Here is a 110,065-nt window from a genome sequence, read left to right as displayed (position 1 = left end):
ATTTCTTTCAGTGCCGCCAGCACGTCGGCGTTGACGGCCCGCAACGCCCGGATCTCGTCCACCGCCTCGGCGGCAAGCTCATCGGTCGCGCCGTCGGCGTAAAGCGCGTCGCAAATGCGGTCGCAGATGTCGATCATTACCTCGCCTCCTGGTCAGGGTCAAAAAGCCGCCTAGCCATCTCATCAATAGCCGTCATCAGCCCCGCATAAGCCTTCGGCGCCGCCCGCTCGGCCTCGGCCATCTCGGCGGAGTTGGCCTCCTGGATGGCGTTGAAGTGCTCGATCGTCGGCGCGGCGCTCAGGGCGTCCGCCAGTAGGCGCAGCCATGCGGGGTAGTCCTTGAGGCCGCTGGCGTTGTCGGGGACGGGGATGGGGATGGGGCCAGCGGTTGCGCCGACCTCCCCCGTCACAGGATCGAAGTCTGCGCCCGCTATCTCATCTGCAAGCAAGGCAGCGGCGCCCCCAGCCGAGCGGGGCGTTACGTCAATGACGGCCGCGCCGTAATCCACGACCTCTTCGCGAAGGCGAAGCCCTCGGAGAACGTCGGCAAAGCCGTCTCGCAGGCAGAACCCGCGCGCGCGCATCTGCAACATGCGGCGCGGGTGTTGCTTCCACGGCCCGGCCTTGTCCCAAAGCTGGGCGCGCTTGGCATCGGCAACGCTGAACCTTCCGACGATGGGGCTTGCCCGGCCCACGCGCGTTGCCGTGCACACGGCGGTCAGGTTGTCACCCTCACCCTCGAACGTCTCTGTCAGGTCGGCCAGAAGGCCGGACGCCTGAACAAGGCCGATGGCGCCGTCGCCCCAGATTGTCGGCCTCCCGTTGACGACCGCAATTGCTCGGCGGCTGCGACGATGGCCTCCATGAGGGGCGTTGGCGCCGACTTCTCGATGACCCACGTCTTACCCGCCCGACGCATGCCGGCTTCCCGGCTCACGGCGTCAAACACAGCAACCCCGAACTCGCCGAGGCCGCCATACGGGACGGCGACGGTCTCGACCTCCCCGGCCTGGGAGGCGTGGATAGTCACATCCACCACGTCCCAATCCCATTTCACGGCACCGCCGGGCTGGCGGCCGGTCGGCCACACGTGGAGGGCAACCACCCCCTCGACCTCGACCGGCAGGACGAGGTGCACGCCGGGCGGAATGGAATTGAGGGTCTTGTCCCTGTCGTAGCGAAGGGGGACGCTTGACAGGTAGAACGGAACGTGAACGGTGAACACGTGATCCTCCTGCTCCGGTTGTTTTTGTTGGGTGCGGGCCGGGCGCTACTCCGGCACTGGTTTTTTCCGCTTGGATCCAGCGGTTGTCCGCGAGGCGCCGGGTTGACGGCTTTTTTCGCCAGGACTGCACCTTGGCGACCAGTGGTTATTGCCTCGACCAGCTTTCGGCAGGGACTTCCTGCCGCACCCACCGAAACCGCCCGTGAGCGGCTTGGGGAGGTGCCCGGAGGATCCGCCTCCGGGCGGTGTTTGGTGCGCCCCGGGGGATTCGAACCCCCGACCCGCCGATTAAAAGTCGGCCGCTCTACCCCCTGAGCTAGGGGCGCTTTACTCGTCAGGAGGTCAACACCCAGTCCTTGGCCAGAACGTCAGTCTGCGACGCAAGCCACGGGACCACCTTGTTGTCTGCTGTTTTCATGGCGATGAATGGGAGGCATGGGAGCGCCATGTCTCCGCCATACCCCCACACCTCGACCATGAAAAGGAACATCCCCTTTCCATTCCACCCGGCGCGAGCGACGCGCTCACCACAATTGAGCATCTCAATAGCCTCGCCAAAACCAAAGCATTCGCTTTCCATAACTTCCCTCTTTGTTGGTGCCGGCCGTCGGGCTCGAACCGACGACTCCCGGGTTACAAATCCGGTGCTCTACCGCCTGAGCTAGGCCGGCGCTCTTGTTCACCAACAGACCAACACTCAGATTCCGCAAGCTGCTTTAGTATGGCCCTAATGTCGTCCGAGGGGACTCCGCATGAGGCCAGTATTTTTATTTGCACAAGCAGCCACAGCTCTACATCTTGCAGCCTCACCGAGGCCTCCTTTCTTGCTGGTGGAGCCTGCGGGCCTCGAACCCGCGACCTCGCACTTGCAAAGCGCACGCTCTCCCGACTGAGCTAAGGCCCCAAACTGGTGGGAGGATTTCCACCTCCCGTCCGATCGCCCCGCATGCCGGGCGCCCGGTCTGCCCTTTCCTCGGGCCAGGGCGGGAGCGCTGCGCAACGCTGGCCCGCATTCATCGCCCGGGCACGGTCGGGCGGCGCTACTTGGTGGTTGGGTCCCGCGGAATCGAACCGCTCCTCCGGTGCGCGACCGGCACTCTCCGTGAGCTTGGGCCCCAAAAGCTCCCGAGATTTCGCTCTCGGGTGGCGACGCAGTCCCACCGCGAGAAAGGGGGCGCGGCTCCTGCGTTGCGGCGGTTTTTCCTGGCTGGCCCACTCACCGCTAGGGCCGTCCGGCTACCCTCGCTTTGTCAGCAAGGCCCCGCCGGCTGGGTCCGTGGTAGGGGCGGCAGGGATCGAACCTGCGACCAGACGGTTATGAGCCGCCAGCTCTACCATTGAGCTACACCCCCACAGATGCCTGTCTCTCCAGGCCGTCACACCAGTCAGGGCACTGTGTCTCCCCCGGATTCCGCCACTGCGGGTGCGCATCCGCAGATCGCGTATCATCCCCCGGCGAGGATCTCTATTGGTCGGGGCAAGAGGATTTGAACCTCCGACTTCTTGCTCCCAAAGCCAGCGCTCTACCTGACTGAGCTACGCCCCGATAAGCGCCCCGGAAAACTGCCCCCGGGGCTGGGCTTGTGTGCCGCTTCTGCGGCTTCTCTCTCTGTCATCCCTGGTGCCAGACGAACCCCCTTAGCTCGCGGCGGGATGCTGTGGTAGCGCGTCATGCCGCCTCCGGATCCGGCCCGCCGTGGGGAAGATCGGCGGGGTGGCCAAGGGCGCCCATGTCCTGGAGAAGGGAGACGCCCATCAGGGCTTCGAGGCGGGACAAGCGGGCCTCGATGGCGGACAGGCGGTCGCTCTGGTGTCCGCGCATGAGATAAGCGGTCTCGGCAGCCGCGCGCAGCCGGGTAAGGGCGGTGGGCTGTTCGTCTTGGTGGGGGTAGGCCATTCCTCGTCCTCCGTTTCGTTGTCGCTCATGCCGCAACGCGGGCATCGTCGGCATGGCGAAAGCCCAGGAACACGGGGAGGCGCGGCGCGTCGGCCGATCCGTGGCGCTGGAATTTCAGTTTGATCGTTTGGCCCAGGTAGGCGCCCTGGTCGGCCCAGATGGCGGAGCGCACCGCGTCGGTCAGCCCAACGCCGACGGTAAACAGGGCCGAGAAGCCGGGGGCGCGACACACGAAGGCGCCCAAGGTGCCGGCCGGTTTCAGGCCATCGGCGCGCGTGTTGCGCTCGACATAGCCAAGCGCGTTCGTGGTGGCTTCGTTGCCGTTGCGATGCAGCTCTTCAAAGCCGACGACCTCGGCCTCCATGTCCTCGAACGGCTTGCGCTTCAACAAGATGGCTTCGCGTTCGGTGCTGCGTCCGAACTTGTAGGCCCCTTGCGGGGCGCGGATCATGGTGCCTTCGAAGCCAGCGGCAAGGAACTCGGCTTCAACCGCACCAAGGTCCTCGACGTTGGCGACGAGGCGCTGCTCGACCACCCGAACGAACTCGGGCAGAGCGCGGGACCGGAGCCGGGCCATCCGCTCGGAAAAGGGCTGGGTGGGATCGGAGACGTCATCGAAGACATGGAAGGTGAAAGCGGGTTCGCCAGCCTTGCTCATGATCCCGGATGTGGAGCGCGTGAAGGCATCGGGGGCCGCCGCATCGCCGACGATCAATTCCCCGTCCAACCCCACGAGATCCGGGTGATCCAGCAAGGTGCGCACATGGACGTTGGGGATCGGCTTCAAGGACCGCGTCACCGCGCCCTGGCCGCGAAGGATAATGCACCGGATGCCGTCGAGCTTGGGGGACGCGAAGACCGGAAAACGCAAGGAAGCAGGGTTTTCGCAGGGGCCGGCGAGTAGCGGCTTGAAGGGCGGGGTGGTCATCGCTTGGGTCCTCCGGCTCGTGGGCTCTGGAGAAATAATGGGATTAATCCCACTATCTCGTCAACCACATTCTGGGATTTTTCCCATTTTTTCACCCCACCCCATGCTATAAACAAAAAGCCCCGCGCTGGGCGGGGCTTGGGAAGAGGGTGGGTGTGATGAGCGATCAGGCGGAACAGGGGTCAGCGGAGATAGGCATCTCCAACCATGGCTCGGCGCTGGAAATTACCGAGGAAATGAGGGAAATTATGCGCAAAAACTCTGCGGCGCTGGAAGAGATGATGGGCGTTAAGGTGGTTAGCGAAGGTTCGCGTGTCCGGGTAATCCGGGGTGATGGCGTTGATATCACCGAGCGCCTGTGTGCACCTGAACTGCGGTGTGTGTTTTCTGTTGGGCCGACTCCCCCAAGACTTGAAGTGGGTGTCTTGATTTCCACCGAGTTTCACGCAGATGTCACGCGGGCGTTTGCTCTCGATCCAGAGACTATGGAACGCAAGGAAATTCGGCGGCTTGAATTCGTAGACGGGAAAGTCGTTGAATACCCATTTATTCTCGTAAAACGATACAATAACACCATCTGATACAAATTTATTATAGCCTACGTATGCTCCGTACGAATTTGCATTATATTTCCACACACAACCTTGCCATCTTCAAATCCAACGATGCTAACATCTTTGAATTTTACACTTTCAGGATCTTTCATGTCTCTTCTAACTCTATCAATAGCGTCAGATATTATTTTTTATCGCTATTGTTTTTAAGGTATGTACCAACATATGACGACATAGTCCTTACAAGATCAATTGATGACTCTGCAACTTCATCCTTCTGCTGCGCTATATTAGTCTCAGCCAAAGGCTGGACTGGAGCCCGATTCAAATGTGTGCAGGCAGATAGAGTTAAGAGCACTACCAAAACAAACGACGATTTCATGGGGCGCCTCCGCATTCGCGACTTAAAGAAGTGTTGCAGTTCCATGGTAACTTCTAATAAAAATATTAACTATACCATTTGCGATAGATAGCGCAACCAGCCTTAAGCCGAACGTTTGGTTGAGCTATTAGTGTCTACGGCCGGAATCGTGCGCAGGTCGCGCTCAAGGGCCCTCAGGGCCAGCTTGAGGGCTATCGGCCACTCCTCTGGCCCCGACGCCGTTGTCATCACATCGTTGGCGACGCGAGCGGCAAGTCGCCCCAAATCCACAGGGGCGATGCGAGCACCGGCATCTTTATAAACCTTTGAAATACCGTCGATAACTTGGGAAAACAGATCCTCATCCAGGAGCTGAGACGGCGCCGCGCGAGTTACGGCGCCTACCTCGAGAGTCGGCTCGTACGCATCCTTTACTGCCCTCCCCGTCAGGAGCCAGTTGACATCTATCCCCAGCACGGCGCGCAAGCGCGCCAAAACGTCGCCTCCAGGCACGACGATACCACGCTCATACTTGCCGATCGTCTGCTTGTGGACACCCAATAAGGTAGCAAAGTCATCTTGGCTCATATCGCCTCGCACCGAGCGCAGGCGAGAACCGACCGTTTCCGGTTCCAAAGTCATTCTGGAAACTCCCGCATCGCTATCTGTAAATGGTTTACACATCAGATAAGCCTTTGTTTTTAAAAACAAAATCATTTCCGACGCCGCACACCCAAACAAAACAAGTGGTCTTGGAATTGTGTTTTGCTTGAGAATTCACCCCAATACAAATGGCCATTTCTGTGGCGCTGTCTATGATAGTCAAGGAAATGAGTTAGCTGTTATTCACCGAGATTTACGTTCGATAACAGGCATGGTTCCTATGTTGGTTACCTTTCCCACGCCTCTAAGTATGGATAAGGGAAATATTTATACTATGAGGCTCTATGTGGAAAATGCGACTGATTTTGTTCAATTTATCGAATTTGTGCAAACTAGTAAGCATTATAAGGGGCCAGGAGAAAGAAAAATCTACTACTCTGCTGTGTACGATATTGAATCGAACTGATATCAGGAGTCCCTTCATGGAAAGCAGTGAAAAAACACMATGCAGTTCGATGAAGAGTTTTATCTGATCACGAATCCAGATGTAGCTAATGCTGTAAAAAATGGGTCCGTGCAGTCAGGATATGAGCATTGGATCAGTTTTGGGGCAAAAGAAGGTCGTTTACCTTGTCCTGTTTGGTCTACTATCGGATTAAGAGAGTTTGATGAAGGTCAGTATCTAAAGGCTAACCCAGATGTATACAAAGCGGTAGCTGAAGGAGATATCGCATCTGGATATGAGCATTTTTTAAAATGTGGGTGGCGAGAGGTAGAAGGGGCGTCTCGTCCAATTAATGAGCGCGACAAAATTCGCGTTGATAGTCTTAAGCTTCTATCTGATCATGTGTTCATGATGATGAATGCCAACCTAATAAAAGACCCTAACTATTTTAGAATAGAAACCCATAGTTGGTTTAATGGTGTGATAAATAAATTTGCTAACGAATTCATATTCAAGGAAGATTCTGGTAAAATTGATGCCAAATAATATTTTTCTAGAGATTTTTGACACTCGAGATCACGTTGGATGCTGAATGTGATTCAAAATCTCAAAAGCATTTTGAAATGGATTGGCTATGCATCACGATCTTGCGTGGGGAAAGATGGCTCACCACTCCCTTGGCAAACCTTCTGATCCGAGAAGTCTTTCTATGAATTTTCCGAAATTATATAAAGTCCATCGCCACGGTTAAGGCAAGGTCGTGTCCCATTGCGTGGTGTAATAGGGTGGTCGCCGTTTTCTTTCCGGGAGGTTTGGCCGGAGTGATCAGGCAGCCGTGACGGACGGCAAGCATGAGAGGGGATCATCGCCCGAGGGGGCGACGGATTCCAGCGTCATATAGCGGGCACGCTGGACGGCCCATTCGTCATTTTGCTCCATCAAGATGGCCCCGATCAGGCGAGTGATGGCGGCTTCGTTGGGAAAGATCCCCACGACGTCCGTGCGGCGCTTGATCTCCCCGTTGAGGCGTTCGATGGGATTGGTGCTGTGGATTTTGGCCCGATGCTCCTTGGGGAAGGTCATGTACGCCAAGACATCGCTTTCGGCCTCGTCAAGCAAGGCGGCAAGCTTGGGGACCTTGGGGCGCAGTTGGTCTGCCACCTGACGCCACTGCGCCCGGGCCGAAGCGACATCGTTTTGGGCGAAAGCCGTTCCGATAAAGGCGGCCACGACGCGCCGAGCGTTTTTGCCAGCATAAGCAAGAATAGTCCGCATGAAATGGACGCGACAGCGCTGCCAAGTGGCACAAAATACCTTGGAAACGGCGGATTTGATGCCTTCATGGGCGTCTGAAATGACCAATTTGACGCCTTTCAGGCCCCTTCGGTTCAGTTTGCGCAGGAAATCTGTCCAGAAGGGTTCCGCTTCCGACCGGCCGATATCCATGCCCAAGACTTCGCGCCGCCCATCGGCATTGACGGCAATGGCGATGGTCACGGCAACAGAGATGGTTCGATCGTCCTGGCGGACTTTCACGTATGTGGCGTCGATCCAGAGATACGGCCACTCTCCCTCGAGGGGTCGAGGTCAGGAAAGCCTTCACGCGGTCGTCGATATCGGCGCACAGGCGGCTGACTTGGCTTTTGGACACCCCCGACATCCCCATGGCCTGCACCAGATCATCGACCGAACGGGTGGAAATACCCTGGATGTAGGCCTCCTGGATCACGGCGGTCAGAGCCTTCTCAGCCATACGCCGGGGCTCCAGGAACCCAGGGAAATAGCTTCCCTTGCGTAACTTGGGAATGCGCAACTCCACGGTCCCGGCCCGGGTTTCCCAATCGCGATCCCGGTACCCGTTGCGCTGCGCCAGCCGGTCCGGCGAGCGCTCCCCCAGAGCCGCCCCGGTACGGGCCTGCACCTCCAACTCCATCAGACGGTGCGCGGCAAAGCCGATCATGTCCCGCAGAACATCGGCATCGGCCCCCTTTTCCAGCATCGTGCGCAGTGCCATCATCTCGTCGGTCATCGTGGTCACCTTCGGTTAGGGTTTTGTTGTGGTGACCAAACTTTACCGAAGATCCACGATGACCGCCCCTGCCAGGATAGCCCCTTCGGACGGCTACGCCGCCCTACGGAGCTATCCTGGCAGCACTCCTACACCACTCCTCGGGACACGATCCGATGCCGATGCATCCGATGCTCGGCTCTGCCGGCGTAGGTCGCCAAGGTGGTGTCCTTGAGCCTTGGCCTTCGTTTGCCGATGCGGATGGTCCAGCGCAAAAGATCCCGGATCCGGGGGGCGAAGACCGTATCCCCGCAATCGATGGCGTATTGGACATCCCGCAAAACATGGGCGAGGCAGACTTGGTGAACCTGGCCCAGGTCCTGCTGCCCAGCGTAGCGATCCGAGATCCAGACCTCCGGCCGGTGCAAGCCCAGAACCGATGTCACGACGGTGCGCGCCCGACTGGGCTTGATGTCGTGCAGAACGGCCGTATCGGTCACGAACACCCACTGCCAGTGGGTTTTGCCCTCGACCCGCGCCGTGGTTTCGTCCGAGGCGATGACATCCGCCTGCATGATTCTCGTCTTGATGGCCGCGCAGGCCGCCGTCAGGCTGGTTTCGAGACGGCGGAAGGCGTTGGCGATCGCCCCTTCCGAGATTTTCAGCCCAAACAGCTCCTTCAGCATCCGGGCGAGGCGCTCGAAGCTGACGTGGTGACTGTGGTGCAAATACGTCAGCAAGGCCTGGATCCCTGGCCCAAAGGGGGTCCCAACGGGATGATCGGCCGGCGCCTGTGCCCGAAACCGTCGGCGACAAGCCGGGCACCGTCCCCCAAACAGCTCAACGCGTGTCACCACCGGCCGGATCGAGGGGAGGTCGATGTGGTCATAGCGGTGACGGCAGACCTGATGCCTCTCGCCTACGGCCTCTGCGCAATGCGGGCACACCTCAACTATACGGCGCTCCGTTTTATCACGGGGTTTCCGTGAGCGGTCGGGCGACACCGGGGCGGGAGGACCGGGTTTTGCCTGACTTTTTCGGGGGCTTTTTGTCACCCCCCTTACGCCCCGGACTGTCCTTCGAGGGAGGAAGGTGGGAGTTCGACGAGGTCTTCCTAGGCTTGCCGACCAGTGCCTCCAACTCCTCCACCCGCGCCGCCAAGCGCTCAATCAACGCCGCCTGATCGGTAATCAGGGCGTCCTTCTCGGCATCACTCAGGCGATAACGGGGGCTCTCTCCCATCCCTGGAGTGACGCACATTTCGACCCCGACCGCAACAGTCTCCGACCAGCCCCGTGAGCAGTTACGTCAACCGAACCAGACCGCTTCAACCGCGATCCGTACCACCAATTCCCGGGACTAAACATCTAGTAACCGCCATCGGCTGAACAGGAACAGGCGGCGGACCTCTTTCAACACCGGCAAGGCACCGTCGCGGTCCTGGAGATTGGCGGGCTGGATGTCAGCAGCCAGGATCATGCCGAGCGTATCGACGACGACATATCGCTTCTTGCCTTTGACCTTCTTGCCCGCGTCGTAGCCTGATGGATCGACTCGCGCCCTCCTTTTTCCGCGCCCTTGACGCTCTGGCTATCGATGATCGTCGCCGTCGGGCTAGCCCAGCTCCGGGTAAAGCGGCCGCTGTCGAGCGCGCATCAGCGTTGACGGCATTGATCGAGGCATGGGCCTCAATGAAGAGCTTCGGGCCTAAAGCCACCGGTAAGGATGTGGCGATGGTGGCGGTGGTCTCAATGCCTCCTGGGTTGATTTCCGCGAGGCGAGAAGCGCTCCAACGACACCCACGAGAGCACCACCGATCCCGACGCCATGCTCTACCCGCAAAAGGGCCGAGCATGGAGGCCACGCTGTGTTTGATCGGCCACGGGCTGATGGAGAACCGCTCGGGTCTGATCGTCGACACAAGGCTGACCCGCGTCTACCGAGCAACTGGCGGCGTTGGACATGATCGAGCCGTTAGCCGACCGGTGCACCATCTGGCACCCCGGCGTTCATCCGCATCCGTAAGCGAATCGAAGACGCTTTCGGCTGGATCAAGACGGTGGCCGCAATGCAAAAGACCAAGCTGCTGACGGTGTTGCCATGAATGGCCCCACCGATTGCCAAATCCTCGGTCGCTGGCGGATCGTCGAGAGCAATATCTGGGACGATGACTATCTGGACCTCGTCAGCCCGGCCACAATCCTCTTTGTGGAAAATTGACACTGTGAATTTGCCTTGGCCTCCATCAAGGCGGGCATGGACTTCGAATATGCCCGAACCATCGCCTTCTTCAGATGCTCTGGCTGCGACGAAGGCGACGAGGTGACGGATCAGAATCGGCGCAACTCGACGACGACAGCACACTCGAAATTGAGCTTTCCTTCGACAATGGCGATAAGGTCGTCCTGAAAGCTCGCCGCGAGTGGGTTCTTCAACAGCCTGCTAGGTTGGAGGGGGTGTGAGTAGAGTCCAAATTCCAAGTGGATCCGGGCTTTTGATGAGAGGTGGATCCGGATTTTTCTGAGGGGACAATGGGAGAACGGAGCGAAGAGATTGGACTCTACTCACACCCTTAACCACGGACGTTTGGAGGCCTTATCTCAAAGAAATGTAAAAATCATCTAGTTGTTTGGTCCCGGAGCTCATGATCAACGACCGCCTGACGTTCAAACGGTTTCTGGGACTCGGGCTTGCGGACAAGGCGCCGGACGCTAAGACAATCTGGCTGTTCCGCGAGACGCTGACCGAAGCCAAGATCGTGTCCCATTGAGGTGGTGTAATAGAGTGGTCGCCGTTTGCTCTCCGGGAGGTTTGGCCGGAGTGATCAGCCCGCCGCGACGAGCGGCAGGCTTGAGAGGGGATCATCGCCTAAGGAGGCGACGGATTCCAGTGTCATGCGCTGGACGGCCCATTCGTCGTTCTGTTCGAGGAGAATGGCGCCGATCAGACGAACGACGGCGTCCTCGTTGGGGAAAATGCCGACGACGTCGGTCCGGCGCTTGATTTCACCGTTGAGACGTTCGATCGGATTCGTCGAGTGCAGCTTGGCGCGATGGGCTTGCGGGAAGTCCATGTAAGCCAAGACATCCATTTCCGCGTCATCCATGAGGTCGGTCAGTTTACGCGCCCTGGGGCGAAGTTGATCAGCACTGGCGCCATTGGGCATGGGCAGCGGTGTTGGTTTCCTGGGCGAAAGCGGTACCGATGAAAGCCGAGACGACGCGGCGGCCCTGTTTGCCGGCATGGGCCAGGACATTTCGCATGAAGTGGACGCGGCAGCGTTGCCAAGTGGCGTTCAGCACCTTGGCGATCGCCGCCTTCAGGCCCTCGTGGGCGTCGGAAACCACCAATTTGACCCCGCGCAGGCCCCTTCGCGCCGGCCCTGGGTATTTTCCGACCGCGATGGTCAACGGCCACACTGACGATGTGACCGTCCTGGCGGACCTTCACATAGGTGGCGTCGAGCCAGACATAGGGCTAGTCGCCTTCCAGCCGGCGTTCTAGGAACGTGTTGATTTTGCCGTCGATTCGGCGCACAGGCGAGACACTTGGCTCTTTGAGATGCCGCTCATGCCCATGGCCTTGACTAGATCATCGACCGAGCGGGTCGAGAGGCCCTGCACATAGGCTTCCTGGATGACGGGCTGTCAGCGCCTTTTCGGCCATGCGGCGCGGCTCCAGGAAGCCGGGGAAGTAGCTGCCTTTGCGCAGTTTGGGAATGCGCAGTTCGACCGTTCCAGCCCGCGTCTCCCAGTCGCGCTCGCGGTACCCGTTGCGCTAAACCAGCCGGTGGGTGGGGGTGCGCTCGCCATGTCCGGCGCGCCACTTCCAGTTCCATCAGCCGCTCGGCGGCAAAGCCGATCATCTCGCGCAGCAGATCGGTATCGGCGCTCTTTTCCAAAAGCCCGTAAAGGGCCATGATTTCCTCGGTTATCGGTTTGATCCTTGGGCCGGTTGATAAGGTGGACACCTCCGGAAACCGGCCTTGAACGGCACCGCATGTCGCTGGCCGCTCGATCGGGGTGTGATCGGCGCGGCGATCACTGATTTTCCGGGTCGGGTGGTATGAAGCGGGTGACGATCCTCCAAGATCGGCGGCATCCCCCCTGGGAGGGCGCCCGGTCGGGCGCCGATCAGGCGAGTTCGGCCTGACGGTCGAGCCAGGACCAGCGCTTCATGTTGTAGGCCATATTGGCGAGCGTGATCGCTGCCCTGGCGCGGGCGAGGCCGATGGTGCGGATGACCAGCCCCATCCGACCCTTCATCTCGGCGAAGACATGCTCGACCCGGGAACGGATCCTGGATTTCACCGTGTTGGCCCTGGCGGTCGCCCGAGGCATCGGTTTGCCCTTGGGCTTCTTGCGGTGGATGCGGCTGACCTTGCCGGCTTCGGCAAGGAACGCCTCGTTGGCCTCGGAGCGGTAAGCGCTGTCGGCCCACACGTCGGAGGCGGTATTGGCCGGATCGATCAGCCCCTCGCGCAGTCGGGCGCCATCGGCTGCGGCCGCATCGGTGACGAGCGCGCGGCGGATGATCCCGTGCTTGCGGTCGATCGAGACGTGGTTCTTGTAACCGAAATGAGGGATGGCGATATCGCCTTGAGGTGTGCCGTCCTCTCTGACCTTTCCCTTGGAAAACTTCACCGTCCAGCGGGCATCGCAATCCTTCTGCCGCAGCTTGGCCGGCTTGTCTCGCCAGTCCTCGGGAACCTTGCCCTCCTTGATCGCCTGTTTCTCGGCCTCGGTATTGCGTTGGCGCGGCGCCGACACCAGCGTCGCGTCGACGATCTGCCCCGACATCGGCAGATAGCCCGCCTCGCTGATCGCCCGGTCGAGCCGCTGGAACAGATCGTCAAACGCACCGGCCGTGATCAGCGCTTCGCGGAAATCCCAAAGAGTGTTGGCATCCGGCACAGCATCGCCCGGCCCCAGGCCGCAGAACCGCATCCAACTCAGCCGGTCGCGCACCAGGTACGTCGTCCGACCCAGCGCCAGACCGTGCAGCGACTGCAACACCAGCATGTTGAATTTCAAAACCGCGTCGAAGCCGGGCCGACCGCCCTTCGAGGGCGCACTCCGTCGCCGGACCGCACGCTCCAGAACCGGCCGGAACAGTTCGAAATCCACCGTCTTCGACAGCGTCTCCAGCGGATCGCTCTCCGCCGAAAGTTCCGCCAGACGACGCTCGACATCCCAGAACCCAATCTGAACCGCCATTGCCGCCCCCCAATAGCCGATCGCCTATGGAATCACGAACCAGACCCAGACGCCAGTTTCCGGAGGTGTCCACCTTTTTGTTGTCCAAACCGCCTCAATACTCGGTTCTTCGAGGTGTCCATCTGGGACGACGACTATCTCAACCTCCTTGCCCTCACCACCATCCTCTTTGAGGCGGACGGCCACGGTGAATTCGCCTTTGGCTGCGTCTAAGCGGGCATGGACCTCGAATATGCCTGAAGCATCGTCTTCTTCAGATGCTCTGGCTGCAACCAAGGCGACGAGGTGACCGGATCAGAATCGGCCGAACTCGACAACGACGGCATACTCGGAATTGAGTTTTTCTTCGACAATGACGATGAGGTCGTTCTGAAAGCTCGCCGTGAATGACTTCTTCAACAACCTGCTAGGAGGATAAGTTTTGCCCTGGGTTTTCACGGAAACCGTTGCACAAATCAAATACGGGAACATGGATGTCGTATCAGCTCAGTCCCTTTGGATTGGCCTGCTGGAAGCGCCACGTATCAGCGCACATGGCAGCCAGATCGCGTTGAGCCTTCCATTTTAGAAGAGTAGTCGCTCGGGAAGGATCGGCAAAACAGACGGCCACATCACCGGGACGCCGAGGGGCTAGGACATACGGAATCGCCCGACCACTAGCTACAGAAAAGGCTTTTATCACCTCAAGCACGCTATAGCCGACCCCTGTGCCAAGATTGACTGTTAGCCCCTCCGAGCGTTCGAGCACCTCCAAAGCTCGGAGATGCCCCTGCGCTAGATCTACTACGTGGATATAATCGCGGATTCCTGTGCCATCTGGTGTAGGATAGTCGCTTCCCCAAATATTAACTACTTCTCTCAGGCCAACCGCGACCTGGGCCACAATAGGCATGAGATTGTTTGGAACCCCCAAAGGATTCTCGCCGATTAAACCGCTTTCATGCGCCCCCACAGGATTAAAATAACGTAGGATGGCAATGCGCATTAGCGGAGAAGATGCTTGAAAATCTCTAAGCATATCCTCAATAATCAGCTTAGTTCGGCCATAAGGATTGATCGCTGTCAAAGAATGGTCTTCGGTCAGAGGTAGCGTACATGGTTCCCCGTAGACCGTGGCAGAGGAACTGAAAACAAGGGCTTCTACTCCTTTGGCTTGCATAGCGCGCAAAAGTGTCAGCGTTCCCATCACGTTAATATCGTAGTATTCTAAAGGACGCAAAATAGAATCAGAAACTGCCTTCAATCCTGCAAAATGCAAAACGATCGAACACCCAAATCGCTCCAGGCTATATTCCAGAGATTTTTGATCTCTAATATCGCCACGAAACAAAATAACAGATTTTCCTGTAATTTTTTCTATACGACGTATAGTTTCAGGGTAACTATTCGAAAAATTATCAAATACAACTACACCATATCCAGAATTAAGGAGTTCAATACATGTGTGGCTTCCAATATAACCAGCTCCACCGGTAACGAGAACATTTTTTTTCAAAGTCATAAAAGATACAATCCTCTGAAAAAGTAAATTCTTACGGAGTTGACTGTTTGCCTATCAGGGGAATGCAAATTTTCCGCTGACGATGTCGCATAGGTCGCAATCGGAGCTCCCCAGAGAGGCGAGCGATTCCAATGACGGATCGGTATCCAGCGTGGATTTTTTGGATCCTTAGGCACAGCGGAAGTTATTGGTCACCTTACGAAACACCACTGAGGGCCGGGTTTCGCGGTCGTAAATGTTGTTTGTCGACGGCACCCGGCGATCCGGTAGGAAGACGAAGAATTTTCCACGCTAGGCCCTTATCTGCCGCTGAAGCGGTCTACCCGACGGCGATCGGCGATTGGAATACCGAGAAGCACGTCTAGGTGATGCTCAGCTTTGTGACGGGGCCGGCACCGCCCCCCAAACCGCTCAACCCGTGTTACCACGGGCCAGAAGGAGGGGAGGTCGATGTCGTCATAATGGTGACGGTAGACATGATGTCTCTCGCCATCAGCAATACGGTGCTTTGTTTTATCGGGGGGTTCCGTTAGAGCTCGGGTGATAACAAGATGGGACGATCGGATTTTTCCTGACTGTTCCGGGGGATTTTTGTCACGTTCCTGAAGTCCCCTCCTGTCCTTTGAGGAAGGAAGGTGGGAGTCCAACGAGGTCTTTCTGGACTTGCCAAGCAGAGCCTCTAATTCTTCCACTCGCGCCGCCAAGCGCTCAATCAACGCCACCTGATCGGTAATCAGGGCGTCGTTCTCGGTATGGCTGAGGCGATAGCGCAGTGTTTCTGCCATCCCTAGAGAGACACACATTTTGATCTCGACCGCAACACTCTCCAACCAACTCCCTGAGTAGTTATACCAAATCTCATTAATTAGAACCCATGAGCCCATTTTCGCAATCCGATTGACATGATCGTCCATGGCTGATCGACAAGCTTGTTCCAAGCGTAGCAGCAGTGGTTGATGATATCCTCGTGAGAGGTGAAGACACGGTTGGACAGCCAGTTWTCCCGCATAAACTGCCAGATGTTTTCGACGGGGTTCAGCTCTGGGCACTTGGGTGGGAGCGGCAGCAAGGTGATATTGGCGGGGATTGGCAAATCGCCGGAGAGATGCCATCCAGCCTGATCAAGAAGGACGACGGCATGGGCGCCAGGGGCGATGGCCTGGGAAATTTCCTTCAAGTGCAAGGTCATCGCCTTGGTGTTACAAACCGGCAGGACGAGACCAGCTGCTTTGCCCTCGGCTGGGCAGATTGCGCCAAACAGCCAGGCGGACTTGGTGCGCTGATCTCGCGGTGCCACTGGTCGCGTTCCGCGTCGTGCCCAGCGGTGGGTGATCTTGTTTTTCTGCCCGATGCGGGCTTTGTCCTGCCACCAGATCTCTATGGGCTTGCCTGCCGCTTCATGGGCCGCGATCTTGTCCAGGCGGGCGGGGAAGTTTTTTTGAATGTCTCGACGCCTCGGCGTCCTGGGCATGATGGCGAGGGCGCGCTGATAGCTTGCGGAACCCCATGGCGCGTAGTTCCCGGCTGAACGTCTGTTTGCTGATCGACACGCGGAATTCCTCGCACAGTCCTTGCGCCAAATCGACCAACCGCCAGCGGACAACGCCATGGATGGCCGGGGGACTGGACCTGCTTCCACCTTCTCGGCCAAGGCTTGGCGTTGGGCTTCGTTGAGGATGGAGGGATTGCAAGGGGCCTTGGTCATTGAAGGCCAAAACCCAGTCCCGCAAGGTCTGCAATCCCACGCCTCCGACCCGAGCCGCTTCTGTCCGGGACCGTCCATCGTAGACTTCCGCCAGGGCCAAAAGACGACGGGTTTGGTCCGCACAACGCGATGTGCGGGCCAAGGCGCGCAGGTCCTGCGCCGTGAAGTCCTCCTGAAGCCGAACCGCAGCCGCCATGGCAAACCTCCCTCCGTTTGACATGGTCAATCAGATCAGCGCTTTCTTGGGAAGCCCCTTCGTGAGTCTCCTTTAGCAGGATATGGTATTACACTATGATCGCGTCAGATGGGGGATCATCGGCTGCAGGGCATAGCGGTAAGGTAGTATGGGCTGAATCAACCGGCCCAAGGATCAAACCGATAACCGAGGAAATCATGGCCCTTTACGGGCTTTTGGAAAAGAGCGCCGATACCGATCTGCTGCGCGAGATGATCGGCTTTGCCGCCGAGCGGCTGATGGAACTGGAAGTGGCACGCCGGACATGGCGAGCGCACCCCCCTCCATCGGCGAAGATGCTCTTGATAAACGGAAACTGGGCAGATCCCTTTCAACAATGGCTTGGCGGCCTCATAAATCATTCATCAGCCCATGAACCCCAGCTCTCTCAAGGTTCTGGTTCCTCTTCTTCCCGCCCTACAGCCCCAACCTGAACCCCATCGAAATGGCATTCGCCAAGCTCAAGGCTCACCTCAAGCGGATCGAGGGCAGAACCATCGACACCTTTGGAAAGAATCGTGTCCCCGGATGTGGTGTAACAGCGCGATCACTGTTTGATCTCCGGCATGGATGGCCGGAGTGATCATAATTTTGCCGTCGATTCGGCGCACAGGCGAGACACTTGGCTCTTTGAGATGCCGCTCATGCCCATGGCCTTGACTAGATCATCGACCGAGCGACTGTCGATGTGGAACAAATCGACATGCAGCCGGATGGCGGCCATTGAGAAGAAGACGAAACGGTATCCCAGCGACCTGACCGACGAGGAATGGGGGGCGCTGGAGCCTTTGCTGCCGCAGCCGTCGGGACGCGGGCGCAAGCGCACGACCGACCTGCGTGAGGTGGTGAATGCCTTGCGTTACATGGTGCGGTCGGGCTGCGAGTGGCGGATGCTCCCGGTGCATTTCCCGCCGTGGCAGACGGTCTATTGGTGGTTCCGGCGCTTCGTGCGTTCCCTGCTGTTTCGCACCATCCATGACGTGGCGCTGATGATCGACCGCGAGCGCGCCGGGCGGGAGGCCAGCCCCACGGCGGGCGTCATCGACAGCCAGACCATCAAGGCCCCGATGGCCGACAAGCGCGGCTACGATGCCGGGAAGAAGATCGTCGGACGCAAGCGCTTGGCCATGGGTGAAGCATTTCTTCGCCCATTGTGCCTACGACCGCCGCAAGCTGCTCGACAAGGCGGCTTTCCTTGATTTCGTGGCCGAGGTCGTACGCCGCTCCGACACCGCCCCTGGTTTCAAGGTCATTCCGCGCCGCTGGGTGGTCGAGAGCAGCATCGGCTGGCTCACCCCGCTACCGCCGACTTGTCCGCGACTACGAACGGCGCCTCGACGTATCTGAGGCCATGATCTTTCTCGCAATGGGCAACCTGCTCGTTCGCAGGATTAGCCACCCCTGACATTCTCAAACGGACTCTAAGAGCTTTGTGGTGTTGCCCAAATACTAGATCGTTGAGCACACCTTCGGCTAACTAGCTAGATGCCGCCGCCTCACTAAAGACTTCAATAGCCTGTCCTAGGATCGCCTTAGCATTTCTGCGCCTCATGTTTTTCATAATCACAACAATTGAGAAATTATAAGGAACTTAGCGGACAGACTCTCAGTTTGCCATGTTGAAGTAAATCAGCGCTCTAATTCCTGCCGCAAGTCTTACTTAACATGACGCGTTATAACACATCAGTAATTCTCTCCAAAAAAGGAGACTGTTCATAATCATGATTTTATTAGTCATAATAAATTCTGTTAAAATTAAATATAATTTTTCAAATGTTACAATACATTAATAGAGCAATATTTTTTATTTTTGAAAATACCTTAAGAAATTTAAATACTTTCTGGGAAAGTTTCTGAACCTTTTTGGGAAAAACTAATAATACTTTGAACGTAGCGGGGTGATATAGGAGGACGACATGGATGAAGAATCACACCTCCCATGTTGTCTAGATCGACCCGGGCTTCTGGATACACTTGAAGAGCAAAACGGAGGTTTTCCAAAAAAGTACGGCGAAACTGGCTCATGGGGGTTTTATCGTCAAAGCCCGCTCCAAATTGTCCACGGAGAGACGCCCACCCTATTGTGGTTGGGTGCTGCAGAACATGTAGACGATAAGCAAGCCATATATAAATATCTAAGGCAAGAGAACGATTAGCTAAAGTTCGCACAGCAGATTCAAGAACGGGAACGGCATGTTGTTTAAGGCTACGAAAAAAATCGTCCGATAGTATAGCTGTCTGTGTCCAAAGCCTTTTTTGGCGACCATCATCTGTCATTTCACTAAGACAAAGTCCACCTTCTACAAAGTTTGAATTTTTAAAAGCTTCGCCACCCCGTTCATCCCAAAAAAAAGTGAGCGAACATAATGAGAGACGCATTGCTTGTTCATCGATCAAGCGATAGCTTTTACCACCAACAGAAATTCCCATACGAGTCATCCAGGCAGCCATTGATCCTCCAAGTTCTACTTCCGGAGATCCTGTCTTAAGAGCTTCCGTCTGTAGATACAGGAGTATCATTCTTGCTCTTGACCCATAGGGAAGACCTATAGGTTGTCCTGCACGATTATAACCTGGACGAACTAAGAGGGTAACGCGTCCATTTTCTCGGCGCCAAACTTCAGCGTCTGTTTTTKTGTGTGGTAAACAGGTAAGAGCAAAACCCGCATGAGTAATACCAAAATTTAAATCATCATCAAGTTCATTTGAGGATGATTCCGGGGATCGGCGTTTTTGTGGTTCCTGACAAGAGGTTTTGTTCTCTGCCTTTTTTGATATTTTCTCTTTGATGGGTTTCAAGCCTCATGCAAGGTCTTTTATTTAAAAAGCACTTCATAAAAAAACCGCTAAAAATATAATAACTTCCATAATTTCCGGAAGACCCATGGAGTATGGCGCATCTCAATGTGGTTGTCAAGTTGGACTCTACTCACACAAGCAATTGAAAATTATTTGTAAACTTAAGTTATTTGTTTGTGTGAGTAGAGTCCAAGGATTTTCCTCGAGTCGTGTGCGTAGAGTCCAATTTTTCGTGACTAGAGTCCAATTTTTTTCGAGGGGATCTGTGGATAACGCCCCGAATCTGTGGATAACTTTTTTTTCCCTCCTTCCTTGGCCTTGCGCGAAACTGTGGATAAGTTGTCGAATCTGTGGATTATTTTTTGGTGCATGGGCAATTCTCGCTGGGGTGTGACGACTCGAGTCGGACACCTCCGGAAACTGGCGTCTGGGTCTGGTTCGTGATTCCATAGGCGATCGGCTATTGGGGGCGGCAATGGCGGTTCAGATTGGGTTCTGGGATGTCGAGCGTCGTCTGGCGGAACTTTCGGCGGAGGGCGATCCGCTGGAGACGCTGTCGAAGACGGTGGATTTCGAACTGTTCCGGCCGGTTCTGGAGCGTGCGGTCCGGCGACGGAGTGCGCCCTCGAAGGGCGGTCGGCCCGGCTTCGACGCGGTTTTGAAATTCAACATGCTGGTGTTGCAGTCGCTGCACGGTCTGGCGCTGGGTCGGACGACGTATCTGGTGCGCGACCGGCTGAGCTGGATGCGGTTCTGCGGCCTGGGGCCGGGCGATGCGGTGCCGGATGCCAACACTCTGTGGGACTTCCGCGAAGCGCTGATCACGGCCGGTGCGTTTGACGATCTGTTCCAGCGGCTCGACCGGGCGATCAGCGAGGCGGGCTATCTGCCGATGTCGGGGCAGATCGTCGACGCGACGCTGGTGTCGGCGCCGCGCCAACGCAATACCGAGGCCGAGAAACAGGCGATCAAGGAGGGCAAGGTTCCCGAGGACTGGCGAGACAAGCCGGCCAAGCTGCGGCAGAAGGATTGCGATGCCCGCTGGACGGTGAAGTTTTCCAAGGGAAAGGTCAGAGAGGACGGCACACCTCAAGGCGATATCGCCATCCCTCATTTCGGTTACAAGAACCACGTCTCGATCGACCGCAAGCACGGGATCATCCGCCGCGCGCTCGTCACCGATGCGGCCGCAGCCGATGGCGCCCGACTGCGCGAGGGGCTGATCGATCCGGCCAATACCGCCTCCGACGTGTGGGCCGACAGCGCTTACCGCTCCGAGGCCAACGAGGCGTTCCTTGCCGAAGCCGGCAAGGTCAGCCGCATCCACCGCAAGAAGCCCAAGGGCAAACCGATGCCTCGGGCGACCGCCAGGGCCAACACGGTGAAATCCAGGATCCGTTCCCGGGTCGAGCATGTCTTCGCCGAGATGAAGGGTCGGATGGGGCTGGTCATCCGCACCATCGGCCTCGCCCGCGCCAGGGCAGCGATCACGCTTGCCAATATGGCCTACAACATGAAGCGCTGGTCCTGGCTCGACCGTCAGGCCGAACTCGCCTGATTGGCGCCCGACCGGGCGCCCTCCCAGGGGGGATGCCGCCGATCTTGGGGGATCGTCACCCGCTTCATACCACCCGACCCGGAAAATCAGTGATCGCCGCGCCGATCACACCCCGATCGAGCGGCCAGCGACATGCAGTGCCGTTCAAGGCCGGTTTCCGGAGGTGTCCAGTCGGGAGAAATAGCGATCGTCTCCCAGTGAGTGGGGTAACAGCGGTTTCGCCGTTTGATCTCCGGCAGGCTTGGCCGGTTTGATCAGGCTACCGCGACGGGCGGAAAGCTGTTGAGGGGACATCGCCAAAGTGTGCGACGAATTCCAGGGTCATGTAGCGGGTTCTCTGGACAGCCCATTCGTTATTCTGCTCAAGGAGGATGGCGTGCGCCCATCAGGCGGGTGATGGCATCTCCGTTTGGGAAGATGCCGACGACCTCGGTCCTGCGTTTAGAGCATATTTCGATCAGTCCGGGTCATAGCCACAGGCTCTGAAGTAGTTGGCGCATTCGCTTGGCAGGAACAGGTCGACGAGCCGTCCGATGAGGTTCCATAGGCCGGAGACGGTTCGCTCGGTCTCCTTTCGCAGCAAGGTCTTGAGCTTGGCGAAAGCCTTCTCGATGGGATTGAAGTCGGGGCTGTAGGGCGGGAGGAAGAGCACCGTCGCCCCTGCCGCCTCGATCACCTCGCGAACCGCCGGCGTTTGTGGCTGGACAGGTTGTCCATGACGACGATGTCACCCGAACGCAGCTCGGGGACCAGGACTTGGCGCACATAGGCCTCGAACCATTCGCCATTGATCGGCCCGTCGAGCACCATGGGGATCGTGTCCCGAGGAGTGGTGTAGCGCTCGGGAATTTCCACCCACGGCGAACCCCGTCTGGGACCGCCTCAGAATGCTGTTTAAGACGCGACTGTCATCGACACATGGCATACCGCGTGGCTTGTTCGGCAACAGGGGCTGAATGATCGACCATTCGTAATCGGTCAATTCGTAGCGGCGACGAGTCATCGAAGGATCCACAGAATATGGAGCCGTTCAATCACAAAAAGAAATTGACGGGAAATCTCTTTATGAGTTTACGGCTTAGGTCAACGTAGGAGAACAGTTCTCCAGATCGCTTATCCGTCCGTCCCCCGCATCATTCCCTCGGCCGTAATTAATTGACCATGATTGAATCTTGTCCGAGCGCGGCGGGCCACCGGATTTTTCAACAGCCTGCTAGTCTTGGAAAAAGACCAAAACGAAGTCTTTTCCTAAGCCCGGGTGTGAGGTAATTCCTAGGGTCACGCCGATAGGGAGAATGCTGATGGATGCCCCGCAAGAGGTCAATTGGACGCAAACAATTGAGTGGTTGGATGGTTCGACGACTCTTGACGCTCGGTGTCCGGCGTGTGGGGAACTTGGTCCTAAGCCCGTGACACTCAATGTACGCTCACCGTGGCCGCCCAATATTCCTCAGCCACAGGTTAAGTGCCCAGCGTGTGGTAGTGCGTTCAACCCGACCATGGGCCAGCCCCCTTATGAGGCTGTCCTTGATCCTCTTGTCGAATGCTATCTCGAGCAGAATGCTGGCATTGACGTCATGGCGGAAGTTCTGGCTGCAGTCGATCCTGCGCGAGTTTCCCGTTATCTCGATCTGGGGTGTGGGTTTGGTTTTGTCCTTGACTACACACGAACGGTCTATGGATGGTCTGGAAAAGGATTCGATCCAGGCTTTAGCGCCCGTGCGGGGCGGGAAATTTTGGGTGTTGATATCGAGCATGTTTATATCAAGGACCCAGCGGATGCTGGACCTGACCCCTATGATCTTATCCTCGCCTCGGAAGTCATTGAGCATATTTTCGAGCCAGAACCTCTCCTTAAAGTTCTACGCGAAATTCTCACTCCTAGTGGGACATTGCTTCTCACCACACCAAGTTCTACGGCTATACGACAGGACACTCAGATAGGGACGCTCTTGTCTCTTCTTTGTCCAGGCTATCACTTTGTTCTCTACAGCCCGAAGGGGCTTGAGATGGTTCTGCGCCGGGTTGGGTTCACAAACGTGGTTGTCTCCGATCTGGGTCATACGTTGCGGGCTGCGGCCTCTATGGGCCCGGTTCAGGCCGATTTCAGTCGTCGCCTTGATCGCCAAGCCTATGTGGGCTATCTGCGTGGGCGCGCCGGCAATACCGATCCTGCTACGCCCATTGGCATCGGTTTCCGCTACCGACTCTTGAAAGAGTGTGTAAATCTGGGGGATTATGCGGGGGCCCGCGAGGCATCTCGACATGTTTTTGAAAGTTGCCATTCCGGCTGGGGGATGAATATTAAAAATCCACAAGAAATTATTAAGGTTCTGACTGCTGCTCCACTCCCAAACAGTATTGATGAATATCACAAGAGCGCCCCATTTTGCTTGGGGAATATATTCTATTTTTGTGGCGTGTTGGCTTGGCAGGGGGATGGTGATCGTAAGATTGCTCACCAGTGGTTTAATGCAGCTGCTTTGGCCGGCGAGCGTATGCGTTTTGCGTTGCATATCATTGGCGCGGACGATGAAGAGACAGAAGAACTAACATGGAGAGCCAGGATTTATGCGGCCCATGTCCTCGTATGGGAAAGTCCGCAAGAAGCCGTTAATGCGATCGAAGTTCTTGAGACGACCCCAAGCCCCCTTCTGAAAGAAAAGATTAATTCTCGTCTTTTGCTGCCAATGCGGGCTCGTCTCTTTGTTGATCTTGTCAACCTCAACCAATCGGCTTCCGCCGATCGACTGATGAGCGTTGTCGAGGCTCTGTTGCCCGCAGATATTCCGACTAGGTCAGCCCTCGAACATGCCCTTGGGATCTTAACCCTCAACTATCGCAAGGCACCGTTAACGGCGGTACGTTGGTTCGAGGCCGCTTACCGTGACGCCCTGGCGGTGGTTCGCGAAACACAGGGGCCTCTTCATGAGACCTTGTGGTCCTCGCTGTATCACCAAGCATATGCCCTCAACATTGCAGGACGACGAGAGGACGCAGACAAAATAGCCCGCCTTCTGCTCGACCATCCCGAAGCAGCGGAGCTGCCGCCGCTTTCTCCTACACTACGGTCGCGGGCGATGGCTCTTCTTTCCCCTCGTGGACAGCGCTAAGGAGTATTTTTGATGAGCCTTAACGACCAGGCGGCGTCTCGTATACGAAATGCCGTTTCTCTCATGGTCAGAGGCACGCGCCTAGCCTTGGCGCACTTCTCTTACCTTCGGGCTTATTTTCGGCACTCGACCTACGTCAGGGAAACCATAGAGGGACGTCGTCGCTTGGTAGGAGCGCGGCGGGTGGCGGTTTTCGTGCACTTCGACCGAGGCGGAACAGTTCACGATTACGTTGATCATCACCTGCGTCTGCTGGAAAACGTTGGATACGCTATCGTTTTTGTTAGCAATGCCCCGGTTCTGTCTGCTGCCACCCTTGAGAGCCTAAAACCGCGCTGTGCTTTGATCCTCCGGCGTGAGAACGTCGGTTATGATTTCGGCGCGTATAAGGAAGGAATCGCAGCCATTCCTGATTTATCAGTCGTTGACGATCTTCTATTGGACAAATGATAGCGTTTTATCGGTCCCTTTTCATCACTCCCGCTCATATCCTAAAGAAAAAATGCCCTACCCGAAAATGCCGTATTTATGGGGGGCAACAGACAGCTGGGAATTTTCCTTTCATCTCCAGAGCTATTCTCTCTATTTATGAAGGCATGCTGGCCCCGGCGTCTTCTTCAGGGCTAGGGCGCGGCTGTCTGGACCTGCACCCCTGGAAACTCGATCACCGGCATCTCTGCCTTCCGAAGCGCCGCATTGGCCTCTTCAATCATCGCCCGCACTGGCACCACCCGCCCGTCGAGCCGCCACCCCGAAGGGCTGCGCTTGTCGGACTGGACCCGGCGCCCGGTTTGGGCGAGTGCGGCAATTGCCCGGACAGTCGGGCTCTCGTTATTCATGGTCGTGTCTCGGCTCTGGCTTGGGCATGACCACGTAGGCCCGAGCTGCGTGCTCGGCGCAGTAGGGCTTATCGGGCAGGGCTGGCTCGCCGCAAAAGGTGAAGCTGGGCTCGCCAGGGTGGCCGATTGGCCAGCGGCAGGCACCGGCGGGAAGGTCGAAGAGACTGGGCATAGTCAGCGTCCCCGGCTGGTGGCGAGGACCAGCAGTGCCCACGCGGCGAGGCGCAGGGCGGCGGTCATTGGGCGATCCTCAGGGGGATGGTCGGGGCGGTCGATGCCGCCTCCAGAATCGCCTGATAAGCCCGGAGGATTGGCGCCTCCCCGAGACCGGCGGCGACGTAAGCCGCATCCAGCTTCATCATCTGGTCGCAGTTGGGCTTGGTGTCGTGGTCTGGGTCTGTCCACCGGTAGACGTGCGTGACACTTTTGCCGACGACGGCCGCCGCCTTCTCACGCCCCAGACCCACCATCACCTTCATGATGGCATCCTCGATAGACAGTGGTTCGCGCGGTTTGGTCATTGTTTGCACCTATAGCGATTCACATGGACCCGTTTCCCCGAATCATCGGACGATCTCTTTGTCAGCAGTCACCCGGAACGTGCGGCGGCAACCGCACCCGGCGAGGAGATCGAGAGATGAAACCGGTTCGGATCATCGGCATGGCGTGGTTCCGTCGAGAAGATTGGCCCCGCGGTTCGGGACATCATGGAGGACGCCGACGCCCTCCCTTCGTGGCCCGGATCGAGCGGCTGGAAGAGGAAAAAGCCAACATCGCCAACGACATCGGCGAGGTTTATAGCGAAGCCAAGTCGTCCGGCTTTGACGTCAAGATCCTGCGCAAGCTGATTGCCATGCGCAAGAAAAGCAAGCAGGCCCTCGCCGAAGAAGATGAGTTTCTGTCGGTGTATCGCGCCGCTGTCGGGCTGTAGGTGCTGCGATGAAGCGCCCCGCCATGACCCCAGCCGGCCTCGTCCGTGCCGTGCGCAACGCCGCACCCGGCGAGACCGTGGTTTACATCCGCGCCGACGACCGTCGGGCCTGCCAAGTCGTCAAAGATGTGGCCCTGGGCCTGTCGCGCCTCGGTTTTGTTGCTCTGGTCCAGCGGCGGGTGGGCTGCGGCCTTCAGTATGAGGCGCAGCGCACCTGCACAATCATGAGCAAGAGCGTCGGACCGATCGAGGCGCGAAAGGCGGCGCTCGCTGCGCTCAAGGTGAGCGACGATGGATGAGGCGACACTTATTGCAAAGTGGGCGGCGGTACTTGTCGCTCAGGTCATTTTGATTTTTTCAATATTCCGCGGAGGGGATTTGCAATGAAACACCCCGAAGACGCCCTCCAGATTTCCGTCGTCAACACCCTTCATCGACCGGGGCGCGTGCGGCGTCGCTCAGGGTGGCCGGATCGGGGACGGCGAGGGGGGTTTGGGGAAAGGCGGCGAGGGGCGCCAGAGGCGAGGGGGGGGCGCCAGGCGGGTGGAGAATGAAAATGTGCATGCGACGCCTCGCTCAGGGGTGACGCAGGGCATACCAGCGCTTGGCCACGCCGTCTCGCCAGCGGTTGAGGCGCCGGCGCCATAAAACGCCCTTGCCCTGCGCGTAACGGCGTCGGGGGTCGCGGGTCCCGATGGCCGAGGGGAGTGCGTCTTGGTGGCCAACCGGGAAGGGGAAAACAATATAGGGGTCGAGGCCGTTTTCCCAGTAGCGGTCCATCATGTGGTCCACCGGCATGAAAATCTTTTCGCCATAGGCCCGCATGCGGCGTGCGCCCTCGGCGGTCATGACATAGCCTTGCAGGCCAAGAACGTGGGTTTTCAGGCGATAGAGGGCATGGGGGCCGCCCAGGGGCTGGGGCGTTTTGTGGCGGGCCACGGCCTTGGCCATGGCTTTGGCGCGTAAGGAGGCGAGGCGGACCACCTGCCAGGGCCGGGTGGCGGGGTCGGTCTGGCTCAGGGTTTCCAGGAGGGCCGGCAGGCTGTCGGCCAAGGTGGCGTCGTCTTCCAAGATCAGGGCCATGGCGTGGCCGTCGTCACACAGCCGGGTCCAGGCGCGTTCGTGGGCGAGGTAGCAGCCCACCTCGCCCGGCAGCATGTCCACGCCATAGAGGCCGAGGCAGCGCGCGCGGTCGTAGCGGGCGTGGTCGCTTTCGCTCAGGGTCTCGGGGGTGACGCCGTCGATGAGGGTGGCCGCAAGGCCCAGGCGGTTCAGGGCGTCCAGCAAGGGGGCGCGGCGCGAAGCGGCGGCCGGCAGGGACAGAACATAGATGGGCAGGGGCATGGAGCGCTCGCGAGCTGGACCGAAGGACCGGCTCAGGAAAGCCCCTCTCCGGGGCGGGGGCAAGAGGCTTTGCGAGGCTGACGCGCGTCTAGCCGGCCAGGGCGGGGCACGATCCGGCGCAGCACGAGGCCGAGGCGCACGACGGCAAGGCGGGAGCGCTGGGCTTGGACGCCCCGATGTTGGGAGCCATCAGGCTTTTGCGCACCGTGGTCGCGCCGCACTCGGGGCAGGTGATGGCGTGGGCGGCGAGTTGGGCATCGGCGTCGGCGATGGAGTCGAACCAGTGCTCGAAGACATGTTCGTCGGGGCATTCCAGGCTGTAGCGGATCATGGGTGGTTCCTAAGCTTGCAAAGAACGGCCGGTCTGCTTATAGCGAGGGGCCGGGGGTGGGGGAACCCCCCTCGGTTCCGATGAGGCGCCCTGATGGCGCTTGTTGCGGGAATTACCGACCCCTCTTATATAGGGCGTGCGAGCCCGGATTGGGTCGCGTTTCCGTTCTCAACGGGCCTTCCAATCACCGGTCTCCGGGGATCACCGCGATGCCTGACAGTGGTCGCGGAAGGTCTGCCAACGAGGAGAGAGTGGCATTATGAGCAAGGTTATCGGTATCGACCTGGGAACGACCAACTCCTGCGTGGCCGTCATGGACGGCAAGGATGTTCGGGTCATTGAAAACGCCGAAGGCGCGCGCACCACGCCGTCGATGGTCGCCTTCAGCGATTCGGGGGAGCGTCTGGTGGGCCAGCCGGCCAAGCGCCAGGCCGTGACCAACCCGGAAAACACCCTGTTTGCCATCAAGCGCCTGATCGGCCGTCGCTATGAAGATCCGACCGTCGAAAAGGACAAGGGGCTGGTCCCCTACAAGATCGTCAAGGGCGACAACGGCGACGCCTGGGTGGATGCCCGCGGCGAGAAGTATGCGCCCAGCCAGATCTCGGCCTTCGTGCTGCAAAAGATGAAGGAAACGGCCGAGGCTCATCTGGGCCAGCCGGTCACCCAGGCGGTGATCACCGTGCCGGCCTACTTCAACGACTCGCAGCGTCAGGCCACCAAGGATGCCGGGCGCATCGCCGGTCTTGAGGTGCTGCGCATCATCAACGAGCCGACGGCGGCGGCGCTCGCCTATGGCTTGGACAAGAAGGCCTCGGGCATCATCGCCGTTTACGACCTGGGCGGCGGGACCTTCGACGTGTCCGTGCTGGAAATCGGCGATGGCGTGTTCGAGGTGAAGTCCACCAACGGCGACACCTTCCTGGGCGGCGAGGACTTCGACGCCCGCATCATCGACTATCTGGCCGACGAGTTTAAGAAGGAGCAGGGCATCAACCTGCGCACCGACCGTCTGGCGCTCCAGCGTCTGAAGGAAGCGGCGGAAAAGGCCAAGATCGAGCTGTCCAGCTCGATGCAGACCGAAATCAACCTGCCCTTTATCACCGCCGACCAGAGCGGCCCCAAGCACCTCAACATCAAGCTGACCCGCGCCAAGCTGGAAGCCCTGGTCGATGACCTGATCGAGCGCACCATCGAGCCCTGCCGTAAGGCGCTGGCCGACGCCGGGGTCAAGGCGAGCGAGATCGACGAGGTGATCTTGGTCGGCGGCATGACCCGCATGCCCAAGGTCCAGGCCACCGTCAAGGCCTTCTTCGGCCGCGAGCCGCACAAGGGCGTGAACCCCGACGAGGTGGTCGCCATGGGCGCCGCCATCCAAGGCGGCGTGCTCAAGGGCGACGTCAAGGACGTGCTGCTGCTCGACGTGACCCCGCTCTCCCTGGGCATCGAGACCCTGGGGGGCGTGTTCACCCGCTTGATCGACCGCAACACCACCATCCCGACCCGCAAGTCCCAGACCTTCTCCACGGCCGACGACAACCAGACCGCCGTGACCATCCGGGTCTTCCAGGGCGAGCGCGAGATGGCCGCCGACAACAAGATGCTGGGTCAGTTCGACCTGGTGGGCATTCCGCCGGCGCCGCGCGGTGTGCCGCAGATCGAGGTCACGTTTGACATCGACGCCAACGGCATCGTCAACGTCAGCGCCAAGGACAAGGCGACCAACAAGGAGCAGGCGATCCGCATTCAGGCCTCGGGGGGCCTGTCGGATGGCGACATCGACCGCATGGTGCGCGAAGCCGAGAAGAACGCCGAGGCCGACCGCAAGCGGCGTCAGGCGGTGGAAGCCCGCAACCACGCCGATGGCCTGATCCACACCACTGAACGCACCTTGAGCGAGCATGGCGACAAGCTGCCGGCCGCCGAAAAGACCAAGGTGGAGGCGGACGTCAAGGCCCTGCGCGAGGTTCTCGACTCCGGCGACGCCGACGCGATCAAGGCCAAGACCGATGCCCTGGTCCAGTCCTCGATGAAGCTGGGCGAGTTCCTCTACAAGGACGCCGGCGCCGACGCCCCCGAGGCGCCGCAGCCGGGCCCGGGCGCGTCGGCCGCCGGGGCTGGCACCGGGGAGGAGCGCGTTGTGGACGCCGACTTCGAGGAAGTCAACGAGCGCAAGTCGTCGTAAGGCTCGGGGTGTCGCCTCGGCGGGGATCCCCACCCCGCCGGGCGGCACCCGCTGCCCTTGGCCTTTCCCCTTCCGTGGTGCCTGGACGAGGGCGCGCTCCGGCCCCGGGCCGTGACGCGCCCGTCCGGCACCGGACACCGGACCGTCCATCATGAGCAAACGCGATTATTACGAAGTCCTTGGGGTCGCCAAAGGCGCGTCGGCCGATGACCTGAAGAAGGCCTACCGCAAGCTGGCCATGCAGTATCACCCGGATCGCAATCCGGGCAACAAGGACGCCGACGTCAAGTTTCGCGAAGTCAACGAAGCCTACGAAGTCCTGAAGGACGACCAGAAGCGCGCCGCCTACGACCGCTTTGGTCATGCCGCCTTCGAGCAGGGCGGCGGCGCGGGCGCCCGGGGCTTTGGCGATTTCGGCGGGGCCGGCTTTGCCGATATTTTCGACGAAATGTTCGGGGAATTCATGGGCGGCGGCCGGCGCGGTGGCGGCACGGCGGCCCAGCGCGGCAACGACCTGCGCTACAACATGGAAATCTCCCTGGAGGATGCCTTCAGCGGCAAGAAGACCACCATTCGCGTCCCCACCAGCGTGGTGTGCACCACCTGCAAAGGCTCGGGCGCGCGCGGCGGCTCGGCCCCCGATACCTGCCCCACCTGTAAAGGCTCCGGCCGGGTGCGGGCGCAGCAGGGCTTTTTCACCATTGAACGGGCCTGTCCCACCTGTCACGGCCAGGGCAAGGTCATTCGCGATCCCTGCCCGGACTGCGCCGGCAGCGGCCGCCAGCGCAAGGAAAAGACCCTGGAGGTCTCCATTCCCGCCGGCGTGGAAGAGGGCACCCGGATCCGCTTGGCCAGCGAGGGCGAGGCGGGCTTGCGCGGCGCCCCGCCGGGGGATCTGTATATTTTCCTCACCATTACCCCGCATCGCCTGTTCCAGCGTGATGGCGCCAACATTCATTGCAAGGTGCCCATCCCCATGACCACGGCGACGCTGGGCGGCGCGATCGAAGTGCCGACCATCGACGGCGGTCGTGCCTCGGTCAACATCCCCAAGGGGACCCAGTCGGGTGACCAGTTCCGGTTGCGCGGCAAGGGCATGACCGTGTTGCGTGGCAATACGCGCGGTGACATGTTCATCCATGCCTCGGTAGAGACCCCCGTGAACCTCACCAAGCGGCAAGAAGAGCTGTTGCGTGAGTTCGAGCAGGCGGGCGAACAGGATTCCAGCCCGGAGTCTTCTTCCTTTTTCAAAAAGGTTAAGGAATTCTGGGAGGATCTGACCGACTGAAGACCCCGCGGGCCAAAGGAGATGGGACAATGAGGATCGGAATCGTCGGGTGCGCCGGACGCATGGGCCGGATGCTCGTCAAGGAAACCCTGGCGACGCCCGGCGCCGAACTGGCGGGCGGTATTGAGCGCGCCGGCTCGCCGGCCGTGGGTATCGACCTCGGCGTGCTGGCCGAGGGCACCATGGTGGGGGTGGTTGCTACCGACAGCGCCGCCGACCTGTTTGCCGTCTCGGATGTGGTGATCGACTTTTCCACCCCCGGCGCCACCGTGGCCCATGCGGCGCTGGCCGCCAAAAGCGATACGGCGCTGGTCATTGGTACCACCGGCATGGGGCCGGCCGATCTGGCCGTACTGCATGCGGCGGCCGCCGAGGTCCCCATCGTTTTCTCGCCCAACATGAGCGTGGGCGTGACCTTGCTCACCGCCTTGACCGAGCGGGTCGCGGCCATTCTCGGCGAAGATTACGACATCGAGATCGTCGAGATGCACCATCGCCACAAGGTCGATGCCCCCTCGGGCACCGCCCTGGGGCTGGGCCGGGCGGCGGCGGCGGGCCGGGGCATTTCCCTGGAGGCCATGTCCACCCGGGTGCGTGATGGCCATACCGGGCCGCGCGTGCCGGGCTCCATCGGCTTTGCCACCTTGCGCGGCGGCGATGTGGTGGGCGATCACTCGGTGATCTTTGCCGCCGAAGGCGAGCGGGTGGAACTGACCCACAAGGCTTCTAGCCGGGCGGTGTTCGCCAAGGGCGCCGTGCGCGCCGCCTTGTGGTGCGAGGGGCGGCCGGCTGGCCTTTGGACCATGCGCGACGTTTTGGGGCTTTAAGCAAAAAAAGCAAGGCTGGGGAGGCGGGCCTCCCCAGACCCCTCCGCTCCGGGGATCAGGCGGCTTTCAGGAAACGATTCATGTCGTCCAGGAAGCGCAGGGTTTCTTCGCGCAGGGCGTCGCCCCGGCGGGTGAGGTCGCGGGTGTGGTCGAGCAGGCGCCGCGCGCTGCCGCCGGTTTCGGTGGCGGCTTGGCTGACATCCCCGATGGCGTGGGCCACTTGGTCGGTACCGCCGGCGGCGCGCTGGACACTGCCGGCAATTTCGCTGGTGGCCGAGGCCTGTTGCTCGACAGCGGCGGCGATGCTGGCCGTCGTGGTGTTGATTTCGTTGATGCGGGCCACGATCGCGCCAATGGCGGCGACGGCGTTTTGGGTCGAGGCCTGGACGGCGCCGATTTGCGCGCTGATTTCGTCGGTGGCGCGGGCGGTCTGGTTGGCGAGCGATTTGACCTCGCCGGCGACGACGGCAAAGCCCTTGCCGGCATCGCCGGCGCGCGCCGCCTCGATGGTGGCGTTGAGGGCCAGGAGGTTGGTCTGGGAGGCGATGTCGTTGATGAGCTTGACGACTTCGCCAATGCGGGCCGAGGCCTCGGCAAGGCCGCGAATGGTTTCGTTGGTGGCACGCGCCTCGGTGACGGCCGACGACGACAGGCGGTTGGACTGCTCGACCTGTCGCCCGATTTCCCGAATGGAGACGGAGAGTTCCTCGGCGGCAGCGGCGGCGTTTTGGACGTTGGCGCTAGCGTCGCGGGTGGCGCGGGTCATGGCGCCCACTTGGGTATCGGTGTTTTCGGCGGTGTGGGTCATGCCAACCGCAGTTTGTTCCAGGTCGGCGTAGGCCCGGGTCACGGCGTCGAGAGCGTCGCTGGCGCTGCGTTGATACTCACTCATGCGGCGTTCCACCGCGTGGGCTCGTTGCTCGATGGCCTCGACACGGCGTTGTTCTTCGGCTTGCAGGGCAAGGCGTTCGTGGGCGGTGTGCTTGAACACGTTAAGGGCGCGGGCGATCTGGCCGATTTCGTCGCCGCGTGTAGCCTCGGGGACGGTCCACCGTGACGTCGCCGTTGGCGAGGCGCTCGACGGTGTGGGTCAGGCGTGACAGAGGCGTGGTCACCAGACGGCTGACCACGAGATAGCAAAACACCAACGAGCCGATCCCCAGCCCGGCCCCCAGGATGACGCCCCATAGCACGGTCTGGTGCACCAGGGCTTCCATCTCGGTCGTATTTTGTTCCATGAGGGTCTGGTTGACGCGGATTCGTTGTTCGGTGTTTTCGGCCAGGGCGAGGCGCACGGGGCGAACCTTCTTGGCCCAGATTTCGCGGGCGGCGGGAATGTTGTCGGCCTGGACGGTGGCGATGGCGTCGCGCGAGGCTTGATCGTAGTCCCGCAGCTTGGCCCTGAGGTCATCAACGATGGCTTTGCGCTCTGGGGTTGTGGCGGCGGCGCTGCCAGCGTCGAGATTCTTCTGGAGCAGGCTGATGCTCTCGCCATAGCGGGCGACGACTCGATCCAGGGCTTCCTTGTCTTTGCTGACGAGCAAGGTGGAAAGGGCGGCAATGGACGCGTTATTGATTTCAGACATGAAACCGAGGGCTAGCAAGGAACGCTTGGCGTCTTCGTTGATCACCTTGCTGGCTTTTTCTTCGATCACGATCAAACTGCGATAAGCGACGGCCAAGCCGCCACAGAACAGCAAAATAGTGATCAAGACGGGGAGGATGATTTTTTTCAGGACACTCAGAGACTGAAGGGCACCGCTGGACATGGGATCCTCATTCGGTCAAGGCTGCATTTTTTCTTTCACGACATGAAGCCGCTAGCCACACCTTCCATCTCCCGGTCATGTGCTTGGAAAAGGGCGTGGATCAGGGCATGCGGATTGGTGGACGCGGTGGGTGTGACCTTTTTGTCTTTGTAGGTTAATCGCTGACTCTTTAGACGTCAATTCATCATCTTGACGGTGGGAAAGATGGAGATTTCGCTGACGTAAAGGAACGCCCGGGGTGATTTTCCTTTTATATCTCGTTTGCTTTTTCGCTTTTCTGGATGGATCGCGTAGGGATCAGGGGCTGTGGCCCGGGGGGCTAAGGTCGGTTGATAAAATTCGATTAACGCCCGCAAAGAGAGACTCTGTTGACTTAAAAGAGCTTTGTGCCATCCAATGACTTTTTGAGCGTGGCGAGGGTGGTTTGGGGTTGACCCTTGCGGAAAATCTGGAAATAGTATCACTCCAAAGTGAGTGGGCGTGCGAGGCCAGATCTCTCGCAAGAGTGGACCAAGAGAGCCTGTTGCTTCTGTGATGTTCCTAAAAAGAAGCGCGTGAGACGGGCGGGAGTCGTGTCTACGCTGGTTTGAGGGGGCCCGGAGAATGCCTTCAAAGAAGATACTCACCGTTCTCTCCGAGTATGGGTACTGGGGAGAAGAGCTGCTGGGGCCTTTGGAATGTCTTGAAGTGGCGGGCCACTCCTTGGAGTTTGTGACCCCGCGTGGTGGGCGGCCCCGCGCCTTGCCGGTGAGTATGGATCCCGGCTTTGTCGATCCGCCCTTGGGCATGCCGGTGACCTCGGCGGCGACGGCGGCCAAGGTCCGCGCCCTGGACGACTCCCCGAGGCTCGATCACCCACGCAACCTCGCGGCGTGGTTCCCGGAACGCCCCTATTTCAGTGCCCCCAACTTTTTGCGAGCCCTGGAAGAGTATAACGAGACCCTCAAGAAAGCGCGGCAAGATCTGGATGATTTTGCCGCGCTTCTTCTTGTGGGGGGCAGTGGTCCCATCGTTGACATGGTCAATAACCAGCGCTTGCACGATGTGGTCCTGGCGTTTTATCAGACCAATCGGCCGATTTGTGCCATCTGTTATGGTGTGGCCTGCTTGGCCTTTGCCCGCGATCTCAACGAGCGCCAAAGCATTTTGCACGGCCGCCATGTCACTGGTCACACGGTGGAATACGATTATCACGACGGGACCGGTTTTCTCGGCAGTGACCTCAACATGGGGCCGCCGCCCTACACGCTGGAATACATCTTGCGCGATACCGTGGGGCCAGAGGGTCAGTATCACGGCAACTTCGGCAAGAAGACTTCCGTTATCGTCGATTATCCCTTCATCACCGCCCGCTCCAATCAATGCTCCTACGAAGCCGGCGATGCCTTGGTGGCTGTGCTTGACCGGGGCCTGCGACGTCAGGGCTGGTGATCGTTTGTCTGTCCGTTTTCCCTCCAGCGACCGAGGAGGCCCGATGACCGACACGCCCCCCCCGTTGACCCCGGCCGTCCTAGTGGCGGCCCGCACCGGCGATCTGCCCTCCTTGCGCGCTTGGCTGGCGGCCGGGGGTCCGTCAATGCCCAGGATGATGGGGGGTGGAGCCCCCTCCTGTGGGCCGCTGCTCGCGGTCAGACCGAGGCGACCCGCCTGCTTCTCGAGCACGGCGCCGATGCCGGGGGAGGCCATGGGCTTTCCGGCGCCTTGCCCGTGCATCTGGCAGGCCAAGCGGGGCGCGTGGCCTGCGTTGAGCTTCTGCTGGCCGCGAGGCCCGATCTGATCGACAGCCAATACCGGATCAACGCCCACAGCGTTTTGTTGCAGGCGGTGTTTTATGGCCACCTGGAGCTGGCTGAATTTTTGTTGGACCACGGGGCCAGCACGGCGGTGACCACGGCGCGTGGTCTGGGCCCTCTGGAACTGGCGGCCCAGTTTCAAAACGAGGCCATGGTGGCGGTCATCCGGCCCCATGATAGCCCGGCCGAGGCCAAGGCGGCGGCCTACCAGCGTTACCTTGAGAGCATCACGCCAACGGTGACGCCCGAGGAGCGCCCGCGCCAGGATCTGGCCGACCGGCTGGTTGCCGCCTTGGATCAGGGTTTGCGGGCCGCCGCCAGCGATCCGGCCAGCGTGGACGCGACCTTGGCCGAGGTGCGCCGTTTGGTCGAGGACGACGGCGCCGAGGTCAACCGTCTGGGCGGGCCCCTGTCCCAGCCGCCCCTGATCATCACGGCCACCGGGCCTAACGGGTTTCCCGCCAACCCGGCGGTGGTTCGGCTGCGTCACGAGGCGGCGCTCTATCTGCTGGACCGGGGTGCCGATCCCACGGTGCACGAGCGCCACCCCATGGGGGCGCAAACGGTGATCCGCGCCGCCGTGTTCAACCACCTGGATCTCCTCAAGGCCTGCGCCCAGGCGGTGAGTCCCGAGCGCTACACGGCGGCGATCAACGAGATCCCCCTGGTTAACGGCCTGACCGCCATGCACGACACGGTGCTGCGCGCCACCATGGCGGCGCCCGATCGCTTCGAGGGCTACCTTGATCAAGTGCGCTGGTTCGTGGCGCACGGGGGACGCTCCGACATTGAAGACTTTTCCGGCAAGACCCAGCGGGCTCTGGCCGAGGAGGCGCAGGACCCCACGGTGCGGGCCCGCCTGCTGGAAGCCTTGGACAGTTGATGGATCCCTGACACAGGAGTCTCCCCCATGGATGCGACGGGTAATCGTCCCCCCAACCGCCTCAAGCGCCGCCTTGCCGCCGGTGAGGTGTGCCTGGGGGCCACCTTGACCATGGCCAGCCCCGTGGTGGCCGAACTGTTCTCCCGCGTTGGCTTCGATTGGCTGTGGCTGGAGATGGAGCATACCACCACGTCCGACGCCGAGGTCCTGGCCATGCTCCAGGCGACCAACGGCGCCGAGACCAGCACGGTGGTGCGGGTACCCTGGAACGACAAGACCATGATCAAGCGGGTCCTCGACACCGGACCCGACGCCGTTCTCCTGCCCCTGGTCAATTCGGCCGAGGAGGCTGAGGCGGCGGTGCGGGCTGTCAAGTATCCGCCGCTGGGCGAACGCGGGGCGGGGCTGGGCCGGGCCCAGTGCTATGGCCTGCGCATGGGCGAATACCTGCAAAGCGCCAATGACGAAATCATGACCCTGGTCATGATCGAGCACGTGCGCGCCGTGGAGAACATCGAGGCCATTCTGGCCGTGCCGGGGATCGACGCGGTCATGGTGGGGGCGCTCGATCTGTCGGGCAGCATGGGGATCTTGGGCCAGACCGCCGATCCCCGGGTCGAGGACGCCATCCAAACGGTGTTGAAGGCCACCCTGGCGGCGGGCAAGCCCTGCGGCATCATTACCACCAGCGCCGACCAAGCCAACCGCCGCCTCAAGGAAGGCTTCACTTTGCTGATCGTTGGCATCGACATCCTGTTCCTTTTGGGCGGCGCCACCGGCGTTCTGGGCCAGATCGAGCGCCCCCCCGCCAAGGCATGAGGGAGCCCCCCAGGGAGTGGAGGGGTCTGGGGAGGCCCCGCCTCCCCAGCCTTCCTCTTCCCCCTTGCAAAAAGGACGGAGGCCATGAGCCGCAAGATCGCAATCCTGATCGAAAGCGACTTTTACGAGCACGAGATCTGGTACTACCACTACCGCTTTGCCGAAGCTGGCCTGGAAGCGCGCTTCGTCAGTCGGCTCTGGGGCCAACCCCAGATCACCTTCAAGGGCCACGAGTACCACGCCCCCTTCGAGTGCCGGGACAGCTTCGAGGACATCGACGACCAAGCCCTGGCCGACTACGGCGCCGTCATCGTGCCCTCGGGCATGGTGGCCGACCGCCTACGCTACACCGAGGACCTGAGCCGCCTGCCGCCGGCGGCAGCTTTCTTGCAGCGCGCCTTTGCCCGGCCGGATCTGCTCAAGGGCATCATTTGCCATGGCCTGTGGCTGACCGCCGCCGTGCCGGGGCTGGTTAAGGGGCGGCGCCTGACCTGTCATCCCAACCTCTACGGCGATGCCCTGGCGTATGGGGCGGTCTTTGTGGACGAGGATGTGGTGGTGGACGGGGACTTGGTGACGGCGCGCACCGGTAATCATGCCCACCTGCTGGCGCGGGCGCTGGTGGAGCGGTTGGGGTAGGACACGCAGGGGAAGGCTGGGGAGGCGGGGGCCTCCCCCAGACCCCTCCTTTCTGTTTGGGGGGGTGAGGTGGGGCCATGAGTTTTGTGTTGGTGGTGTTTGTGCACCCGGCAGTGCGGCGCTCGCGGCTCAACCGCTCTTTGCGTGATGCCGTGCGCGATCTTGAGGGGGTGCGGGTCCACGATCTTTATGAGACCTACCCGGATTTTTTTATCGACGTGGCGGCCGAGCAAGCGGTGCTGCGCGAGGCCGGGGCTCTTGTCGTGCAGCATCCGATTTATTGGTACTCCTGCCCGGCCCTGCTCAAGGAGTGGTTCGATCTGGTTTGGCAGCAGGGGTTTGCCTTTGGCCCCGGGGAGCGGGCGCTGGCCGGCAAGCCCTGGGTGAGCGCGGTCAGTACCGGCAGCCAGCCCGGGGCCTACCACCCCGAGGGTCTGCATCGCTTCACCTTGGAGGAAATCCTGCGTCCCTTCGAGGCCACGGCCCGGCTGTGCGGCATGACGTGGCAAGATCCCTTTGTCACTCACGACGCCGTTGGTGTGAGCGCCGAGGTTGTGCGGGAAATCGGACAGGCTTATCGCCGGCGCCTGGAGGCGTTGCGCGATGCTCTGAAAGGACCCTGACATGCTCGCCGATGCCGTGATCTATCTGGCCGCCGCCGTCGTGTCGGTGCCCATCGCCCGCATCTTGGGGTTGGGCTCGGTCCTGGGCTACCTGATCGCCGGGGTGCTCATTGGCCCTGGGGTGTTGGGGCTGGTGGGGGAAGAGGAGGGCGTGCGCCACGTCGCCGAACTGGGCGTGGTCATGATGCTGTTCCTGGTCGGGCTCGAACTGCGCCCGGCCCGGCTGTGGAGCCTCAGGGGCGCCGTGTTTGGCGTGGGCTCGGCCCAGGTCGGCGTGTCGGCGGTGGTGTTGGGGCTGGCCTTGTTCGCCGGCGGGCTGGCGTGGCCGGCGGCCCTGTTTGGCGGGCTGGCGCTGGCCATGTCCTCCACCGCAATCGTTTTGCAGGCACTGGCGGAAAAGGGCTTGCTGCGCTCGCGGGCCGGCGAGGTCTGTTTCTCCGTGCTGTTGTTTCAGGATCTGGCCGTCATCCCCATCATGGCCCTGCTGCCCTTGCTGGCGCCGAGGCCTCGGCCCATCCCTCGGCTCTGGCCGGCTGGCCGGGCTGGGTCCAGGCGCTGGCGACTCTGGGGGCGGTGGGGCTCATTGTGGGCGGCGGCCGGCTGTTGACCCGGCCGGCCTTTCGCTTCATTGCCCGCAGCCGTTTGCGCGAGATCTTTACCGCGTCGGCCTTGCTTTTGGTCCTGGCGACGGCCTTGCTGATGTCGGCGGTTGGCCTGTCGGCGGCCCTTGGAACCTTCCTGGCCGGGGTGGTGCTGGCCGACAGCGAGTTTCGCCACGAGTTGGAGAGCGATCTCGAGCCCTTCAAAGGCCTGTTGCTGGGGTTGTTTTTCATTTCCGTGGGCGCTGGCATCAATCTGCCGTTGCTGGCCGAGGAGCCGGGGACCATTGCCTTGCTGGTGTTGGGGGTGGTGGCGCTCAAGGCCCTGGTTTTGGCCGGGGTCTTGCGAGCCCTGCGGCTGGCCGGGCGTGATTGTGTGCTCAGTGCCCTGGCCTTGTCCCAGGTCGGCGAGTTTGCTTTTGTCCTGATCGGGCTGGCCAGCGTATCGGGCCTGTTTTCCGCCGAGGTGAGCGGGCTCATCACCTTGACCGTGGCCTTGTCCATGGTCACGACCCCGCTATTGCTCCTGGCCTTTGAGCGGTTGGCCCGTGTTAAGGCCGTGTCCTCGCCGGAAGCGCCCCCCGAGATTCCGGCGGGCGGCCGGGTGATCCTGGCCGGGTTTGGCCGGGTGGGGCAAATCGCCGGGCGCTTGCTCATGGCCCGCGGGCTCGCGGTGACCGTACTGGAGCACGATGCCGATCAACTGGCGGCCCTGCGCCGCTTTGGCTTCACCTTGCACTACGGCGACGCCCGGCGTCCCGACCTGCTGGCGGTGGCCGGGGCCGCCGAGGCGGATGTGCTGGTGGTGGCCACCGATGACAGGGAAACCAGCGAGACCATCGTCGCCACCGCCCGGCGCCATTTCCCCGCGCTCAAGATCGCCGCGCGCGCCTTCGACCGGGTGCACGCCTATGCCCTGGAGGACGCCGGGGCCGACCTTGTGGTGCGCGAGACCTTTGCCGGCGCCCTGGACCTTGGGGTCGGGGCTCTGACCTTGCTCGGCACCCCGGCCTATGAGGCAAGGCGGGCCGGGTTGGTGTTCGCCCGCCACGATGCCGAGGTTTACCACGCCCTGCGCACCCTCACCGAGGACAGCGCTTCGTGGGGTCTGGCCTTCCGGGCCAAGCGCGAGCACCTGGAGCGCATCTTGGCCCGCGAGGCTGCCGGGCAGGGGGACAGGCTGGGCGACGGCTGGGATCAGGTGTGTTCCGGCGAGGGCGACAGGGAGGCGAGGCCATGACGGTGAAGCCCTCCCTCCTGTGGGTCATCGGTGCCGGCGTGCTGGGTAGCGTCGTGATGGCCGTGACCTTGGTGATGGTCCTGACCGCGCTCAAGGCCGACGAGAACCTGATCAAGCTCTCGGAAAGCCGGCGGGTTTTCGTGGCGCGGCAGATGGAAGTCAAGATTCAGACCGGATTCAATATGGGGTTGTCACTGGCCAGTCAGAGCAATCTCAGTCAAAAAGTGCAAGACGTCGCGAAAAGCACCTCCCGGCTGAGTTCCCTTGAGGTGTTCGACGAAACCGGCGCCGTCTTGTTTGCGGCCGGCCCCCAGGCCGGGCGGTCCACGGTGCCCGAGGCCGTGCGCAAGGTGGTGGTGGCCCTGCCGGCCGGGCACGTCTGGTCTGGGCGCGAGCCCGAGGGGCTGCTGACGGCGCTCCCCCTGGTCAACAGCTTTGGCCAGATCGAGGGCGGGCTGCTGCTGATCAGCGGGCGCGACGCCTTGAACGTCGTATCGCGCCGTATCTTGCAAGACATCGCGATCGGCGGGCTGGGGCTGGGCGTGGTGGCGGGCGCGCTGGGGCTTGTCGCCGTCGCCCGGGTGTTTTCTGCGCCTCGCCAGGGATTTCGCCGGGCCGACGCGGCCCTGAGCGCCCTGGCCGAGCGCCATGATCCCCCCTTTGCGCCCAACCCCGACAATGCCGTCGAGCAGGCGGTTGGGGAGTTTCGTGATCGTGTTACGGCCAGTTGGCGCGCTCTTGACGAGGCCCGTCAGCGTCTCGACACCCTGGACCGGTAGGCCTGCACCATGCCCGAGCATGTTCCCCCGCCCCCTCCCGCCGCCTCCCTCGGTGTCGAGAGCCCCCGGCCCGGTCTTGTCAGTAATCCCGTGGTCCGGCTGTTTGCCGCCACCACCGTGGTTCTGGTCCTGACCATGATCCTGACCGGGCTTTATGCCTTTGGGGTCAGCCAGCGCCACCTCCTGCCCGAGCTGGATTTCAATGCCCGGGCGGTGGGGGATGCCATCGCCGAGCGGGTGGCGGTGGCCCAGGAGGTGGGGATCCCCTTTGAGCGGCTGGTGGGGATGGACGAGTACCTGGGCTCGGTCTTGGCGACCCAGTCCGAGATCGCCTACCTGGGCATGACCGATCCGACCGGTAAGGTGCTCTACCGTGCCGGGCTGGAGGCGAGTGAGATCCACCGGATCCTCACCGCCTCGCCTTCGGATGAGAGCGGGAGCCAGACGGCGGAAGACGGCTGGGCTTTTTGGTTGAGCCGGGCCAGCCTGCTGGTCTCGGGCCCCCCCTTGCGCCGCGACGCCCCCCGGGCCGGCTATTACGACACGATCCTGCCCTTGTTGTTTCAGGGGCAGCCGGTGGGCGTGTTGCACATCGGGGTTTCGGTGGATTTCTACAAGGAGGAAATCAGCGAGGAGGCCGGCGATGTCCTGATCGCCGTGGTCATTGCCTTGCTGGTGGCATTCGAGATCCTGATTGCCGTCACCACTTTGACCCTGAGCGGCCCGCTCGACACCTTGCTCGCCACCTTGCGTCAGGCGGCCCAGGGGATCTTGGTGCGCCCTGTGCAAGGCTCGGTGCGCGAAATCGACCGGCTGGCCCATCACATGGGCGGGGTGGTGGACGCCCTCAACACCGCCTTGACGGGGCTTAAGGCCCGCGTCGAAGCCCTGCGTGCCCGTTGGCCCGAGCGACAGGCCCAAGCCGCGCTGCACGACATCGACCAGGGCTTGGACACCGCCTTGCGCCCCGCCGATCCCGCCCAGACGCCCGTCGATCTGGCCTCGGTGTTCATTGGCGCGCGGGTGTGCGCCTTTCTTTTCGTGCTGGCCGAGGAGATCGCCCGGCCCTTCATGCCGGTGTTCATTCAAGCCACGGCCCAGGAGAGCGGCCTTGGCGGCAATGCTCTGCTGATCGGCCTGCCCATGTCCTTGTTCCTGCTCGTGGTAGCGCTCACCATGCCGTGGGCCGCCGGCTGGTCCGAGCGCCTGGGGCGGCGGCGCACCTTCGTGCTTGGCGCCGGGGTGTCCACCGTGGGCCTGTTGGGCACGGCCCTGGACCCGACTTTTGGCGCCTTGCTGGCATGGCGCGCCCTTTCGGGCCTTGGCTATGCCCTGACCTTTGTCGCCTGCCAGGGCCATGTGCTCGATCATGCCGGCCCGGCCCAGCGCGCCCGCGGCGTGGCGGTGTTCGTGGGCGGCATCACCGCCGCCGATATTTGCGGCCCCGCCATTGGCGGCATGCTGGCGGCGCGCATCGGCTTCGAGGCGGTGCTGGGAGTGGGTGCCGGACTGGCCCTCGGGGCTGCCGTGTTCGGGATGTGGGCCTTGCGCGGGCCCTCGGTTGTCCTTCCCTCCCCGGGGGCGGGAGTTGGCAGCATGCTGTCCTTGCTGAAAAACAAGCGCTTGGTCGTGGTGCTGCTGTTGAGCGCGGTGCCGGCTAAGGTGGTGTTGTCGGGCGCCTTGTTCTTTCTCGTGCCCCTGGTGGCCGCCGACCTTGGGGCGACCCAGGCCGAGATCGGGCGCTTGGTCATGCTCTATGGGTTGGCCGGGTTTGTGTTGGCCCAGCCCTTTGCCCGGCAGGCCGACCGCTGGTCCTTGCATGGGCTGGCGGTGGGGATGGGGGGGATGGTGGCTGGCCTGGGCCTGCTGCCGCTGTTGTTTGACGTGAGCATGCTGACCGTGAGCGGGGCCGTTCTGGCCCTGGGGGTGGGGCAGGCCCTGAGCATTTCGCCGCAACTGGCCTTTGTCCTCAAAGTGGCCGAGGACGATCTCGCCCGCGTCGGCCAAGCGCCGGTGGTCGGCCTTTATCGTCTGGTCGAGCGCCTGGGCGGGGCGAGTGGTCCTTTCATCGCCTCGGCCTTGATTGCGCCGTGCGGCTTGGGCGGGGCCATGGCGGCGCTGGGGGCCGGGGTGGCGGTGGCGGCCGTGCTGTTTTGCGTGGTGTTCTTGGTGGTGGGCGCCGCGCCCCATCCCGACGACCGCCCCGATGACCCCGCCGATGTCCTCCCCCAAGGGAATGGCCGCCGGGAGGCCGTGCGATGAGCCCGCTGTCGTGGCGTTTGGTCGGGGCGGGGCTGCTCGCCGTGCTGTTGGCAAGCGCCGGGGTCGCCGCCGCCGAGGGCGATCGCCCGCCGCCCCCCTCGCGCATTGTCATGATCCTCTTTCGCGGCGAGACCGACGTGGAGCGCGGCTTTCGCGACTTCCTGCGCGAGGAGGGGATCGAGGCCGAGATCACCGTGCGGTCCTTGGATCGCGATCTCACCCGGTTGCCCTCGGTCATCAGCGAGGTACGGGCCGCACGCCCCGATCTGGTCTACACCTGGGGAACCGGCGTGGCGCTTGGGGTATTGGGGACCTTCGACGCGGTGGCGCCAGAGACCCACATTCACGACCTGCCTGTCCTGGCCACCATGGTGTCGTCGCCGGTGGGCTCGCGGTTGGTCGAGCACCTGGGGCCCTCGGGGCGCAACTTCACCGCGGTGTCCCACTTGGCTTCCCTCTCGAGCCAGTTGAACGCCATGCGGGCCTATCGCACGGTCACGCGCTTGGCGGTTCTTTATAACCCCATCGAGTCCAACGCCGCCGATACGGTTACGGCGTTGCGTGCCCTGTGTGCGACGGAGGGTATCGACCTCGTGGCCGAGCCGGTGCCGCTTGATGCCACGGGCCGCCCGAGGGCCGATGTCCTGCCCGATCTGGTGGCCAAGGTCGCGGCGCGCGAACCGCAGTTTCTTTATATTGGTCCCGACACGTTTATCGGGGACAACCGCGACACCGTGACCAGCGAGGCCATCCGCCATCGCATTCCCGTCTTTACCGGCACCGAACTCGAAATCCGCGCCTCCAACGCCATGCTCGGTCTGGTGGCGCCTTATTACACCCTGGGCAAGCTGGCCGGCTTCAAGGCCCAGCAGATCCTGGTCAACAAGGTGGACCCGGGCAGCTTGCCGGTCGAGACCCTGAGCCGGTTTACCTATGTCGTCAAAATGAGCGTCGCCCGGCAATTGGGGCTCTATCCGCCCATGGCCGTGCTCGACTACGCGGAGATTGTGCCATGACCGCGTGGCGCGAGCCGGTCGGCGACCTCTGGCTCACCGGGCGGGTCCTGGGGCCCGAGGATTTCCCCACGGTCCGGGCCTTGCACCACCAAAGTCTCGTGGGACAGCCCCCCGGGCTCGTCAATCCCGAAACCGACGCCTTTTTGGCCGACCACCTGGGCGCGCTGGGCCTGACTCTCGGGGTGTTCGGCGGCGACGGCGTTCTGGTCGCCTATGCCATTCTCGGCCTGCCCACTGCCGAGGCCGCGTACAACTTCGGGCGCGTCGTCGGGGTCGCCGATCTCGGGCGGGTGGCCCATCTCGATGGCGTGGCCGTGGCCCCGGCGTGGCGGGGACGGGGGCTGCACCGGGGCTTGGTCACGCGGCGACTGACGCTCGCGGCCGAGGCCGGGCGCCGGGTGGTGGTGGCGACCATCGCTCCCCTCAATCGGCCCAGCCTGCGCACCGCGCTCGGCGCCGGCCTGCGGGTGCGGGCTGTGCACCCGATGTTTGCCAGCCGCGCCTTGCGTTTTCTCGTGGTTCGCGATCTGGAGGGCGAGCCGATGCTCGAGACGACCCAACCGCTCCGCCTGCCCCTTGGCGCGACCGAGGCCTTGCACGAGCGTCTCGTTCAGGGCTGGCGTGGCTATGCCCTCGACGAGGCGGCCGACCACCTGCTCCTCGCCACCGAGCGCGCGGGAGACGGGTCATGATGCTGCGCACCCGGCTGACTCTCGGCATCTCGCTGTGCTTCGTGGCCGTAACCGCCATCGTGGCCCTGGAAGGCCGCTTGCGCTTGAGCGAAGCCGAGCACCGTTTCGAGCGCGCCGAAATCGCCGGCAACCGCAACGCCTGGACCGGGGTGGCCAGCGCCGAACTGCGGGGCCTGCGCGACGAGTTGTCCGCCTTGCCCAACAGCGATGCCATCGTCCAGGCGCTGGCCGATCCCGCCCGGCTCGCCGAGGGCAGTGCTCCCGATCCCCAGCCGTTTTTGGCCGATTTGCTGGAGCGCATTCGTTTGCGCCTGCCCGGGGCCCACCTCGAGGTGGTGCGCGCCGATGGCAGTGTCGTCTATCTCTCCCATCCTGGTCCCGTGCGCTTTCTATCCGGCTCCCGGCTGGCTGCGGTGCTGGCCACCACCCAGGGGATCAGCGGTCTCGTCGGCTCCCCGACCGTGGTGGTGGGGGCGGGGGCGCCGGTTTTCACCCGTCTGGGCGCCGCCGGGGCGGTGGCTTTGGTCACCGAGGCCGAGCGCCTGCTGCCCGAGGTCCAGGCCAACACCGCCGCCTCGGTCTCTTTGCTGTCCCCCGCCGGCCTCGTGCTGGCCCAGCAAGACGGCAGCGAAGGGGAGGGCGGCGCAAACCCAGGGAAAGGGCAGCCCCCCAGCCCCTGGCCCGGCGACGTGGCCCAGATCATCCAGGCGCCCGACAGCGGCGGGCTGGTGCGGGTCAGTCACGCCGGCCGCATGATCGAAAGCACCTTGCTCCCCCTGGCGGCCATCGACGGCGAGCGGGCGGCCGTGCTCGCCGTGTCCCGCGACATCACGCCGGCTTGGCGCCGCGCCGTTGTGCTCTCCAGCCTCAGTTATGCGCTGGTGGGGGCCGAACTGGCCCTGTTTCTGGCCGGGCTCTTTTGGTATCTGCGGGTGTCGTTTCGTCCGCTCAATGCCGCGATCCGGGTGCTCAACGCTTTGTCGCGGGGCGATACCTCGGTGCAGGGTCTGCCCACCACGGGCCAAGATGAAATTGGCCGTCTCGCCCGGACCATGGAAATCTTTCGCCGCAACCAGAAGCTCCTCGCCGAGACATCGGCCGCTAAGGAGCGCATCGACAGCGAGTTGTCGGTGGCCCGCGATATTCAAAGCCACATCGTGCCCACCACCTTCGTCTTTCCCGGCCATCCCGAGTTCGATCTCCATGCGGTCATGGAGCCGGCCAAGGCGGTGGGCGGCGATCTTTATGATTTCTTTTTGCTCGATGAGCGGCGCTTGTTTTTCCTGATCGGCGATGTCTCCGACAAGGGGGTGCCCGCCGCCTTGTTCATGGCTATCGCCAAGGCTCTGTTCAAAAACGAGGCCATCGACCGCGAGGGCACGCTGGCCGAGGTCATGGGGCGCGTCAACCGCCAACTCACCCTCGACAACCCCTCGGAAATGTTCGTGACCGTGTTTGCCTGCGTCCTCGACCTCGATACCGGGATCGTGACCTACGCCGATGGTGGCCACGAGTTGCCCGTGCGTTTGTCGCCCGAAGGCCGGGTCGAGGTGCTCAAAAAGCAAGGCGGGCTCGCCTTGGGGTTCATGGCGGACTACCTCTATACCACCGCCGAGATTCACTTGGCCCCCGGCGATGCCTTGTTGCTCTACACCGACGGCGTCAACGAGGCCATGAACCCCGAGCACGAGATGTTCAAGGTCGAGCGTATCACCGAAACCTTGCAAGGAAATGTCGCGGCCAGCGGCGGTGCCGCCCAGATTGCCCGCACCTTGCTGGGCGCCGTGCATGGCTTTGCGGCGGGTGCCCCGCAAAGCGACGACATCACCATCTTGGCCCTGCGCTGGAAGGGGCCGCGCGCCTTGGTCGGTGCCGGGGAACAGGGGAGGGAGGCATGACCAGAGGGCTGGTTCTGGCGGTGCATCGGGAAGGCGACTGGGAGCCGGCGCTGGAGGCGCTGTTGCCCCGGGCGGCCTGTGACGAGGCCCAGGCGGCCATCGCCCGCTGGCCGGCCTCGCACCCCACACCGCTTTGGACCATGCCCGGGCTGGCCCAGGCGCTGGGGCTGGGCCATCTGTGGATCAAGGACGAGGGGTGCCGCCTGGGTGTGGGCAGTTTCAAGGCGTTGGGGGCGCCCTACGCGTTGGTCCGGGCTCTTGCGCGCCGCCTGCCCGGGGTGTCGCCCCAGGCCCTCATGGCCGGGGAGGCCCGCGACGCCTGTGCCGCGTTCACGGCCGCCGCCGCCACCGATGGCAACCATGGTCGGGGGCTGGCCTGGGGCGCCGCTCAGGTGGGGTGTCGGGCGGTGATTTTCGTCCCGGCGGCCATCAGCCCCGGCCGCGTTCAGGCGCTGGAAGCCCTGGGGGCCCAGGTGGTGCGGGGGCTTGGCAGCTATGACGACGCTGTCGCCCAGTGTGCCGCCACCTGTCGCCGCGAGGGCTGGCTGGAGATCACCGACACCCTCAGCCCCGGCCGGGTCGATCCCGAGATCAGCGCCACCGTCACCGACATCATGGCCGGCTACACCGGGCTGATCGATGAAAGTTTGGCCGATGGCGCCGCCCCCACCCATGTGGTGGTCCAGGCCGGTGTCGGCGGATTGGCCGCCGCCGTGGCTGGGCGTCTGTGGCAGCGGCTGGGGGCGGCGCGGCCTCGCCTGATTGTTGTCGAGCCCGAACGCGCCGCCTGTGTCCAGGCCAGCGCCCGCGCCGGGCAGCCCACCCCGGCCGATGGCGATCTCAACACCGTGATGGCCGGGCTGGCCTGCGGCGAAGTGTCGCTGCCCGCCTGGGCTCTGGTGCACGCGGCGACCTGCGCCTTTCTGGCCATCCCCGACAGCGCCGCCGTGACCGCCATGCGGCGATTGGCCCAGCCCCTCCCCGGGGATCCGGTCGTTGTTGCCGGCGAGACCGGCGCCGCTGGGGTGGCCGGTTTGCTGACCTTGGTCCCTCACCCAGACTGGTGTGAGGCGCTCGACTTGGGGCCTGACAGTCGGGTGCTCGCTTTTGTGACGGAGGGGGCGACGGATCCGGCGCTGTATACCGCGCTGGTCGCTTGTTCGGGGGACGCGGGGCTGCCGCCCCGGGCCCCGCCTGGGGCGATGCCCCAGCACAGTCACCACGTCAGCTTCGAGCGCCTCGCCCGGATGCTGAAGGAGCTGTTTGGGCTGAAAATCTCGGAAGGGGCGATCGCCAACGCCTTCCGCCGTCTCGAAACCAGCCTGACGGCGGCCTGCGCGGCCATCAAGACGAGAATCATGCAGGCGGATGTCATCGCCTCGGACGAAACCACGGCGCGGGTCGAGGGCAAAACCCACTGGCAGTGGGTGTTCGTGACCGATACGGCCGTTCTGCACGACATCAAGCCCAGTCGGGCGCGCGCCGTCGTGACATCGGTTCTGGGCTTGCACCGGCCGGAGGTCTGGATCTCGGATCGCTACGCTGGGCAGCAGGACCTGGGCCAGGTTCACCAAGTCTGCCTCGCCCATGTTTTGCGGGATGTCCAATACGCCATCGATTGCGGGGATACGGTCTTCGCCCCCCGGATCCGGGATCTTTTACGCTGGACCATCCGCATCGGCAAACGAAAGCCAAGGCTCAAGGACACCACCTTGGCGACCTACGCCGGCAGAGCCGAGCATCGCCTGGACGTGCTGCTGAGCGTTCCGGCCGCCCATCCCGCCGGGCGGACCCTTCAGCACCAGATCAAGGCGTGGCGTGGGAAGTTCTTCGTCTTCCTGGCCGACCGCCGGGTGCCGTCGACGAACAACATCTGCGAACGCGAAATCCGGCCCTCGGTGGTGTTTCGCAAGGTGACCAATGGCTTCCGCTCCGCTTGGGGAGCACAAATCCACGCCGGATACCGATCCATCACTGGAACCGCTCGGACACCTCGAAAAACCCTGGCTCTGAGCGGTGTCTGCTGATTCAATAAGCCCCAGGCCGTGTTGGAGGGAACGATGGGTCGGCAGCCTGGGTTCTTCGATCTTGAAGAGCGGTATGCGGAGTTGTCGAAGGCGGGCGACCCGCTGGAGAAGCTGCTGAGGGTGGTGAGCTTCGAGGCGTTCCGCTACCGGCTGGACAAGGCGTTGAACCGCAGCGACCGAGCCCGGGGCGGCCGTCCGCCCCATGACGCGGTTTTGATGTTTAAGATCCTGGTGCTTCAGGCGCTGTACAACCTGTCCGACGATCAGGCGGAGTTCATGATCAACGACCGCCTGACGTTTAAACGCTTTCTCGGCCTAGGGCTGGCGGACAAGGCGCCGGACGCCAAGACGATCTGGCTGTTCCGCGAGACGCTGACCGAGGCCAACGCGATCGAGAAGCTGTTCGCGGTGTTCGACGCCAAGCTGAAGGAAGGCGGCTATCTGGCGATGTCGGGGCAGATCATCGACGCCACCATTGTGGCGGCGCCGCGTCAGCGCAACGACGACGACGAGAAGCAGGCGATCCGCGAAGGGCGCATCCCTGACGGCTGGGAAGAGACCCCGCACAAGCTGGCCCAGAAGGACAGGGATGCTCGCTGGACCCTGAAAAGGGCCAGAGCGAAGACGCCGAAGGCGGAAGGCGCCAAGGGCGTCGAGATCGCCATCCCGATATTCGGGGTGCCGGAAGAGCCCAAGGCGGTGGTTGCCGAGGTCGGTGCCGGAAGAGCCGAAGGCGGTGGTTGCCGAGGTGGTGCCGGAGGCGCCCAAAGCAGTGGTTGCCGAGGCGGTGCCTTTCGACTCGGAAGCGGAGGCGGCTAAAGAGGCCCGGGAGAAGGTGGCTCGGTACGATCTGGAGACCATTCCCGGCCTTGGCGATCTGGACGGTGTAACCGGCCTTGCCCCGCTGGAAGAGATTTTTGAAGCGGATCTGGACGAAGAAGAAGAGGAAGCCCCCCTTTTCGCCCCTCTCCCATCAGGCCTCGCTGCTCGAAACCCGGCTGTCCGGGGAGCAACGCCACGAACTTGAGGAAGTGTTGCACGAACTGGAGGACTTGCGGCGTATTCTGTTCCAAGCCGGTGTTTGAGAGACACGCTGCCTCTCCCTCTTGCTTCCTCCACAGACGCAGGGGGCTGGGGAGGGGCACTCCCCAGCCTTCTTTGTTCAGTCCACCGCCAGGGGCAGGACCTCCCCGTTTTTCACGGCGTCCAATCAATCGTTAACCCTTCCGGCGCCAGCCAGGGTGTGGTCTCCGCGGTGAGGGTAGCGCGGGGTGTGATCTTGACCCCGACAAAAATCGCCCAGGGGCCATGGGTATCCTTGTAGGCCACGCTGACGGGCTGCCCATCGGCGGCGCCCAGAGCCTCGATCATCTGGCCAGCGACAGCCTCGGTCATGCGAACCGTGTCGGCCATCCAGGGGCCGAGAACAGGGCCCATCATCCAGGGGGCTAGGGCAAGGAAAGGGGCGAGAGGGCCTTCCATCGGCGCCTCGTCGGGGGGATCCGTGCGCTCCGAGGCGGGCAGGAGGGCCAACCAGGGATGAAAAGCGGCCCATGGTCCGAGCCACGTCTCCATCATGGTGCGCAAGCTGCCGGCGCTTTTGTCGTCGAAGGGAAAGGGGAAGAACCCGGTCATAACGCCGCCTCGTGCTGTTGACTTTCGCAGCACCATACCGCGTCGCACAATTTCCGTCCAGACACCCCCCAGGAGAGGAGGGGGCTGGAGAGGCCTGTCTTCCCAGTCATTCCCCGTGTGTTAAACCGCCCGTGCCATCAGCAAGGCCCGCCGCGCCGACAGGCGATCGTGCGAGGGGAGGGTGACTTGGCCGGTGATGGTGAAGCCCAGGCGTTCATACAAGGCGATCGCCCCTTTATTGGTGGACCAGACATGGAGGGAAACTCGGGGGATCTTGCGGGCGCCGGCCATGCCTAACACCTCGGCAATCAAGGCCACACCGATGCCGACGCCCCGTTGGGTGGGGACGACCGCCATGGTGCTTAGATAGAAGCTGCCGGGGTCGCGCGCCTGAAACAGGGGGGCAAGATGGGTGGTGCGGTCTAAGGGGATCATGTCGAGGGCGAGTTCGTCGAGTCGTTCGACGGGAAAGGCATTGACCATGCCGAGGACCTGCCCCTCCCTTTCCGCCACCCGGCACTCGGGCCAGCCCAAGGGGCCGTCGCCGGCCTCAATCAAGTGGGCGAGAATCGCTTGGGCCGACAGATCGGGCACCAAACCGTCGAGGAGGAATTCATACAATCCTTCGCCGGCTTGCAGCATGAGGGCCGCAATGGGGAGGGCATCGGCGTCCGTGGCGTCGCGAATGGTCAAGGCGTTGGACATGGCCGTCTCCTTCAGACGACTCCGGGCAGGGGGACGGGCCGTCCCGCTCCCTGCGCCGGGAGAATCATGAGTCCCAGTCCCTGGGGCTGTCCCCAAAGGGAGAGGGGCCCCGGGATTTACTGCGCCGCCTGGAAATTGGAAGCGACGAAGTCCCAGTTTATCAGATGATCGAGGAAGGTTTGGACAAAATCGGGCCGGCGGTTCTGGAAATCGAGATAATAGGCATGCTCCCAGACGTCGCAGGTGAGCAGGGGCACTTGACCGCTGGTCAGGGGAACATCGGCGTTGCCGGTTTTGGTCAGGCGCAGAGTCCCCTTGTCCAAGACCAGCCACGCCCAGCCGCTGCCGAACTGACTCACAGCGGTTTGCTTGAACTGATCCTTAAAGGCATCGAAGGAGCCAAAGGCGGCCGTCAGGGCGTCGAGCAGGGCGCCGCTTGGGGTCCCGCCGCCGCCGGGCTTCAAACCACTCCAGAAGAAGGTGTGATTCCACACCTGGGCGGCATTATTAAACACCCCGACACGCGACGGATCGCCGTGGGTTTCGCGGATGATTTCCTCCAGCGACTGCGTCGCAAGCGGGGTGTCGGCGATCAGGGCGTTCAGGTTCGTGACATAGGCGTTATGATGCTTGCCATGGTGGAACGACAGGGTTTGCGCCGACATATGGGGCTCGAGGGCGTCCTGGGCGAAGGGGAGGGGCGGGAGAACAAAAGCCATCGCGGAGACTCTCCATCGGAAAAAAGGGCGGGCAGCCTTTTGCGGCGCGCCCGGGTGCTCCAGATTTATGGCTGGAACTTCGCGTTGTGAAGGGTACGCCACCAAAAACCCCTCGTCTCGTTTATGTCGCTCGCGTCATGAGGAAATAGCTCGCCATGCCGTCCCTTGCCCTCCCCCCCCTTTACCGCTTGGTGCTGGAGGAGGATCCCGATCGCTTCCAGACCGCCTTGTATGCGCCGGCCGGACATCGCGATGCCCTGATGACCCTGTATGGCCTGGATGCCACCGTGGCCCGCATTGCGCCTGCGGTGAGCGAGCCGGTGCTGGGCCTGATGCGGCTGCGCTGGTGGCAAGAGGTTGTGGCCGGCACCACGGCGGCGGCGGGGCACCCGGTGGCCGAGGCGCTGCCCGCCCTGGTCGGGCGGTTGGGCCACGCGGCGTTGGCCGGGGTGCTGGCCGCCCACGCCGCCGCGCTGGAGTCCCCGCCCACGACACCCCAGGCGCTGGAGGCCTCTTTGGAAGCGACCAGCGGTCAGGCGTTGGCCCTGGCGGTGCGTGTGTTAAACGGGGCCGGACAGGCCGAGGAGGCTGCGCGCCATGTGGGCACGGCCTGGGGGCTCCTCACCGTGGCGCGCGCGCAGGAGCGGGGAGGCGAAGACGACCTTTTGCGAGACCGGGCGCGGCACCGGCTCGCGGCGGGGCGGGCGCTGGGGCAGGGCATCCCGCGTCGATGCCTCTCGCCGCTGTTGCTGGCCGTCTTGACCGAGGCCTCGTTGAACCGCCGGGCGCGTGGTGTGTTGGATTCTGGGCGCCGGGTTCACCCTGGGCGTCTCGCGCTGGCCCTCCTTGGCGGGCGTTTTTAGCGCGAGGACCTGCTTGTCCCTCAGGGACCCAAAACGCGGCCTTTGAAAAAACCTCGAGTGGTATAAGCTTTCTTTAAGGTCTACACTGTTAGACAAGAAGGACCGGAAATCCAACGGGCCGGCCTTCGTGCCGGTGGAGAATCTGACAGAAGTAATATCCCTTTTGTCCGAAACTGACTCCGCCCATAAAGTTAAGGAGGCGACCATGCCTCGAAGCCACTATACCCTGCGCCATCATCTCTCCGCTGTTTTGGCTGTTTTGGTGATGAGCCTCGTCATGGCCCAGGTCATTCAATTTGGTGAGGCGCGGCTCGGCGGGCGCCTGAAGCCACCCCTGGCCGGCGAGACGGCCTCCATCCAGCCCCCGTCGTCCTCCGCGTGGGGGCAGGCCGTTCTGCGCTTGGCGGGATTGCATTAGCGTGATCCGCGAACCGATCGGGCCTTGAAATCGGAAAGGCTGGGGAGGCGGGGCCTCCCCAGGTTCCTCGGCCCTTAAAGGGTCTCGCGCGCGGTGGGGAGCGGCGCTTCCGCCCGGGGGCGGTCGGTCTCGGCCCACGGCGACGCGGTGAGCAGCCAGGGGGTCAGATCGGTGAGGGCACGCCGGGCGGTGCCGATCTTGCGCTCGCGGCCCTTGGGGATCTTGGGCTTGGCGCCCGGACGGGCAACCACCGGATCCAGCGGCGGAAACAGCCCGAAATTGATGTTCATCGGCTGATAGCTCTCGGCATCCGCGTCGCCGGTGACGTGGGCCAGCAAGGCGCCCAGCGCGGTCGTTGGCGGCGGCGCGGGCAGCTCTAGGCCCAGAATCTCGGCAGCGGCAAAGCGACCGGCCAGCAACCCGACTGCCGCGCTTTCCACATATCCCTCGCACCCCGTGATCTGGCCGGCAAAGCGCAGATGAGGCTGACTTTTGAGGCGCAGGCGGCGGTCGAGAACGCGCGGGCTGTTGAGAAAGGTGTTGCGGTGCATGCCGCCCAGGCGGGCAAACTCGGCCTGCTCCAAGCCCGGGATCAGGCGCAAGATCGACACCTGATCGCCATGACGCAGGCGCGTTTGGAAGCCTACCATGTTGTAAAGGGTGCCCAGGGCGTTGTCCTGGCGCAACTGGACCACGGCGTGCAAGCGCCGCTCCGGGGCCTTCGGGTCGCGCAGGCCCACGGGTTTCATCGGGCCAAAGGCCAGGGTCTCGTGACCGCGGGCGGCCATGACCTCGATAGGCAGGCAGCCATCGAAGTAGGGAACGCCCTCCCACTCACGCGGCGGGGTGACAACGGCGGCCAGCAGGGCCTCGACAAAGCGGTCGTATTCGTCGCGGTCGAGGCCACAATTGATGTAATCGCGGCCGTCGCCCTTGTCGTAGCGCGACTGGAACCACGCTTTCTCGAAATCAATGCTGTCGCGATGCACGATCGGGGCGATGGCGTCGAAAAAGGCGAGGCTGTCGGTGCCGGCGGCGGCCTGGATGGCCTGGGCCAACGGCTCGGCGGTGAGCGGGCCGGTGGCCACGATCACCGGGCCGGCCTCGGGGGCGGGCAACTCGGTGACTTCACGCCGCTCGATGGTAATCCCCGGATGGTCGGCCAGGGTCTTGGCGATATGGGCCGAGAAGCCCTCGCGATCAACCGCCAAGGCCCCTCCCGCCGGAACCCGGGTGGCGTCGGCGCTGTGTAAGATCAAGGAGCCGGCCCGGCGCATTTCCTCGTGCAGCAGCCCGACGGCGTTGAACAACGGATCGTCAGCACGCAAAGAGTTTGAGCACACCAACTCGGCCAGGGCGTCGGTGCGATGGGCCGGGGTGGTGCGCTGAGGGCGCATTTCGATGAGCCGGACCGAGAGGCCAGCGCGGGCGGCTTGCCAAGCGGCCTCGCACCCGGCGAGACCGCCGCCAAGGATGGTCAGGGACACATGTTGTCTCCGTCAAGGGGCCAGGAAGGGAGGGGTCTAGGGAGGCTCGCCTCCCCAGCCGTCTCATTTTTATTCACCGACGTTCATGCCCGCTGTATACGGCCCCGGCCAAAGGCTGTCCACCGCAGGGGCCTGGGTTGACAAGGCGAGCGGGGTAGGAGACTTATCCGGCGTTGAAGCCTCGGGGAGGGAGAGCGCGTTGCAATGGACATGGAGGCCTCCCGGGCATTCGTTTTTCGCCCAAAAAACTCCCGGCTCGACTGTACAAAGCTCAAAAATAATTTTGATATTGTTTTGCCTCATTGGCAAAAAAGTCTAGATCGAGTTATTGATGAGCTTTTTGCTCTCTCTTCTCGACAGGAAAGAAGATCATGAAGGGAATTATCTTAGCGGGCGGCTCCGGTACCCGCCTTTATCCTGTGACACGGTCTATCAGCAAGCAGCTTTTGCCAGTTTATGATAAGCCTATGGTTTATTTCCCGCTCACTACCCTTATGCTAGCGGGTATCCGAGATATTTTAATTATAACTACCCCCTACGATCAGTCGTTATTTCAAACGATGCTCGGTGACGGGTCACAATGGGGAATTGCACTTACTTACGCCATCCAGCCTTCCCCCGATGGACTAGCTCAAGCTTTTATTATCGGTCGTGAGTTTGTTGGACAAGATCCGGTTGCTCTTGTGCTTGGCGACAACATTTTTTACGGCCATGGCCTTACCTCACTTCTGCGTGAGGCGGGAAAGGTAAAGACAGGAGCACAGGTTTTTGCTTATGGTGTGCGTGATCCAGAGCGATATGGTGTTGTTGAGCTAGATCCTTCGGGCAGAGCACTGAGTATCGAAGAAAAACCCTCTGTACCTAAATCTCGTTGGGCGGTAACAGGTCTTTATTTTTACGATAACCGCGTTATTGAGATCGCTAAATCCATTCAGCCCTCGGCCCGAGGCGAGTTGGAAGTTACATCAGTGAACGCTGTTTATCTAGAAATGGGCGAACTGACCGTCGCGCGTATGGGGCGGGGTTACGGCTGGTTTGATACTGGAACCCATGACAGCCTGCTCGAGGCTGCTGAATTTGTGCGCACCTTACAGAACCGTCAACGGATTCAGATTGCCTGTCCCGAGGAAGTCGCTTTTGACGCCGGCTGGATCGATGCGGAACAGGTGGCACGCCTCGCCGAGCCCTTGCGTAAAAATGAGTATGGGCGTTATCTTTTTGAGCGTATCGGTCGTTAGACCTCTTCTCTTTTTTTGAAGGTATCGGTGTGATTTCATGACCCATCACGCTAATGCTTGATATGACGACGAGGACGACGCGTCAAGCAAGGTGAAGAAACTTCAATCCGATAGCCATCGGATCGCTCGTGCCCAGCTCCCGCGGCTCGATCCGGTGGTTATTTTGCCAAATTCCTCTTGTGTTGCAAAAAATATTTTTCCAAAACCTCTAAATTTAAGTATAATTCATTTTTATACGTCTATGTGGCTCTAAAAGCTAAGGCCTTATTTTTAAAAAACATATTTTTATTTTGTTTTTTGTTTTAATTAAGAAAAAGGAGGGCTCTATGACATGCCGCCATGAATTTCAGAATCCTTTTGATCAAGGATACTTTGAATCAGAAGATTTGATGGCTTTTGGCTTTAAAAAAATTGGTAAAAATGTAAAGATAGCAAAGAATTCAACGATTATTGGTTTAAATAATATAGAAATAGGAAGCAATGTTCGCATTGACGGCAATGTTGTTATATCGTCATATTCAGGATATATTTCGATTGGCAACTACATTCACATAGGAAGTGGCTGTTATATCGGATGTTCTGGGGGTGTAACCTTATCAGATTTTTCTGGACTATCACAAGATGTTAAAATTTATTCTAGTTCAGATGACTATTCAGGAAAATCACTAACAAATCCTACTGTTCCACACAATTATTTGAATGTGAAGGTTGCCCATGTTTTTTTAGGAAAACATGTTATTATTGGGTCTGGAAGCGTTATATTGCCTGGTGTTTCTATAGAAGACGGATCTTCTGTTGGGGCATTGTCTTTGGTTTCTAAATCCCTTGAGGGCTGGGGTGTTTATGCAGGGGCTCCAGCGAAAAAAATCAAAAAAAGAAGCGATGATTTGTTGCGGCTTGAAGAGCAGCTTATGATGGATTTGAAAAATAATTCCTAGAGTTGATGAAAATTGCATCTTCATCAAAGGCACTCGCTGGTGTTTTTTCTAGGTTTTTGATTAACTCTGATTTGTATAAATTTTTTTGAACTTAAAACATCAAAATCAACAATGGTACTAAGGAAAGGTGGAGATATGATTCCGGTTYTTCGCCCAAAGCTTCCTGTCGCCAAAGATATAATTCCGTATATTGAGAGAATAGATGAGGCACGTTGGTATTCAAATTTTGGACCTCTCCATAATGAGTTTAGATTACGCATTGCAAGACATTTTAACCTTGGCGCTGATCAAGTAATATTTCTTTCTAATGCTACCGTAGGAATTGCCCTTGCCCTCCAGGCCGTTGGATTGAAGCGTGCCGGAAATCGGTGTGTATGTCCGTCCTGGACTTTTGCTGCGACGCCTCATGCCATCGTCCTGGCCGGAATGTCGCCGGTGTTCGCCGACGTCGATGCGACGACATGGACACTTAATGTCGATCAAGTGGAAAACGACGACATCCATAACACAGCGGGTGTTGTCGTCGTTTCTCCATTCGGCGGAATAGTCGATATGGATCGTTGGGAGCGTTTTGCAGAACGCAGCGGTGTTCCTGTCGTTTGTGATGCCGCTGCTAGTTTTGATGCTGTCGGTCGGGGGGAATTCCGGATCGGAACCATTCCTATAGTTATTAGCCTACACGCTACCAAGCCTCTCGGGGCAGGTGAACGGACGTCGTGGGGATCTTTCCCAACGAAGCCGCCATCACTCGCCTGATCGGGGCCATCTTGATGGAGCAAAATGACGAATGGGCCGTCCAGCGTGCCCGCTATATGACGCTGGAATCCGTCGCCCCCTCGGGCGATGATCCCCTCTCATGCTTGCCGTCCGTCACGGCTGCCTGATCACTCCGGCCAAACCTCCCGGAAAGAAAACGGCGACCACCCTATTACACCACGCAATGGGACACGACCTTGCCTTAACCGTGGCGATGGACTTTATATAATTTCGGAAAATTCATAGAAAGACTTCTCGGATCAGAAGGTTTGCCAAGGGAGTGGTGAGCCATCTTTCCCCACGCAAGATCGTGATGCATAGCCAATCCATTTCAAAATGCTTTTGAGATTTTGAATCACATTCAGCATCCAACGTGATCTCGAGTGTCAAAAATCTCTAGAAAAATATTATTTGGCATCAATTTTACCAGAATCTTCCTTGAATATGAATTCGTTAGCAAATTTATTTATCACACCATTAAACCAACTATGGGTTTCTATTCTAAAATAGTTAGGGTCTTTTATTAGGTTGGCATTCATCATCATGAACACATGATCAGATAGAAGCTTAAGACTATCAACGCGAATTTTGTCGCGCTCATTAATTGGACGAGACGCCCCTTCTACCTCTCGCCACCCACATTTTAAAAAATGCTCATATCCAGATGCGATATCTCCTTCAGCTACCGCTTTGTATACATCTGGGTTAGCCTTTAGATACTGACCTTCATCAAACTCTCTTAATCCGATAGTAGACCAAACAGGACAAGGTAAACGACCTTCTTTTGCCCCAAAACTGATCCAATGCTCATATCCTGACTGCACGGACCCATTTTTTACAGCATTAGCTACATCTGGATTCGTGATCAGATAAAACTCTTCATCGAACTGCATTGGTTTTTTTTCACTGCTTTCCATGAAGGGACTCCTGATATCAGTTCGATTCAATATCGTACACAGCAGAGTAGTAGATTTTTCTTTCTCCTGGCCCCTTATAATGCTTACTAGTTTGCACAAATTCGATAAATTGAACAAAATCAGTCGCATTTTCCACATAGAGCCTCATAGTATAAATATTTCCCTTATCCATACTTAGAGGCGTGGGAAAGGTAACCAACATAGGAACCATGCCTGTTATCGAACGTAAATCTCGGTGAATAACAGCTAACTCATTTCCTTGACTATCATAGACAGCGCCACAGAAATGGCCATTTGTATTGGGGTGAATTCTCAAGCAAAACACAATTCCAAGAAGGGTGCCTTTAGGTTCAATTTTTATTTCTTGATATCCTGATTCCCTAAGATCAGAACCAAACATCAGTGTCCAGTAATCATTCCAGACGCCTAGATGGTAGATATAGTCATAGGCCGCTGTCATTGCCGTGACAACATTCTCCATAAATATATTAATTGACGCAACAACAGGTAATATATTTTTATCTTCGACACCAAAGCAGTTTTTGACAAGAAAGCTCTTGCCAAATTGCTCTGGATTAATCGGCAGGACATTAGGAGGCCAATTGGAAATTGATTTAAGAAACATTATTCTTTCAAACCCAAGTTCATTGTTTTTAGCGTTGCTTTTGTAGTGGTTCTCTATAAGTGAATTAAGATCACTTCCCTGAGTCGGCATGAGATTGTTTTGTGTGCGCTCCAAGAATAAATCTTTAATTGCGCAGAATCTCTGTTCCCGATGAAGATATCCAGGAATATCGTTTGATTTAATTATTTCAGAAATGACGTTTTTGTTGATTTGCCCGTTAAAATTTTGAGAGACGAACAAGCGTAACTTTATCAAAAATGACTGATCTGAGTGTAACTCGATTGCGTCATGGAGGCCTTTTGTCCATCCTTCTTCTGTCCCTGGACACACGACGCAGATACCCAGATCTTTGATTGAAGAGAAAGGTTGTTGATCTGCGGCAACAGGAACTGCATTAATAAATGCAGCGTTTATAAGTAAATTAAGCGTCTTAAATGGAAGGTTTCCAGTAGCTTTGGTTGGCGGATGGATAATAATGTCAGGGTTTATTGTCCGCAAACGCCCTAATAAAAGTCCGTAGTTCATGCTTTTTTCAAAGCGATGAACTTCGACGTTAGCGCTGAAATCAAAGTCTATTTCTTTAGATGATACTATGTAGCATTCAATTCTTCGGCTTTCTGCAATATTATTAATTGCAGGTACGACAATTTTTGAGAACCCATCAATTCGGTGATCCCCACCAAAAACACAGATTTTTATACTGTTAATAGCCCCCGTTGTGAAAATTAAAGGATAAACCATAGGCTTGTCTGAGAATAAACCAAGGGGTGGTGTACCCTGTTGAGGTGGCGTCATAGGAGGCGGTGAAGGCACGCCACGCGGCCTTGGTGCGGCGAAGGAGGCTCAAAGCCCGGATCCTCCGTAAAAGCGCACCGTGCGCACACGTTTCACCGACTGGAGGCGGCCGATCTCCGCCTCAATCTCCCGGATGATCGCGTCCTGGCCGCTGATTCGATACGACACCGACGATCCATCGGCATAACTCATCTGACTAACCAGCGACCGCCGAATGTTCCGCGCCTCGGCAAGCTGCGCTTCCAACTCTTCAAGCGTTGCCATCAAATCACCTATTCATCCAGTTCGAGCGCGCCATCGGCCGAACAAACTGCGCGTGCATTTCCATTGCGCGCCAAGCGTCGGGGTCACCGTGCCTGACAGCGTGGCGCACGAGCCCCTCAAAAGCTTCGTCGGCAACCCAAAGAATCGTCGTGATCTGGCTCACCGCAACGTGTTCGGCGATAACTTCGGCAATCCCTTTCAGGTCGCGAGCCTTTTGAGCTTCATCGACAGCCACACATCGGGCACCCTTGACCGCCTCGGCGAGCCTCTGAAAATCATCAAGGCCCACAACGGCCACGCCGTCGCCCAGCCACGTCTGGTCCCGAAACTCTTCGACAATGCTTGGGCACGGGGTCACGTAGACCGCCTTAAGGCCCCGACCTGCAGCCGCCGACGTCAGCGCTTGGGCCGTAGTCGATTTTCCGCCCTGGATCGACCCGGACAGAAACAGGTGGCGCCTTTGCAAAAAGCGATTCCGTTCCATCCTCACCCCATCCACTGCGAGCGCGTCACCCGGCGCGGCTTGCGCTTCGGCTTCTCGACCGGCGCGACCTCAACCACCGGGGTCTTCTCCGCTTCCAAACGCTGCGCCTCCGGCGTGTCGATGCGCACGACAGGAGCGTCTACCGCTCCGACCTTCACGGCCTCGCGATCCAGATCCAGGCGGTGCTGCATAATCAATCCCCACAGCGCGGCGTAGGCGTAGACTCGGCAGTCCAGGGCCTCATGGGCCATGCCCTGCTTCGGCACCCACACCCGGCGCGACCTCCCCCCGTCCCTCTTGAGGGCAAGTCGCTCGCTGGTCAGTTGGGTGAAGTACCCGGCGTCCCGTTCAGCCGGGAAGTGCATGTACCCCGGCCCGGGCGCCTCAATGCTCAGGCAGTCCGAAATTCGGTCTTTGGCTGCGTTTGTGCCGATGATGACCGGCTTGTTGTCTTTCGATCTCTTTTTCGCCACCCGAGACGTGGGCCACACCGGGGAGCGCAGGCCGCTGGTCTCCGACGCGCCCTTGATCGCCCAGATCCGCCGCGTCAGCCCCGACTGTGGGGGCGATCTGGTCCAGGCTGCCGCCATCAAGGGCATTTCGATGACCGCGTGATGATCCGTTTCCGCTCCGGGTGCTGCGGCCTGGGGCGGGATCGGTGGGCCGGTGGTGGTGGTCTTGGGCATTCCCCCACTGCCGGCCCGCTTCCTCGAAGGAGAACGTCATGAGCATTAAATCCCGCCGCGCTTACGCTTCCCTGCCTAAGGTCCGCAAGATTTTGCGCGAGTTGCCCGACGAGCTGACCAAGGCGCTCAAGACGACCTTTGCCGAGGGCGCCGAGGAAATGGCCCAACAGGCGACGGCGAACGTGGTTGAGGCTGGCCTGATCGACAGCGGGGAACTGGTCCGATCCATGAAGGCAAAGACCAGCCGCGACGGCCTGACCGCGAAGGTCGGCATTGTCGGGCAACGCGACAACAAATTGGTCTGGTACGGGCACTTTCATGAGTTTGGGACGCGCGGATGCCCAGAGAAAAACATCCCGCCCCTGCCAGCCCAACACTTCCTGGGACGGGCTTTCGACCAGACGAAACAACGCTTCGGGCAAAAGATAGCCGATGAAGTCGATCGGGCGCTTGATCGCGCCTCCCAAGGTAAAAAGTAAGGACTCGCGCCGATGCACAGCACGCTTGTTTTTCCAGACCCCGGCTCGTGGGACGTTCTGGAACTGCCCTTCACACCCGATCGGATTTTGTGCGTCGAGGTGTGGTGCCCTGACAAAGAAGTTTGGGTGACGGTCGCGCCCGAACGTTGGCGCTGTGACGGCGCCCGGATCCTCCCCGTTGGCGAATGGCCGACAGCGGTGGAGATGCGGGTGACGGTGGCGTCCTGATGCCCTACGCCCCGCCTCGGATATGCGCGCGGTGCAAGAAGCTGGTGCCCCATGGGCAACGCTGCCCATGCGCACCGGCCAGGGAGCCGGATCGGCGGGAGTCCGCGAGCAAGAGGGGCTACGGGGCACAATGGCGGCGGCTCCGGGACCTGGTGTTGGCCGACGAGCCGTTGTGTCGCGAGTGCGCCAAGGTGGGGCGATGACGGTTTCCCGCTTGGGGCCGCCGCGCGACACCACCACCATGGCCGGGCGCAACAAGCGACCGTGCAAGGTGTAGCCGTCCTGGTAGACCTGGACCACGGTGCCAGAGGGCACGGTCACGTCCTCCAGTTCCTGCACCGCTTGATGCAAGTTGGGGTCAAAGGGCTCGTTGAGCGGCTGCACCCGGCGCACCTCGTGCTTGGCCAGGGCGTTTTCCAGCTCGCGGGCGGTCATTTCCACGCCCACGGCCAGGGTCCGCAGGATCTCGTGCTCCTGGCGTGCCTCTTCGGGCGCCGCCGACAGGGCCCGCGCCAGATTGTCGGCCACCCCCAGGATGCCCCGGGCAAAGTTGGTGATGGCGTACTTGGTGTTGTCTTCAATGCGCTTGTCGGCCATGCGCCGGGCGTTCTCGGCTTCGGCCAGGGCGCGCAGGTAGTCTTCCTTCAGCTTGCGGTTTTCGGCGGTCAAGGCCTCGACGCGCCGGGCCAGGTCCTCGCTGGGGTCGGCCGGCGGTTCGGCGCCGGGGGCCTCCGCGGGCGTCTGGGGCTCGGGGGCGTCGGGCGTTTCCGTGGGCTGCTGCATGGCGCTTTCCGTCTTGCGTCGTCTGTTCCAAAAAAAGACAGCCAAGGTCGATCAGCCCATCAACCGGCTGATAACCTTTGACGTGTAATCGACCAAAGGAATAATCCTTCGGTAGTTGATCCGCGTCGGACCGATGACGCCGATGGCGCCAACGATCTCCTCGCGGCTATTGAGATAAGGCGCCACGATCATTGAGCAACCCGACACGGAAAACAACGCATTCTCGGCGCCGATAAAGATTTGGACGCCCTCGGCGCTGTTGACCAGATCCAAGATGCGCAACACGTGCTCGCGGGTTTCCAAGGCGTCGAACAGGCCGCGGATCCGCTCCAGGTCCTGCAAGGCGGTGACATCGGCCAGCAAATGGCTTTGGCCGCGCACGATCAGCTCGCCCCGGCGCTCGCCGCCCGACCACGTGGCGATGCCGGCCTGGACGACGCGCGAGGCCAGTTCGTCCAGGCGGTCGCGGTGCTGGGCGAGGTCGTCTTGAATGGTGGCGCGGGCCTCGTCCAAGGTGCGGCCGGCCAGATGGGCGTTGAGATAATTGGTGGCCTCGGCCAGCGCGCTGGGCGGCAGGCCCTGGGGCACCTCCAGCACCCGGTTTTCGACGATGCCGTTGCCCGTCACCATGATCACCAGGGCGCGGCCCGGTCCCAGGGGCACAAACTCGATGTGCTTGAGCGAGGCGTCCACCTTGGGGGCCAGCACCAAGCCGGCACAGCGCGACAGGCCCGACAACACGCTGGTCGCCTCGCTCAGGGCCTCGTCCAAGCTCTTGCCAGCGGCGTTGACCTTGGTCTCGATCTGCCGGCGCTCGTCGGCGGCCAGCCCTCCCAGTTCCAGGAGACCCGAGACAAACAGGCGCAGACCCTCTTCGGTGGGCAGGCGCCCGGCCGAGGTGTGCGGGGCGTAGAGAAGGCCCATCTCCTCCAGGTCGGCCATGACGTTGCGGATGGTGGCCGGCGACAGCGAGACCGAGAGCCGACGCGACAAGGTGCGCGACCCCACGGGCTCGCCGGTTTCCACGAAGGTATCGACAATCTGGCCAAAGATTTCCCGCGATCGCTCGTCCAGGGCCGCGAGGGCGGGCCCTTGCCCCGTCGATGTCATGGGCGCATGGCTCCTTGTCGTGCAGGAAAGGGAGGAAAGAATGAGGGTAGGGGGCTGGGGCCTTGGGGTAAAGAGGGGAGTGAACCCGGTCCCAAGGGATTTCGGCCCAAGGGATTTCGGCCCAAGGGATTTCGGCCCAAGGGATTTCGGTGGGAATCGCGCGGATCTGTTCCACGCGTTCTGGACAGGCCTTGCACCGAAAGGGCCGGACCTGTATAACCCCTCGTCCCCAAGGAAATCCGGGCGGCACGGCGGTGGGCTTTTGGGTTGCCAAAGCCCCGGGCATGCCTAGCCGTCCCTCCAGACCCTGCGCGGCCCGTCGATCGGCGGTCCCAACAGGATCGGCTCCAGAGAAGGAACCTGAAATGCCCAAAATGAAGACCAAGAGCGCGGTGAAGAAGCGCTTCAGCCTCACCGGTACCGGCAAGGTCCGCGTCAAGGTCGGCTACAAGAGCCACCTGCTGTCCAACACTTCTGCTGTCGGTCGGGCTTTACATCGTGGGTGCCGGTGGTCATCGCCCAACTCGCCCGCCGCGCCCTGCTGGCCCGGGGACCCGACGCCTTGGCCGCCACCTTGGGGCGGCTGGGGCCGTTCTCCCTGGGGGCGCTCTTGGCGACCTTGGTGCTGCTGTTCGGGTTTCAGGGCGAACAGATCCTGGCCCAGCCCGCGATCATTGCCCTGCTGGCGGTGCCCATCCTCTTTCAGGTCTATCTCAACAGTGCCTTGGCGTATGGCCTTAATCGCTGGCTCGGCGTGCCGCATGCCGTGGCCGGTCCCTCTGCCCTGATCGGGGCCAGCAACTTTTTTGAACTGGCCGTGGCGACCGCCCTTGTCCTGTTCGGCTTCCAGTCTGGGGCCGCGCTTGCGACCGTCGTTGGGGTGTTGATCGAGGTTCCCGTGATGCTGTCGGTGGTGAAAATCGTCAATGCCAGCAAGTCGTGGTACGAGGCCCGAGGATGATGCCCTCCCTTGTGATGACATTCTGTCCCAGCGTGGATCCAGCGTTGCGCGCTGCCCTCGTCGCCGCCGATCTGCCGGTCGAGGATCTCGACGACGAGGGGCGCTTGTTCTTCCGATTTCACGACGACCAGGGCGTCTTGGTGGGCCATGGCGGCCTCGAATGCCACGGGGCGCTGGCCTTGGTGCGCTCGGTGGTGATCGTCCCCGGGCGGCGGGGGCACGGGCTGGGGAGTGCCTTGGTGGGCGCGCTTCTCGAGAGAGCCCACGCCCTGGGCTGCCGGGAGGCCTACTTGCTCACCACCACAGCGGTCGGGCTCGGGCAGCGGTGTGGCTTTCGTCCCCTGCCCCGCAGCGAGGCGCCCGCCGCCATCCAGGCCTCGCGCCAGAGTGCCGCCCTGTGCCCCGCCTCGGCGGTCTTGATGACCCGTTCCTTGTGACGGGCGAAAGAGCCCCTGATGTTTGCCCTATTCACCCGTCTTGCCGACCTGACCACCTATTCCTTGCTCGGGTTGGATCCCGGTAGCCGGCTGGCCGAAGCGGTTCATTTTTTTATCGAGGATACGACCAAAATCTTTGTGCTTCTGGTCGTGGTAGTTTTCGTCATGGCCCTGTTTCGCTCCGTGCTCTCGCCCGAGCGGGTGCGTCGGTCCCTGGAGGGGCGATCCCGGGGGCTGGGCTATGTTCTGGCTGTCACCCTGGGGGCGGTGACACCGTTTTGTTCCTGCTCCTCGGTGCCCCTGTTCATCGGCTTTCTTGAGGCCGGTATTCCCCTGGGGGTGACCATGGCCTTTCTCATCACCTCGCCCTTGGTCAACGAGGTGGCGGTGGTGATCCTGGCCTCGGTGGTCGGTTGGAAGCTGACCGTGGTTTATGTGGCGACCGGCTTGGGGGTCGGGCTGGCGGGCGGGATCTTGATCGATCGGCTGCACCTGGAGCGCTGGGTTGAGGGGTATGTGTGGAACATTCGCCTGGGCGCCGTCGCGATCCCGGACGGTGCCTTGGGGGGACGGGCCCGGATCCGCTCGGCCTGGGGCGAGGTCCGCGATATCGTGGGGCGGATCTGGCTTTACGTTTTGATCGGCATCGGCATCGGGGCGGCCCTGCACGGCTATGTGCCGGAGGACTTTCTGGCTCGCGTCGCCGGCCCGGCCAACCCGTTTGCGGTGCCGATCGCCGTCTTGATGGGCTTGCCCCTTTACTCCAACGCCACCGGGATCATTCCCGTGGCCGAGGCCTTGCTGGCGAAGGGGGTCCCGGTGGGCACGACGCTGGCCTTCATGATGAGTGTCGTCGCCCTGTCGTTGCCCGAGTTCATCATGCTGCGCAAAGTGCTGAAGCCGGCAATGCTGGTGTTTCTCGCGGTATTCCTCAGCCTGTCTTTTGTCGTGGTTGGGCTGTTGCTCAATGCGTTGTTCGTCTAGCCAAGGAAAGTCTTATGAAATCCATCAAGGTTCTGGGCTCGGGGTGCAAGACCTGCGTCAACACCGCCAAGCTGATCGAGGACAAAGCCCGGGCCCTCGGTGTCGCGGTCGAGATCGAAAAGGTCACCGACATGGCCGTCATCCTGGGCCATGGGGTGATGCGGACCCCGGGCGTGGTGGTGGAGGGCAAAGTCGTCCACGCTGGCGGCATGCCCTTGCCCGAGGCTGTTGAGGCATGGCTGAAGGCCTAGCCTGCGCGTTCCTCCGATCCCAGCGGCAGTTCATGGGCCAGTTTGATGGTCTCCATGGGGATTTCGGTTTTGATGCTTTGAACCCCGGGGATCCGGGTCAGGTGCTCGACCTGGAAGCGGCGGTAGGCTTCCAGGTCGGCGGCCACGATGCGCAGAAGAAAGTCGCAGTCGCCGGCCATCAGGTGGCATTCCACCACCTGCGGCAGGGCCTGGATGCACGTGATAAAGTGCTCCACGGTCTCGGCATCCTGGGCGGACAGGCAGATGCGGGCGAAAACGCTGAGGCCAATCCCCACCTTGGCCGGATCCAACACCGCAACATAGCGCGCGATCACCCCGGCTTCTTCCAGCAGGCGGACCCGGCGCAGGCAGGGCGAGGGCGACAGGCCAACGCGCTTTGCGAGTTCCACGTTTTGCAATCGGCCATCGTGTTGGAGGGCCACGAGAATCTGGCGGTCGATGTCATCCAGGAGCATGGGCCTCATCGTCTTGTCTGGTCAGGGCTTTTGGCATGATCGACCCATTTGGGGCGGATCTTCCGAAGGCTGCAACAAGATTTCAGGGCATCAGGGAAGGCCGGGGAGGCGAGCCTCCCCAGACCCCACGTTCCCGCAGGCCCTGCGCATCAAGGCAAGCCCCAGGATCGGAGGGGTCTGGGGAGGCCCGCCTCCCCAGCCTTCCTTTCGCCGCAAAATAAAAGTATTATGTATCCATTACACTTAAAACCGACAGGAGAGCCCCCATGACGCAGGCCGAGCCGCGTCCCCAAGATGGCTGGGTGGACTTGGCCCAGGGGCGGATTTTTGTCCGCTCGTGGGAGCCCGCCTTGCCGCCCACGCTCAGTCCGGTGGTCTTGTTTCACGACTCCCTGGGCTGCGTGGCCCTGTGGCGCGATTTCCCGGAGCGCCTGTGCCGGGCGACCGGGCGGCGGGTCATCGCCTATGACCGGTTGGGGTTTGGTCTTTCGGATGCCCGCACCGACCGCCTTTCCCTGGAGTTCATCGCCCAGGAGGCGGTGGCGGTGCTGCCGGACTTGCAGCGCTCCTTGGCGTTCGAGCGCTTCGTGGCCCTCGGGCACAGCGTGGGGGGCGGCATGGCGGTTCACGCGGCGGCCCAGTGGTCGCGGCACTGCGACGCCTTGATCACCGCCGCCGCCCAAACCTTCCCAGAAGGCCGAACCCTGAGCGCGATTGCCGCCGCCCGGGAGTTTTTCAGCGATCCGGCCCAGTTTCAACGGCTGGAACGCTATCATGGCGCCAAGGCGGGCTGGGTCTTGGACGCGTGGACCGAGTCCTGGCTTTCCCCGGCCTTCGCCACCTGGAGCTTGGCGCCTGTTTTGCCCCGCGTCCGGTGCCCGGCCTTGGTGCTGCATGGCAGCGAAGACGAATACGGGAGTGCTTGCCATCCCCTTTTGATTGGCGATCTCAGTGGGGGACAGGCGCGGGTGGAAATCTTGCCCGGCGTGGGTCATGTCCCGCATCGCGACCACCCGGAGCAGACCGTGGCCTTGATCACCGAGTTCTTGGCCGCGCTTCCTTGATCAGAAAGTCCAAGCCTTCCCCTCGTCCAAAGGGCATACTCGCCGTTTGAAATGGAAGGAAAGGAGGGGGCCATGGCGAGGGTTGGGCGACTTCTGGCGGTAGGCCTTCTGATTGGGGTCGCGGCCGCTTGCGGACCGATCTACGAAACGTCCTATGAATTTCGCGCCCCGCGCTCGCCCGAGGGGCGGGTGTGCACCAGCCAATGCCTCAACTGGCAACAAAACTGCACCCACTCCTGCCAGCGGGATGAAGAGCGCTGTAAAGATCGGGAAAGAGAGGACGCTCGGCGCGAGTATCGCCGCTATGTCGATGAAAAACGGCGCGCCGGTCAGAAAGTGACGAAGACGGAAAGCTCCTTTTACGACGGCTATGGCTGCGCTCGCTCCTCCTGTCGCGACGACTGCGACAGCATGTATCGCCAGTGCTTTGTCAACTGTGGTGGATCGGTGGTGCCCAACACGGTGTGTACCGCCTTTTGCGATAAAGCCGGCCCCGGCGCCTCCCCGCCGCCGATGTCCCCCGAGAGGGACCGCTTTGACGGCAAGCGCTCGTCCTCGGGCCTGTGCCACCCAGGCCGCCGGGTCGAGGTCCTGTGGGAAGGCGACTGGTATCCCGCCCGGGTCTTGGAAGAAACAGGCCCCGGTCGCTGCTACATCCACTACGAGGGCTACGGCAGCGACGACGACGAAGAAGTCTCCCCCCGCCGCATGCGCCCGGCCTCTTAACTCCCTGCTGGTGCGAAGGGGACGTGATCCCCTTCGGCCACCACGAGCCCCGCCCGGAGAGGTTCCTTCCGAGGTTCGCTTTTTTCTTCCCCAAGTTTTTCTGACGATCTCTCAGGCCTGAGCTTTTCTGGATTCTCTCCCCATGTTATAGGCAGCTTACATTTCGTTATCCGACGATGGGGGGGTGAGCCATGGCTATCGCGAACCACGCTTCCCTCAGTGATTCTAAAAACAAGAAGGTGCTCCAGCAGGAGCTAACCGCCGTTGGGCTTAAGCCCCAGGACGCAGTTCGCATTTTGCCCGACTGGTGGGAAGAGGCGATCAATCATCCTTCTGGTCTCTTTGAAGTGCGTGGGTTTGTTGCCAAGCATTTTGGTTTGGAGATCGGACCAGATGGTCGTTTGCGCCAACGCCTGATGCAGCAGGCCTGTTTCAAGACGAGGGCGGGGACTAGCATTGCCGAAATCGCTTCAGCGCGTGCGGTAGCGACCGCTGTCGCGAGGCTCGTCGCCTCGGTCACCACGCCGTTGTGGACCGGCTCCCTTCCCTCCGCCATGGCCCTTCGCACGACCGCTTGTGCCCACGGTTCCACGCCTTGGGTGGGACTGGAAGACCTATTGGACGTCTGCTGGGCGCACGGGGTCCCAGTTGCTTATATGCCGAGTTTGCCTGTTGCCAAGCCTAAGATGGACGGCATGGTCACGTTTTGCTGTGGCCGGCCCGTGATCCTTGTGACGAGGAAGATGTCCTCGCCGGCGTGGATGCTGTTTGTGCTCGCTCACGAGATGGGCCATATCGCCGAGGGGCACCTTGACTTATGCGATGGCGGTTCTCTCGTCGATGAAAAGGTATCCGAGGACGACGGCGCCGATGAGCAAGAGAAGGCAGCCAACGCCTACGCCCTCACCGTTTTGACTGGTGGGCAGAATCCGAGCATCCGTCTCACACGTTTGGTGGATGCCGCCAGTCTCGCTGCGTCTGCGCTCGCATACGGCCGTGACAAAGGCATTGATCCTGGCCATGTCATTTTGAACGCGGTGAAGAACACGAAGATCAACGGTAAGGAGCCATGGCCGCTGGGGAGTGCCGCATTGAAGTATATTGGCGAGGACACCCCCACAGAGATGGTCTGCCGTGAGGCCCTTCGGCGCAATATTGACGTCGATGCCCTGTCCGACGATAGTTTAGAGTTTTTGGAGCGTATTGGTCTGTTGTGACGGCAGGGGGCGATGCGCGATCTGCACGCGTTTTTTGATAAGGACGTCTTTATAAAACTGGCGTGCTGCAACCTCTGGGACGAAGCTCTTGGCGCTCTCGGTGTCACCCATCCTTATCGGCTGTCCTCAGCGACTGCCTCTGGAGCGAAGACAGCCCTTCGGCGTATGGCCATAGACGACGCCCTCCGGGCTGCTACGGGCGAACGCCTCACGATGATGGCTAGGCAGGTCCCAGTTGTGCCGGAGCGCTGGGTTGCGGCGGCCGTCACCACTGAGCTTTACAATAACATGATCTCCCATGCGGGCATTGATGCCGGCGAGGCTCAAATCGCGTTGGTTGCTCTTTACTGTGAATGCAATAAGAAACTGGTCACTGGCGACAAGCGGTTTGTGGGCGCTATGGCGCGGCTGTTTCCTGGTGAATTCGAGCGCCTCAGGCCGATGATTCTTAGCTTCGAGCGGTGCCTGCTGGCCGTCTGCGAAGTAAAGGGGTACGAAGCGATCAAAGATCGCTTGTCTGTGGCAAAAGGTTGTGATGGTGCGTTGAGGCTTGCTATCGGGGAGGAAGGGCAGGCTAGTGCCTCGTCTTTCAAAAACGCTCTGTCCAGTTTCAGCCCGTTATAACGAACCGGAGCGATTCGGCTTCCCTGTTCTCCGAATAGCCCTTTATTGACGAAAAAAGCCCACATACCTTCGAGAGGTCTGTGGGCTTTTTCTGGCTGGGGCGCCAGGGATCGAACCTGGGAATGGCGGTACCAAAAACCGCTGCCTTACCGCTTGGCTACGCCCCATCAGGGAGCGGCACGATACGCGAGGGTGGGGGGGCTGGCAAGCGTTTTTTGGGGCCCTCTCGCACATTGTGAAAGCCCAAAAGAAGAAGGGGGGCTGGGGCATCGGCCCAGGTGGCAGCCCCCCTCGCCTCAGGCGGCCGGCGCCTCCGGGGGCAGGTCGCGGCTGGCGGACGTGGGCTTGGGGACGGCGTGAGGGGGCAGGAGGGGCGCGGCGGTGGGGGTGGCGTCTTGTTCGAACAAGGTGCGCAACTCCTCGGCAGCCACGCGGGCCGAGGCGATCAAGGCTTCCTCGTCGTGGCGGATCTTGTATTGCTCTTGCATCAGGCCTTCGTCGTGACGGCGGAACAGGCGCACGGCGCGGCGGGCCACGCCGTCTGAATAGCCAAGGTCGCGGAAGACTTCCTCGGCGATTTCCAGGCTGGAGGCGAAGGTTTCGCGGAACACCTTGTAGACGCCTTTTTCCATGAGGCGATAGGCGTGTTGGCGGTCGCGGGCCCGGGCGAGCACGCGCACGGTGGGATAGCGGCGCAGGACGTATTCGGCCAACGTCAGGGCTTGGTCCGGGTCCTCGACCGCAATCACCAGCACTTCCGCCTGCTCGATGCCGGCGGCGCGGAGCAAGGCGGGTTGGGAGGGGTCGCCGTAGTGGACCACGGTGCCGCGCCGACGCACGAACTCGATTTGCTCGAAGTTGGATTCGATGGCGGTAAAGGGGATGCCGGCCATGCGCAAGGTGCGTGCGACGATTTGGCCGACCCGGCCGAAGCCGGCGATGATCACCCGGTTTTCCCGATCCTCGAAGGTTTCGTACGCCGGGGGGCGGCGTTTGGGCTGGGTCTTGTCCTGGATCAGCGCATTGAGGCCGACCAGGATCGGGGTCATGGCCATGGACAAGGTGACGACCAGCAACAACAGTTGTCCGGTTTGCTTGCTCAAGACGCCTTCGCTGACCGCCAGGGTGAAGACGACGAAGGCAAATTCGCCGCCTTGCGGGACCAGGGTTGCTAGGGAGGCCGCCGAGCGCGATGTCGCCCCGAACATCCGGGCCAGGGTGAACACCACCACGCCCTTGACCGCGAGAAGCGTGGCGACCAACCCCGCCACGATCAGGGGCTTGGTGAGGATGAGGTGGAGGTTGACGCTCATGCCTACCGCGATGAAAAACAAGCCGAGCAGCAGGCCCTTGAAGGGCTCGATGGTGGCTTCCAGTTCCAGGCGGCATTCGGAATCGGCGAGCAGCATGCCGGCCAGGAAGGCGCCGAGTGCCATGGAGAGGCCGGCTTCGTCCATCAACAGACTGACGCCGATCACCAGGGCCAGGGCCGCCGCCGTGAACAGCTCGGGAATCCGGGTCGCCAGCACGATGCGAAACACCCAGCGCACCACCCAGCGGCCGAGGACGATGACGGCGATGATCACGGCCACCGCCCGTCCGGCGTCGTGCAGGGCGGTTTCCCAGTTGAACACGCCGTTGCCTTTGGGGCTTAGGATGGGCATCAGGGCCAGCAAGGGAACCACCGCCACATCCTGAAACAGCAGGATCGAAAAGGCGTTGCGGCCGTAGCCGGTGCGCAGGTGTCCACGCTCGGCCAGGATTTGCAGGCAAAAGGCCGTGGAGGACAAGGCGAGAGCGCCCCCTGCCACCACCGCCGCTTGCCATTTGAGGCCCAAGGCGAAACCAATGCCGCCGAGGGCGGCGCCGCACAGCAAGACCTGGAGACCGCCTAGGCCAAACACCGGGCGGCGCAAGGCCCACAGGCGGGCTGGGCGCAGTTCAAGACCAATCAAAAACAGAAGAAAAACGACGCCAAGTTCCGAAAAATGCAATACAGCGCCGACGTCGGGGACCAGGGCCAAGACGGCGGGGCCCAGCAACAAGCCGGCGGTCAAGTAGCCCAGGACCGAGCCCAACCCCAAGCGCTTGAACACCGGGACGGTGAGCAGCGCGGCCACCATGAACAGAAATGCTTCTTCCAATCCGCTCATGGATCCTTCTCCCCGCAATCCGTCCGGTGCTGTTAAGGATAGCGTGGGCAAGGGGGGCATGACCAGGGGGGTATAAAAACCGCATAAAAAAAACCCCGGGGATCCATCGGACCACCCGGGACAAGGTGTGGGAGTCCCTGGACACGGGACAAAGGGCCGCCCGCCAAGGGGGGCGAATGCGACGGCCTTCTCCTTGTCTACCCGGCCCCGAAATGAGGGGCATTGCGAATTCGCAAGGCGATCTCTCCGAGGCTCCCCCAGGAACCGAGGGGTCTGGGGAGGCCCGCCTCCCCAGCCTTCCCTTCCCAGCCTTCCCTTCTCTTCCCTTCTCTTCCCGCCCGGCGCGCTTACGGATCGTCTTCCCGCCCCGGGACTTCACTGCCCGGGGCCCAGGCCGGGTCCAGGCGGCCCTCGTGGCGCAGCAAGGTCAGGGCCTCGGCCGGGGTCAGCATGCCTTGGCGCCGGCCCAGGTCCATCAGTGCCGGTAGTTGCCGCTCGCGCCCGTCGCGGATGGCGGCACGGACCGCCGGCGTGCCATTGAGCACACTGAACCAGGCGACCCGTCCCCCCCCGCCAGCCGGGACCAAGCGCTGGTGGACCACCGCCGCGAGGCAGCCCGAAAGGCTCTCCCGGGCCCCCGTGCGACGCTCGGGAGCGAACAGGTCCAACACCCGGTCAAGGGCGGCCACCGCGCCGCCAGCGTGCAAGGTGGCCAGGACCAAATGCCCGGTTCCGGCCGCTTGCAGGGCCAGCTCCAGAGTGTCGGCGTCGCGGGCCTCGCCGACCAGGAGCACATCGGGGTCGGCGCGTAAGGAGGCGCGCAGGGCTTCGGCCATGGAGGCGGCATCGCGCCCGACCTCGCGCTGGGTGACGGGACCACCCACCGGGGGATGCACGATTTCCACCGGATCCTCGACCGTGAGGATATGGCGGCCACCCCGGCGGTTGAGGGTGTCGAGAAAGGCGGCGGCGGTGGTGGTCTTGCCCGAGCCCACCGCGCCGCAAAGCAAGATCAACCCGCTGGATCGCTCGGTTAGGGCGCGCACCGTGGCCGGGGCGCCCAATGTCGCAAGGCTCGGGGGCTCCTGGGGCAACAGGCGGACCACCACGGTGAGGCCGCGTGCGCTGCGGCAGGCGCTGACCCGGCACCGCCCAATCCCGGGGCCACCGTCCAGAGCCGCCTCGCCATCGCCCCGCTCGCCTAGGCGCTGTCGTGCGATCGGGGACAGGACGGTGGCGGCCCAGGCCTCCAAGGAGGGAGCCGAGAGAACCAGCCCGGGGATTGAAACCAGCCGGCCGTGAAGGCGCCGGTAGCCTGGGGAGGCCGGCGCGAGGTGAACGTCGCTGGCTCCCTCCGCCCGGGCCTCCTGAAGAATGGCGGCAACGTCTTTCACGATGTTTCCTCAAGAACCGGAGGGGGCGGTAGGAAGGGGAAGGCTGGGGAGGCTTGCCTCCCCAGACCCCTCGTTTTGCTCCGTTTATTTGTCAAAGCACCTAAGAAGGGGAAGGCTGGGGAGGCTCGCCGTCCCCGAGACCCCTCATTTTCCTAAGGATAGAGGGGGTCTGGGGAGGCGAGCCTCCCCAGCCTTCCTTACTCTTTCAGTAAAAAAAGTTGCCTCCCAAGAAAGCCCTTGCTAGGCTGCGGTCATCCTCTTCCTGACGGACGACGCGCATGCCTCTCGCACTGCTCAAAGCCGGCTTCCGCTCCCGCTCCCAGGTGCCCCCACGGGAACTTCCGGCCACCCCGGAGCTCAAGAAGCACTACGACGTGGTGATCATCGGAGCCGGGGGGCATGGGCTGGCCACCGCGTATCACCTTGCCAAAACCTGGAACGTCCGCTCCATCGCCGTGCTCGACAAAGGCTATCTCGGCGGCGGCAACACGGCGCGCAATACGGCCATCGTGCGCGCTAACTATCTGACCCCGGAAGGCGTGGCCTTTTACAAGGAGTCCATGGAACTCTTCGAGACCTTGAGCGAAGAGCTGGACTTCAATGTCATGTATACGCGTAAGCACCACATGACCCTGGCTCATACCGACGCTTCCTTACGCACCATGCGATGGCGGGCCGAGGTCAACAAGCACTTGGGGGTCGAGAGCGAGCTGATCGATACCCAGCGGGTCGCTGAACTGGAGCCCCGTCTCCACGTGGGCCGCGATGCCCGCTATCCCATCCTCGGCGCCTTGCATCACCCGGTTGGCGGGACGGCTCGTCACGACGCCGTGGCCTGGGGCTATGCCATCCGCGCCGCGCAACTCGGCGTCGAGATCCACCAACTCACCGACGTGACCGGCCTAGTTATTGAGGGCAATCGGGTGACCCAGGTCCTCACCCGCCGGGGCGCGGTGGGCTGTGGCCAGGCGGTGCAGGCGGTGGCCGGGGCGACCAGCGCCGTGGCCCGCATGGCTGGGTTGCGCCTTGCCATTCGCACCGTGCCCTTGCAGGCCTGTGTCTCCCAGCCGGTCAAGCCGATTATCAACAGCGTCATCGTGTCGGGCAGCCTGCATTGCTACATCTGGCAATCGCAGCGTGGCGAGTTGGTGATGGGCGGCGCGGTGGATCCCTATCCGCTGTGGTCCACTCGCTCGACCCTGGAGTTCAAGGAGGGGCTGATGGCCCATATCCTGGAACTGTTCCCCTTTTTGGCCGAGGTGCGGGTGATGCGGCAGTGGGCGGGCATGGCCGACATGACCCCCGACTTTGCCCCGATCATGGGGAAGACGCCACTCGACAACTATTACATTGATGCCGGGTGGGGCACCTGGGGCTTCAAGGCGACACCGGTGTGCGGTAAGCGCATGGCCGAGTGCGTGGCCACCGACCGCCAGCCCGAACTTCTGGCGCCCTTTCGCCACGACCGCTTCAGCCGCTTTGACCAAGTGGGCGAAGCCGGCGCCGCCTCGGTCGGCAGCTAGCCAAAAAGAAAAAAGGGGGTCTGGGGCATCGCCCCAGGTACACATCAGTGGTGACGTGATGCCCCTGCTCGATCCTCTTTTTTTGCTTTCTCCATAAAGGTCGCATCTCCAGCCATCATCCATTCATCCATAAGTAGAATATCAGGTTGTATCGCTGTTGCTACTCCAAGGGAAAGCCGCATTTGCATTCCAGAAGAATAGGTCCTAACTGGAAGGTCAAGGTAATCTCCTAATTCGGTAAACGCGGCAATTTCGGGGACTAATTTTTTTGAATCGTGTGGTTTGAGGCCAAGATACATGCCTCGCATGCGTATATTTTCTCGTCCGGTCAAATCACCATCGAAACCAAGACCGAGATCGAGCAGGGGCATCACGTCACCACTGATGTGTATGTCTCCCGTGTCCGGTTCATAGATCCCCGCAATTACGCGTAAGAGAGTGGATTTGCCGGCGCCGTTCGTTCCGATCAGGCCAACTCGATCGCCTGGCTCCAGGGATACGGTTACGTCTTTCAAGGCCTGTACCACGGGAGCCGAACGGGCTTCCCTCAGGATTGCCCCTCCCGTTGCAGTTGCGACGAGCGCCTTCTTCAGGGATCGATTCCCTGTATGAAGAACAGGAAAGCTCACAGAGACATCTTTGAGAATAACTTTTGCCATGATCAAACCCAATAAATAATCTGGCTGCGGCAGCGGATAAACAAGACAATCGACACAATTGTTCCAACGGCAAGGAAAGCTATAGAGAGAAACAGCAACTCTGGGGAAATCCACTCCCCCATCATTGGGGCTCGAATCAATTCTATAAATGCCGCAAACGGATTTATGTTTACAATCATTTGGGGTATATCCTGCATTTTATGGTTCCATATTACAGGGGTGATGAAAAAGCCAATCTGCAAGATCGACCCGATAATCGGACCGATATCCCGAAATCTTGTGCAGACAATAGCAACAACAAGACCCATCCATATCAAGTTAAGGCAAACCAATATAAATCCAGGTATAACCCCAAGGATTGTCCAGTCAAGCGGTGGCCCAAAAAGAGCCATGATAAATATATATATGGGCGCGTTATGAAGGAAAGATATTATATTCCTCCATACGACTCGAAAAAGAAGAGATAGCCTTGGTATTTTCATTTGCTTCATAAGGTGGCTAGAACCAATAAATGTATTGCATGCATCTACAATAGTTCCAGTAATGAATTGCCATGTTGTGACTCCAATCGCCATAAAAGGAAGATAAACTTTCATATCAAGAGRAAATAGTTTTGCATAGAGAGGCCCGAGACCAGCAATAAATATACCCGTTGTTATTGTAATCCAGAATGGACCAAGAATTGAACCGCGATATCTCTGAAGAGTATCGTTCCACCCTAAATTTAACCAAAACCATGATAAATCAATTGATTGGCGAAGATCGCACCAAGCCAGTTTTCCAGAATTTTTGCGTCCTGTTAAAGATACGGCGGAAGAAGACATGGAGGTTTACCTTGATATGATCTTATCCCGGGGGGAGCTGTGGGTTGTCATGACGGGAAGGTGTCTGGAAAGAGAATGATAGACAGGAGGCCAAGGGGCTCTCTAGAGGGGGCGAGGGCTTCTAGGGAAGGGAGGCTTCGCGAGAAAAGGCTTCCATGCTGTCCCCGGGGTAGCATGGAAGCCGCGCCCTTGGTATCGACAATCGCCTGATAGAAGGCAACCTCCTCGCTGCGACGAGGGGCAGTTTGTCGACGCTCTTAGACGATGAGAGCGAGATCGGGAAAGTCAGAACTGAATTTTGAACGTTGACCAGTTCAGTGAGTCGCACGTAGTTCTAGGTGCCGTCGAACACAGGCCCGTAGAGGGCAGGGTCAAGAAACAAGTCGGTATCCCAGGGGGAATTTCCCCGGACAGGCCCAATGGGCGGGCAACGAACTTCCATGTACTCGAGCCCGCGCAAAATCGCCAGAAACCAGAAGAATGTATCCATCATTCCGCCTGGGGCGACCGTCACGATAGGAGTGCTAGGGGCTGCAAAGACTATGTTGGTCATCGCCGCTCCCATAATGCCAACAATTCGTGATGCCCTTTTAAACAGGGCAATCTGATCACCGAGTGACATCAGACCTGGATCGACAACAGTATAACCACGCTCCAGGGCGTGACAAATGATCTTGTCCTCCTCAGCTAACAGCCGAAAGCCAGTGCTACGCCGTAATACAAGAATTTTTATTGGTGAGCCTAAGGGAATTGGACGAGCAATAGCTTCGAGAGGATCAAGGACGAGAGGAGAGAAGAATGCCCCGTGGTGCGTAAGGCCATCAACCATCAAGATCTGTTCAAAACGCCTTGGGGTGTCATCGGCAGGAATGACCTGAGAGGGGGGAATGCCAATAGACATAAGGGAGAGCGCCATACTCTCGGCTAGACGCCCCGAATTTTTAGCAATCAAAAATCGCAATCCAGATACTTCAACATTTTTATGGACGAGATAAGCTCGGGGTAACATTTCAAGCATCCAATGTCCATAATTACCGATCCCTCGCTTTTTGCACAAAGCGACAGGTCCGAATTCTGTAGACATTGTTGGTTCGCAACGAGCGGTCACCACCGCCTCATAAGCGGTTTCGATTTCGCTGGAGGTGTGTTGCGTGATGGTTTCTTCAAAAAGGTTGCCTTCGGCGTCGAAGACTAACCCTTCTTTCGCAACCCACACGTCTTTTAAATGGAAAATTCTAATCTCTGCGGCCGGAAAGTGAGAAATTGACCAGATCGGTTCCAAAACACAAGCTACATTCTCGGGAAGGTGAGCTTGTCCGAGCAGGCGAGGGGGGGAGGCATCAAAAGCAGGGGATGTAATGCATTGTATAACGGCGTCTTCGGGAAGAGAGCGGACAGTGGGCGTCATGATTAGACGATTCCTAACCGCTGCCACAGAGGAATGTGATGTGCCACGACGGTCTCGAGAGTCGAAGTCAAGGCGCTAGAACCGTCGCACTCGCTCCCACCCTTTAACAGCGGTAGCTGTTCTTGGAGCAGGGAGAGCAAAATTGAAACGTCGGGCGGATGGCCCTTGTACAAGGCGGCCAGTATCCGATGCTCTAAGGGGGAAAAGCGGAGAGCTCCACCAATCAAAGGGGCTGCGGCGAAGGATCGGTCTTCCCCCCGCAGGACTCGGAGAATCGTTTCCTGGTTCAGACGGCGGCACGGCTCCTTGGCCGCTTCACTGTGGTCGCTAACGATATCGGCTTGGCCGGACGACACAAGGAGAGACAAGCAGCGCAAAATGGCAGCCGGAGAGGTCCCGGCAAGCTTTGGATCGGTCTCAAGATCAACAAAGCGGGGCGTTCCTTCCGTCAGGGCGGCAAGAATGGGCCCACCAATCGCGGGGTCGCCGCGTAATTCCCCAAGGGGAACGGGAAACACTAGGCGGATTTCATTGATTGGCCGCCTTAGCGTAAAGCGATATTTTCGCAACAACTCCAAGCAGATTTCCGACGATAGCCGCTGTGGGCCCCGCATGAAGATGTCGCGGCGAAAGACACGCCCGGTTGTTAGGTCACGGACCATTTCAGCAAGAGCCGGATCAGAAACGCAGGCGACGATCTCTCTCAAAGGAGCAGGAAGACACAGATCGTCGCTATTATAGGGTATTGTTGCTGATCCTATAAATGTTAACCGGGCAGAAGCAACCGCCGAAGCAATATCGGCATGATCGAAAACGTCCCAGTATTCGTTAAAATACTCATGAGCTAGGTAGCCTCTGTGGTGTCTTTCCAGATCGTTCAGGTGATGAGCCGCGATCGGATTGGTAGAAAAAAAGGAAGCTCCTCCCCCTCGGAGTTGACCTAGGAAAGCCAGGGCTTCTTCGATCCGGGTGTTTCCTCGTCGCGAGGATTGAGCCGCATGCCGAACAAGAAGGCGCTGAAGGGGAACCAGCGGTGCCCAACCGGCACGGCAATTATAGCTGATAAAAACCAGTCCTCCCGGCCGCACCCAATGACGGAGGATTTCGACAAGAGCCTGCCTATTTTCAGCCGCAACCCAACCATAGACGCCATGCAGAACGACAATGTCGAAGCGTTCGTGGTCCGGGACGCCTCCGGGAGAGACACTCAGGCGAAAGGCAAGATCGCGAAAGGCTTCCTCATGCAAAGCCACATTGGCAAGGCCAGCCTCTCTGGCCAAATCTCGGGCTGAGGCGATGGCCGCAGGATCGAAATCAATGCCGACAAAGTCGCCGTGAGGATGTGTGGCGGCTGCATGGAGAAGGGTTGCCCCGCGGCCGCATCCTAGCTCGCAATAGCGAAAACCCCGGGCTAAATCCGGGGGGCGGACACCAATCAACAAACACATGAAGGCGAGAAAGCTGGGAAACAGCTCCTGATACACAGTATCTGTATAAGGAACGTCCGCGAGATAGCCCTCAGTCCATTCAGAAGTCACGGTACGAATCCACAACGTGGTTTCCGTCCCGCGATCAGATCGTTAATCAGCACCAAGTGGCGTGGCAACGTGATCGTATGCAAGTCGTAGTGTTCAAGGACTGTTTGTCGGGCCCGGGCCCGCATTGCCTGCATCCGGTCAGGATGATCCAAAACTTCGTCGATCCGACGGGCCAACGCCTGGGTATCAAAGAAATCCACAAGTAAACCATTATCCCCGTCGCGCAAAACCTCCATCACAGGAGGTGTCGCAGAACCGATCATGGCGCATCCTGTCGACATCGCCTCAAGAAACGACCAGGAGAGAACAAACGGGTATGTTAGATAAATGTGAACAGAGGAAATTTTAAGAACGCTTAGATAAAGTTCATAACTGAGCTTTCCCAGGAAGTAGACTCGCGACATGTCAAGATAAGGCCCGACCTCTTCGAGCATAATTGTGCGGAAGCTACGTCCATCCGGAGAGGCCGGGCCGTAACTAACCTCATCACCACCAACAATAAGAACATATGCTTTGGGACGTCGGCGGAGGATCTCTGGAAGAGCGCGCATAAAAACATGGAATCCCCGATAAGGTTCCAAGTTTCGTGCAACATAGGTGATCACTTCATCACGTGCTGTCAGGCGCAAGGCCCCTGCTTGCCCAAGTTGGAGCCAAGCCAAGGGGTCCGGACGAGCCTGTTGGGTGTCGATCCCTTCGTGAATAATGCTGATCTTATTTCTAGCATACTCCGGGTACAGTGACCATTGCCATTGGGTCGGCACCTGTCCCCAGTCGGCAACCTCAAGACCGAGCAAATTCGTGGCATTTTTGATCCGCACACGCGGCGCGTCGTCTTGTGTCAAGGGAGAGGAGGGATCAAAATCGAGATCTGCGCCACGAGCTCTATWWAAAAACTCAAAATATGAAAGAAGAGGACTATCTGGCCACACGTCTTTGAGGAAAAGAGTCTCCCCCCACCCATTGTGACCAATGATGATATCGGGATGAAATCCTCTGTTCTTAAGACCTAGGGCGGCCATATAGGCGCCCTGGCCATAGATCACTCCCCCTTCAATATCATGCAGATAATGATGAATCTGGGGATTAGGCCGGCGAAACGGTTCATACGTGACCCGCTCTACCCCTTCAAGGTGGTTTATATTGTCGTGAGACAAAAAAACGACCCGGTTTCCCGGCTGGCGGGCCAAGTATATAGCCATATGCTGATACTGGCCTGGGAAATGCTGGTGAACAAACAAATAGTTCATAGGGAGGAGGTGTCGGTGTCAGAGAGAGGGGGGCAATGGGCGTGCGCGACAAGCTCGAAATTTTCTAATCTTCTGATGATAACTGGTTCAAAACCAGCGGCCATCAAGGCTTTTCCTAATATTCTAGGGGAAAAACCTGTTCGATGAGCCATAAATATATTTCCAGCTGAAATCGCGGCACCGTGTCCAAAAATAATATCCAAAGCTCCAATCGGACCTACTGGTGATATATAGAGAGGTTCTTCAACATTGTCTTCAGAAACCTGCTTTGCAACTCCTTGCAGGTCAGGGACAGCAATGATAGCGCTTCCCCTTGGTTTTAGAACGCGAAAGAATTCGGACAGGGCCAGGGGAACTTCGTGAGCAAAAAGATGCTCCAGATTGTGGGACGACCATAGGGCGTCCACAGAGGCCGAGGCCACACACTCCATGTTGATGATTGAGGCTACAATGTCAGGAGACACGGCTGGATTAATATCCAGCCGCACCTCTCTCCACTCAGACACGGGAAAAGCCGCCTCAAGACGAGGATCGCTAGATGGACCACAGCCGACGTTCAAAACGATTCGACGCATGTCGGCTTCGACAGGAATCTCGGGCGGGGATGTCAAGAGAGGGTCGCCTTTAAAGAACGCGCGGGGCAGGGGATGCCGCCGCCTTGGGCTGAAGATGCAATAAAATCCCTTCAAGAGGATCGCCAATCACATCCGATCGGCATGGTGTACCGTTCGTCACCGGCATGGTGCGGCGTCCGCTAGCAAAGGCGCCTTCATAGACGCAGTCAAATCGGTTGGCCGCTTCACCTTTGAGGCGGAAGCAAAAGCCTATTAGGGGCATCCCCATTCCCCGATTTCCACACAGTTCACCGGCTGGAATCCAGGGAGTTTCCCAACCATTAGCCGTCAAGCCCTTATACTCAATTTCATCGAGGCGAATATTTTCAACCGCTTCAAGGGAAAAAGCTTCAATCCAGGCCTGTTGCCCCAGAACTCCGGCGAGAGAGGACAAAGGAAAGCGCCGGTCACCCTGTCGACTGATGTGCAGCAACAGTTCCGCTTTAGGCGAGGCCTGAGCTGCGGGCGACGGGGCTGCCTGTAGGGTTTCGTCTAACCTGTTTAGTTGGAGGCGCAAGTTTTCATTCGGGCGGTCAGATTCCTTGAAGGAGGTCAAGATTACGGTTCCTGCCTGCGGTCCAGTCACTCGAATAATAAGGATATCTCCAGCCTTGGTGAGCCACCCCCCGGGATGAGCCCCAAACAAATCCACAATGGTTCCAGGAGCAGAAACCGGAGGGGTGGTGATCTGAACGCTGGGAACAGCAATTTTTCCGGGATTAGGCTGAGAACCACCCTCTACGACCGCCAGGGAATAGAAACCCGGAGCCAGGGAGAGCACTTGGGGCGTTGCTTGAATCTGGACCGGAGATGGAGCATCGGAAGACGAAAGGGGGCTGTTCATGGACGGTTCATTCCTTGTCGAGTGGGTGTGATCGAAAGAAAATAGAGCTGAAACGCCCTCAACGGAATCTTTGGACAGAGGAATTTGATGCGATCCGACGCAACCTAGCGCTCCCCTTGATGAACCGTCAAGGATGCCAACAAGCACCTCATTAAGCTCGCCTGGGCCAAGATCGGGAGAGACAAGAACACCGCCCCCTTTTTCCCGAATGCGTTCGGCAATTGCTCCTAAATCAAAAGCAACGACAAAAAGGCCTGCCCGCCACGCTACGGACAAAGCATAACACCATGTTTCGGGAGAAATAGACGGGAGAAGGGCTAGTGTTGCCCCTTGAGATTGCGTAAGATCTAAAGCCTCAGCCTCACCGAAGCGTCCGGTCACAAAAACCCGTCCCGTTCCGACCAAGCGCGCATCGTCATCGGAAAAGCCAACAAGAACAAACTCAAGGGGGAGGTCACGCGCCGCGGCATCCTCAGCGCAGGCAAGCAAAATGTCATACCCCTTCTGTTGTCCTACCGCGCCAATAATCGCAATACGCCATCGTTTGTTTGGAGATGATGGCTCTGGGCAACAAGGCGTCGGGAGGTCTGTTTCCCAGGGAGTGACCACAAACTCAGGACCAGATGAAAGGCCGGGTAAATGGCGACGCAGACGCGATAAAGCCCCCGTGGTGGCGCCAATCACTCGACGGGCTCCCGCAATCAGGGTTTGTGATCGCCGACGTAACGCCGTTACCGTAAGCGATGGTTCAAACCGGGTCGCTGGATCGGCAACGCATTGCTCACACGCCAAAAGATCAGGCTCACCGCAATATCGTCCATGGTCATCGACAAGATTAATTCGTGGACAAATTAGATGGTAATCATGAATAAAAACATCATAAGGAACCCCAAGGCGATCTGGAAGAGAAGTAATTTGTAGATCGTGACCTAAAAATGATGAATTTCAATTTCATCAACCATAGAAAGTTTTAGTAAGCTCTCTATTTCATATATATCTTTACGTGTATTAAAAATAATATTTTTAGGTCTTGCCGATCAGAAATAGCAAGACGGGATAATCCATTGGGAATATCCATTTTTGAACTATATTTGAGTTTTATTTTTGATTGTTTTATTTCTAAGATTTCATCAGGGGAAGGAGCGGGAAATAAGGTAAGAACTCGTCGATTTCGTAAAGAAGCCGCCTGAGTGCGCTCCTGTGTTTGGGGGACGGTGCCCGGCTTGTCGCCGACGGTTTCGGGCACAGGCGCCGGCCGATCATCCAGTTGGGACCCCCTTTGGGCCAGGGATCCAGGCCTTGCTGACGTATTTGCACCACAGTCACCACGTCAGCTTCGAGCGCCTCGCCCGAATGCTGAAGGAGCTGTTTGGGCTGAAAATCTCGGAAGGGGCGATCGCCAACGCCTTCCGCCGTCTCGAAACCAGCCTGACGGCGGCCTGCGCGGCCATCAAGACGAGAATCATGCAGGCGGATGTCATCGCCTCGGACGAAACCACGGCGCGGGTCGAGGGCAAAACCCACTGGCAGTGGGTGTTCGTGACCGATACGGCCGTTCTGCACGACATCAAGCCCAGTCGGGCGCGCACCGTCGTGACATCGGTTCTGGGCTTGCACCGGCCGGAGGTCTGGATCTCGGATCGCTACGCTGGGCAGCAGGACCTGGGCCAGGTTCACCAAGTCTGCCTCGCCCATGTTTTGCGGGATGTCCAATACGCCATCGATTGCGGGGATACGGTCTTCGCCCCCCGGATCCGGGATCTTTTGCGCTGGACCATCCGCATCGGCAAACGAAGGCCAAGGCTCAAGGACACCACTTTGGCGACCTACGCCGGCAGAGCCGAGCATCGCCTAGACGTGCTGCTGAGCGTTCCGGCCGCCCATCCCGCCGGGCGGACCCTTCAGCACCAGATCAAGGCGTGGCGTGGGAAGTTCTTCGTCTTCCTGGCCGACCGCCGGGTGCCGTCGACGAACAACATCTGCGAACGCGAAATCCGGCCCTCGGTGGTGTTTCGCAAGGTGACCAATGGCTTCCGCTCCGCTTGGGGAGCACAAATCCACGCCGGATACCGATCCATCACTGGAACCGCTCGCCTCTCAGGGGCTTCCGATTACGACGCCGTCTGCGACCTCGTCAGCGGAAAATTCGCCCTCACTTGATCGCCAAACAGGATCGTGTCCCGAGGAGTGGTGTAACAGGGCAATCACTGTTTTCTCTCCGGGAGGTTTGGCCGGAGTGATCAGGCAGCCGTGACGGACGGCAAGCATGAGAGGGGATCATCGCCCAAGGGGGCGACGGATTCCAGCGTCATATAGCGGGCACGCTGGACGGCCCATTCGTCATTTTGCTCCATCAAGATGGCCCCGATCAGGCGAGTGATGGCGGCTTCGTTGGGAAAGATCCCCACGACGTCCGTGCGGCGCTTGATCTCCMCGTTGAGGCGTTCGATGGGATTGGTGCTGTGGATTTTGGCCCGATGCTCCTTGGGGAAGGTCATGTACGCCAAGACATCGCTTTCGGCCTCGTCAAGCAAGGCGGCAAGCTTGGGGACCTTGGGGCGCAGTTGGTCTGCCACCTGACGCCACTGCGCCCGGGCCGAAGCGACATCGTTTTGGGCGAAAGCCGTTCCGATAAAGGCGGCCACGACGCGCCGAGCGTTTTTGCCAGCATAAGCAAGAATAGTCCGCATGAAATGGACGCGACAGCGCTGCCAAGTGGCACAAAATACCTTGGAAACGGCGGATTTGATGCCTTCATGGGCGTCTGAAATGACCACCAATCAAGAGCGCGGTGGTAGTTTTGGTTGACGCCGCGTCCCTCGGCATAGGAAGCACCGATGCTTAACTGGGCTTTGGGGTCTCCTTGACCTGCGGCCATTTCGATCCACTTCGCTCCTTCCTTTTCGTCGTAGGCCACCCCGGCTCCTGCCATATACATGCGTCCGAGCAAAAGCTGGGCCTCCCGATGACCGTATTCGGCCGCCTGTCGGTACCAGTTTGCGGCCTCGAAAAGGTCGGGTTGACGACCTTCGCCTCGGCTATTGAGGTGGCCCAAGAGAAGCATCGCCTCGGTATCTTTGTGTGTGGCGGCTTGGCGTAAATAGGTTTCGCCCTTCTCAGGGTCCTGTGGGACACCCTGACCGTGTAAATATATTTGGCCAAGGGCACGAAATGCCGCGATACACTGTCCTTCTGCAGCTGCTTTGAAAGCAGCCAAGGCCTTTTCGTCGTCCTTCTCGACCCCAAGGCCGGTGGAATACAGAAGGCCAAGATAGTACCAAGCTGTTGCCGCCCCCTGTTTAGCCGCTTTGCTGAACCAGACGACGGCTTCGGCAGGATTACCGTCTTTGATGTAATTGCCGGCGAAAAGGGTTCCCAACCCCAATTGTGCGGCTGGATGCCCCCGTTCGGCCGCCCGACGGTACCAGGGCTCGGCTTCCTCATAATTGGGCTCACCACCGAACCCAGCGGCGAGCATGTACCCCATCATGGCTTCGGCAGAAAGGATCCCTTGCTCCGCCGCAGCTTTTCCCCAACGAAAAGCCTCCTCGAAATTTTGCTCGACTTCAAGGCCATTGGGAAAAAGGAGGCGGACGGCCTCTTCGCTGGGAGTAACTCCGGCAGCGATGCCGCTACCGTAATAATAAATCTCACACAGACGCGCCTGGGCCTCCCCATGCCCACCTTCAGCTGCCCGCCGATACCATACCAGAGCATCGACTACGTTGCGCAGAACACCGTGACCGTTGTCATACATTTTGCCCAAGTGGTATTGGGCTTCGACGTGGCCAGCCTTGCCGGCTGATAGCCAAGCGTCGAGGGCTGTGGCGTAGTCTTCGCGCTGGTAAGCAGCCATCCCCCGCTGATGGAGCTTGTCAGGGTCTTTTTCGGCCTTGCTACCGCTGAAAAAACTGCCGAGAGCGCCGAGAAACTTAGCCATGGGTGTCGGTTTGCCTTGTGCTCGGAGGGCTGAATAGGCGATCAGGGGTCACGGCTCGCGCATTCCTTCTGAGGACGCCTTGACCGCGAGCTCGGTGAAATACGAAATGATGCGCCGAGACCCCACCATAATATCCGCCGTTACCGGCATCCCGGGGACCAGACGGAAAGAGCTCGGAACGCTGCGCAAAGAGACATCGGTCAGGTCAATATGGGCCCGAAAATAAGGAGCCGAGCTTTGCGTTTGATCACGGTTATGTGTGAAAGAATCTTCACTTATACTACGGACTACACCTTTTCCCATCCCGTGTTCCATATAGCGATAGGCGGCAAATTTAATTTGCGCTTCATCACCAACTTTCACATGCCCCTGGTCTAGGGCAGGAATTGCTACGACCACTTCCATGGGAGTTTCAGCAGGCACCAAGGTTAATAGCTTATCGCCTGTCTGGACTACTGATCCTACTGAGACCTTACCGATTTCTAGAACGACAGCGTCATCAACAGCTCGAAGCTCGATCAACTCATGACGTCTGCGGGCTTTGGTTTGATCCTCGGTGGCTTTGGCCAAATCAAGCTGGCGGGCTGACAGATCTGAGAGAATCGTGCTGCGGCGCTGTTTGATATAAACGTCGCGTTCAGCTCGCAAAGCCTCCAACTCATGCTTAGCCGACTGGGCCGTGGTTTCGGCGGTAGCCAAGTTACGCTGGACATCAAGAAGGCTGTCTGTAGCTAAAAGGGAGTTCAAGCGGCTCCCAACCTTGTTGCGCTCCAGCTCTTGGCGCATTCCTTCAATGTTAGAGAGAACCTTGACACGTGACCGATAGTGGCTAGCCTCTTGAGTCGCACGACGGATTGTCTCATCTGCTGTCGCCATGCGCTGATCGTAGTTGGTGAGCTTTGCCTTATCTTCTGCTTGATGCGCCCGCCAAATAGTCTCTTGCAGAATCATGTCCTGAGAGGGGTTCTCTCCGGCCCTGAAAGGAATACCCTGGGCTTCTGCTTCAAGACGAGCAATCTCGGCAGACAGGCTACCGATTTGCTGATCAATCTGGCTTACATCGGCTGTGGCAAAAGTAGGGTCAAGCGTAATGAGAATGTCCCCTTTACGCACAACCTGTCCTTCGCGCACGTGAATGGCCCGAATAAGCGATGTTTCCAACGGTTGAACCACCAGTGTCGGGGCCTGCGCTTCCACCCGACCCTCAGCTTCGACAACGCGGTCAAGGCTCAAGACACAGGAGAGGAAAAGAAACAAGGCGACCATGGATGCAAGGATCCACACCGTAATACGCGCCGACACCGGGTCGGGCGCCTCGGTGATTTCCGCTGTTTCTCCCTGAAAATTTCGGATGATCTGATCGGCTTCATATTCAGCCGATCGCTTCCGGTCAGGGGATCGCAGTCGGAACGAGAGTAGCGCGTTCATGGCTCGATCCTGGAGCAAGGTGGCGATTTTGTTGGAACCAGAGGTGACGATAAACGTCGCAACGGTCGAGGAGTTCCTCGTGGGTGCCCATGTCATAAAGGCAACCGCGTTCGAGGACCATAATCTGGTCACAGCTGACGAGGGAGGCCAGACGGTGCGAGATGATGACCATCGTGCGCCCCTGGCCGATCCGGTTAAGGTTATTGTTGATAATAGCTTCACTATCGGGATCGAGCGCACTGGTTGCTTCGTCCAAGATCAGGACGGGGGGATCGACTAGCAAGGCCCGGGCAATGGCCAAGCGCTGGCGCTGACCACCGGAGAGGTTGCTCGACCCTTCCTCGATTTCTGTTTCATAGCCACGCGGCAAGCGTTCGATGAACTCTTCAGCTCCGGCCAAGCGGGCCGCCCGGATCACTTCCTCAAGAGAGGCCGAGCGGCGGGCAGCCACGATGTTTTCCCGGATAGTCCCCTGGAAAAGGAAGTTATCTTGAAGAACGACCCCAAAATTAGACCGAAGATGGTAAAGATCGATTTCTCGTAAATCAACACCATCAATTTTTATCAAGCCATCATAATTTCTATGTAGACCCTGTAGAAGGCGCGTGATTGTTGTCTTGCCAGAACCGCTCCTCCCCATAACACCGATCACTTGTCCTGGTGTGATGTTGAAAGAAACCTTATCAAGAGCAGGGTTCTGCGAACCGGGGTACCGGAACCGGACTTCTGAGAAACTGATTTCACCGCGGATGACCGGGCGCACACCTTTGTGGCTACCAGAGACCTCCGGAGGATGGTTGATCACCGACGACACCTGCGCTAAAGCGCCACGGACTTCCTGGAATTGCTGCAAAAGCGACGCAATTTGCATGAAAGGAGACGCCACACGCGAAGCCAGCATGCTGAACGCCACCAAGGTACCGGGCTGAACCGTTGCGTCCGTCCCCAAAGCCATATAGGCGCCCAAGGTAAGCGTCCCCAGGTAAATAGATTTCTCAATAGGCTGGAGAATGGTTTGCGGTTGGTTGCTCAGATTTTGAAAATCAAGATTGGCGCGAACAGCCTCCGCTACCCGAATATCCCAGTCATGGCGCTTCAATCCCTCCAAAGCTAAGGACTTGACCGTTCGCATCCCGTGGATGGTTTCGATCATCAGAGAGCCCTTGAGCTGCTCTGCCTGGACAATTCTTCCGTAGGCATGCGCCATAGGAGCAATGTAGGCAAGAACAACAACAGACATAAGAATGGAGAGTCCAAGAACAAAAAACGTTAGCGGTGAGCTAATGTAAAACATTACAGGCAGAAGAACAAAAAGAACAGTTGAATCAAGGATCGTTCCAAATAACTGTCCCGTAAGAAAATTTCTTATGCGCCAAACTTCTCCAAGCTTATAAGAAATAACACCTGTCGGATTTCTTTCAAAATAGTCGATGGGAAGATTGACCATTTTGTCGAAAATATAAGTGCTCATCCGAGCATCTATTTTTGCCGAGCCAAGCGCAAGAAGTTTTCGACGCAGAAATCCAAAAATCATATCAAAGAGAATGACGAAACACACTCCGGTCGTCAGGATATGAAGTGTAGACAGACGCTGGTGAACTAATATTCTGTCAACAATCGTCATAAAAACGAGGGGCGGAACGAGCGCGAAAAAACTGATAATTAGGGCAGCGATTCCGACGTCCCTAAAAATTATTTTTTCTTTGAGGACTTGCCCTGTGATCCAGTGATCGCGCGGCACCAAGGCCATGACCCGGGGGCTGTGCAGCGGGTGGGCGACTAGCCGGGGATCGCCCTGCAGGTCGGCCAGGAGGCCCACATCCGTCCGATAGTCGTAAAGATTTTGCAGCACCTCGGCCGAGTTCCCCAAGGTCAGGTCAAAGGTGATGCCCGGATGGCGCCGCCGCAGGCGCGAGAGCAGGGGCATCACGACAAAGGGGCTGTCGGCCCCCACCCCCAAACGGCCGCCGTCCAGGGCCATGCCTTGACTCAACAACGCCTCGGCTTCGTCTTGAAGGGCAAACAAGCGGGTCGTGACCAAGACAAGCTGCTCTCCCAGGCCGGTCAGGCGCACGCCCCGGCCCTTTCGCTCGAACAGCCGCACCCCGGCCCTTTCCTCAAGCGCACTGACCTGCCCCGACACCGTGGGCTGGGTGACATTCAAGGCCTTGGCCGCCTTGGTAAAAGAGCCTTCGGTCGCTACCATGTGGAAGGCCCGGAGCTGCGCGGTATTGATCGGCATGGACCTATGGGACCCCTTAAAACCCTGATTGGACCCAGGATACGGAGCCTGCTTCTCTGGCACGAGCCCCAAGAAAACGCCGACTCCAAGAAATGAGGATCCCTCCGTGACAGCGCTCCCCCCCTCCTTGATCCGCCTGGTGGTTTTCGACTGGGCGGGCACGATCATCGACCACGGCAGCCGCGCCCCCGCGGCGATCTTCCAGCAGGTGTTCGCCGAGGCCGGGGTGCCCCTGAGCGAGGCCGAGGCCCGCGCCCCCATGGGCCTGCCCAAGCTTGACCACATCAAGGCGATCGGCGCCTTGCTGGAGACGCGCTGGCCTGCGGTCCACGGCCGGGCTTTCGATGACCACGACGCCCAGCGCTTGTATGAGCAGTTCCTGCCGCTGCAAACCCGGGTCGTTGCCGACTATGCCGAGGTGATCGCCGGGGTGGCGCCGGTGATCGCGGCGCTGCGGCACCAGGGCATCGCGATCGGCACCACCACCGGCTACACCCGGGCCGTCCTGGAGCCCTGCCTAGCGAGCGCGGCCCGCCAGGGGGTCGTGCCCGACGCCATGGCCTGTGCCGGTGATCTGCCCACGGGGCGCCCGGGACCGGCCCTGATGCTCTGGCTGATGAGCAGCTTGGGCGATGTCCCGCCGGCGGCGGTGGTCAAGGTCGGCGACACCGCCGTGGATATGCTTGAAGGCCGCAACGCCGGCACCTGGACCGTGGGCGTCAGCGAGACCGGCAACGAAATCGGCCTGGACGCCGCCGCCCTGGCCGCCCTGCCCGCCGCCGAGCGAGCCCAGCGCCGCGCCCGGGCCGAGGCGACCTTGCGCACCGCTGGCGCCCATTTTGTCATTCCTTCCGCGGCCGACCTTCTCCCAGTGATCACCTCGATCGAAGCCCGCCTCGCAGCTGGAGAGCGGCCCTCCTAAGACTTGTCGTTCTGCGGGGGGCCGCCCCCTCCTCGCTCCCCGCCCCTCCCCGCCCCTCCCCTCCCCCTCTCCCCTCCCCGTCTCCCCCTCCCCGTCTCCCCCCTTCTTCCCCTTGCCCGGAGCCCCCACATGTCTGCCCCGCCCTTTGCCTGGCTGCTCACCCCCGGCCCCCTCAGCACCACCGACACGGTCAAGCAAGCGATGCTGCACGACTGGGGATCCTGGGATGGGGACTTCCGCGCCCTTACGGCCGAGATCCGCGCCCGGCTGCATCGTATCGCGGGGGCGGGGGAGGCCCATACGGTCGTGCCGGTCCAAGGCAGCGGCACCACCGCGGTGGAGGCGGCCCTTCTGACCTTGGTCGGTCGCACGGGCCGGATCCTGATCCTGGTCAATGGCGCCTATGGCCGACGCATGGTGGACATCTGCACCCGCGCCGGCCTGCCCCATGCCGTGCTGGCGGTGGACGAGACCCAGCCGGTCACCCCCGAGGCGGTGGCCCGCGCTGTGGCGACCGAGGGCCCCTTCACCCACGCCGCCGTGGTCCAGGTGGAAACCTCGACCGGCCTGCTCAATCCGGTGGAGGACGTGGCTGCGGTTCTCGCCCAAGCCGGCGTGCGCCTGATCATTGATGCCATGAGCGCGTTTGGCGTTCTGCCCCTGGACCCGGCGCGCGTGCCTTTCGACGCCTTGGTGTTCTCGACCAACAAGTGCCTGGAAGGGGTGCCGGCGGTTGAGGCAAAGTGTTTCGGCGATGCCCCGTCCGATCTCGACGCCCAGAACCGGACGTTTGTCTCCCGGGATCTCAGGATAGAATGAGATATAGAAAGTGCATGCCTTCGCCGCCGATATTCCAAGATCGTCGCCATGCCCGCCAATGTCACAGCGGACGGAGACCCGGCTTTCAAGATCGCGTTGGCGCCTTGTTGATTGGCAGCACCGCGTCGGCGCCGGTAGGGCCGACCTTGCGGGTGTCGGACCTGCCGCTGCCGCATCGGATCATTCCCGATGGCAGCATTCTCAGCGATCCGCGCGACCCGGCCCGGCTTAGTGTGTTTCTGGACGCTAGGGGGCGCATTGCCCGGCTGGAGTGTCAGTAAGCGTTGTGAGAGGCGCAGGAAAAAAAGGAAGGCTGGGGAGGCGAAGCCTGTCCAGACCCCTCCTTTCTTGAAGACACCGGGGGAGCGGGCCGGCACGGTGTTGCTGGATGTGGCCCTCGCCCTGGGTCTGTTTGGCTTGATTCTGGCGGGGGGGCTGCGGTTGGCCCCGGGAATCTTGGAGGAGCGGCGCCGTCATGTGACCGAGGAACGGCTGGCGCGGGCCGATCTGGCGCTCAAGGGCTATTACTTGGCGCTGCGGACCCTCCCCTGCCCGGCGGCGGCCACTGACCCCAGCGGCGTGGCAGCCCCCTGCCCGGACAGCACCAACGCGGCGGGTCGCTACGTCTTCGGGGCCTTGCCATGGCGCACCTTGGGGCTGATGCCGGAAGACGGCGGGGATGGCTGGGGACGCCGGTTGCTCTACGCCGTCAATGCTGCCCAGATCACCACCCCGTTACCGTGCGCGGTGCCAACGGCGGCGACCCAACGCGGCGGCCTCCTGGTTTTGGGCCGCGACCCCAGCGTGACACCGCCCGAGACGGCGCGAGCCTTGCTGGTCCTGATCAGTTCCGGCCCCGATGGCCAGGGCGGCCTCACGCCCTCGGGCCAGCGCGTGCCCCTGGACGCGGCGGCTGACCCGGCCACCCAGGCCCATAGCCCGCCAGACACCCCGGCGCCGGGACGCGAGAGCGCCACCACCCCCCTGTACGCGGCCGCCGCGACTCCTTCCTTTGATGATCTGGTGTTACCGCAAACACTGGCGTCCTTTCCTGGSCGCGGTCGGGTGCTTTGACAAATAAACGGAGGCGCATGCCGACGTTTGCCGATCTCCCGGCGCCGGGATCCTTCGGAGCCAAGCCTCTGCCTGATGCCCCCCTCAGCGATTTGCTAGAAAGCCTCTGACCATGGGCTGCTGCCGGTGATTGCCCAGGATGGTCGCGTGCCCTGGCGAACCTACGCGCGGCCCTTTACCGGCAACGCGTCGGCGCCGCGCATTGCGTTGATCGTGACCGGCCTTGGCATGCGCACCTCGGCGACCCAGGCGGCGATCGCCCAGATGCCGCCAGATGTCACGCTGGCGTTTTCGCCCTATGCCAGCAACCTCCCCATGTGGATGGGCCGGGCCCGACAGATGGGCCACGAAACGTTGCTGGAAGTCCCGACCGAGCCCGTTGGGTTCCCGACCATGGACCCCGGGGCCCTGGGCCTGATCACCGCCGTCTCCGAGTTGGAAAACCGCAAGCGCCTGGAAAGCGCGCTGGCCAGTGCTGGCGGCTATGTCGGGGTGCTGGCCACTCATGCCGGACGATACACCGACACACCAACGGCGCTGCGGCCCTTGCTGGAAAGCCTCAAGGCCCGGGGCCTGCTCTATGTTCATCGAGGCGCCCCCAGGGCGGTCAACGCCAACGCCGATGTGGCGCCTCCGGTCAACATCGCAACCACGGTCCTGGACAACCCGGCCTTTCAGCGAGCCATTGACGAGCGTCTGGCCGGCCTGGAAGACACGGCGCGGGCGCAGGGCTTTGCCATTGGCACCCTCAGCGCCTCGCCCCTGGCCCTGTACCGGGCGACGCGCTGGTTGGCCGGCCTGGACGCCCGGGGATTTGCCCTGGCCCCGGTATCGGCCCTGGTGCTGACCCCCGATAACGGAGCCTCCCGATGATTGAACCGCAGCCGACTCCTGATCCTGCCTATCGCCGGGGGGTGGGGATCATGCTGATCAACGCCCAGGGGCAAGTGTTCGCGGCCCAGCGCATCGACGTCAAGGGCGAGGCTTGGCAAATGCCCCAAGGGGGCATCGACGCCGGAGAAAGCCCCGAGCAAGCCGCTCTGCGCGAACTGGAAGAAGAAATCGGCACCAACAAGGCCACCATCATGGGGGAAACCCGGGATTGGCTGACATATGACCTGCCGACTCCCCTGCAAGGCGGCCTGTGGCGCGGGCGCTATAAGGGCCAAACTCAAAAATGGTATGCCATGCGCTTCACCGGGGTGGACGCGGACATCTGCCTGGAGACGGCTCATCCCGAATTTCGCGCTTGGGCCTGGGTGCCGGTCGCGAGTTTGGTGGAACGCATTGTGCCGTTTAAACGCGCCTTGTACGAGGCGGTGGTGGCCGAACTGGGGTCTTACGCCCGGCCTCTTTGAGTTTCTTTTGCCGTCGCCCCCCTGGTTCCGGCGTTGGGCGGGGGCGCCGTTCTTGTAAAGGGATTGCTGTGCTGGACAGCCTGGGCCCCTGGTTGATCGTGATTGGTGCCGTCGCCGGTGGTGGCGTTGGTCTGGTGTTGAGCCGACGCCGCCCCAAGCCTCCTTCCGCTTCCAAAGAGCCGGCCCATCCGGTTGGCCCCCTCAGGCCTGTTGGCCCGTCCGCGCCCGTTTCTCTCGCGCCCCAAGCGCCGCCCTTGCCCCCTTCGCCGCCGCCCCACGCCGATGCCTCAACGTGGCTGACCTATGCGCAGGGGATGGCGGCGGGGCAGGAGGAGATGCTGGCGCGGGAAGCCCTGGACCGTGCCTTGGACCTTTGTGCCCAGGCCATGCACGAAGCCCGAACCGAGGGAACGATAGCGTTGCTCTCCCAGGCCCTGGGAACCGCCGCAGGGTTATCTGCCCCGGGGTCTCTGGCCCGTGCCCACGCCCTGCTTGGGCGTCAAATGACGGTGGAGAGCGATGTGGAGGGCGCCCATGGCCATTTTCTGACGGCGCTCGACCTTTATGAAGGGCAGGGTGACCGAGCCGGTGTGGCGGCGGTGTGTGACCTGCTGGCGGTTTTGCATACGCGGGTTGGTGATCCTGAGGGAGCCGAGACCTATTGGCGCTACGCCCTGTCGCTGATGACCGCGCTGGGGGATCGCCCGGAGGAGGCTCGACTCCTGGGACGCCTGGGGGGCGTGGCCTTGCACCGGGGCGAGTGGCATGCTGCTGCGGATCTTCTGCGCGAGGCCCTGGTGCTGCAAGAGGGCCTTGGAAACCCCTTGGCGGCGGCTCACCTTGCCCAGGACCTCGCGGGGCTGGAGGAAAGCCGGGGGGACGTGGCGGCGGCTCTTGATTTCTGGCGGCGGATGCACCGCTTTTTGGAAGAGGCCGGAGAACTCCAGAGCCCACTGGGTCAAGCCTGCGCTGCGGCCTTTGTTCGCCTGGAGGGGCTGAGATGAAAGGAAGGCCGGGGAGGCTCGCCTCCCCAGCCTTAATTTTGCGCAAACGAAAAAACCCGCCCCGGAATCACCGGAGCGGGCTTTCTTAAGAGGGTTTCTTTGACAGACGGCTTTGAAGGCCTGGCGGCGACCGACTCTCCCACGCCTTAAGACGCAGTACCATTGGCGCTGAACAGTTTCACGGCCGAGTTCGGGATGGGATCGGGTGTTTCCTGTTCGCCATGACCACCAAGCCATCGAAGCCGTCTGTGATGTCGTTATGGGAATTTACAAGCGCTAGGGCCGGCCTGGCCGCTGCGCGTTTATCAAGCCGATCGGACGATTAGTACCGGTTAGCTTCACGCATTACTGCGCTTCCACACCCGGCCTATCAACGTGGTGGTCTACCACGGTCCTGATAGGGAAACCTGGTTTCGAGGGAGGCTTCCCGCTTAGATGCTTTCAGCGGTTATCCTGTCCATCCTTAGCTACCCAGCGATGCCACGGGCGTGACAACTGGTACACCAGAGGGATGTCCATCCCGGTCCTCTCGTACTAGGGACAGCTCCTCTCAAGTTTCCTCGGCGCGCGCGGCCACGGCGGGCAGATCAAACAACATCCCCTCCAGGGCCGGGGCGCGGCGCAGGGCCGCCTCCAAGAACACCCCCTCCCCGCCCCCGATATCGAGCAGGCGCCGCGTGCCGGCCAAGGGCCACGCATCGAGAATATCGGCGCTGACCAGACTGTTGGAGGCCGCCATCAAGGTGGAATAGGCGGCCACCTCCCCGGCCTCCTGGGTGCCATAAGCCCAGTAGCGCGCCAACGCGGTCCCTCCCGGCGGCGGGCCGCGCAGCAGGGCCACCGGATCGGCAAGATCGCGATAGAGCAAGGCGTGATGCTCGATCATGGCCACGGCCCCGGGATTGCCCAGCAGGGCCGCCCCCAGCATCCCCAGGCCGACCCGCCCCTCGGCGCGCGTCTCCAACAGACCCAAGGCGATCGCCGCGTCCAACAGACGGGTCAAGGCGTCGGGCGGCAAGGTCAGGGCTTGGGCCAGGGCGTCGGGGGTCTGGGGCTGGGTCAGGCGGGAGAAGAGGTCAAGCTGGACACAGGCGCTCAACACCTGGGAGTGGACAAAGCCCGCCACCAGATCGAACAGCCGGCGCTCCTGGGAGCGGGCCAAGGGGCGGGTCAGGGGGAAGGAAGCCGCCCAGCGCTGAAAGCCGGGGGAGGACAACACGCGGTCGCGCCACGTGAGGAAGGCGTCAGAGAGGCGCATGGGCCGTTCCCTCCCAACCCTTGGGGCAGGAAAGGCTGGGGAGGCTGGCCTCCCCAGACCCCTCGGGATGTCAGGCCGCGTAGGAGGCCAGGGCCTGCGGCAGGAAGCTCTCGGACTCTTTGCGGATCAGGGCCCGCAGCGCCTGGGCCCCGGCGCAGTCGGGAATGCTGGTCACGGCTTCGTCGATCAGGCCCTTGAGGCGGCCCACGGCGCCGGCAACCCCGAACTGGGCCACGGCGTTGGGACGCCCGAGCGCCGCGTCCTGGCCCACCGGCTTGCCCAGGGTCTCGGGATCCGAGGCCACATCGCGCAAGTCGTCGGCCACCTGATAAGCCTCGCCCAGGCGCTCGCCCAGGATCCGCCAATCGGCCGCCACGCCGCCCGCGGCGGCCGCGCCGGCCATGGTGGCGGCCGCGAACAAGGCCGCCGTCTTGGCGCGCTGGTAGTCGTTGATCTCGACCTCCGGTTCGCTCTCCCAGGCCTGACCGGCCACGATGCCGTTGGGCACGCCCACCGCATCGGCCACCAGACTGACCAGGGTTCCCAGACGCTGCGGATGCAGGGCCGCCGCCTCGGCGAGGTTCTGGAAGGACAGGAGAATCAGGCCGTCGCCGGCCAGCACGGCCAGCGGCTCGCCAAAAGCCTTGTGCACCGAGGGCTGGCCCCGGCGCATGTCCGCGTCGTCGAAACACGGCAGATCGTCGTGCACGAGAGACGCGCAATGCAACATCTCGATCGCCACGGCGGCGGCGTCGGTCAGCTCCGGGGCGTCATCGCCACAGGCTAAAGCGACCCCCAGCGTCAGGCGCGGCCGAAAGCGTCCCCCGCCCGGGAACACCGCGTGACGCATCGCCTGAGCAAGCAAGGGGGGCGCCCCGGGAGCCGTCGTGCGGCCCAGGGCCCGTTCCAGGGCCTGGTCGATGCGCTGCCTTGGGTCCATCAAATTCCTCCCGCCACCGGCAATTGTCAATGATCTGTGCCACTTGCGACTGTTAGGCACTTTGGACATTTGATAGGGTCAAGTCAATGCCGATTGGGACACCCCGCGTCCCGAAAAAAGCCACAAACCGGGCGGGGCTCTGAGACTTTAGGGGGACGCATGTCGGAAAAGAGGGTCGTGGTTATCGGCGCCGGCATGGGGGGGCTGGCGGCGGCGCTCGACTTGGCGGCCCGGGGCGTCCCTGTTACCGTGGTGGAACAGGCCAGCTCCCCCGGTGGCAAGCTCCGCCAACAGCGCGTCGGCACGGTCGAGATCGACGCCGGGCCGACGGTGTTGACCATGCGCTGGGTATTCGAGAGCCTGTTTGCCGACGCCGGCAGCCGGCTCGACGACGCGCTGACCCTTCACAGCGCCTCCTTGCTCGCCCGTCATGCCTGGACCCAGGGGGGGCGGCTCGACCTGCACGCCGATCCCGAGCGCACCGAGGCCGAGATCGGCGCCTTGTGTGGCGCGGCCGAGGCCCGGCGCTTTCGCCTGTTCCGGGCCCGGGCCCGCGAGATCCACGATCTGCTCAAACCGACGTTCATCGAGGCGCCGCGCCCCACCCCGGTCGGCCTGATGCGCCGTATGGGCGCCAAGGGGCTGGCCGACCTGGCCCGCATCGCCCCCTTCACCACGCTTTGGAAAACCCTGGGCGATTTTTTTCACGACCCCCGGCTGCGCCAACTGTTCGCCCGCTATGCCACCTACGTGGGGTCATCGCCCTTTGATGCCCCGGCAACCTTGATGCTCATCGCCCACGTCGAGCAAGAAGGCGTGTGGCTGGTGGAGGGCGGCATGAGCCGGCTGGCCGAGGCCCTGGCCGATCTCGCCCGCCAGAAAGGGGCCGACCTGCGCTTTAACACCGCCGCCACCGGCCTGGAGGTCCGCCAGGGCCGGGTCAGTGGCGTGCGTTTGGCCGATGGCAGCCGGCTGGAGGCCTCGGCGGTGATCGCCAACACCGATCTGGCCTCGCTGGCCGCTGGCACCTTGGGCCCCGAGGCGGCCCGCGCCCAGCCGGGCATTACCCCAGCCGACCGCTCGCTCAGTGCCGTGACGTGGGCCCTGGAAGCCGAGGTTGAAGGCTTTCCCTTAACCCGGCACACGGTCTTTTTTCCGCCGGATTATGCGGGCGAATTCGCGGCCCTGACCCAACGCCGGGTCCTGCCCCCCGAGCCCACCGTGTATCTTTGCGCCCAGGACCGCGACGGCGCCGAGGGCCCGCCGCCCTGCGGCCCCGAGCGCTTGCTGATTTTGATCAATGCCCCGGCCACCGGGGACCGCCATCCCTTCGACGACAAGGAGATCGCCCAATGCCAAGCCCGCACCTTCGCGGTGATGGAGCGCTGCGGCTGTCGGATCCGGCCCCAGGACCCAGGCCCACGGGTGACGACACCGCGCGACTTCAACACGATGTTTCCCGGCACGGGGGGAGCCCTGTACGGCCGCTCGACCCACGGCTGGAACGCCTCCTTCGGTCGGATGGGGAGCGCGACGGCGCTGCCGGGCCTGTGGGTCGCGGGGGGCGGGGTCCATCCGGGGCCGGGGATTCCGATGGCGGTGCTCTCGGGCCGGCTGGCGGCACGGGCGGCCCTGCAGGCCCTGACCTCATGCGCTCGGTAAAACCGGGCGGCTATCTGTGGTGGTATGTGGACGCCTTGTCCGACGATGGACGCTCGGGGCTGACCCTGATCGCCTTCATCGGCAGCGTCTTCTCTCCTTATTATGCCTGGGCGGGGCGCAAGGATCCCCACGATCACGTCGCGATCAACGTGGCCCTCTACGGCGCCCCCCAGGGCTGGACCATGACCGAGCGTGGCCGGCGTGCGCTTGCGCGCGACACGACCCGCCTCACCATCGGCCCCAGCGCCTTGTCGTGGACCGAAGACGGTCTCAGCGTCACCCTTGACGAACGCATGGCCCCGGTGCCCAAGCCCCTGCGTGGCCGCCTCACCGTGCGGCCGGTGCTCCAAAACAACCGAACCTTCTTCCTGGATGCCGAGGGGCGGCATCGCTGGCGCCCGGTGTGGCCCCGCGCCCGCATCGAGGTGGATCTGGACGCCCCGGCGGCCCGCTGGAGCGGCTCGGCCTATTTTGATACCAACGACGGCGACGAGCCGATGCAAGATGCCTTCCAGCGCTGGGACTGGTCGCGAGGCGACCTCGCCGACGGCGGCTGTGCCTTGCTCTACGACCTTACACCCCGCCCCCACCGCGGCCCGGCCCGCCTGCTGTCGCTGCGTCTGACCCCCGAGGGCCAATGGGAAGAGGTAGCGCCGCCCCCGCCCGCCGCGCTGCCGGCCGGCCCGTCGTGGGGCGTGGCGCGAGGTATTCGCAGCACCGGCCCGGCCCGGGTGGTCGAAACCCTGGAGGACACGCCTTTTTATACCCGCTCCCTTGTCGAGTCGGTGTTCCACGGAGAGACCGTCCGCTCGGTCCATGAAAGCCTGGACCTCGACCGCCTGACCAGCCGCTGGGTCCCCTGGCTACTGCCGTTTCGCATGCCAAGGCGCCCCTGACGCCCCAAGAAACGAAAGGGTCTGGGGAGGCGCCGGCCTCCCCAGCCTTCTTACGAAAACGCCGCGCCCGGCCGCACACCCAAACGCTTCAAGATCATGGCCAACGGGCAAAACCGGGTGAACGCCGCTTGCAGCATGTTGAGCCCGACAAAGCCGGTGATCCACAAGGCCCAGGTCATCCCGGCGAACAGGGCAAGCGCGACGCTCACGAGCACCACGGTCCCGGCGAAGGCCAACACAATCCGATCAATCGACATTGGTTCTCTCCCCTTGGCGTCCGGGCGCGCCCGGAACATTTGATAAAACTAAATTAGCACTGTCAAATATTGCGTCAAGAGATCCGGCCAGGGGCCTTGAAGGCTGGGGAGGCAGGCCTCCCCAGACCCCACAGTTATGCAGGCCCTTCGCGCGCGGCATACCCCAGGAATCGAGGGGTCTGGGGAGGCCTGCCTCCCCAGCCTTCCCGCTGCCCCGTTGGCGCTGCCTTGACGGGCCGCAAAAAGGGTCCCTAAATTCAAAGCAGCGCGCGCGCCGCGGCCAGCGGCGCCAGGAGAAGGATAAAACCATGAAACAGGTTTCCGACGCCTCCTTTGAGGAGGATGTCCTGAAGGCCGAGGGCCCGGTCCTGGTCGATTTCTGGGCCGAGTGGTGCGGTCCTTGCCGCCAGATCGCCCCGGCCCTGGAGGAGCTGGCCACCCAGCGCGGCGAGGTACTGACCGTGGCCAAGGTCAATATCGATGACAACCCACAAACCCCCTCCAAATATGGCGTGCGCGGGATTCCCACCTTGATGATTTTCAAAGGGGGTCAGGTGGCCGCCACCAAGATCGGCGCCCTGCCCAAGCAAAAGCTGTTCGAGTGGGTGGATTCGGTTCTCTAGCATGGCCTGAAAGCCGGGAGGCTCCTTAGCAAGGAGAGAAGGCTGGGGAGGGTGGCTTCCCCAGATCCCTCTCCCCCCTTTCAAAAGAAACAGGGGTTCGCCCAACGCCGGTCATGTCGTTCTCGAACGGATCCCTTTGGTGGCATCCCTTGGGACGGGTGTGCTATTCTCAGGATAGACGCCCAGGGAACGGCATGACGGCACCGCGAGGATGGGCATGGCACACGACACATCCAGCGCCCTCCCCAAGACGGGGCGGTTTTCCCGCTTTCGGTCGGCGCAGGAAAAGCGGCCTGCTCGAACGCTGGCGTCGGGACGGACGTTAAGCATCCTCTCGGGGGTGGTCCTTGTTGCCTTCAACGTGGCGCTGGCCGTCACGCTCTATAACGACCGTCAGCAAATGTTGACCTCGGCCGAGGCGACCGTGGTTAGCTTGCGCCAAGCGGTGCGCGAGCAGGTCGAGGCCACCGTCTCGCGGGTCAATATTGTTCTGGCCAATACCGACGAAGTCCTGGCCCTGCGCCCCGATGGCCGCGTGCGAGGCGCCCCGGAGGTTCGGGCTTTTCTCGAGCGCGAAACCGCTTTGCTGCCCATGGTCCGCGCCCTGATAGTCACCGACCGGGACGGCATGCTCCTCCACGACAGCCAAGTCAGTACCCCAGCGGTTCTCGATCTCTCGGACCGGGACTACTTCCGCGCCCATGTGGGCGAGGGTCCGGCCACGTTATTCATTGGCCGGCCGGTGCTCGGGCGCACGAGTGGCACGTGGTTTATCAGCATCAGCCGGCGGCTCTCGGATGTCGGCGGCCGGTTTGCCGGGGTGGTCACGGCCGTGGTTGATCCGGCGGCCCTTGATGAGATCTATACCGGCTTCAAGCTCGAAAACGAGGGGGCCATTTCCGTGATGCGCGCGGATGGCATGCTGTTGTTGCGTACACCGGAATATGAGCGCTTTATTGGCACCGATCAAAGCGGCTCGCGCCTGTTCAAGGCCATCCTCGCCGGGGCGACTGAGGGCAGCGACGCGTCGGCGGATGGCATTGATGGCCGGCGTCGCCTCATGGCGTGGTCCAAGGTGGGGATGTGGCCGGTGATCGTGTCGGTGTCGGTCTCGCGCGACGCGGTCCTGCGCGAGTGGTGGAACAGCGTGCCCCTCTACATCGGGGTGATGGGGGCAGTCTCGGCCCTGATCCTCGTGCTGGTGGCCCGGGTGCGCCGTCAGTTGCAAACGCTCAACCACGTGGTTGCCGATCTCTCGGCCCGCAAAAGCGAACTCCTGGCGGCGACCCAGGCCTCGGATCTCGCCAACCGGGCCAAGACCCAGTTCCTGGCCAACATGAGCCACGAGTTGCGCACCCCTCTCAACGCTATCATCGGCTTTTCCGACATGCTGATCGGCGGGGTCCACGGTCCCCTTGTGGCCCGACAAAAAGAATACGCCCGCGACATTCACCTATCGGCCATGCACCTCCTCGACCTGATCAACGATATCCTGGATGTGGCCAAAATTGAATCCGGGACCTACGATTTGCACGAGCAGCCCGTCAATATCGCTGAGGTCATCGCGGCATGCGAGCGCATGCTGCGCGGCCGGGCTCGCGAAAAAAATCTTCAGGTCGATACCCTTTTTCTTGATGAACAGTCCTGGGTACGGGCCGATGAGCGGGCTATCCGCCAGATTATTCTTAACCTGCTCTCGAATGCCGTCAAGTTCACCCAGGAAGGCGGACAGATTACCGTCACCGTCGGCCAGGAAGCCAATGGTGGCTTGGTGCTGATGGTCGCGGACACGGGCATCGGCATCCCGCCCGAACACCTGGATCTCGTCTTGAGACCGTTCCACCAAGTCGATGCCGCTGACACCCGCCGCCACGAGGGAACGGGCCTCGGCCTGCCCTTGGCCAAAGCTCTCGTCGAAAAGCATGGCGGCACGTTGCGCCTGGACAGCAAGGTGGGACAGGGCACGCGCGTGATGATCTCGCTGCCGACCGAGCGGGTCTTGAGCCTCCCCCCGCCCCTGGGACTGTCCCAGGGCTGAGGCCCGCCGAGCGGGTCGATCCGCTTCTTCCGACCAAACGCGCCCTTGACTTGGCCCCGAGGGGGTCTTCCTCTGTCATACGTCAGTTTTGTGACGTCGCTGCGGGGCTACCGCGCGCTGCACGCACCGTGACGTTTCAAACCGAGAGATCTGGGCACGGCCTGGGGTGGCAGCCCCGCGTCCCCCAAGACAAGGAACCGCTCACTATGACCGTGCCGCCGCGTTTTGCCCTGGAGCATTGGCCCCGGGCCGGCCAGGGGCTCGCTCTTGTGGGCCTATCGGCGGGCCTGATGATCGGCATGGACAGCTTGGCCCTGCCCGGCTCCTTGTTGTTAGGGGCGATGCTGGCGGCGGTCGCCGTGGCCGCTGGGGGGGCCTCGCTGCGGGTGGGCCGTGTGCCCTTCCTGATCGCACAGGGCGTGGTGGCCTCGGTGCTGGCGGAGCGGTTGCCCGGAGCCGTGCTGGTCGAGATGGGGCGGGTGTGGCCGCTGATCGTGGCCGGGGTGGTCGGGGTGCTCGCCACCTCCACCTTGATGGGCTGGGTCTTGGCCCGCGCCCGAGTCTTACCGGGCACTACGGCCTTGTGGGGCTCGACGCCCGGCGCCGCCTCGGCCATGGTTTTGATGGCCGAGGCACATGGGGCCGACGCCCGCTTGGTGGCGTTCATGCAGTTTCTTCGGGTTTTGATGGTCGCGCTGGCCGCCTCGCTGGTGGCGGGCCTGTGGGCGCCCGGCGCAATGGAAACGGCGGGGCCGGGATCGCTGTTCGCCCGCTTGGGGATGCCCCTGCGGCCGGTGGATGTGCTGGCCCCGCTGACCTTGGCCGTGGTGGGCGTTGCCGCCGGACGCTGGACCCCCCTTCCGGGCGCCCCCTTCCTGGTCCCGCTCGCTCTGGGTCTGCTCGCCGAAGAAGCCTGGGGCCTAAGTTTTGTTGTGCCGGGCTGGCTGGCCGGGGCGGCTTATGTGCTGATCGGCTGGACCATTGGCCTGCGCTTTACCCGGGCCTTGCTTCGCCACGTGGTGCAGGTGTTTCCCCGGGTAGCCCTGTCCATTCTGGCCTTGATGCTGGTATGCGGCGGCTTGGCCGCCTTGCTGGTGTTTGGGGCCGACATTGACCCCCTGACCGCGTATCTGGCCACCAGTCCCGGCGGAATCGACGCCATGGCCGTGATTGCCGCCACCAGTCACGCCGACCTGCCCTTTGTCGTGGCCATGCAGACGGGCCGGTTTCTGGTCGTCTTGCTGGTGGGACCGCTGCTCTCGCGCTTGATGGCCCGCCACGCCCTGCCGCTGACGCCCGTGGCCTGAAATCTGCGGGCCAGGACCGCTTTTTGCCTCGGGGTCCGGCTTGACAGCCCCCCCTTTTTGTTGGGAGCGTGACCGGGTTTCGGTCTAGAGTGCGCCATCGCCGATCCATTGCCGATCACTGGGAAGAAACGCAATCCATGAACTGGCTGACAACCTTCGTCCGCCCCAAGATCCGCAGTCTTGTCGGATCCAAGGAGATTCCGGAAAACCTTTGGCGCAAGTGCCCAGCCTGCGACCACATGATTTTCCACAAGGAGCTGGAGAAGTCCTTAAGGGTCTGCTCTCATTGCGGGTATCACATGCGCCTGCCTGTGCGCAAGCGCCTGGAACTGCTGTTTGACGGCGGCACCTGGACCCCGATCGAACTGCCGCCGATTCCCCCGGATCCGCTGAAGTTCAAGGACCTGAAGCGCTACAGCGACCGCATGAAGGAAGCCCAAGCCAAGACGGGCGAAAAAGAGGCCATCATCGTGGCCCACGGCTGGCTGATGGGCATGCCCGTGGTGATCGCGGCCTTCGACTTCGACTTCATGGGCGGCTCGATGGGCATGGCCGTGGGCGAAGGCTTGGTAGCGGCGGCCGAACTGGCCGTGTTGCAACGCGCCCCCCTGATCGCCATTCCCGCCTCGGGCGGCGCGCGCATGCAAGAAGGCATCTTGTCGCTGATGCAGATGGCGCGGACCACCGTTGCTGTCCAGCGGGTCAAGGAAGCCGGCCTGCCCTATCTGGTGTTGCTGACCGACCCGACCACAGGCGGCGTCACGGCGTCGTTTGCCATGCTGGGCGACATCGCCTTGGCCGAGCCCGGCGCGGTCATTGGCTTTGCCGGCGCCCGCGTGATTGAAAACACCATTCGCGAAACCCTGCCGCCCGGATTCCAGCGCTCCGAGTACCTGCGCGACCACGGCATGGTGGACCTCGTGGTGGCGCGCACCGACCTCAAGGCAACCATTGGCCGAATCTTCTCCATCCTGCTGCACCGCGACCCGCCGGCCGAGGTCGTGCCGCTGGTGATCCCCCCCGGACAGCGCCCCGCCGGTGCCGCGCGCCGAACGCGGCGAGCGTCCCCCCGCCGACCCCGAGGAGGCCGCCCGGCGCGATGGCCGCCCCGAAACCGATGACGACGAGGAAGCCGAGGCCGCCCGCGCCGACGACTGACCCCAGGGGCCCGGGACCGCAGAGGAACGAGAGGGAGGAACTATGGGACCCGATGCCACCTTGGACCGTCTGACGGCCCTGCACCCGAAAGTCATTGACCTGTCCTTGGAACGGATCCACCGCCTGCTGGCTGCCCTGGGAGACCCCCAGGCGCGGCTGGCCCCGGTGATCCATGTCGCAGGCACCAACGGCAAGGGGTCGGTGGTCGCCCACCTGCGGGCCGCCTTGGAAGCGGCGGGCCACCGAGTCCATGTTTACACCAGCCCGCACTTGGTCCGCTTCAACGAGCGCATCCGCTTGGGCGGACAGCTCATCTCCGACGATGCCCTGATCGCCCTCCTCGAAGAGGTCGAAGCGGCCAACGCCGGCCAGCCCATCACCTTTTTTGAAGTGACAACCGCCGCCGCCCTGCTCGCCTTCAGCCGGGAGCCGGCGGATGTGGTGTTGCTTGAAACCGGGTTGGGCGGGCGGCTCGACGCCACCAACGTTCTGACCCCCGCTGTCACGGTCCTGACCCCCATCGGCCTTGACCATCAGGCTTTCCTGGGCGCCACCCTGGCCGCCGTGGCCCGGGAAAAAGCCGGCATCCTCAAACCCGGGGTGCCCGCCGTCTCGGCCACCCAGCCGGCCGCCGCCGCCGACGTGGTCCGCACGCAAGCAGCGGCGGTGGGCGCGCCCCTCCAAGAAGAGGGCGTGGCCTGGACCTGGGAGGAGACCCCCGGCGGCTGGACCTACCAAGACCAGCCCTACCCGCGCTCGCGCCTGCCCGGACGGCACCAACTGGCCAACGCCGCCTTGGCCTGGGCAGCCATTGATGCCTTGGCCGAGCGGACGGGGCTCATCGTGCCCGCCAACGCCCGCGCCGACGCCTTGGCCCGGGTGGACTGGCCCGCTCGCCTCCAACGCTTGAGCGAGGGCGCCCTGGCGAGCATTTTGCCCGGCGGCTTGTCTTTGTGGCTGGACGGCGGGCACAACCCCCATGCCGCCGCGGCCCTGGCCCCGGTGTTGTCGGCGTGGTCGGGGGAAGCCCCGGTGGATCTCGTGTGCGGCATGCTGCAAACCAAGGACAATGCCGGCTTCCTGGCCTTGTTGGCGCCGTATGTGCGAACCTTGGTCGCGGTGGGGGTGTCGGGGTCCCAGACCCAGGCGGGGCTGCCGGCCCATGCGTTGGCCGTGTGTGCGCGCGAGGCCGGAGTGCGCGAGGTTCGCAAGGCGGCGTCGGTGCGCGCAGCCTTGGAAGACTTGGCCCGCGACGATGGACCGGCACGGATTTTGATTTGTGGATCTTTGTATCTGGCCGGCACTGTGTTGACAGAAAATGGGACAGTGCCCGAATAAAAGGTCACAACAGGCTGGGGAGGCACGACCTTCCCAGACCCTTCGCTCACTCTTGCCTTCCCCTGTCATTGCGGGTAGGCTCGCACTCTTCCGTCCGGGCGTGGCGGAATTGGTAGACGCAAGGGACTTAAAATCCCTCGGAGGTCTCTCCATGCCGGTTCGAGCCCGGCCGCCCGGACCACCCCCTCTTGGCCCTGATCCCGACAACGCAAAACCGCCCGGAGCGGGGGGCGCCGGGCGGTTTCGAGGGATCCAGCCTCTGGGGGGCTGGAGCCGAGAGAGCCGAGAGCCTTAGAGGCCCTTCTCGATAAAGCTCTTGAACAGGTACTTGGACAGCGGACCGCCCAGCACGAACAGGTGGATGATGGTCACGAGGGTGACCAGAATCCCGGCGGTGGCGAACAAGGCCTGAGCGGGATTAACAAACAGCCAAACTCTCCACATGGTCTTTCCTCCAGAAAGGCGGGTCGCGACGGGCTTGGGAGCGGATCAGGCTCAGAACCAAGGCAGATAGTGATAGGTGAAGACGTGCGCGAAGGCGGACAGGATCACCCACACCGCCAAGCCCTTGGTGTACCAGCAATGGAACTCCTGGGCCTCGGCTTCGGTCAGTCCCGACGGATAAACCTTCGTGGTGTCGGCCATGGTCTTCCCTCCAAGAAATCGCGTGTATAAGCCCATACTGGCGCCGCTTCCCTGGCAGAGCAGGCGCCGGACCCGGTTTACTGCCCCGGGGAGGAGGACACTCGCGGCTGCCTCTGCCCTCCATGCCGACACCTTAATCGCCGTGATTTCGCCTGTCAACGGCCATAGTATGGCCATATTGTCTTTTTGGGTTTCAGTCGTCCCGCAGCCCCTCAGCCCAAACAAAAACCGCCCGGGGCGGACGCCACCGGACGGTTTTGTTGGGGCCAGCCTCCCGCAAGCGCGAGGCGGATCCGAGCGTGAGCCTTAGAGGCCCTTCTCGATGAAGCCCTTCAGCAGGTGCTGGGACAGCGGGCCGCCCAGGACGAACAGGTGAATGATGGTGACGACGGTCACCAGGATAGCGGCAGAGGCGAACAGGGCCTTAGCGGGGTTAACCAGCAGCCAAACTCTCCACATGGTCTTTCTCTCCAAAAAGGTTTAGAGCCGTTGAAACTGGATCCGAGAACGCTGACCGGCGCGACGCCGGGAAGCGGACCAGATTAGAACCAGGGCAGGTAGGTGTAGGTGAAGATGTGCGCGAAGGCGGACAGAACCACCCACAGCGCCAAACCCTTCGAGTACCAGCCATGGAACTCCTGGGCTTCGGCCTCGGTCAGACCCGACGGATAAACCTTCGTGTTGTCGGCCATGCTAATCCCTCCAAATGGACGTTCATCTTTGCCCTCAATGGCGCCAACCTTTCCTGGAGCATCGGCGCCAACCCTGGTCCCTCTCGCAAGTCCTGCACAAGACATTGGGTGGGTTCCCAGGGGGTCAGTTGATGTCTTGTTCGCCATCAACTGTCCATGGGCAGGACCTTATCCGGCCTGGATTTGCCTGTCAACCGCCACAATGCAGCCACAATGCTTTTTTTTAAGATGAGCCTAAAATAAAAAACCGCCCGGGGCAAAGCCACGGGCGGTTTTGGAAGGGTCCAGCGCCCGGCCTCACGAAAAGGCGGGGCCGCCGGATCCGAGAGAGCCTTAGAGGCCCTTCTCGATGATGCCCTTCAGCAGGTACTGGGACAGCGGGCCGCCCAGGACGAACAGGTGAATGATGGTGACGAGGGTCACCAGGATGGCGGCAGACGCGAACAGGGCCTGAGCCGGGTTAACCAGCAGCCAAACTCTCCACATGGCTTTCTCTCCAGAAAGGTTTATGAACCGTCACAAGGTCTAAACTCCGAGCCGCCTGGCCAAGCCAGGAGACCCGTAATGGAGTCTTAGAACCAGGGCAGGTAGTTGTAGGTGAAGACGTGAGCGAAGGCGGACAGAACCACCCACACGGCCAGGCCCTTCGTGTACCAGCCATGGAATTCCTGGGCTTCCGCCTCGGTCAGACCCGACGGATAAACCTTCGTGTTGTCGGCCATAACAGTCCCTCCAAAAGTGCACATAGCCCTATCACGACACCCTGACTCTCAGCGGAGCGAGTGTCCTCGACCTGGGGGTCCGACAACGGGGCCGAATTCCCGTCCAGGGCCACCTCAAAACAGGTGAATTTGTGCTCTGCGGCGGCARGGGGAAAATACCAGGACGCGCCGCCGTGTCAAGCCACAATCCCACAAAACGACCATGAACTCGCCATACTCCCAGGCGGCGGCGGGGCGCCAAGGGGGGTCTGGTCAAGGGACGCGGGCCATGGTTATCTGGCGCCAACCGCCCGGGGATGCACCCACCGGAAGAACGCGACAGCACGAGACGCGAGAGGGGAACAGACCATGTCAACGATTTTAGTCATCGGCGCCGGAGGGTTTCTGGGCAGCCGCGTGGCCCGTTTTCTGGCCGAGCGCCCGGACACCACCGTCAAGGCCGGCACCCCGGCCGGCGGGCGCCCGGCCCCCGAGGGGCTGATCAAGGCGGTGGCCGACGTGCGCGATGTGCGAACCCTGGTCGCGGCCATGGAGGGCGTGGACGCCGTGGTCAATTGCGCCACGGGCGATCGTTGGGTGACGGTCAACGGGACCCAGGCCATCCTGAGCGCCGCGCGCCAGGCCGGGGTGCCCCGGGTCGTGCATCTGAGTTCGGTGGTGGTCTATGGTCAGGCCAGCGGCCTGATCACCGAGGAGCAGCCCCTCGCCCCCATGGCCGATGACCCCGAGGCGGC

General features: G+C 61.2%; 106 protein-coding genes, 7 tRNA genes, 1 rRNA gene, 21 pseudogenes and 1 other annotated feature (2 of these 136 cut by a window edge). Of the genes and pseudogenes, 66 read left to right on the top strand and 69 right to left on the bottom strand.

The window, feature by feature from the left end; genetic code table 11:
- The 11 genes from RSPPHO_RS12900 to RSPPHO_RS12855 form a co-directional block, all read right to left on the bottom strand.
- Nucleotides 1-137: the 5' portion of a hypothetical protein gene (locus RSPPHO_RS12900; RefSeq protein ID WP_014415657.1), read on the bottom strand. 130 nt of this gene lie to the left of the window's left edge; 137 of the gene's 267 nt are visible here — the first part of the coding sequence; the start codon lies at nt 135-137; its stop codon lies beyond the left edge, outside the window.
- The gene (locus RSPPHO_RS18010) at nt 137-712 is read right to left on the bottom strand and encodes a hypothetical protein (RefSeq protein WP_157879236.1); all 576 of its coding nucleotides are present in this window, start codon (nt 710-712) and stop codon (nt 137-139) included. The genes RSPPHO_RS12900 and RSPPHO_RS18010 overlap by 1 nt, the downstream gene beginning before the upstream one ends.
- A gap of 38 nt (nt 713-750) precedes the next feature.
- Entirely contained in the window at nt 751-1,224 is a 474-nt protein-coding gene (locus tag RSPPHO_RS18005) for a hypothetical protein (protein WP_014415656.1), read from the bottom strand.
- A 250-nt stretch (nt 1,225-1,474) separates the two neighbouring features.
- A tRNA-Lys gene (locus RSPPHO_RS12890) sits at nt 1,475-1,550 on the bottom strand.
- An 8-nt stretch (nt 1,551-1,558) separates the two neighbouring features.
- A complete protein-coding gene (locus RSPPHO_RS12885; protein ID WP_041795491.1) occupies nt 1,559-1,804 on the bottom strand; it encodes a DUF2829 domain-containing protein in 246 nt (81 codons plus the stop codon).
- A 15-nt stretch (nt 1,805-1,819) separates the two neighbouring features.
- A tRNA-Thr gene (locus RSPPHO_RS12880) sits at nt 1,820-1,895 on the bottom strand.
- A gap of 157 nt (nt 1,896-2,052) precedes the next feature.
- Nucleotides 2,053-2,128: transfer RNA gene (locus RSPPHO_RS12875), tRNA-Ala, on the bottom strand.
- A 373-nt stretch (nt 2,129-2,501) separates the two neighbouring features.
- Nucleotides 2,502-2,576: transfer RNA gene (locus RSPPHO_RS12870), tRNA-Ile, on the bottom strand.
- Nucleotides 2,577-2,693: 117 nt separating this feature from the next.
- Nucleotides 2,694-2,770, bottom strand: a tRNA-Pro gene (locus RSPPHO_RS12865).
- Nucleotides 2,771-2,893: 123 nt separating this feature from the next.
- The gene (locus RSPPHO_RS12860; protein WP_041795489.1) at nt 2,894-3,121 is read right to left on the bottom strand and encodes a hypothetical protein; all 228 of its coding nucleotides are present in this window, start codon (nt 3,119-3,121) and stop codon (nt 2,894-2,896) included.
- Between the two features lie 25 nt (nt 3,122-3,146).
- Nucleotides 3,147-4,049, bottom strand: coding sequence for an ATP-dependent DNA ligase (locus RSPPHO_RS12855; protein ID WP_014415654.1), 903 nt, complete (start codon nt 4,047-4,049; stop codon nt 3,147-3,149).
- Nucleotides 4,050-4,207: 158 nt separating this feature from the next.
- On the opposite strand from RSPPHO_RS12855, the gene RSPPHO_RS12850 reads away from it, so the two are divergent.
- Complete coding sequence (locus tag RSPPHO_RS12850; protein WP_041795487.1) at nt 4,208-4,630, top strand: hypothetical protein; 423 nt, start codon at nt 4,208-4,210, stop codon at nt 4,628-4,630.
- A 457-nt stretch (nt 4,631-5,087) separates the two neighbouring features.
- On the opposite strand, the gene RSPPHO_RS18000 is transcribed toward RSPPHO_RS12850, so the two are convergent.
- Nucleotides 5,088-5,681 carry a helix-turn-helix domain-containing protein gene (locus RSPPHO_RS18000; protein ID WP_081581770.1) on the bottom strand — a complete coding sequence of 198 codons (594 nt, stop codon included), beginning with the start codon at nt 5,679-5,681 and terminating at the stop codon, nt 5,088-5,090.
- Between the two features lie 391 nt (nt 5,682-6,072).
- On the opposite strand from RSPPHO_RS18000, the gene RSPPHO_RS20160 reads away from it, so the two are divergent.
- Nucleotides 6,073-6,558: a hypothetical protein gene (locus RSPPHO_RS20160; RefSeq protein WP_157879235.1), complete on the top strand. Its 486-nt coding sequence runs from the start codon at nt 6,073-6,075 to the stop codon at nt 6,556-6,558.
- A 279-nt stretch (nt 6,559-6,837) separates the two neighbouring features.
- On the opposite strand, the pseudogene RSPPHO_RS12840 reads toward RSPPHO_RS20160, so the two are convergent.
- The 3 pseudogenes from RSPPHO_RS12840 to RSPPHO_RS19250 form a co-directional block, all read right to left on the bottom strand.
- Nucleotides 6,838-8,041 (bottom strand): annotated as a pseudogene (locus tag RSPPHO_RS12840) (IS256 family transposase).
- A 173-nt stretch (nt 8,042-8,214) separates the two neighbouring features.
- Nucleotides 8,215-9,262, bottom strand: a pseudogene (gene tnpC / locus RSPPHO_RS12835) (IS66 family transposase); the annotation flags it as partial.
- 144 nt (nt 9,263-9,406) lie between these two features.
- Nucleotides 9,407-9,639: pseudogene (locus tag RSPPHO_RS19250) on the bottom strand (transposase); the annotation flags it as partial.
- Between RSPPHO_RS19250 and RSPPHO_RS21190 the strand changes: the two are divergent.
- Both RSPPHO_RS21190 and RSPPHO_RS12825 read left to right on the top strand, forming a co-directional pair.
- Nucleotides 9,635-10,124, top strand: a pseudogene (locus tag RSPPHO_RS21190) (transposase); the annotation flags it as partial. The pseudogenes RSPPHO_RS19250 and RSPPHO_RS21190 overlap by 5 nt on opposite strands.
- A gap of 534 nt (nt 10,125-10,658) precedes the next feature.
- Nucleotides 10,659-10,781 (top strand): annotated as a pseudogene (locus tag RSPPHO_RS12825) (transposase); the annotation flags it as partial.
- Between the two features lie 63 nt (nt 10,782-10,844).
- On the opposite strand, the pseudogene RSPPHO_RS12820 reads toward RSPPHO_RS12825, so the two are convergent.
- The 6 genes and pseudogenes from RSPPHO_RS12820 to RSPPHO_RS21180 form a co-directional block, all read right to left on the bottom strand.
- Nucleotides 10,845-11,954, bottom strand: a pseudogene (locus tag RSPPHO_RS12820) (transposase).
- 199 nt (nt 11,955-12,153) lie between these two features.
- Nucleotides 12,154-13,236 carry an IS5 family transposase gene (locus tag RSPPHO_RS12815; RefSeq protein ID WP_014415650.1) on the bottom strand — a complete coding sequence of 361 codons (1,083 nt, stop codon included), beginning with the start codon at nt 13,234-13,236 and terminating at the stop codon, nt 12,154-12,156.
- Nucleotides 13,237-13,717: 481 nt separating this feature from the next.
- Nucleotides 13,718-14,737 carry a UDP-glucose 4-epimerase GalE gene (gene galE, locus RSPPHO_RS19245; RefSeq protein ID WP_081581769.1) on the bottom strand — a complete coding sequence of 340 codons (1,020 nt, stop codon included), beginning with the start codon at nt 14,735-14,737 and terminating at the stop codon, nt 13,718-13,720.
- A gap of 106 nt (nt 14,738-14,843) precedes the next feature.
- Nucleotides 14,844-15,117 (bottom strand): annotated as a pseudogene (locus tag RSPPHO_RS22050) (IS66 family transposase); the annotation flags it as partial.
- Nucleotides 15,118-15,602: 485 nt separating this feature from the next.
- Entirely contained in the window at nt 15,603-16,208 is a 606-nt protein-coding gene (locus RSPPHO_RS21185; protein ID WP_242390494.1) for an IS630 family transposase, read from the bottom strand.
- Nucleotides 16,135-16,638: a winged helix-turn-helix domain-containing protein gene (locus RSPPHO_RS21180; protein ID WP_242390493.1), complete on the bottom strand. Its 504-nt coding sequence runs from the start codon at nt 16,636-16,638 to the stop codon at nt 16,135-16,137. Before RSPPHO_RS21180 ends, RSPPHO_RS21185 begins: the two co-directional genes overlap by 74 nt.
- A gap of 197 nt (nt 16,639-16,835) precedes the next feature.
- Between RSPPHO_RS21180 and RSPPHO_RS22045 the strand changes: the two genes are divergently transcribed.
- The 3 genes and pseudogenes from RSPPHO_RS22045 to RSPPHO_RS12805 all read left to right on the top strand — a co-directional run bounded on the left by RSPPHO_RS22045 (nt 16,836) and on the right by RSPPHO_RS12805 (nt 18,082).
- Nucleotides 16,836-17,111: a hypothetical protein gene (locus RSPPHO_RS22045; RefSeq protein WP_162138070.1), complete on the top strand. Its 276-nt coding sequence runs from the start codon at nt 16,836-16,838 to the stop codon at nt 17,109-17,111.
- Nucleotides 17,081-17,179, top strand: a pseudogene (locus tag RSPPHO_RS19230) (transposase); the annotation flags it as partial. The gene RSPPHO_RS22045 and the pseudogene RSPPHO_RS19230, both read left to right, overlap by 31 nt.
- A 184-nt stretch (nt 17,180-17,363) precedes the next feature.
- Nucleotides 17,364-18,082 (top strand): annotated as a pseudogene (locus RSPPHO_RS12805) (transposase).
- A gap of 425 nt (nt 18,083-18,507) precedes the next feature.
- Here the strand turns inward: RSPPHO_RS12805 and RSPPHO_RS19225 are convergent.
- Nucleotides 18,508-19,476, bottom strand: coding sequence for a replication protein RepA (locus RSPPHO_RS19225; RefSeq protein ID WP_081581768.1), 969 nt, complete (start codon nt 19,474-19,476; stop codon nt 18,508-18,510).
- Nucleotides 19,477-19,951: 475 nt separating this feature from the next.
- Between RSPPHO_RS19225 and RSPPHO_RS12800 the strand changes: the two genes are divergently transcribed.
- Nucleotides 19,952-21,034, top strand: a complete 1,083-nt coding sequence (locus tag RSPPHO_RS12800; protein WP_041795481.1) for an IS5 family transposase — start codon at nt 19,952-19,954, stop codon at nt 21,032-21,034.
- Between the two features lie 254 nt (nt 21,035-21,288).
- On the opposite strand, the pseudogene RSPPHO_RS19220 reads toward RSPPHO_RS12800, so the two are convergent.
- From RSPPHO_RS19220 to RSPPHO_RS19215, 3 pseudogenes are all read right to left on the bottom strand, one after another.
- Nucleotides 21,289-21,477 (bottom strand): annotated as a pseudogene (locus tag RSPPHO_RS19220) (IS256 family transposase); the annotation flags it as partial.
- A 14-nt stretch (nt 21,478-21,491) separates the two neighbouring features.
- Nucleotides 21,492-21,847, bottom strand: a pseudogene (locus tag RSPPHO_RS12795) (transposase); the annotation flags it as partial.
- A 21-nt stretch (nt 21,848-21,868) separates the two neighbouring features.
- Nucleotides 21,869-22,037: pseudogene (locus RSPPHO_RS19215) on the bottom strand (transposase); the annotation flags it as partial.
- 298 nt (nt 22,038-22,335) lie between these two features.
- Between RSPPHO_RS19215 and RSPPHO_RS19210 the strand changes: the two are divergent.
- A complete protein-coding gene (locus RSPPHO_RS19210) occupies nt 22,336-24,147 on the top strand; it encodes a class I SAM-dependent methyltransferase (RefSeq protein ID WP_081581767.1) in 1,812 nt (603 codons plus the stop codon).
- A gap of 12 nt (nt 24,148-24,159) precedes the next feature.
- Nucleotides 24,160-24,597 carry a hypothetical protein gene (locus RSPPHO_RS12785; RefSeq protein ID WP_041795473.1) on the top strand — a complete coding sequence of 146 codons (438 nt, stop codon included), beginning with the start codon at nt 24,160-24,162 and terminating at the stop codon, nt 24,595-24,597.
- 173 nt (nt 24,598-24,770) lie between these two features.
- On the opposite strand, the gene RSPPHO_RS12780 is transcribed toward RSPPHO_RS12785, so the two are convergent.
- The 3 genes from RSPPHO_RS12780 to RSPPHO_RS12775 all read right to left on the bottom strand — a co-directional run bounded on the left by RSPPHO_RS12780 (nt 24,771) and on the right by RSPPHO_RS12775 (nt 25,507).
- A complete protein-coding gene (locus RSPPHO_RS12780; protein WP_041794291.1) occupies nt 24,771-24,986 on the bottom strand; it encodes a hypothetical protein in 216 nt (71 codons plus the stop codon).
- Nucleotides 24,979-25,158, bottom strand: coding sequence for a GcrA family cell cycle regulator (locus RSPPHO_RS19205; RefSeq protein ID WP_081581766.1), 180 nt, complete (start codon nt 25,156-25,158; stop codon nt 24,979-24,981). The genes RSPPHO_RS12780 and RSPPHO_RS19205 overlap by 8 nt, the downstream gene beginning before the upstream one ends.
- Nucleotides 25,159-25,222: 64 nt before the next feature.
- Entirely contained in the window at nt 25,223-25,507 is a 285-nt protein-coding gene (locus RSPPHO_RS12775; protein WP_041795472.1) for a hypothetical protein, read from the bottom strand.
- A gap of 116 nt (nt 25,508-25,623) precedes the next feature.
- Here RSPPHO_RS12775 and RSPPHO_RS12770 point away from each other — a divergent pair, with 116 nt between their 5' ends.
- Together RSPPHO_RS12770 and RSPPHO_RS12765 are read left to right on the top strand one after the other, a co-directional pair.
- A complete protein-coding gene (locus tag RSPPHO_RS12770; protein ID WP_242390492.1) occupies nt 25,624-25,917 on the top strand; it encodes a DUF2312 domain-containing protein in 294 nt (97 codons plus the stop codon).
- Between the two features lie 23 nt (nt 25,918-25,940).
- Nucleotides 25,941-26,216, top strand: a complete 276-nt coding sequence (locus RSPPHO_RS12765) for a hypothetical protein (RefSeq protein WP_014413340.1) — start codon at nt 25,941-25,943, stop codon at nt 26,214-26,216.
- A 121-nt stretch (nt 26,217-26,337) separates the two neighbouring features.
- Here RSPPHO_RS12765 and RSPPHO_RS20135 read toward each other — a convergent pair whose 3' ends face one another.
- From RSPPHO_RS20135 to RSPPHO_RS12755, 3 genes are all read right to left on the bottom strand, one after another.
- Nucleotides 26,338-26,481 (bottom strand): hypothetical protein, encoded by a 144-nt coding sequence (locus RSPPHO_RS20135; protein ID WP_157879231.1) that lies wholly within the window; start codon nt 26,479-26,481, stop codon nt 26,338-26,340.
- A gap of 12 nt (nt 26,482-26,493) precedes the next feature.
- Complete coding sequence (locus RSPPHO_RS12760; RefSeq protein ID WP_041795470.1) at nt 26,494-27,261, bottom strand: glycosyltransferase family 25 protein; 768 nt, start codon at nt 27,259-27,261, stop codon at nt 26,494-26,496.
- Between the two features lie 88 nt (nt 27,262-27,349).
- Nucleotides 27,350-27,592 (bottom strand): DUF1178 family protein, encoded by a 243-nt coding sequence (locus RSPPHO_RS12755; RefSeq protein ID WP_014415638.1) that lies wholly within the window; start codon nt 27,590-27,592, stop codon nt 27,350-27,352.
- 259 nt (nt 27,593-27,851) lie between these two features.
- On the opposite strand from RSPPHO_RS12755, the gene dnaK reads away from it, so the two are divergent.
- The 3 genes from dnaK (at nt 27,852) to dapB (ending at nt 31,892) form a co-directional block, all read left to right on the top strand.
- Nucleotides 27,852-29,777 (top strand): molecular chaperone DnaK, encoded by a 1,926-nt coding sequence (dnaK, locus tag RSPPHO_RS12750; RefSeq protein WP_014415637.1) that lies wholly within the window; start codon nt 27,852-27,854, stop codon nt 29,775-29,777.
- A gap of 151 nt (nt 29,778-29,928) precedes the next feature.
- On the top strand, nt 29,929-31,065 hold the full coding sequence (dnaJ, locus tag RSPPHO_RS12745) for a molecular chaperone DnaJ (RefSeq protein WP_014415636.1): 1,137 nt from the start codon (nt 29,929-29,931) through the stop codon (nt 31,063-31,065).
- Between the two features lie 29 nt (nt 31,066-31,094).
- Nucleotides 31,095-31,892 carry a 4-hydroxy-tetrahydrodipicolinate reductase gene (gene dapB / locus RSPPHO_RS12740; RefSeq protein WP_014415635.1) on the top strand — a complete coding sequence of 266 codons (798 nt, stop codon included), beginning with the start codon at nt 31,095-31,097 and terminating at the stop codon, nt 31,890-31,892.
- A gap of 55 nt (nt 31,893-31,947) precedes the next feature.
- On the opposite strand, the gene RSPPHO_RS21165 is transcribed toward dapB, so the two are convergent.
- Nucleotides 31,948-32,883 (bottom strand): methyl-accepting chemotaxis protein, encoded by a 936-nt coding sequence (locus RSPPHO_RS21165; protein WP_014415634.1) that lies wholly within the window; start codon nt 32,881-32,883, stop codon nt 31,948-31,950.
- 1 nt (nt 32,884) lies between these two features.
- Entirely contained in the window at nt 32,885-33,661 is a 777-nt protein-coding gene (locus RSPPHO_RS21160; protein ID WP_014415633.1) for an MCP four helix bundle domain-containing protein, read from the bottom strand.
- A 603-nt stretch (nt 33,662-34,264) separates the two neighbouring features.
- On the opposite strand from RSPPHO_RS21160, the gene RSPPHO_RS12730 reads away from it, so the two are divergent.
- The 16 genes and pseudogenes from RSPPHO_RS12730 (at nt 34,265) to RSPPHO_RS20385 (ending at nt 50,016) form a co-directional block, all read left to right on the top strand.
- Nucleotides 34,265-35,092: a type 1 glutamine amidotransferase domain-containing protein gene (locus RSPPHO_RS12730; RefSeq protein WP_014415632.1), complete on the top strand. Its 828-nt coding sequence runs from the start codon at nt 34,265-34,267 to the stop codon at nt 35,090-35,092.
- Between the two features lie 120 nt (nt 35,093-35,212).
- Nucleotides 35,213-36,337 carry an ankyrin repeat domain-containing protein gene (locus tag RSPPHO_RS12725; RefSeq protein ID WP_014415631.1) on the top strand — a complete coding sequence of 375 codons (1,125 nt, stop codon included), beginning with the start codon at nt 35,213-35,215 and terminating at the stop codon, nt 36,335-36,337.
- A 27-nt stretch (nt 36,338-36,364) separates the two neighbouring features.
- Nucleotides 36,365-37,156, top strand: coding sequence for an HpcH/HpaI aldolase family protein (locus tag RSPPHO_RS12720; protein WP_014415630.1), 792 nt, complete (start codon nt 36,365-36,367; stop codon nt 37,154-37,156).
- Nucleotides 37,157-37,240: 84 nt separating this feature from the next.
- Nucleotides 37,241-37,795 (top strand): DJ-1/PfpI family protein, encoded by a 555-nt coding sequence (locus RSPPHO_RS12715; RefSeq protein WP_014415629.1) that lies wholly within the window; start codon nt 37,241-37,243, stop codon nt 37,793-37,795.
- A 77-nt stretch (nt 37,796-37,872) separates the two neighbouring features.
- Nucleotides 37,873-38,418 carry an NAD(P)H-dependent oxidoreductase gene (locus RSPPHO_RS12710; RefSeq protein ID WP_014415628.1) on the top strand — a complete coding sequence of 182 codons (546 nt, stop codon included), beginning with the start codon at nt 37,873-37,875 and terminating at the stop codon, nt 38,416-38,418.
- 1 nt (nt 38,419) lies between these two features.
- Nucleotides 38,420-39,025, top strand: coding sequence for a cation:proton antiporter domain-containing protein (locus RSPPHO_RS21570; RefSeq protein WP_014415627.1), 606 nt, complete (start codon nt 38,420-38,422; stop codon nt 39,023-39,025).
- The gene (locus tag RSPPHO_RS21565; RefSeq protein WP_157879230.1) at nt 38,992-40,257 is read left to right on the top strand and encodes a cation:proton antiporter domain-containing protein; all 1,266 of its coding nucleotides are present in this window, start codon (nt 38,992-38,994) and stop codon (nt 40,255-40,257) included. The genes RSPPHO_RS21570 and RSPPHO_RS21565 overlap by 34 nt, the downstream gene beginning before the upstream one ends.
- Nucleotides 40,254-41,036: a hypothetical protein gene (locus RSPPHO_RS12700; protein WP_041795464.1), complete on the top strand. Its 783-nt coding sequence runs from the start codon at nt 40,254-40,256 to the stop codon at nt 41,034-41,036. The genes RSPPHO_RS21565 and RSPPHO_RS12700 overlap by 4 nt, the downstream gene beginning before the upstream one ends.
- 9 nt (nt 41,037-41,045) lie before the next feature.
- Nucleotides 41,046-43,298 (top strand): MFS transporter, encoded by a 2,253-nt coding sequence (locus RSPPHO_RS12695; RefSeq protein ID WP_014415624.1) that lies wholly within the window; start codon nt 41,046-41,048, stop codon nt 43,296-43,298.
- On the top strand, nt 43,295-44,314 hold the full coding sequence (locus RSPPHO_RS12690) for an ABC transporter substrate-binding protein (protein WP_014415623.1): 1,020 nt from the start codon (nt 43,295-43,297) through the stop codon (nt 44,312-44,314). Before RSPPHO_RS12695 ends, RSPPHO_RS12690 begins: the two co-directional genes overlap by 4 nt.
- Entirely contained in the window at nt 44,311-45,006 is a 696-nt protein-coding gene (locus RSPPHO_RS17985) for a GNAT family N-acetyltransferase (RefSeq protein ID WP_014415622.1), read from the top strand. Before RSPPHO_RS12690 ends, RSPPHO_RS17985 begins: the two co-directional genes overlap by 4 nt.
- A complete protein-coding gene (locus RSPPHO_RS17980; RefSeq protein ID WP_051013871.1) occupies nt 45,003-46,904 on the top strand; it encodes a PP2C family protein-serine/threonine phosphatase in 1,902 nt (633 codons plus the stop codon). Before RSPPHO_RS17985 ends, RSPPHO_RS17980 begins: the two co-directional genes overlap by 4 nt.
- Nucleotides 46,901-48,049, top strand: a pseudogene (locus RSPPHO_RS21140) (diaminopropionate ammonia-lyase); the annotation flags it as partial. The gene RSPPHO_RS17980 and the pseudogene RSPPHO_RS21140, both read left to right, overlap by 4 nt.
- A gap of 18 nt (nt 48,050-48,067) precedes the next feature.
- A pseudogene (gene tnpC / locus RSPPHO_RS21135) lies at nt 48,068-48,931 on the top strand (IS66 family transposase); the annotation flags it as partial.
- A gap of 33 nt (nt 48,932-48,964) precedes the next feature.
- A pseudogene (locus RSPPHO_RS12665) lies at nt 48,965-49,609 on the top strand (IS5/IS1182 family transposase); the annotation flags it as partial.
- A gap of 239 nt (nt 49,610-49,848) precedes the next feature.
- Nucleotides 49,849-50,016, top strand: coding sequence for a hypothetical protein (locus tag RSPPHO_RS20385; protein WP_162138096.1), 168 nt, complete (start codon nt 49,849-49,851; stop codon nt 50,014-50,016).
- Between the two features lie 112 nt (nt 50,017-50,128).
- Here RSPPHO_RS20385 and RSPPHO_RS12660 read toward each other — a convergent pair whose 3' ends face one another.
- The 3 genes from RSPPHO_RS12660 to RSPPHO_RS12650 form a co-directional block, all read right to left on the bottom strand.
- Complete coding sequence (locus RSPPHO_RS12660; RefSeq protein ID WP_041795461.1) at nt 50,129-50,566, bottom strand: hypothetical protein; 438 nt, start codon at nt 50,564-50,566, stop codon at nt 50,129-50,131.
- Between the two features lie 120 nt (nt 50,567-50,686).
- The gene (locus RSPPHO_RS12655; RefSeq protein WP_041795459.1) at nt 50,687-51,271 is read right to left on the bottom strand and encodes a GNAT family N-acetyltransferase; all 585 of its coding nucleotides are present in this window, start codon (nt 51,269-51,271) and stop codon (nt 50,687-50,689) included.
- Between the two features lie 116 nt (nt 51,272-51,387).
- Complete coding sequence (locus RSPPHO_RS12650; protein WP_041795457.1) at nt 51,388-51,990, bottom strand: superoxide dismutase; 603 nt, start codon at nt 51,988-51,990, stop codon at nt 51,388-51,390.
- A 155-nt stretch (nt 51,991-52,145) separates the two neighbouring features.
- Here RSPPHO_RS12650 and RSPPHO_RS12645 point away from each other — a divergent pair, with 155 nt between their 5' ends.
- A complete protein-coding gene (locus RSPPHO_RS12645; RefSeq protein WP_014415614.1) occupies nt 52,146-52,853 on the top strand; it encodes a squalene/phytoene synthase family protein in 708 nt (235 codons plus the stop codon).
- A gap of 205 nt (nt 52,854-53,058) precedes the next feature.
- A complete protein-coding gene (locus RSPPHO_RS12640) occupies nt 53,059-53,271 on the top strand; it encodes a hypothetical protein (protein ID WP_041795455.1) in 213 nt (70 codons plus the stop codon).
- 74 nt (nt 53,272-53,345) lie between these two features.
- Here RSPPHO_RS12640 and trmFO read toward each other — a convergent pair whose 3' ends face one another.
- Nucleotides 53,346-54,758, bottom strand: coding sequence for a methylenetetrahydrofolate--tRNA-(uracil(54)-C(5))-methyltransferase (FADH(2)-oxidizing) TrmFO (trmFO, locus tag RSPPHO_RS12635; protein WP_014415612.1), 1,413 nt, complete (start codon nt 54,756-54,758; stop codon nt 53,346-53,348).
- Nucleotides 54,759-54,962: 204 nt separating this feature from the next.
- Between trmFO and RSPPHO_RS20120 the strand changes: the two genes are divergently transcribed.
- The 5 genes and pseudogenes from RSPPHO_RS20120 to RSPPHO_RS20115 form a co-directional block, all read left to right on the top strand.
- Nucleotides 54,963-55,133, top strand: coding sequence for a sugar nucleotide-binding protein (locus RSPPHO_RS20120; protein WP_157879228.1), 171 nt, complete (start codon nt 54,963-54,965; stop codon nt 55,131-55,133).
- Nucleotides 55,130-55,996 (top strand): glucose-1-phosphate thymidylyltransferase RfbA, encoded by an 867-nt coding sequence (rfbA, locus tag RSPPHO_RS12630; protein WP_041795448.1) that lies wholly within the window; start codon nt 55,130-55,132, stop codon nt 55,994-55,996. Before RSPPHO_RS20120 ends, rfbA begins: the two co-directional genes overlap by 4 nt.
- A 326-nt stretch (nt 55,997-56,322) precedes the next feature.
- A complete protein-coding gene (locus RSPPHO_RS19195) occupies nt 56,323-56,934 on the top strand; it encodes an acyltransferase (RefSeq protein ID WP_173391151.1) in 612 nt (203 codons plus the stop codon).
- A 111-nt stretch (nt 56,935-57,045) separates the two neighbouring features.
- A complete protein-coding gene (locus tag RSPPHO_RS22040) occupies nt 57,046-57,690 on the top strand; it encodes an aminotransferase class I/II-fold pyridoxal phosphate-dependent enzyme (RefSeq protein ID WP_081581764.1) in 645 nt (214 codons plus the stop codon).
- A pseudogene (locus RSPPHO_RS20115) lies at nt 57,642-57,818 on the top strand (transposase); the annotation flags it as partial. The gene RSPPHO_RS22040 and the pseudogene RSPPHO_RS20115, both read left to right, overlap by 49 nt.
- 279 nt (nt 57,819-58,097) lie before the next feature.
- Here RSPPHO_RS20115 and RSPPHO_RS20105 read toward each other — a convergent pair.
- From RSPPHO_RS20105 to RSPPHO_RS19185, 5 genes are all read right to left on the bottom strand, one after another.
- Nucleotides 58,098-58,607: a hypothetical protein gene (locus RSPPHO_RS20105; RefSeq protein WP_157879225.1), complete on the bottom strand. Its 510-nt coding sequence runs from the start codon at nt 58,605-58,607 to the stop codon at nt 58,098-58,100.
- A 16-nt stretch (nt 58,608-58,623) separates the two neighbouring features.
- Nucleotides 58,624-60,045 carry a hypothetical protein gene (locus RSPPHO_RS20100; protein ID WP_157879224.1) on the bottom strand — a complete coding sequence of 474 codons (1,422 nt, stop codon included), beginning with the start codon at nt 60,043-60,045 and terminating at the stop codon, nt 58,624-58,626.
- 30 nt (nt 60,046-60,075) lie between these two features.
- On the bottom strand, nt 60,076-60,291 hold the full coding sequence (locus tag RSPPHO_RS12620; RefSeq protein WP_041794081.1) for a hypothetical protein: 216 nt from the start codon (nt 60,289-60,291) through the stop codon (nt 60,076-60,078).
- Nucleotides 60,292-60,295: 4 nt separating this feature from the next.
- A complete protein-coding gene (locus RSPPHO_RS12615; protein ID WP_157879223.1) occupies nt 60,296-60,649 on the bottom strand; it encodes a hypothetical protein in 354 nt (117 codons plus the stop codon).
- A 128-nt stretch (nt 60,650-60,777) separates the two neighbouring features.
- A complete protein-coding gene (locus RSPPHO_RS19185) occupies nt 60,778-61,365 on the bottom strand; it encodes a terminase gpA endonuclease subunit (RefSeq protein ID WP_197535608.1) in 588 nt (195 codons plus the stop codon).
- Nucleotides 61,366-61,499: 134 nt separating this feature from the next.
- Here RSPPHO_RS19185 and RSPPHO_RS22035 point away from each other — a divergent pair, with 134 nt between their 5' ends.
- Nucleotides 61,500-61,940, top strand: coding sequence for an HK97-gp10 family putative phage morphogenesis protein (locus RSPPHO_RS22035; protein WP_041795439.1), 441 nt, complete (start codon nt 61,500-61,502; stop codon nt 61,938-61,940).
- Nucleotides 61,941-62,408: 468 nt separating this feature from the next.
- Here the strand turns inward: RSPPHO_RS22035 and RSPPHO_RS22030 are convergent.
- Both RSPPHO_RS22030 and hrcA read right to left on the bottom strand, forming a co-directional pair.
- Nucleotides 62,409-62,951: pseudogene (locus RSPPHO_RS22030) on the bottom strand (nucleotide exchange factor GrpE); the annotation flags it as partial.
- Nucleotides 62,952-63,002: 51 nt separating this feature from the next.
- Nucleotides 63,003-64,061, bottom strand: coding sequence for a heat-inducible transcriptional repressor HrcA (hrcA, locus tag RSPPHO_RS12580; protein ID WP_014415606.1), 1,059 nt, complete (start codon nt 64,059-64,061; stop codon nt 63,003-63,005).
- A gap of 365 nt (nt 64,062-64,426) precedes the next feature.
- On the opposite strand from hrcA, the pseudogene RSPPHO_RS19175 reads away from it, so the two are divergent.
- The 5 genes and pseudogenes from RSPPHO_RS19175 to RSPPHO_RS12560 form a co-directional block, all read left to right on the top strand.
- A pseudogene (locus RSPPHO_RS19175) lies at nt 64,427-64,564 on the top strand (large ribosomal subunit protein bL35); the annotation flags it as partial.
- A complete protein-coding gene (locus RSPPHO_RS20095; RefSeq protein WP_014415605.1) occupies nt 64,564-65,022 on the top strand; it encodes an arsenic resistance protein in 459 nt (152 codons plus the stop codon). The pseudogene RSPPHO_RS19175 and the gene RSPPHO_RS20095, both read left to right, overlap by 1 nt.
- Nucleotides 65,019-65,459 (top strand): arsenic resistance N-acetyltransferase ArsN2, encoded by a 441-nt coding sequence (arsN2, locus tag RSPPHO_RS12570; protein ID WP_051013870.1) that lies wholly within the window; start codon nt 65,019-65,021, stop codon nt 65,457-65,459. Before RSPPHO_RS20095 ends, arsN2 begins: the two co-directional genes overlap by 4 nt.
- A gap of 18 nt (nt 65,460-65,477) precedes the next feature.
- Nucleotides 65,478-66,443 carry a permease gene (locus RSPPHO_RS12565; protein ID WP_014415603.1) on the top strand — a complete coding sequence of 322 codons (966 nt, stop codon included), beginning with the start codon at nt 65,478-65,480 and terminating at the stop codon, nt 66,441-66,443.
- Between the two features lie 14 nt (nt 66,444-66,457).
- A complete protein-coding gene (locus tag RSPPHO_RS12560) occupies nt 66,458-66,694 on the top strand; it encodes a thioredoxin family protein (protein ID WP_014415602.1) in 237 nt (78 codons plus the stop codon).
- Here RSPPHO_RS12560 and RSPPHO_RS12555 read toward each other — a convergent pair.
- Nucleotides 66,691-67,170 carry an Lrp/AsnC family transcriptional regulator gene (locus tag RSPPHO_RS12555; protein WP_041795434.1) on the bottom strand — a complete coding sequence of 160 codons (480 nt, stop codon included), beginning with the start codon at nt 67,168-67,170 and terminating at the stop codon, nt 66,691-66,693. The two genes, RSPPHO_RS12560 and RSPPHO_RS12555, sit on opposite strands and share 4 nt — an antisense overlap.
- Nucleotides 67,171-67,436: 266 nt before the next feature.
- Here RSPPHO_RS12555 and RSPPHO_RS12550 point away from each other — a divergent pair, with 266 nt between their 5' ends.
- The 4 genes from RSPPHO_RS12550 (at nt 67,437) to RSPPHO_RS12535 (ending at nt 70,801) form a co-directional block, all read left to right on the top strand.
- On the top strand, nt 67,437-68,234 hold the full coding sequence (locus tag RSPPHO_RS12550; protein WP_014415600.1) for an alpha/beta fold hydrolase: 798 nt from the start codon (nt 67,437-67,439) through the stop codon (nt 68,232-68,234).
- 72 nt (nt 68,235-68,306) lie between these two features.
- Complete coding sequence (locus tag RSPPHO_RS12545; RefSeq protein WP_041795432.1) at nt 68,307-68,960, top strand: hypothetical protein; 654 nt, start codon at nt 68,307-68,309, stop codon at nt 68,958-68,960.
- A gap of 191 nt (nt 68,961-69,151) precedes the next feature.
- Entirely contained in the window at nt 69,152-70,177 is a 1,026-nt protein-coding gene (locus RSPPHO_RS17975) for a M78 family metallopeptidase domain-containing protein (protein ID WP_051013869.1), read from the top strand.
- A gap of 12 nt (nt 70,178-70,189) precedes the next feature.
- Nucleotides 70,190-70,801: a hypothetical protein gene (locus tag RSPPHO_RS12535; RefSeq protein WP_041795421.1), complete on the top strand. Its 612-nt coding sequence runs from the start codon at nt 70,190-70,192 to the stop codon at nt 70,799-70,801.
- A gap of 92 nt (nt 70,802-70,893) precedes the next feature.
- Here RSPPHO_RS12535 and RSPPHO_RS12530 read toward each other — a convergent pair.
- The 3 genes from RSPPHO_RS12530 to RSPPHO_RS12520 form a co-directional block, all read right to left on the bottom strand.
- Nucleotides 70,894-70,968, bottom strand: a tRNA-Gln gene (locus RSPPHO_RS12530).
- A gap of 129 nt (nt 70,969-71,097) precedes the next feature.
- Nucleotides 71,098-72,954, bottom strand: a complete 1,857-nt coding sequence (locus tag RSPPHO_RS12525; protein ID WP_081581761.1) for a monovalent cation:proton antiporter-2 (CPA2) family protein — start codon at nt 72,952-72,954, stop codon at nt 71,098-71,100.
- Between the two features lie 347 nt (nt 72,955-73,301).
- Nucleotides 73,302-74,348 carry a type IV pilus twitching motility protein PilT gene (locus RSPPHO_RS12520; RefSeq protein WP_014415597.1) on the bottom strand — a complete coding sequence of 349 codons (1,047 nt, stop codon included), beginning with the start codon at nt 74,346-74,348 and terminating at the stop codon, nt 73,302-73,304.
- Between the two features lie 278 nt (nt 74,349-74,626).
- On the opposite strand from RSPPHO_RS12520, the gene RSPPHO_RS12515 reads away from it, so the two are divergent.
- On the top strand, nt 74,627-75,871 hold the full coding sequence (locus tag RSPPHO_RS12515; protein WP_014415596.1) for an FAD-dependent oxidoreductase: 1,245 nt from the start codon (nt 74,627-74,629) through the stop codon (nt 75,869-75,871).
- A gap of 44 nt (nt 75,872-75,915) precedes the next feature.
- Here the strand turns inward: RSPPHO_RS12515 and RSPPHO_RS19165 are convergent, their stop codons facing one another.
- The 7 genes from RSPPHO_RS19165 to RSPPHO_RS19140 all read right to left on the bottom strand — a co-directional run bounded on the left by RSPPHO_RS19165 (nt 75,916) and on the right by RSPPHO_RS19140 (nt 83,692).
- Complete coding sequence (locus RSPPHO_RS19165) at nt 75,916-76,530, bottom strand: ABC transporter ATP-binding protein (RefSeq protein WP_081581760.1); 615 nt, start codon at nt 76,528-76,530, stop codon at nt 75,916-75,918.
- Between the two features lie 2 nt (nt 76,531-76,532).
- On the bottom strand, nt 76,533-77,354 hold the full coding sequence (locus RSPPHO_RS19160) for an ABC transporter permease (RefSeq protein ID WP_081581759.1): 822 nt from the start codon (nt 77,352-77,354) through the stop codon (nt 76,533-76,535).
- Nucleotides 77,355-77,688: 334 nt separating this feature from the next.
- The gene (locus tag RSPPHO_RS19155; RefSeq protein WP_081581758.1) at nt 77,689-78,762 is read right to left on the bottom strand and encodes a glycosyltransferase family 61 protein; all 1,074 of its coding nucleotides are present in this window, start codon (nt 78,760-78,762) and stop codon (nt 77,689-77,691) included.
- A 2-nt stretch (nt 78,763-78,764) separates the two neighbouring features.
- On the bottom strand, nt 78,765-80,300 hold the full coding sequence (locus RSPPHO_RS19150; protein WP_157879222.1) for a class I SAM-dependent methyltransferase: 1,536 nt from the start codon (nt 80,298-80,300) through the stop codon (nt 78,765-78,767).
- Entirely contained in the window at nt 80,297-81,550 is a 1,254-nt protein-coding gene (locus RSPPHO_RS12490) for a glycosyltransferase family 4 protein (protein WP_041795408.1), read from the bottom strand. The genes RSPPHO_RS19150 and RSPPHO_RS12490 overlap by 4 nt, the downstream gene beginning before the upstream one ends.
- Nucleotides 81,547-82,161, bottom strand: coding sequence for a class I SAM-dependent methyltransferase (locus tag RSPPHO_RS19145; RefSeq protein ID WP_197535607.1), 615 nt, complete (start codon nt 82,159-82,161; stop codon nt 81,547-81,549). Before RSPPHO_RS19145 ends, RSPPHO_RS12490 begins: the two co-directional genes overlap by 4 nt.
- Nucleotides 82,162-82,174: 13 nt before the next feature.
- Nucleotides 82,175-83,692, bottom strand: a complete 1,518-nt coding sequence (locus tag RSPPHO_RS19140; protein ID WP_157879221.1) for a glycosyltransferase — start codon at nt 83,690-83,692, stop codon at nt 82,175-82,177.
- 516 nt (nt 83,693-84,208) lie between these two features.
- Between RSPPHO_RS19140 and tnpC (RSPPHO_RS12485) the strand changes: the two are divergent.
- Nucleotides 84,209-85,168, top strand: a pseudogene (tnpC, locus tag RSPPHO_RS12485) (IS66 family transposase); the annotation flags it as partial.
- 80 nt (nt 85,169-85,248) lie between these two features.
- Here tnpC (RSPPHO_RS12485) and RSPPHO_RS12480 read toward each other — a convergent pair.
- The 4 genes and pseudogenes from RSPPHO_RS12480 to RSPPHO_RS12465 form a co-directional block, all read right to left on the bottom strand.
- A pseudogene (locus RSPPHO_RS12480) lies at nt 85,249-85,785 on the bottom strand (IS256 family transposase); the annotation flags it as partial.
- A gap of 92 nt (nt 85,786-85,877) precedes the next feature.
- Nucleotides 85,878-86,864, bottom strand: a pseudogene (locus RSPPHO_RS20090) (SEL1-like repeat protein); the annotation flags it as partial.
- Between the two features lie 132 nt (nt 86,865-86,996).
- On the bottom strand, nt 86,997-88,376 hold the full coding sequence (locus tag RSPPHO_RS12470) for an HlyD family type I secretion periplasmic adaptor subunit (RefSeq protein WP_041795404.1): 1,380 nt from the start codon (nt 88,374-88,376) through the stop codon (nt 86,997-86,999).
- Nucleotides 88,339-90,618, bottom strand: a complete 2,280-nt coding sequence (locus RSPPHO_RS12465; RefSeq protein ID WP_081581755.1) for an ATP-binding cassette domain-containing protein — start codon at nt 90,616-90,618, stop codon at nt 88,339-88,341. The genes RSPPHO_RS12470 and RSPPHO_RS12465 overlap by 38 nt, the downstream gene beginning before the upstream one ends.
- A gap of 106 nt (nt 90,619-90,724) precedes the next feature.
- Here RSPPHO_RS12465 and phnX point away from each other — a divergent pair, with 106 nt between their 5' ends.
- From phnX to RSPPHO_RS12430, 7 genes are all read left to right on the top strand, one after another.
- Complete coding sequence (gene phnX, locus RSPPHO_RS12460; RefSeq protein ID WP_041795402.1) at nt 90,725-91,540, top strand: phosphonoacetaldehyde hydrolase; 816 nt, start codon at nt 90,725-90,727, stop codon at nt 91,538-91,540.
- Between the two features lie 129 nt (nt 91,541-91,669).
- Nucleotides 91,670-92,359, top strand: coding sequence for an aminotransferase class V-fold PLP-dependent enzyme (locus RSPPHO_RS12455; protein WP_051013868.1), 690 nt, complete (start codon nt 91,670-91,672; stop codon nt 92,357-92,359).
- A 14-nt stretch (nt 92,360-92,373) separates the two neighbouring features.
- Nucleotides 92,374-92,640 carry a hypothetical protein gene (locus RSPPHO_RS20085; protein ID WP_242390490.1) on the top strand — a complete coding sequence of 89 codons (267 nt, stop codon included), beginning with the start codon at nt 92,374-92,376 and terminating at the stop codon, nt 92,638-92,640.
- 67 nt (nt 92,641-92,707) lie between these two features.
- Nucleotides 92,708-93,433, top strand: a complete 726-nt coding sequence (locus RSPPHO_RS12445) for a hypothetical protein (RefSeq protein WP_157879219.1) — start codon at nt 92,708-92,710, stop codon at nt 93,431-93,433.
- Nucleotides 93,434-93,580: 147 nt separating this feature from the next.
- Nucleotides 93,581-94,306: a divergent polysaccharide deacetylase family protein gene (locus RSPPHO_RS12440; RefSeq protein WP_051013866.1), complete on the top strand. Its 726-nt coding sequence runs from the start codon at nt 93,581-93,583 to the stop codon at nt 94,304-94,306.
- Entirely contained in the window at nt 94,306-94,791 is a 486-nt protein-coding gene (locus RSPPHO_RS12435; protein WP_422610596.1) for an RNA pyrophosphohydrolase, read from the top strand. The genes RSPPHO_RS12440 and RSPPHO_RS12435 overlap by 1 nt, the downstream gene beginning before the upstream one ends.
- A gap of 68 nt (nt 94,792-94,859) precedes the next feature.
- Nucleotides 94,860-95,795 (top strand): tetratricopeptide repeat protein, encoded by a 936-nt coding sequence (locus RSPPHO_RS12430; RefSeq protein WP_014415585.1) that lies wholly within the window; start codon nt 94,860-94,862, stop codon nt 95,793-95,795.
- 118 nt (nt 95,796-95,913) lie between these two features.
- Here RSPPHO_RS12430 and rrf read toward each other — a convergent pair.
- From rrf to RSPPHO_RS12415, 3 genes are all read right to left on the bottom strand, one after another.
- Nucleotides 95,914-96,028: ribosomal RNA gene (gene rrf / locus RSPPHO_RS12425) — 5S ribosomal RNA — on the bottom strand.
- 81 nt (nt 96,029-96,109) lie between these two features.
- Nucleotides 96,110-96,356: a sequence feature (23S ribosomal RNA rRNA prediction is too short), on the bottom strand.
- Complete coding sequence (locus tag RSPPHO_RS19120) at nt 96,346-97,053, bottom strand: methyltransferase (RefSeq protein WP_051013865.1); 708 nt, start codon at nt 97,051-97,053, stop codon at nt 96,346-96,348. It overlaps the preceding feature by 11 nt.
- 70 nt (nt 97,054-97,123) lie before the next feature.
- Nucleotides 97,124-97,993: a polyprenyl synthetase family protein gene (locus RSPPHO_RS12415; protein ID WP_041795399.1), complete on the bottom strand. Its 870-nt coding sequence runs from the start codon at nt 97,991-97,993 to the stop codon at nt 97,124-97,126.
- Between the two features lie 159 nt (nt 97,994-98,152).
- On the opposite strand from RSPPHO_RS12415, the gene crtD reads away from it, so the two are divergent.
- Together crtD and RSPPHO_RS12405 are read left to right on the top strand one after the other, a co-directional pair.
- Nucleotides 98,153-99,655: a 1-hydroxycarotenoid 3,4-desaturase CrtD gene (gene crtD / locus RSPPHO_RS12410; protein WP_041795397.1), complete on the top strand. Its 1,503-nt coding sequence runs from the start codon at nt 98,153-98,155 to the stop codon at nt 99,653-99,655.
- Nucleotides 99,643-100,551, top strand: coding sequence for a carotenoid 1,2-hydratase (locus RSPPHO_RS12405; protein ID WP_041795395.1), 909 nt, complete (start codon nt 99,643-99,645; stop codon nt 100,549-100,551). Before crtD ends, RSPPHO_RS12405 begins: the two co-directional genes overlap by 13 nt.
- A gap of 50 nt (nt 100,552-100,601) precedes the next feature.
- Here RSPPHO_RS12405 and RSPPHO_RS12400 read toward each other — a convergent pair whose 3' ends face one another.
- Nucleotides 100,602-100,808, bottom strand: coding sequence for a YgaP family membrane protein (locus tag RSPPHO_RS12400; RefSeq protein ID WP_041795393.1), 207 nt, complete (start codon nt 100,806-100,808; stop codon nt 100,602-100,604).
- 308 nt (nt 100,809-101,116) lie between these two features.
- On the opposite strand from RSPPHO_RS12400, the gene trxA reads away from it, so the two are divergent.
- From trxA to RSPPHO_RS12370, 6 genes are all read left to right on the top strand, one after another.
- Nucleotides 101,117-101,431, top strand: a complete 315-nt coding sequence (trxA, locus tag RSPPHO_RS12395) for a thioredoxin TrxA (protein ID WP_041795391.1) — start codon at nt 101,117-101,119, stop codon at nt 101,429-101,431.
- Nucleotides 101,432-101,648: 217 nt separating this feature from the next.
- On the top strand, nt 101,649-103,469 hold the full coding sequence (locus RSPPHO_RS12390; RefSeq protein ID WP_162138095.1) for a sensor histidine kinase: 1,821 nt from the start codon (nt 101,649-101,651) through the stop codon (nt 103,467-103,469).
- A 206-nt stretch (nt 103,470-103,675) separates the two neighbouring features.
- Complete coding sequence (locus tag RSPPHO_RS12385; protein ID WP_041795388.1) at nt 103,676-104,776, top strand: AbrB family transcriptional regulator; 1,101 nt, start codon at nt 103,676-103,678, stop codon at nt 104,774-104,776.
- A gap of 137 nt (nt 104,777-104,913) precedes the next feature.
- Nucleotides 104,914-105,897, top strand: coding sequence for an acetyl-CoA carboxylase, carboxyltransferase subunit beta (gene accD, locus RSPPHO_RS12380; protein ID WP_081581754.1), 984 nt, complete (start codon nt 104,914-104,916; stop codon nt 105,895-105,897).
- Between the two features lie 79 nt (nt 105,898-105,976).
- Entirely contained in the window at nt 105,977-107,272 is a 1,296-nt protein-coding gene (locus RSPPHO_RS12375; protein WP_014415576.1) for a bifunctional folylpolyglutamate synthase/dihydrofolate synthase, read from the top strand.
- Nucleotides 107,273-107,366: 94 nt separating this feature from the next.
- Nucleotides 107,367-107,453, top strand: a tRNA-Leu gene (locus tag RSPPHO_RS12370).
- Nucleotides 107,454-107,563: 110 nt separating this feature from the next.
- Here the strand turns inward: RSPPHO_RS12370 and pufA (RSPPHO_RS19115) are convergent.
- From pufA (RSPPHO_RS19115) to RSPPHO_RS19090, 6 genes are all read right to left on the bottom strand, one after another.
- Nucleotides 107,564-107,716, bottom strand: coding sequence for a light-harvesting antenna LH1, alpha subunit (gene pufA / locus RSPPHO_RS19115; protein WP_014415575.1), 153 nt, complete (start codon nt 107,714-107,716; stop codon nt 107,564-107,566).
- 51 nt (nt 107,717-107,767) lie between these two features.
- The gene (locus tag RSPPHO_RS19110) at nt 107,768-107,917 is read right to left on the bottom strand and encodes a light-harvesting protein (protein WP_173391150.1); all 150 of its coding nucleotides are present in this window, start codon (nt 107,915-107,917) and stop codon (nt 107,768-107,770) included.
- Nucleotides 107,918-108,223: 306 nt separating this feature from the next.
- Nucleotides 108,224-108,376, bottom strand: coding sequence for a light-harvesting antenna LH1, alpha subunit (gene pufA / locus RSPPHO_RS19105; protein WP_081581752.1), 153 nt, complete (start codon nt 108,374-108,376; stop codon nt 108,224-108,226).
- A gap of 83 nt (nt 108,377-108,459) precedes the next feature.
- On the bottom strand, nt 108,460-108,609 hold the full coding sequence (locus RSPPHO_RS19100) for a light-harvesting protein (protein ID WP_081581751.1): 150 nt from the start codon (nt 108,607-108,609) through the stop codon (nt 108,460-108,462).
- 333 nt (nt 108,610-108,942) lie between these two features.
- Complete coding sequence (gene pufA, locus RSPPHO_RS19095; RefSeq protein WP_014415572.1) at nt 108,943-109,095, bottom strand: light-harvesting antenna LH1, alpha subunit; 153 nt, start codon at nt 109,093-109,095, stop codon at nt 108,943-108,945.
- Between the two features lie 86 nt (nt 109,096-109,181).
- The gene (locus RSPPHO_RS19090; protein WP_157879218.1) at nt 109,182-109,331 is read right to left on the bottom strand and encodes a light-harvesting protein; all 150 of its coding nucleotides are present in this window, start codon (nt 109,329-109,331) and stop codon (nt 109,182-109,184) included.
- Nucleotides 109,332-109,679: 348 nt separating this feature from the next.
- Between RSPPHO_RS19090 and RSPPHO_RS17970 the strand changes: the two genes are divergently transcribed.
- A protein-coding gene (locus RSPPHO_RS17970; protein ID WP_051013864.1) for an NAD-dependent epimerase/dehydratase family protein crosses the window boundary here: on the top strand, nt 109,680-110,065 show its 5' end (the start). Its footprint extends 883 nt past the window's final position; 386 of the gene's 1,269 nt are visible here — the first part of the coding sequence; its start codon is at nt 109,680-109,682; its stop codon lies beyond the right edge, outside the window.

This window comes from Pararhodospirillum photometricum DSM 122, assembly GCF_000284415.1.
Lineage (GTDB): Bacteria > Pseudomonadota > Alphaproteobacteria > Rhodospirillales > Rhodospirillaceae > Pararhodospirillum > Pararhodospirillum photometricum.
The sequence above is the reverse complement of the archived record's forward strand: the minus strand, read 5'-3'. Positions and strand labels throughout refer to the sequence as shown.

Coding starts and splice junctions, on each gene's coding strand:
- RSPPHO_RS19165 (WP_081581760.1), bottom strand. CDS start 76,530: ATGGCAAAAGTTATTCTCAAAGATGTCTCTGTGAGCTTTCCTGTTCTT.
- trxA (WP_041795391.1), top strand. CDS start 101,117: ATGAAACAGGTTTCCGACGCCTCCTTTGAGGAGGATGTCCTGAAGGCC.
- RSPPHO_RS12660 (WP_041795461.1), bottom strand. CDS start 50,566: ATGACCGGGTTCTTCCCCTTTCCCTTCGACGACAAAAGCGCCGGCAGC.
- RSPPHO_RS19120 (WP_051013865.1), bottom strand. CDS start 97,053: ATGCGCCTCTCTGACGCCTTCCTCACGTGGCGCGACCGCGTGTTGTCC.
- RSPPHO_RS19110 (WP_173391150.1), bottom strand. CDS start 107,917: ATGGCCGACACCACGAAGGTTTATCCGTCGGGACTGACCGAAGCCGAG.
- RSPPHO_RS12400 (WP_041795393.1), bottom strand. CDS start 100,808: ATGTCGATTGATCGGATTGTGTTGGCCTTCGCCGGGACCGTGGTGCTC.
- RSPPHO_RS20120 (WP_157879228.1), top strand. CDS start 54,963: ATGGACATGGAGGCCTCCCGGGCATTCGTTTTTCGCCCAAAAAACTCC.
- dnaJ (WP_014415636.1), top strand. CDS start 29,929: ATGAGCAAACGCGATTATTACGAAGTCCTTGGGGTCGCCAAAGGCGCG.
- RSPPHO_RS12760 (WP_041795470.1), bottom strand. CDS start 27,261: ATGCCCCTGCCCATCTATGTTCTGTCCCTGCCGGCCGCCGCTTCGCGC.
- RSPPHO_RS19100 (WP_081581751.1), bottom strand. CDS start 108,609: ATGGCCGACAACACGAAGGTTTATCCGTCGGGTCTGACCGAGGCCGAA.
- pufA (WP_014415572.1), bottom strand. CDS start 109,095: ATGTGGAGAGTTTGGCTGCTGGTTAACCCGGCTCAGGCCCTGTTCGCG.
- RSPPHO_RS19195 (WP_173391151.1), top strand. CDS start 56,323: ATGACATGCCGCCATGAATTTCAGAATCCTTTTGATCAAGGATACTTT.
- RSPPHO_RS12695 (WP_014415624.1), top strand. CDS start 41,046: ATGCCCGAGCATGTTCCCCCGCCCCCTCCCGCCGCCTCCCTCGGTGTC.
- RSPPHO_RS12550 (WP_014415600.1), top strand. CDS start 67,437: ATGACGCAGGCCGAGCCGCGTCCCCAAGATGGCTGGGTGGACTTGGCC.
- RSPPHO_RS12655 (WP_041795459.1), bottom strand. CDS start 51,271: ATGTCCAACGCCTTGACCATTCGCGACGCCACGGACGCCGATGCCCTC.
- RSPPHO_RS12535 (WP_041795421.1), top strand. CDS start 70,190: ATGCGCGATCTGCACGCGTTTTTTGATAAGGACGTCTTTATAAAACTG.
- RSPPHO_RS12775 (WP_041795472.1), bottom strand. CDS start 25,507: ATGACCAAACCGCGCGAACCACTGTCTATCGAGGATGCCATCATGAAG.
- RSPPHO_RS19185 (WP_197535608.1), bottom strand. CDS start 61,365: ATGGCGGCAGCCTGGACCAGATCGCCCCCACAGTCGGGGCTGACGCGG.
- RSPPHO_RS19155 (WP_081581758.1), bottom strand. CDS start 78,762: ATGACGCCCACTGTCCGCTCTCTTCCCGAAGACGCCGTTATACAATGC.
- RSPPHO_RS12850 (WP_041795487.1), top strand. CDS start 4,208: ATGAGCGATCAGGCGGAACAGGGGTCAGCGGAGATAGGCATCTCCAAC.
- RSPPHO_RS12560 (WP_014415602.1), top strand. CDS start 66,458: ATGAAATCCATCAAGGTTCTGGGCTCGGGGTGCAAGACCTGCGTCAAC.
- RSPPHO_RS12645 (WP_014415614.1), top strand. CDS start 52,146: ATGCCGTCCCTTGCCCTCCCCCCCCTTTACCGCTTGGTGCTGGAGGAG.
- pufA (WP_014415575.1), bottom strand. CDS start 107,716: ATGTGGAGAGTTTGGCTGTTTGTTAATCCCGCTCAGGCCTTGTTCGCC.
- RSPPHO_RS20135 (WP_157879231.1), bottom strand. CDS start 26,481: ATGCACATTTTCATTCTCCACCCGCCTGGCGCCCCCCCCTCGCCTCTG.
- dapB (WP_014415635.1), top strand. CDS start 31,095: ATGAGGATCGGAATCGTCGGGTGCGCCGGACGCATGGGCCGGATGCTC.
- RSPPHO_RS12455 (WP_051013868.1), top strand. CDS start 91,670: ATGTCTGCCCCGCCCTTTGCCTGGCTGCTCACCCCCGGCCCCCTCAGC.
- accD (WP_081581754.1), top strand. CDS start 104,914: ATGAACTGGCTGACAACCTTCGTCCGCCCCAAGATCCGCAGTCTTGTC.
- RSPPHO_RS22045 (WP_162138070.1), top strand. CDS start 16,836: ATGGCCCTTTACGGGCTTTTGGAAAAGAGCGCCGATACCGATCTGCTG.
- RSPPHO_RS12815 (WP_014415650.1), bottom strand. CDS start 13,236: ATGGCGGTTCAGATTGGGTTCTGGGATGTCGAGCGTCGTCTGGCGGAA.
- RSPPHO_RS12385 (WP_041795388.1), top strand. CDS start 103,676: ATGACCGTGCCGCCGCGTTTTGCCCTGGAGCATTGGCCCCGGGCCGGC.
- galE (WP_081581769.1), bottom strand. CDS start 14,737: ATGACTTTGAAAAAAAATGTTCTCGTTACCGGTGGAGCTGGTTATATT.
- RSPPHO_RS12800 (WP_041795481.1), top strand. CDS start 19,952: ATGGCGGTTCAGATTGGGTTCTGGGATGTCGAGCGTCGTCTGGCGGAA.
- RSPPHO_RS12700 (WP_041795464.1), top strand. CDS start 40,254: ATGACGGTGAAGCCCTCCCTCCTGTGGGTCATCGGTGCCGGCGTGCTG.
- RSPPHO_RS17975 (WP_051013869.1), top strand. CDS start 69,152: ATGGCTATCGCGAACCACGCTTCCCTCAGTGATTCTAAAAACAAGAAG.
- RSPPHO_RS22035 (WP_041795439.1), top strand. CDS start 61,500: ATGAGCATTAAATCCCGCCGCGCTTACGCTTCCCTGCCTAAGGTCCGC.
- RSPPHO_RS12465 (WP_081581755.1), bottom strand. CDS start 90,618: ATGCCGATCAATACCGCGCAGCTCCGGGCCTTCCACATGGTAGCGACC.
- RSPPHO_RS19205 (WP_081581766.1), bottom strand. CDS start 25,158: ATGCCCAGTCTCTTCGACCTTCCCGCCGGTGCCTGCCGCTGGCCAATC.
- RSPPHO_RS12640 (WP_041795455.1), top strand. CDS start 53,059: ATGCCTCGAAGCCACTATACCCTGCGCCATCATCTCTCCGCTGTTTTG.
- RSPPHO_RS12545 (WP_041795432.1), top strand. CDS start 68,307: ATGGCGAGGGTTGGGCGACTTCTGGCGGTAGGCCTTCTGATTGGGGTC.
- crtD (WP_041795397.1), top strand. CDS start 98,153: ATGTCGGAAAAGAGGGTCGTGGTTATCGGCGCCGGCATGGGGGGGCTG.
- RSPPHO_RS17985 (WP_014415622.1), top strand. CDS start 44,311: ATGACCGCGTGGCGCGAGCCGGTCGGCGACCTCTGGCTCACCGGGCGG.
- RSPPHO_RS12415 (WP_041795399.1), bottom strand. CDS start 97,993: ATGGACCCAAGGCAGCGCATCGACCAGGCCCTGGAACGGGCCCTGGGC.
- RSPPHO_RS12620 (WP_041794081.1), bottom strand. CDS start 60,291: ATGGCAACGCTTGAAGAGTTGGAAGCGCAGCTTGCCGAGGCGCGGAAC.
- RSPPHO_RS12860 (WP_041795489.1), bottom strand. CDS start 3,121: ATGGCCTACCCCCACCAAGACGAACAGCCCACCGCCCTTACCCGGCTG.
- RSPPHO_RS21570 (WP_014415627.1), top strand. CDS start 38,420: ATGCTCGCCGATGCCGTGATCTATCTGGCCGCCGCCGTCGTGTCGGTG.
- dnaK (WP_014415637.1), top strand. CDS start 27,852: ATGAGCAAGGTTATCGGTATCGACCTGGGAACGACCAACTCCTGCGTG.
- RSPPHO_RS21160 (WP_014415633.1), bottom strand. CDS start 33,661: ATGTCCAGCGGTGCCCTTCAGTCTCTGAGTGTCCTGAAAAAAATCATC.
- RSPPHO_RS12720 (WP_014415630.1), top strand. CDS start 36,365: ATGGATGCGACGGGTAATCGTCCCCCCAACCGCCTCAAGCGCCGCCTT.
- RSPPHO_RS12405 (WP_041795395.1), top strand. CDS start 99,643: ATGCGCTCGGTAAAACCGGGCGGCTATCTGTGGTGGTATGTGGACGCC.
- RSPPHO_RS12690 (WP_014415623.1), top strand. CDS start 43,295: ATGAGCCCGCTGTCGTGGCGTTTGGTCGGGGCGGGGCTGCTCGCCGTG.
- RSPPHO_RS12565 (WP_014415603.1), top strand. CDS start 65,478: ATGTTTGCCCTATTCACCCGTCTTGCCGACCTGACCACCTATTCCTTG.
- RSPPHO_RS12650 (WP_041795457.1), bottom strand. CDS start 51,990: ATGGCTTTTGTTCTCCCGCCCCTCCCCTTCGCCCAGGACGCCCTCGAG.
- arsN2 (WP_051013870.1), top strand. CDS start 65,019: ATGATGCCCTCCCTTGTGATGACATTCTGTCCCAGCGTGGATCCAGCG.
- RSPPHO_RS12470 (WP_041795404.1), bottom strand. CDS start 88,376: ATGAACGCGCTACTCTCGTTCCGACTGCGATCCCCTGACCGGAAGCGA.
- RSPPHO_RS17980 (WP_051013871.1), top strand. CDS start 45,003: ATGATGCTGCGCACCCGGCTGACTCTCGGCATCTCGCTGTGCTTCGTG.
- RSPPHO_RS19210 (WP_081581767.1), top strand. CDS start 22,336: ATGGATGCCCCGCAAGAGGTCAATTGGACGCAAACAATTGAGTGGTTG.
- RSPPHO_RS12885 (WP_041795491.1), bottom strand. CDS start 1,804: ATGGAAAGCGAATGCTTTGGTTTTGGCGAGGCTATTGAGATGCTCAAT.
- RSPPHO_RS12730 (WP_014415632.1), top strand. CDS start 34,265: ATGCCTTCAAAGAAGATACTCACCGTTCTCTCCGAGTATGGGTACTGG.
- RSPPHO_RS18000 (WP_081581770.1), bottom strand. CDS start 5,681: ATGATTTTGTTTTTAAAAACAAAGGCTTATCTGATGTGTAAACCATTT.
- RSPPHO_RS20085 (WP_242390490.1), top strand. CDS start 92,374: ATGCCTTCGCCGCCGATATTCCAAGATCGTCGCCATGCCCGCCAATGT.
- RSPPHO_RS12855 (WP_014415654.1), bottom strand. CDS start 4,049: ATGACCACCCCGCCCTTCAAGCCGCTACTCGCCGGCCCCTGCGAAAAC.
- RSPPHO_RS20160 (WP_157879235.1), top strand. CDS start 6,073: ATGCAGTTCGATGAAGAGTTTTATCTGATCACGAATCCAGATGTAGCT.
- RSPPHO_RS12375 (WP_014415576.1), top strand. CDS start 105,977: ATGGGACCCGATGCCACCTTGGACCGTCTGACGGCCCTGCACCCGAAA.
- RSPPHO_RS12515 (WP_014415596.1), top strand. CDS start 74,627: ATGCCTCTCGCACTGCTCAAAGCCGGCTTCCGCTCCCGCTCCCAGGTG.
- RSPPHO_RS12765 (WP_014413340.1), top strand. CDS start 25,941: ATGACCCCAGCCGGCCTCGTCCGTGCCGTGCGCAACGCCGCACCCGGC.
- RSPPHO_RS12780 (WP_041794291.1), bottom strand. CDS start 24,986: ATGAATAACGAGAGCCCGACTGTCCGGGCAATTGCCGCACTCGCCCAA.
- RSPPHO_RS12555 (WP_041795434.1), bottom strand. CDS start 67,170: ATGCTCCTGGATGACATCGACCGCCAGATTCTCGTGGCCCTCCAACAC.
- RSPPHO_RS12715 (WP_014415629.1), top strand. CDS start 37,241: ATGAGCCGCAAGATCGCAATCCTGATCGAAAGCGACTTTTACGAGCAC.
- RSPPHO_RS20105 (WP_157879225.1), bottom strand. CDS start 58,607: ATGGAAAGCAGTGAAAAAAAACCAATGCAGTTCGATGAAGAGTTTTAT.
- RSPPHO_RS12525 (WP_081581761.1), bottom strand. CDS start 72,954: ATGAGCGGATTGGAAGAAGCATTTCTGTTCATGGTGGCCGCGCTGCTC.
- RSPPHO_RS12710 (WP_014415628.1), top strand. CDS start 37,873: ATGAGTTTTGTGTTGGTGGTGTTTGTGCACCCGGCAGTGCGGCGCTCG.
- pufA (WP_081581752.1), bottom strand. CDS start 108,376: ATGTGGAGAGTTTGGCTGCTGGTTAACCCCGCTAAGGCCCTGTTCGCC.
- hrcA (WP_014415606.1), bottom strand. CDS start 64,061: ATGACATCGACGGGGCAAGGGCCCGCCCTCGCGGCCCTGGACGAGCGA.
- RSPPHO_RS12770 (WP_242390492.1), top strand. CDS start 25,624: ATGAAACCGGTTCGGATCATCGGCATGGCGTGGTTCCGTCGAGAAGAT.
- RSPPHO_RS12785 (WP_041795473.1), top strand. CDS start 24,160: ATGAGCCTTAACGACCAGGCGGCGTCTCGTATACGAAATGCCGTTTCT.
- RSPPHO_RS12390 (WP_162138095.1), top strand. CDS start 101,649: ATGGCACACGACACATCCAGCGCCCTCCCCAAGACGGGGCGGTTTTCC.
- RSPPHO_RS19090 (WP_157879218.1), bottom strand. CDS start 109,331: ATGGCCGACAACACGAAGGTTTATCCGTCGGGTCTGACCGAGGCGGAA.
- rfbA (WP_041795448.1), top strand. CDS start 55,130: ATGAAGGGAATTATCTTAGCGGGCGGCTCCGGTACCCGCCTTTATCCT.
- RSPPHO_RS12755 (WP_014415638.1), bottom strand. CDS start 27,592: ATGATCCGCTACAGCCTGGAATGCCCCGACGAACATGTCTTCGAGCAC.
- RSPPHO_RS21180 (WP_242390493.1), bottom strand. CDS start 16,638: ATGGCGGCTGCGGTTCGGCTTCAGGAGGACTTCACGGCGCAGGACCTG.